This is a genomic window from Halomonas saccharevitans (genome assembly GCF_900116405.1).
Classification (GTDB): domain Bacteria; phylum Pseudomonadota; class Gammaproteobacteria; order Pseudomonadales; family Halomonadaceae; genus Halomonas; species Halomonas saccharevitans.
Map to the genome: position 1 here is coordinate 1 of NZ_FPAQ01000010.1, position 91999 is coordinate 91999.

The window sequence follows — 91999 nt, forward strand, 5'->3', positions numbered from 1 at the left end:
TGGATCAATGGGTACGTCGCCGATTACGCGACGTGATCTGGCGGCAATGGAAGCGCCCGAAGACCCGGCGCCGTAAGCTTCTGGCATTGGGTCTGAATGGCTTTCGGGCGTGGAAATCAGCGGGGAATGGGCGAGGCCCCTGGTGGAATGCCGGTGCCTCGCACATGAATCAGGCCCTCCCCCGGAAGTGGTTCGACTGGCTGGGTCTGATCTCGGTACTCGATACGGTAAGAGGGCTCAATCGTGCTTCGTGAACCGCCGTGGTACGGAACCGTATGCCCGGTGGTGTGGGAGGGCTCCGGGGGCGACCCCGGACCCTACCCGATGCCGGTGGAAACGGCCCGGGGGAGGGTGAACCACGACCGCGATCAGCGCTCCAGGTCGTCGCGATCCGGCAGGGCGGCGAAGGCCCCGGGGCGGGTCACGGCGTGGGCACCGCAGCGGCTGGCGAAGGCAACCGCGCGGCGCAGCAGGTCTGCGTCCCGATGCCAGGCGCCGTCGGTGGGCGTCGCGACGGCCAGCTCGGCGAGCAGCCCGCCGGTGAAGGCGTCGCCGCCGACCGTGGTGTCCACGGCCGGCACCGCGGGGGGCGTGAACCGCTCGTCCAGCGCGATCGTCTTGAGCAAGATCTCGCCCGGCCCATCGGTGATCACCGCGCACTTCACCCCGGCGGCGAAGCGCTCGGCCAGCCAGCCGTCCCGCGGATGCTCGGCGCGCAGGTCGTCGAGCTCCTCGGTCGAGAGCCGGATCAGGTCGGCGGCATCGAGCAGGCGGGTGACCAGGCTGATGTCGGCGACGCCGCCGGCCCAGAGGCCGTGGCGCAGGTTGGCGTCCACGCTGATCAGGCAGCCGGCGCGGCGCGCCATCTCGGCCATGGCCAGGGTGGTGTCGGCGATCTCGGGCTCGGTCAGGCTGTTGCTGCCAAAATGCACGATGGCCGGCTCGGCGAAGACGCCGGCCGGCAGGTGTTCCAGCCGATAGAGCAGGTCGGCCGCCGGCGGGCGATAGAACGCGAAGGTGCGCTCGCCCGCGGCGTCGCGATGGACGAAGGCCAGCGCCGTGCGCGCCGCCTCGGTGCGCACCACGCCGGCGGTGTCGACGCCGTGGGCGGCCAGCTCCCCGGCGACGAGGTCGCCGAAATGATCCTCGCCGAGCATGCCGAGAAAGCGGCTGGGCACGCCCAGCCTTGCGCAGGCCACGGCCACGTTGGCCGGGGCGCCGCCGGCATAGGGGGTGAAGACTTCGGGGGTGAAGGCCTCCGGCGTATCGTCGGCGGCGTCCACACGGCTCGAGAGCAGGTCGACGAGCGCCTCGCCGAAGGCGATCACGGGCGTCATGACGCGGTGTCCTCGCGGCTCAGGGTGGTGCCCAGCAGGTGCTGGGCGCCGGGCACCAGCCACACCGGGTCGAGGCGCGTATTGGCCGATTCGACGCACAGGAAGTGGCGCGCAGCCTCGGTCGAGGTATCGGCGGGCGGGGTGTCACCGGGGTGCCAGATCACCGCCGAGTCGCTGCTCTGGCGGGCGATGCGCAGTCGGCGGGTGCCATCGTCGAGGACGAGTTCGGCATTGCTGCGGTAGATGCGATCCAGGCCGCCGCGCACGCCGAGCTCGCCCTGCTGGTCGCGCTCGGCGAAGTCGGCCAGCTTGTCCAGGTAGCTGGCACCGGCCAGGCCTTCCACGCGGCAGGCGAAGGCGTCCTCGACCGCCAGGTAGCTGTGCAGGGCGCCGGTGATCTTCACCGGGGTCTCGCCGACGTGCTCGGTGATCAGCTCCACATGCAGGCGCCGGGCGTTGGCCTGGATCACCGCGCGGGGCACCAGCTGACCGTGCAGCCGCTCGAGCGGGGAGAGGTGCAGCTCGACGCCCTCCTCGTGCTCGTCCACGGCATCGAGGCGCCAGTCGGCCTTGCGGGCCGGGCCGTGCATGGGGCCGGAGCGGTCCGGCGACTCGTCGGCTGTGTTCTCGTCGGCGAACCAGGGCCAGCAGAGCGGGATGCCGCCGCGGATCGCGCCGGACCGCTCCTGGGGCGTCGGGGTGACCCACAGCCAGCCGGCGCTCTCATCGCCTGCGGGGCGGTAATGCAGGACCTGGGCGCCCTGCAGCGACACCACGAGCTCACCCCAGGCTTCGTTGGCCAGCCAGACCTCACGGCCGGCCCAGTGGGCACGGCGTTGGCCGCGGGTCTCCTCGACCAGCGCGGCTAGCGATTCGGGAATCATGCGACCTCCTTGATGGTCATTCGATCTCTGGATGGTGCAGGGCCTCGGCGGCGCCCAGCAGGCCCGTCCAGGGGTCGGTGACCACCTGGACGGGGATCCGGCCGGCGTAGACGGCCATGCGCCCCTTGGCGGCGAAGGCCTCGAGGAAGCGGCTCTGTGGGAGCCACTCGAGCAGGCGGGGCAGGATACCGCCGCACAGAGTGACGCCGCCGCGGGCTCCTAGGGTAAGCGCGGCATCGCCACTGACGTCGCCGAGGATCTTCAGAAAACGCAGCAGGGTATCACGGGCCCCGCCGTCGCCGCTGCCGGCCGCCGCGGTGACCTCGGCGGGCGACTGGCAGTGCGGGGCGATGCCCTCCAGGGCGCAGTGGGCGAGGTAGAGCTCCACAAGCCCCGGCCCGGAGAGCAGGCGCTCCACCGAGACGCGGCCGTAGCGCTGGCGGAAGTGCTCCAGCAGCGCCCGCTCGCGGGCATCGGTGGCGGCGAAGGCGGCGTGGCCGCCTTCGCTTGGCAGTGGGAGCCAGCGCCTGCGACCGTCGCCCCGGCCTGCCGGCAGCAGGCCGGCCATGCCGAGGCCGGTGCCGGGGCCGATCACCAGGCGCAACCCCCGGGGGGCGGCCTCGCCGGCCTGGAGGACGACGCGGTGCGCCTCACCCACGTGGGGCAGGCCGAGGGCCTGGGCGATGAAGTCGTTGATCAGCCTGAGGTGGGTAAGCCCCAGCGCCTGGCGAAGCTCGCCCCGGGTAACGTCCCAGTCGAGGTTGGTCAGGGTGAGCCGTTCGCCGTCGAGCGGGCCGGCGACGGCCAGGCAGGCCTCGCGGGGGGCGGCGTCGCCCGTCGCCCCGGCCCGCGCCAGGTAGTCGTGGATCGCCGCGATCGGGTCGGGGTAGTCGGCACAGGGCAGGCGCTGGATCGCGCGGGGGGCGACGGCGCCCGGCGTCACCAGCGCGAAGCGGGCGTGGGTGCCGCCGATATCGCCGATCAGGGCCGGTCTTGTCATCGTCACTACGTCCCGACTAGTTAGTGGGCTGAATTTCTCGAAGCCTTTTCCGGCGACAAGCCTGCGAGGGGGCGCTGTAAACCCCTCCCTGGGCGCTACCGACGCCATCCCTGGCGTAGGACCCCCTCTATGGCTTTGTCTCCGGCGCTTCTCACCGCGGCCGGTCTCAGGCGTCCTCGTCGTGGATCTGGCCGGCCTGGCGGGCCAGGTCATCGGCCTCGAAGCCGCCGAACACCGAGGCGCCCTGCTCGCCGTGCATCGCCAGGTGGCGAAAGCCGGCGAACAGCTCGCGACCCAGCCCCACATGATGGGAAGCCAGCTCGCCGACGCGCCGCTCGCGCTCGGCCCACGCCTGGTCATCGAGCTTGACCTCGAGGCGGCCGCTGTCGGCGTCCAGACGCACGACGTCGCCGTCTCTGAGCTTCGCCAGCGGGCCGCCGTCCAGCGCCTCTGGGCTCATGTGGATGGCCGCCGGCACCTTGCCGGAGGCGCCCGACATGCGCCCGTCGGTGACGAGAGCCACCCGATAGCCCCGATCCTGCAGCACGCCGAGGTAGGGGGTCAGCTTGTGCAGCTCGGGCATGCCGTTGGCCTTGGGTCCCTGGAAGCGCACCACGGCGATCACGTCCCGGTCCAGGTCGCCGGCCTCGAAGGCCGCCTTGAGGTCGTTCTGGTCCTCGAAGATCCGCACCGGGGCCTCGACCAGGCGATGCTCGGGCGCCACCGCCGAGACCTTGATCACGCCGCGCCCCAGGTTGCCGTCGAGTACGGTGAGGCCGCCGGTGGGGGCGAAGGGTTTCGCCACCCCGCGCAGGACCTCGGTGTCGAGACCCTCGGTGGGGCCTTCGCGCCAGACCAGCTTACCTTCTTCGAGGAAGGGCTCCCGGGTGTAGGCGGTCAGGTCGGTGCCGAACACCGTGGGGATGTCGCCGTGGATCAGGCCGGCGCCGAGCAGCTCGCGGAACAGATAGCTCATCCCCCCGGCGGCCTGGAAATGGTTGATGTCGGCCTGGCCGTTGGGATAGACCTGCATCAGACTCGGCGTCACCGCGGACAGCTCGGTGAAGTCGTCCCAGGTGAGGGTGATGCCCGCCGCGGCCGCCATGGCGACCAGATGCAGGGTGTGGTTGGTAGAGCCGCCGGAGGCCAGCAGGCCGACGATGGCGTTGACGAAGGCGCGCTCGTCGATCTGTTGATAGAAGGGGCGGTAGTCGCCGCCCTGATCAGTATTGCGGATCGCCTGCTCGGTGGCGAAGCGGGTCAGGGCCTCGCGCATCTCGGTGCCGGGATTGACGAAGGAGGTGCCCGGCAGGTGCAGGCCCATCATCTCCATCATCAGCTGGTTGGAGTTGGCGGTGCCATAGAAGGTGCAGGTGCCGGGGCTGTGGTAGGAGGCGGACTCGGCCTCGAGCAGGTCCTGGCGGCTCGCCTTGCCCTCGGCGAAGAGCTGGCGTATGCGCGCCTTCTCCTTGTTGGGCAGCCCGCTCGGCATGGGGCCCGCCGGCACGAACATGGCCGGCAGGTGACCGAAGCGCGCCGCGGCAATGAACAGCCCCGGGACGATCTTGTCGCACACGCCCAGATACAGCGCGGCATCGAACATGTTATGGGAGAGCCCCACGGCGGTGGCCATGGCGATCACGTCGCGGGAGAACAGCGACAGCTCCATGCCCGGCTGGCCCTGGGTGACGCCGTCGCACATGGCCGGCACGCCGCCGGCGAACTGGGCGGTCCCGCCCATGGCGCGCGCCGCGGCCTTGATGGTATCGGGGAAGGTCTCCAGCGGCTGGTGGGCCGAGAGCATGTCGTTGTAGGCCGAGATGATGCCCAGGTTGGCCGCGTTCATCAGCTTCAGGGCGTCCTTGTCCTCGGCGCCACAGGCGGCGAAGCCGTGAGCGAGGTTGCCGCAGGAGAGCTCGCCGCGATGCACGCCGCGGCGATGCTGGTCGGCCATGCGCGCCTCGTAGAGCGCCCGGCGCTCGGCGGAGCGCGCACGGATACGGCGGGTCACGTCGGCGACGCTGGCATTGAGGGCGGGGATTGCGCTGGCCATGGTGCACCTCGGCTGTGTTGACTTTTGGTAATTTTACCAATAATGGCGGCGGGATTTCGCCTATTCAGGCCGCCATTCCGCCTATTTTGTGGTTTTTCTACCTCACAACCCCAGCAGCTTGAGCAGCCAGCGCCGATGGGGCGGATTCAGCAGCCCGATGGCGCTTCGCCGCGACTGGACGAAAACGCTGCGCTGGTGACTGAAGCGCAGGAAGCCGGCCTCGCCGTGGTAGGCGCCCATGCCGCTCTCGCCCACGCCGCCGAAGGGCAGGCCGGGTACGGCGCTGTGCCACAGGGTGTCGTTGAAGACCACGCCGCCGGACTGGGTCTCCTCCATCAGCCGTCGGCGCCGCGCCGGGTCGTCGGTGAAGGCGTAGAGCGCCAGTGGCCGCGGGCCCTGGGCGACCCGGGCCAGGGCAGCATCGAAGTCGCGCAGGCCGATCACCGGCAGCCAGGGACCGAAGATCTCTTCGCGCATGATCGAAAGGCTCGCGGTGGGATCGATCACCAGGGTCGGCGGCAGCTTCATCCCCCGGCTGAACTCCAGGCGCTCGCCGAACTCGATCACCCGGCAGCCGTGGTTGCGGGCCTCGGTGAGCATCGCCTCGAGCCGGGCCCGCGCCGCCTCGCCGGGCACCGCCGAATAGTCGTCGCTAGCCGTGCCCTGGGGATAGAACGCCGTGATCGCCTCGCGCAGCGCCTCGACGAAGGCCGGCAGGCGCGCGGCATCGATCAGCACGTGATCGGGGGCGATGCAGGTCTGGCCGGCGTTGAGCCACTTGCCGAAGGCGATGCGACGGGCGGCGTGGCTCAGGTCGGCGTCATCGGCGACGATGGCCGGCGTCTTGCCGCCGAGCTCCAGAGTGACCGGCGTCAGCCGCTCGGCAGCGACGCTCGCCACCTGGCGCCCGATCGACGCCGGTCCGGTGAAGAGGAGGTGGTCGAAGGGCAGGGCGGCGAAGGCGCGACCGACCTCGGCGTCGCCTTCGATCACGGTCAGCTCCGCGGGGTCGAAGTAGCGCGCCACCAGTCGTGCCATCAGCGCGGCGGTGGTGGAGGCGTGCTCGCTGGGCTTGATCATCACCCGGTTGCCGGCGGCCAGCGCGTCCATCGCCGGCAGCAGCGCCAGCTGCCAGGGATAGTTGGCCGGGGCGATGATGCCCACCACGCCCAGCGGCTGGCGATGCACGCGCGCTCGGGCGGGCGCCAGGCGCCAGGGCACGGCCGTCCGGCGGGGCTTCATCCAGCGCCTGAGGCGGCGGCGGGCATGGCGCACGGCCTGCAGCAGGGTGGCGATCTCCGCCAGGCGCGTCTCGGCCTCGGCGCGATGACCGAAGTCCTGGCGGATCGCGCGAACGATCTCGTCACGATGGTGGCGGGTCATGGTCGAAAGCCGCTTGAGGCGGTCACGTCGAACCGCCGCCGAGGGGTAGGGCTCGGCGGTGAAGGCGTGGCGCTGCTGTTCCAGGCGCGCCTGCAGTGCGCGGGCGTCGGCCATGCGCGTCTCCCTGTCAGTGATGGCGGTGAGTGGTGGCATCGGGGGGTGGGTCTGCGCACAATGTAGGCGCAATGCCGGTGGCTTGTCAGCCGCCGGCCCCTCTTCCCCGGGAGGCCTCATGCCGGAACTGGTCCTTAGCGAAGCGTCTGCCATCGAGGCGGTGCCGGCGGCGCGCTGGAACGCCCTGGTCGACGACGATCACCCCTTCCTGCGCCACGAGTTCCTGCATGCCCTGGAGGCCAGCGGCGCGGCGAGCCCGGCCACGGGCTGGGTGCCGCGTCACCTGACCCTCTGGCAGGGCGAGGCGCTGGTCGGGATCCTGCCCCATTATCACAAGCTTCACTCCTACGGGGAGTACGTCTTCGACTGGAGCTGGGCCGAGGCCTGGGAGCGCGCCGGCGGCGACTACTATCCCAAGGGGCTGGCGGCGATTCCCTTCACTCCGGCGCCGGGGCCGCGCCTCGCCCTGGCGTCCCATGTCGATCCCCTGGCCGCGCGTCGGCTGCTGGCCCGGGCCTGGGAGGGGGGAGATCTCTCGAGTTGGCACCTGCTGTTCGCCGAGGAGGCCGAGGTGACGGCCTGGCGGGAGGCACGCCCCGAGCTGCTCGCGCGTCGGGGGGTGCAGTTCCAGTGGCAGGATCGCGGCTATGGCGACTTCGAGGGATTTCTCGCCGCGCTGACCGCCAAGCGGCGCAAGGCGATCCGCCGCGAGCGGCGCCTGGTAGCCGAGCAGGGCCTCACCCTGCATCGCCTGGAGGGGGAGGCTATCGACGCGGCGGCCATGGCACACTTCTTTCGCTGCTACGAGATCACCTATCTGGAGCGCGGCCGCCACGGCTATCTCGGCCTCGACTTTTTCGAGCGGCTGCGCCGCACCTTGCCGGAGTCGCTGCTGCTGATCCAGGCGCGTCTCGAGGGCCAGCCGGTGGCCGCCGCGCTCTGCCTGCAGGGCACGCGCACCCTCTACGGACGCTACTGGGGCAGCGAGGTGGTCGCCGACTGCCTGCACTTCGAGGCCTGCTACTACCAGGGCATCGAGCACTGCCTGGCGCGGGGGCTGACCCTCTTCGATCCCGGCACCCAGGGCGAGCACAAGCTTGCCCGGGGCTTCGCGCCGCGTCGGCTCACCTCGCTGCACCACATCGCCGACCCGCGGCTGCGCGACGGCGTCGCGCGCTTCTGTGCCGAGGAGCGGCGCCACGTCGAGGCCTACGTCGCCGCAGCCGAGGCGGCGCTGCCGTTTCGTAGCTAATTCTGGAAGACTGCTATACTCAACCCTGTTTGTAATCAAGATGTATCAAAGTGTTACATCGTGATTCATTGATATGGGTGACATGCCAGGGGTTGGCGTCGTTTTGCGTGCACCAGAGAACCGGGCACCAGAGAACGACGCAGAGCCCGGCAAGAACCTCCATCAGGCGCACAGGCTCTGCCACCAACAACGTCCTTTACGACGGCTCGCCGCCGATTAAGGAGGGATGAAGCGTAATGGAAGTCAAGCAATGCTGTTGGGTGATCGCCGAGGATCCAGACAAGGCGGAGCGGCTGGAAGCGAAGCTACAATCTCTCGGCTGGGACGTGAAACGACTTTCGCCGCCGTTGTCTGGCTGCTGTCTTGAGGATGACTGCGAGTGCCGGGTTGGGGTAGTGCAGATGGATGGCATGTCGCCGGCGCAGCTATGCCAGCTCGAATCACTCATCCTGCGCAGCCAGTGCCTTTGGCTGGCCGTGGCATCCGATGACTCCCTAAAAGCGACGGATAGCCGCAAGCTGATAGCCATGCTGTGTCATGTGGTGATTGCGCCGACCGTCGAGAATGACGAGCTTGGTTGCCTGATGGGGCATGCCTTCAGGATGTCGGAGCTTCAGCAGCACGATACGGAACAGCGCAATATCGCAGACACGGTGGCAGCCGATGCCTCTGAATACGAGATGGTTGGCACTACCCCGGCCATGTGGAAACTATTTCAGACGATTCGCAAGGTGGCCGCCGTGGAGGCGCCGGTGTTTATCAGCGGTGAGTCGGGGACGGGTAAGGAGCTGACCGCCCAGGCGATTCACGAGCGCTCCTCCCGCTCTACGGCCTGCTTTCACGCCATCAACTGTGGTGCCCTGCCGGACCATTTGATCCAGTCGGAACTCTTCGGCCACGAGAAGGGCGCCTTCACGGGGGCGGTGCAGAGGAAAATCGGCCGGATCGAGGCCACCGATGGCGGTACTCTTTTCCTGGACGAGATCGGGGATCTGCCGTTTGAACTTCAGGTCAATCTGTTGCGATTTCTCGAAACCCGCTGCATTCAGCGAGTGGGCGGACTGGAAGACATTGCGGTCGACGTGCGTATCATCGCCGCGACCCACGTCGATCTCGAGTTGGCCGTCGAGGAAGGAAGATTCCGTGAAGATCTCTATCATCGTTTGAATGTCCTGCAGATCAATGTTCCGCCACTGCGCGAACATCAGGAGGACATCGAGATACTCGCCCGTTACTTCTTCGAACGCTTCGCCAGCGAAAAGCCCAGTCACCTGAGAGGAATCTCTCGTGAGGCATTGCTGGTCATGCGCCAGTATTCATGGCCGGGCAACGTTCGGGAGCTCATCAACCGCATGCGTCGTGCCATGATCATGTGTGAAAACAGGCTTATCCAGCCAGAAGATCTGGGTATCGAGCGGCGTAAGATTTCCCGCCAGATACTTACCCTGGAGCAGGCCAAGGAGAGGGCCGAGCGAGAGGCGCTGGTTGCCGCTTTGGGACGTAACAAGCACAAGATCCATCCGGTAGCCAAGGAATTGGGCGTATCTCGCGTCACCATCTACCGGCTGATGGAAAAGCATGCGCTAGTCCGCGAGGCGAATGAGGCTCCTGCGGCGGACTAGCCGCTCCCGACGTAATTATCCTGCCCACACCCCCCCCTGATAGCTCTCAGCGCTGCCTGACTGGCCTCCAGTCAGGCATTTTTCTGTCTTCAACGATCGGATTCGGTACCAGCAGTTCAACACTGTGACACTTTTCCAACAGCAGATAACTCACTGAATAGTCATTCCTTTTAGCGAACGCGAGCACCGGGAAATCTGTTTTAGATTCGCCTTGTTAACTTCAAGTTACACTTTTCCGCAGGGGTAAAAATAAATATCCAACAAAAACAGGTATTTAAATACTTGGCATGGCGATTGCTCTAATTTTAGTAACCAAGAGTCACGAGATGTTACGGAGACGCCGCCATGCAACCGACCGCCATCGCACCGCGCCATCAGGCAGGCCATCGCGCCGGCGGTCACCGTCTCCTTGGCGACGCTTCACTGAAGCGGGTGGCGATGGTGGGCCTGCTGGCAGCGGGCTTGGCCGTCACCCAGATCGCCCAGGCAAGCGATGCGGCAACTCAAGCCGATGGATCAGCAGCAGGGATATTTGGCGTCACCGGCATGCACCTGGGCGAGAGCCTGGATGACAGCTCTCTCGCCTCGATCCGCGGTCGCTACGTCGATGCTCGGGCGCTGGAGGAAGGGGGCGCAGGTTTCGTCATTCTCTGGGATGAGCGTCCTGGCAAGGGAACCGGCAGCGATGGCCAGGGGGCTAGAAGGTCCATATCGACCGGGCTTGGCAATCATCAGAGCACCACGGTGACAACCGGGCGGGGAGAATAGCCATGACGATTCAGCGACTCAAGGTCACCAGGTTTGCTCGGCTCACGCTCCTGACAAGCCTTCTCGTCGGCGCCTCGGCCAGTATCGGTGCAGCCGATACAGGGGCTAGCCACCAGCTGAACCCCGGTGTTCGTCCAGGTGACGTCGTGATTCTGCGCCGCGTTGAGCCAGTGCCCGTTGGGAGAAGTGATCGCCACGACGGCCCCATCGAGGCAAGGGTCAACGCTCGTGACAGCGCGATGGCCCTGCAGCAGCGCCTTACCGGCATCCAGGCCATATCACTCTCGGATGAGCGCGCGGCCGGTATTCGGGGCAGCGTCGGGGGAGCGATGAGACCGCTGCATCGGGCCCTGGGAACGGGCACCCAGGCATCCAGGGGAACTGCTGGAAGCGCGGGTGGAAGCCATCGGGCCCCGGCAAGCCTCGGAGGAGGCTCGGCAACAGGCAGCATCGGATCGGTTACCTCCGGGCTCTCCGGGACCGTCGGCAAGGCACTCTCACCCCTCACAGGACGGAATTGATCATGGTGATCCATCACATGGCGAAACACCGCACAAATCGGGAAGGACGCGACATGAGCATGGGTCGCCACGATCGTAAGCAAGTTGTCATTGCCATGATGGGAGCCTGGCTGCTGACGGGGGGACTGCAGCTGAGCGCAACGGCTCAGGAGTTTCCGAGCATGCGTAACAGCACCGTCCTGAGCGGCAGCGCCCTGAGCGACGTCAGCGGGGTCAGCACCACCAATATGGCGGCCGGCGACGGCAACCTGCAGAGCAATAGCGGAAACATGGCCGTTGGCAAGGTGGCCAATGCGACCAACACCCTCCTGCAGCGGTCGCGGATAGAGGAGCAACTCGCCAACACCCAGGAGAGCGTAAGAATTCAGGACCGCGCCTTTCGACAGTCCGAAGGATGGCTGTCGATCAACCAGGCGGCGGGCCAAGGGAATGTGCAGAGCAACGACTTCGGCGTGGCTCTGGGCATATCGGCCAGCAACCTCAGCGACACTACGTTGCAGCAGGTGATGGCCGACAAGCAGGGGCTGAATGGAACCGGCGATGGCTCGGGCCAACCCTCCCGAAAGGTCGAAATCGACAAGACGACCTTCGAAGGGGCCCGGGGTGTCATCCAGGTCAACCAGTCAGCTGGCACGGGGAACGCTACGCGCAACAGCTTTCGCATGAACATGGCGCTGGGGCAGTAGCGAAATCGTAAAGAAGCAATCAGAACGATTCGGCTCATTCAGGAGAAAGACAATGAAAACTTTCCAGAAAGCACCGCTGGCACTGGCAATCACCGCGCTGATGGCCGCACCCTATGCGCTGGCTGATGGCTATAGCCATAACAAGTTTGATACCGACAGCTACATCGACTCGGATTTCGACAACAAGATCGATGTCGAGCTCCGTCATGATTCCGATACCTACAAGAACTTCTATGTGAATGTATATGTCAGGGATCCGGCTCGGCACTATTCCGGCGCCACGGTCGACAGCAAGCAGCTGAATAACAATAACGGTGTCGACAACATTGCCTCGGACAATAACGCCACCCTCGGCGGTAACGCCCTGCGCGGCTCCTCCGGCAATATGGGGGTGAACGTCGCCGCCGGTGACAACAACAGCCAGGCCAACGATGCCGCGCTCTCCGCCTCGGATGCGGCGCAAGTGTTCGGTCAGGCGGCGGCCTTCTCTGCGCAGTCGTCCTCCAACAACAGCGTGCTAAACTCCGGCAGCCCCAACAACGCGCGCCTGGGCGGCAATGCGCTTCAGGGAGCCACCGGCAACATCGGCGTCAACGTCGCCGCGGGCGTCGCCAACGCCCAGCAGAACTCGCTGGCGGCCTCTGCCAACACCAACAGCGGCTCTGCCGACGCCACGGCCGGCGGCGTGCAGACTGCTTACAACAACTCCACCACTAACCAAGGGCTGACAGAAACCTTTACCGATACGGTCGACGTCAGCGTCTCCGGCATCATGGTGGGCGGCTACGCGGGTCATGGTAGTGGCACTTATGGCGGAACCTGGCAGCAGACCAATCAGGTCTATCCCGAAGTCTGGGTTGGTGGTGAGCAAGGAGAAGGGCATCCCTCATCCACTGCTAGCTACTGGGGACACATGGACTTCGATGGCGAAAGTGAAAATACCGACCAATTCGCCGGTAGCGAAAGCGGTACTCTGGAGTTCCAGGAAGCTGGCTTGATGGCCATGGGGGGCACCCTGTCCGGTGGCGTCACCACAACCAACACCGTCTATGTGGCCAACGAGAACAACGCCTCCCTCGGCGGTAATGCCCTGCGCGGTGCCAGCGGCAACATCGGGGTGAACGTGGCCGCCGGTACCAACAACCTGCAGCGTAACTCGATGGCTATTGCCTCGGCTTCCGGTGGCGCAAACGGCGGTGGCGGCGAGATGTAACTCGGGCTTGTCGAGATGCCACTGCTGCATCTAGCGAAACTCCCGGCCTGCTTCGGCAGGCCGGGTATTGGCGGAAATTAAAGTACCTGACTAGAGATGGCCAAGGAGTCAGCCATGAAGCCGAGCTATAAGCGCTGGATGCCATTACTGGCCCTGGGGCTATCTCTTCCCTTTTTTGATGCCCAGGCGGCCAGCGTGCGCCTGGGTAACGTCATGTCCGGCACCGTGATCCAGAAGGACGTACAGTCCATCCGTGAGCGGCGCTTCGAGAACCTGGTTGAGCAGCGCACGGACTTCTCCTGCGGCGCGGCGTCGCTAGCCACCATCCTGAAGTATGCCTATGGGCAGCCCTCGGTCACCGAGGAGAGCGTGCTGGCCGGAATGCTGGAGGTCTCGGACCCCGAGGTGGTGCGTGAGCGGGGCTTCTCGCTGCTGGACCTGAAGAGCTACGTGGAAACCCTCGGCTATCGTGGCCGGGGCTACGAGGTCGCACCGCAGACGTTGGACGAGGTGTCGATCCCGGTCATCGTGTTGCTGGACCTCGAGGGTTACAAGCACTTCGTTGTCATGAAAAAGGCCAGTGGGGATCGGGTCTATGTGGGGGATCCGGCGCTGGGCAATCGCGTCATGTCTCGCGATGAGTTCATGGCCTCCTGGAACAGCATCATCTTCGCCATCGTAGGCGAAGGGTTCGATCGCAATACCGCGCTGCTTGATCCGAGGCAGCCGTTAACGGCGCACCGCATGCAGGATGTCTTTGCCCCGGTGCCCAGGCAGAATCTGCTCGATTTCGGCTTTCGACATGCGGACCTCTTCTGACATCAGGGGGATGAGATCACTGTCGATCTGAGGGTGACGAATATGTTCAAGCACGGTTGGAAACAGAGCGTAAGGAGGGGTGGCATCACCGCCCTGTTGGTGGTCTCCACGGTTGGCTTGTTGGCTCCGCCGGCAGGGGCCGCGGTGTCGGATTTCACCGATTTCGCCTCGGGCAGGCAGTTGAGCGATTCGGAGCTTAGGCAGATGCGAGGCCGTTTCGTCGACAAGGGCAGCCTGATGTTCTTCGGCGTACAGATGACCAGCGAGTGGCGAACCTCCCAAGGCGAGCACCTCATGGTGCAGGGTAATCTGCTCGGTGATCTCCGCGGTCGGGTCCCCAAGGTAACCTTCGAACCTCGTCTCACTATGATCTCGATGAAGGACCAGGGAGTCACCGGTCCCGGTGGCAACGGTTCGGTCGTTCGGGATGCCGGAACCGGCAACGCCCGAGGAGTGGTGCAGACCATCCAGGCGGGGGGCGACTTCAACGCCGCCGCCAACGACCTGCAGATCGATGTACTCGATGCCTCGTCCCGCAGTGGCGTGCAGCAGGGCGGCGCTGTCGGCGCACTCGATCAGCGGCTTCCCTCGGGTACGCGTGTGGTGGTGCGACAGGATGGGCGAGGAATGGGCGTCGAGATGCAGGTGCCCGGCATGGGGCGGGTCAGCCAGGCCATCGTGCCCGCTCAAGGCCTTCGTCAGTCGATCCAGCTGACCAGTGACCTGCAGCAGGTGCGCAACCTGACGAAGCTGCAGCTCTACATGGACCGCCGCAGTGCCAATGCCGGCGCCCCCGGTGTCCGTCGTGCCGTTGAGTCGGCGCGTCAGCTCAGTAGATGAGGCGTTCCAGCGTCAACGTTTTGATGGTCTAGACTCGAATTGTCCAAGAGCGGTTGCCATCGTGCCTGTGGGGTATCGTTTAGGGCTCTCAGGGGTAACCGACGGGCTGGTTGCTCAAGCACAAGGAGATTTGTGTAGCTATGTCGAGATCATTCATGCGGAACAAGATGTCATTCCTTTCACTGGCCACGCTGGCGGCATTGCCCGGCGCCGCTACGGTGGCCCAGGCGCAGATGAGCGCTGATGACGGGGAGGTGGTGCGACAGGCGAGGCCCAGCCAGAGCGTCGAGAACGTCCTACGTGAGGAGCATGCGCTCTTCTCGGATCGGCTGACCATCGAGCCGGGCATCAACTACTCCTATTCCGACCGCTCTCAGCTGGCTCTCCGAGGCTTTCTCGCGCTCGACGCCATCTTCCTGGGAGAGATCAATGTCGATGCAGTTGAGAGCCATATCACGACCTTCGATCTCAGCACGCGCTATGGGCTGACCAACCGGCTGGAAGTCGGGCTGAACCTCCCCTTCGTTTATCGCAGCACTACCTACCAGTCTATCGGCGACGATTTTTCCACCGAAAAGAACAGTGAAACATCGGTGGATGAAGCTGACCTTGGCGATATCAGCCTGTCACTGTCCTATCGTCTGCTGCCCGAAACCTCGACCCGGCCCGATGTCGTCTTGAACCTTGGCGTTCGAGCTCCTACAGGCACCGACCCTTACGGGGTTGATGTGCGTGAAGACCCCAATTCCAACCTTAATGTGCCTACGGAGTTGCCAACCGGTAATGGTGTGTGGGGCGTCAATACGGGTGTCTCAGTCCTGAAGACCCTGGACCCCGCCATTGTCTTCGCCAACTTGGGATATACCTATAATCTTGAAGAGAGTTTTGACGACATATCGGCTTCCGATGGTGATCAGCCGGGAGATGTGAAGCTGGGGGATACCATCCGTGCCGGCTTCGGGACGGCCTTTGCGCTCAATGAGAGTTTCAGCCTCTCGCTCTCCTATTCCCACGAGTATATCCAGAAGTCCGAGACCACCCAGGATGGAGTGACTAGCGAGGTTGTCGGCAGCGACGCCAATGTCGGGGTGCTGAATCTCGGGGGGACCTATGCCCTGAACGACAGCACCTCCATCGTCACCAGTCTCGGTGTGGGTCTGACCGACGATGCGTCGGACATCAGCTTGACGTTCCGTATGCCCTTTCAGATGTAGCCTTTCTTCGAGGCGCTACGCCAGCCCATGCCGCCGTCCTCGGCGGCATGTTCATCTGTGCACCCATGTCTCGCCACGCGATCGGCCAGCCCTCTTGACGCTAGTATCGCTCCTGCCGTGCCTCAGCGGAGCGCCTCGCCGCTGCGCGTCACAAGATGGCATAATGCTGCTTTCAAACGCCTCGTGACGGAATCCCCTGCATGTTGAAGTGGCTGGCCATCGTGCTCACCCTGCTCATCGCCCTGCTGCAGTTCCGTCTGTGGCTGGGGGAGGGCGGTATCCTCGAGCTTCGCGAGGTGCGAGCGCGCGTCGACGTCCTGGAGGCCGAGAACAAGCCGCTGCGCGATCGCAATGCTCGGCTCGCCGCCGAGGTCGTCGACCTCAAGACCGGGCTGGACGCCATCGAGGAGCGGGCGCGCAGCGATATCGGCATGGTGCGCACCGACGAACAGTTCTTCTGGGTGCCCGGCGTCGCGGTGGACGCCAGCGGCCTTCAGATCAACGCCGGGCTGGTCGGCCTGCCGGCCCCGGGCGGGGAGGCGCGCCCATGAGCGCTCGGCTTTGGCTGGTGGTGCCCGCGGCGGGGCAGGGACGCCGGATGGGCGCCGACCGCCCCAAGCAGTATCTGCCGTTGGGCGGCCGCCCGGTGCTGGCCCGCACCCTGGAGAGGCTCTTTGCTGCGCTGCCCACGTCTCGGCTCTGCCTCTGCCTGGACCCGGAAGACTCGTATTTCGACTCCTCCTGGGTGCCCTTCGCCGACTGGCGGCGAGCCCCCGGCGGCGGCGAGCGGGTCGACTCGGTCATCGCTGCTCTGGCGGCCATCGCCCCCGACGCCGCGGACGACGATCTGGTGCTGGTTCACGACGTGGCCCGGCCCTGCGTCACCGTCGACGACCTGGTACGGCTTGTGGCCGCCCTGGCCGAAGACCCCGTGGGCGGGCTGCTGGCCGCGCCGGTCGCCGATACCATGAAGCGCGACGACGGCGCGGGGCGGGTGGGCGCCACTGAGTCCCGCGAGGGACTCTGGCACGCCCTCACTCCCCAGGGCTTCCGCTTCGGCCTGCTGCGTCGCGCCCTTCATGAGGCCCTTTCGCGGGGCGTGCGCGTGACGGACGAGGCCTCGGCGGTGGAGGCCGTCGGGCAGTCGCCGCGGCTGGTGGCCGGGCGTCGCGACAATCTCAAGATCACTCATCCCGAGGACCTGGCCCTGGCCGAGCTGGTGCTGTCCGCCCAGCAGCAGGCCTTCCAGGCCGGCTCATCGACACCCGAGGCGTCCCCGACGGGGGCGAACAGCACATGATGCGAATCGGCCATGGCTTCGACGTCCACCGCTTCGGCGAGGGCGATCACCTGATGATCGGTGGCGTCGCCATCCCCTTCGACCACGGCTTCGTGGCGCATTCCGACGGCGACGTGCTGCTGCACGCGATCTGCGACGCCCTGCTGGGCGCCTGCGGCCTCGGCGACATCGGCCGTCACTTCCCCGATACCGACCCGGCCTGGGCCGGGGCCGACAGTCGCGCGCTGCTGCGCCATGTCGCCGGGCTGATCGCCGAGGCCGGCTACCGGGTCGGCAACCTGGACGCCACGGTGCTCGCCCAGGCGCCGAAGCTCGCCCCGCATGTCGCCAGCATGGCCGAGCGCATCGCCGAGGATCTGGGCATCACGGCCGCCGCGATCAACGTCAAGGCCACCACCACCGAGCGGCTTGGCTTCACCGGCCGCGGCGAGGGCATCGCTGCCGAGGCGGTGGTGCTGCTGATGCGTCGTGCTGGGGAGGCGGTCGATGAGTGAGCCCGCGCCGGCACGCTCAGAGGATGCCATCGACTGGCCGCCGGACTGGCCGCGGGTGCTGGACGACGCCTTCGGCCCGCCGCCGGCCGGCGACTATCGCGCCGCGCCCGAGGACTTCCGGGTCGAGGAGCTCCTCGACTTCGCCCCAGAGGGCGAGGGCGAGCACCTGTGGCTGTTCATCGAGAAGCGCGACCTGACCACCGCCATGGTGGCGCGCGAGCTGGCGCGGCTCTGCGAGGTCTCCCCCAGGGTGGTCGGGTATGCCGGGATGAAGGATCGCGTGGCCGTGACCCGCCAGTGGCTCTCGGTGCAGCTGCCGGGCCGCGACGCTCCTGAGGAACTGACCGAGCGGCTCTCCGAGCGCGGCATCCGGGTGCTCGAGCAGGCCCGCCATCCCCGCAAGCTCAAGCGCGGTGTGCACCGCGCCAACCGCTTCGCGCTGCGCCTCACCGGCGCGGCGGTCAGCGATCCCGGCCTCGCCTCACGCTGGCAGCACCTGTGCCGCGAGGGGGTGGCCAACTACTTCGGGCCCCAGCGCTTTGGCCCCCACGGGCGCAACCTGCAGCGCGCCCGCGCCGTGCTGGCGCGGGGCTGGCGCAAGCGCGACGACCGCGACGGCATGCTGCTCTCGGCGGCGCGCAGCTTCCTGTACAACGAGCTGCTCGCCGCGCGCATCCGCGACGGTAGCTGGGCGACGCCGTTGCCCGGCGAGGTGGTGATGCTCGACGGCAGCGCCAGCCAGTTCGGCGTCGCGCCGGATGATTCCCTGGCGCTCGCCGAGCTATGTGAGCGCGCCGTGCGCCTCGACCTGCATCCCGCCGGCGCGCTGTGGGGCTCGGGAGACTCCCGCGCCGCTGGCGAGGCGGGCGCGTACGAGGCCGCAGTGGTCGCGCGCTATCCGGGCCTCTCCAGCGGGCTCGAGCAGGCCGGCGTGCGCCTGGCCCGTCGGGCCCTGCGGCTGCGCCTGGGCGAGCCGTCGCTCACCCGCGACGACGACACCCTGTGGCTCTCGTTCAGCCTGCCCCGGGGTGCCTTCGCCACCGCCGTGCTGCGCGAGCTGATCGCCCACCCCACCCTCGACCCCGTGTCCCCCGACAGGAGTTCCTGATGCGCCGACTGCTGCTTTCCAACGACGACGGCGTTCACGCCCCGGGGCTGCGTGCCCTCTACGACGCCCTGCTGGCCCACGCCAAGCTGCGCGTGGTGGCGCCGGATCGCGACAAGAGCGGGGCGAGCAACTCGCTTACCCTGAGTCGGCCGCTGTCGCTGTCGTCGCTCGACAACGGCTTCTACAGCGTCGATGGCACCCCGGCGGACTGCGTCTATCTGGGCGTCAACGGCGTCTGGGACGAGCGTCCTGACCTCGTGATCTCTGGGATCAACCACGGTGGCAACCTGGGTGACGACGTGCTCTACTCCGGCACCGTGGCGGCCGCCATGGAGGGGCGCAACCTGGGCACGGCGGCCATCGCCATGTCGCTGGTCGGCAGGCACCATTTCGAGACCGCCGGGCGGGTGGCGGCGAGCCTGGTGGGAGCGGCGGATCGGCTCTCGCTGCCGCCGCGCAGCCTGCTCAACGTCAACGTGCCGGACCTGCCCTGGGACGAGCTGCGTGGCTTTCGGGTCACCCGCATGGGCTATCGCGGCCCGGCGGCGCGCCCCCTGGAGGTGCGCGATCCGCGCGGGCGTCTGCGCTACTGGATCGCCGCCGCGGGCGACAACGCCGATGACGGCCCGGACACCGACTTCGCCGCCGTCGAGGCGGGCTATGTTTCCATCACGCCGCTGCAGACCGATCTGACCCGGCATGCAGCGCGCGACGACGTGCAGGACTGGCTGGATGCCCTCATCTGAACTGCTGCGCGGTGTCGGCATGACATCGCAGCGCACCCGGGACCGCATGGTGCGCCGCCTGGCCGATCAGGGTGTAAGCGATCGCCGGGTGCTGGAGGTCATGGCCCGCGAGCCGCGCCATCTGTTCCTTGACGAGGCCCTGTCGCATCGCGCCTACGAGGACACCTCGCTGCCCATCGGCCACGGCCAGACCCTCTCCCAGCCCTGGATGGTGGCGCGGATGACGGAGCTGGTGATTCAGGAGGCGCCGTGCCGGGTGCTGGAGGTAGGCACCGGCTCCGGCTACCAGACCCTGGTGTTGTCGCGGCTGGTCGAGGAACTCTGGTCGGTGGAACGGATCAATGCCCTGCACCGGCGCGCCGCCGAGCGGCTGCGCGGGCTCGAGGCGTATAATGCCCGGCTGCGCCTGGCCGATGGCGGACACGGCTGGTCTGAGGAGGCGCCCTTCGACGTCATCCTGCTGACTGCCTGCGCCAGCGAGCTGCCCGAGCCGCTGCTCGCCCAGCTCGGCGAGGAGGGGGTGTTGATCACGCCGCTGGCCCAGCCGGACGGCCAGCAGTGGCTGACTCGCGTGCGTCGGCGCGGCGACGGCTTCGCCAGCGAACGGCTGGAGCCGGTGCGCTTCGTGCCCCTGCTGGAAGGCGTCATCCGGTGAACAGGGCGTCATTCGTTGAAAGGAGTCGGCTGTGAAGCGTCATCTCGGTATCTTTTTCAGGGGCGCCGGCATGGGGGCCGCCGATGCCGTCCCCGGCGTCTCCGGCGGCACCATCGCCTTCGTCACCGGCATCTACGAAGAGCTGATCCATACCATCAAGCAGTTCGGGCCCGGCGCCTTCGTGGCGTGGCGACAGGGGGGGCTCGCGCGCCTGGCGGTGCACCTCAACCTGGCCTTCATGCTGCCGCTGCTGGCCGGCATCTTCCTGAGCCTGTTCAGCGTGGCGCACCTGGTCGTCTGGCTGATCGACGACTACCCTCTGCTGCTCAACGGCTTCTTCTTCGGCCTGGTGGCCGCCTCCGCTCTGGTGGTCAGTCGCCATCCGGAGGACTGGCGCTGGTGGCACCTGCTGCCGCTGGCCGTCGGCCTGCTGCTGGCCCACGGCCTGCCGTCGCTGATGCCGCTGGTCGCCGGGCTTGGCCACCCCGACCTGGTGCTGGTGGTGGGCGGTGCCATCGCCATCAGCGCGCTGCTGCTGCCCGGCGTGTCGGGCAGCTTCCTGCTGCTGACCATGGGGCTCTACGGCACGGTGATGGAGGGCATCCGCGGCTTCGACCTTGGGCTGATGGCGATGTTCGGCGTGGGCTGCCTGATCGGCCTGTTCGGCTTCTCGCGGCTGCTCTCCTGGCTGTTGCGCCACCACCATACCGCGACCCTGCAGCTGCTGGTCGGCTTCATCATCGGCTCGTTGCCGGTGCTCTGGCCGTGGCGCGAGCTGGTACGCTACCAGCTGGGCGCCGAGGGCCAGATGATTCCCCTCGACTATCGCTATTTGACCCCGGCCGACTTCGCCGAGCTGACCGGCGACCCCGCCCGACTGCTGGCGGTGGTCGCGCTGATGCTGGCCGGTGCCGCCCTGGTGCTGCTGCTCGGCTGGGCCAACCGCTCCACTGGCGCCGAGGCCGCGCGCCCGGCGGATCGCCGCCCGACAGACCGCCGCGCGGCGGCCGCCGGACCCCGACAAGGTGCTGACAAGGAGGAAGGCTCCGATGCATAAGATATTTCTGATTTCCGGGCTGACGCTGGCGCTGGCCGGCTGTGCGGCCCAGCAGGGCGAGAACGGGCCGGTCCAGGTCCGTGACCTCTCGGCCGCCCGGGCCGACTCGCGCCCCGCGCAGTACACCGTCGAGGCGGGGGACACGCTCTACGGCATCGCCTGGCGCCACGACATGGACTACCGAGACCTGGCGCGCCTCAACCGTATCAGCCCGCCCTACCGCATCGAGCCCGGCCAGACCCTGGCGCTCGGCGGCGACCGGGCGGGCGCCGCGGCGTCCGGCCAGGCCGCTGAGGCGGGCGCCGCCGCCGGCGGTGGCGTGGTGGCCACCGGCCTCGGCGGCGAGTCCTCGGGCAGCGGCGAGGACCTCGACTGGCTGATGCCCGACGAGAGCGCCATCGAGCGCAATCGCCGCCTCTCGGCCGAGCGCTCCCAGGCGGACGACAACACCACCGACGGGCCGGCCAATGCGCGCGGTGATGACGCCTCGGGCGCCGATCAGGGGCCGGGGCCGGTCTACAGCTACGACAGCCCCGGCGCGGATGGCGAGCTGAGCGAGCGCGACCTGGCCGAACGACGCGAGCGAGATGCCGCGTCCCAGGATGAGGTCGCCGAGGACGATGCCTCCGAGACAGCGGCCGCCGAGAGTGCTCAGCCGGTCGCCGAGCAGCCCGCTCAGGCGTCGTCCAAGGACGGCGGCGAAGCCACGGCGGCTGCCGATGAGGGAGCCTCGGTCGCCGGCGAGCCCGCCTCCCAGGCGAGCACCGAGCGTCGCTACACTCCGGTCGAAGAAGTCCCCTGGCAGTGGCCCGCGCCCGGCGAGGTGGTCGGTCGTTTCGGAGAGGGAAGCAGCATCACCGCCGGCATTGATATCGCCGGTCAAAAGGGGCAGTCTGTCAAGGCAGCCGGGCCGGGGATCGTGGTCTACGCGGGCAGCGGCGTCAGGGGCTATGGCAACCTGATCCTGCTCAAGCACAACGACCAGTACCTCAGCGCCTACGCCCACAATCAATCCCTCAACGTCGAGGAGAACGATGTGGTCGAGGCCGGCGACGTCATCGCCACCATGGGTGACAGCGATGCCGAGGATGTCAGGCTGCACTTCGAGGTGCGCAAGGACGGCCAGCCTCAGGATCCTCTGGAGTATCTGCCGACGCGCTGACCCCGATGGTTGGCGGCGGCCAACCCGCAGCAAAAGCTCCGGGGCACTCAACAATAATAATCTCGTGCGTCGATCGTCCGGCCATGGACTCACGACGCCCGGACGCAACCATGGGGTAAGAATCGATGAGCATGCTTGAACGGGACCTTCAGGATGTGAATCTGGCGTCCGCCGAAGAGGCGGACGACGATACCGTCGAGGCGGAGCGCGAACGTGAGGAGGTCGACGAGGAAGAGGCGCTGAGTGGTGACGAGGACGCCTTCGAGAAGGCCTTGAACCGTGAGGATCGCCATCCTCGTCACAGCCTGGATGCCACTCAGATTTATCTCAACGAGATCGGCTTCTCGCCGCTGCTGACGCCCGAGGAGGAGGTCTTCTTCGGGCGGCTGGCCCGCAAGGGTGATCCGCTGGGCCGCTCGCGGATGATCGAGTCCAACCTGCGACTGGTGGTAAAGATCGCCCGTCGCTATCTCAATCGCGGCCTCACCCTGCTCGACCTCATCGAGGAGGGTAACCTCGGCCTGATTCGCGCCGTCGAGAAGTTTGACCCCGAGCGCGGCTTTCGCTTCTCGACCTACGCGACCTGGTGGATACGTCAGACCATCGAGCGGGCGCTGATGAATCAGACCCGTACGATCCGGTTGCCGATCCACGTGGTCAAGGAGCTCAACATCTACCTGCGGGCGGCCCGCGAGCTGACCCAGAAGCTCGATCACGAGGCCACCGCCGAGGAGGTCGCCGAGCATCTCGACAAGCCGGTGGAGACCGTCAAGAAGATGATGGGCCTCAATGAGCGCGTCTCCTCCGTCGACTACCCGATGGGCAGCGAGAGCGACAAGCCGCTGATCGAGACCCTGGCCGACGACAACGATCAGGGGCCCGAGTCGACCCTGGTCGACGGCGACGTTCGCCAGCACGTCGATGAATGGTTGGCCGAGCTCACCGAGAAGCAGATGGAGGTGGTGGTACGCCGCTTCGGCCTGCGCGGCCACGAGGCCGCGACCCTCGAGCAGGTCGGCGAGGAGATCGGCCTGACCCGCGAGCGGGTGCGCCAGATTCAGGTAGAGGCCTTGAAGAAGCTGCGTCGCATGCTCGACAAGCAGGGCCTCTCGCTGGATGCCATTTTCGAGTGATCCCCCGGGCGGCCCGCGCAACGCGGGGCGCCTCTCGCCTTCGGGTATCCTGCATGCCTGGCCTCGATCCGAGGATAGTTGATTCATCTGGCCATGAGTTTATTGGCCAGATGAACGCCTGGTTCATTGCCTGGATGCAGCGTCTTTTGCCATGAACTCCCGGGGCGGTTGAGGGATAATTACCATTTCCCCTCGACGCGACAGGATTCCGATCATGGCCCGGCCGCTGATTGCCGATATCGACCTCGACGCCCTGCGTCATAACTACCGCCTCGCCCGCGATCGCGCTCCCCACAGCCGCGCCTTGGCCGTGATCAAGGCCGATGCCTACGGTCATGGCGCGCTCCGCTGTGCCCGGGCCCTAGAGGACCTGGCGCCGGCCTTCGCCGTGGCCTGCCTCGAGGAGGCCGAGACGCTGCGCGAGGGCGGCATCACCGCGCCCATCGTGCTGCTCGAGGGCATCTTCGAGGCCGCCGAGCTCGAGCGGGTCGAGGCGCTCGAGCTGTGGATGGCGGTGCACAGCGACTGGCAGCTCGAGGCGCTGCTCGCCTACCGGCCCGCCCGCCCCATTCCCGTGTGGGTCAAGGTGGACTCGGGCATGCACCGCCTGGGCTTTCCGCCGGAGCGGGCCGAGGCGGTCTGGGCGCGGCTCGCCGCGGCTCCAGGGCACGCCTGCGACCTGCACCTGATGAGCCACTTCGCCACCGCCGATGCCCGGGAGAGCGGCTACTTCGAGCAGCAGCTCGGGCTGCTGGAGGCCCTGGCGACGCGGCTCGGCGCCCCCACCTGCCTGGCGAATTCGCCCGCGACCCTGGCCTGGCCCGCCTCCCACGGCGCCTGGAATCGCCCCGGCGTGATGCTTTACGGCAGCGACCCGCTGGAGGCCGCCAACGCGGCGAGCCGGCGACTCGCCCCGGTGATGACCCTGCGCTCCGAGCTCATCGCCGTGCGCGAGATCAAAGCGGGTGAGCCGGTGGGCTACGGCGGACGCTGGCGGGCGCCGCGCCCCTCGCGGATCGGCGTGGTGGCCTGTGGCTATGGCGACGGCTATGACCGCCACGCGGTCGACGGCACCCCGGTGCTGGTAGCAGGGCAGCGCACCGCGATCGCCGGCAAGGTCTCCATGGACATGCTGACGGTGGATCTTACCGATATTCCCGAGGCCGATATCGGCAGCGAGGTGGTGCTCTGGGGACGGGCGGCGAGCGGCGAGGTGCTGTCGGTGGACGAGGTGGCCCGCCACTGCGACACCATCAGCTATACCCTGCTCACCGGGGTGCTGCCGAGGGTGCCCAGGCGCTATCATGGGGCGGACTGATCGCCGCACCACGGGAAGCCGCATGTCCACGGAAGACACCACCAAGACCTCCTTCGCCCATCCGCGCTACTGGCCCGCCTGGCTCGGCATCGGGGCCATGTACGCGGTGGCCTGGCTGCCCTGGCGGCTGAAGCTCTGGGTGGGCAAGGCCATTGGCCTCGCCGCCTGGCGCCTGGCCAGGCGCCGCCGGCACATCACCGAGACCAATATCCGGCTCTGCTTCCCGGAGCGCGATGCCGACCAGCAGGCCGCGCTCGTTCGGGAGAGCTTCATCGCCAACGGCATCGGCCTGGTCGAGACGGCGACCGGCTGGTGCCGGGATCACGAGCACCTGCGCCACCGGGTGGTCTTCCGCGGGCAGGAGCACAGGGCGCGGCTGCAGGCGCAGGGCCGGGGCGCCTTGATCCTGGGGGTGCACTTCTCGACCCTCGACCTGGGGGCCGCCCTGCATGCGCTCTACTTTCGCGCCGACGCCGTGCAGCGCCCCCACGACAATCCGCTCTTCGATCGCTTCATGGCGCGCGCCCGGGCCCCGTATTTCGATACGATCCTCGATCGCTACGACCTGCGCGGCGTGGTGCGACGGATCAAGGCCGGCCATGCGGTCTGGTACTCGCCGGACCAGGACTTCGGCCGCGATGCCAGCGTCTTCGCGCCCTTCTTTGGCGTCGAGGCGGCCACGGTGCGCATGACCGCGCGCATCGCGCGCATGACCGGAGCGCCGGTGATACCGCTGATCTTCCACCGCAATCCCGATGATCGCACCTACACCCTGGAGTACCTGCCGCCACTCGAGGACTTCCCCAGTGGCGATGAGGCGGTCGATGCCGCCCGCGTCAACGCGGTGATCGAGTCGGCCATCCGCCGCCACCCGGAGCAGTACCTGTGGCTGCACCGGCGCTTCAAGACCCGCCCGCGTGGGGAGGCGAAGCTTTACTGAGGCAGGGCTTTATCGGGGTATGACGTTATTGAGGCAGGGTTCTACCGGGAAGGCAGTGCCCTGCCGAGGCGACGCGCCATGGAAACGTCCGGGGCTCAGCCGCCCTGTCGGCCGGGCAGGTCGGCCGGTAGCCTGAGCCGATGCTGGCCGTCGTCCAGGCGCGCCGCGACGAAGCGGCGATCCAGCGGATGGCGCGCCGCCTGTGAGAGCGTCTCCACCACTCGGTCGGCATGGGCCTGGAGGATCGCCAGATCCTCGGGCTCGGCGAACAGCGACAGGGTCTTCAAGGCCTTGAGCACGCCCAGGCCGATGCTCAGCTCCTGCCTGCCGTGCTGCAGGATGGGCTGGAAGAGTCGATAGAGCAGGCTCTCGAAGTCCTCCACTCGCCAGGTCACCCGGCAGATGCCGTCGCGGTCGAAGAGCGCATCGCAGGGTTGCCACGCCAGGCGCCGGCGCAGCAGATCGGTCAGGCGATGCAGGCACAGCCGGGCGGTCCCGGGATCGTTGATGCCCGGCGATAGCGCCTTGAGGGCGACCTCCATCAGCTGCGTCATGCCGAACACGTGGTGCTCGGTGATCGCCTCGCCTTCCATGTAGACCAGGGTGGCGCGCACCTCGTCGCACCAGGCGGCTGGCGGGGCCGTCGCGGCCTCCAGCGAGAGGATCGGCAGCCCTTCGACCACGTAGTCCCCGAAGCGGAAGTGCAGGTGCACTACGCCGTTGGCGCGCCGCGCCAGCTCGGCCAGCGCGGGGAGATCGGCATTCTGCAGGTAGCCGGCGCGGCGGGCGGCCACGGGATGGTGATCATGGCCCGATGCCGGGGCGACGGCGAGGATGCGCCACTCCTGGCCCTGCTGGCGTCGCTGCAGGGCATGCATGGAGGCCAGCGTGGTGAGGTGCAGGTCGGTGGCCACGGCGTCGATCTGGATCGACTGCGAGGCGTTGTGGATGAAGTAGACGAACAGCCCCAGGCAGTGGATGACCATGGCGCAGGCCAGATAGATCGCCAGCGAGCGCCAGGTCGCCTCGCCCTCGGCGACGTCCGGCACCATCAGCAGCATCAGGATGAAGAGGATGGTGCCCAGGTAATGGCCCAGCACCCATTGATGCGGGCGCTCCGAGATCAGCCCGAACACCAGCTTGTGGGAGAACTGCCCGCCGGCCTGGGAGAGCACCGACATCACCATGGAGAAGCTGAAGACCATCAGCGAGATCATGCCGCCGAGAAGCGCGGCGAGCAGCGCCTGGGTGTTCTCCGGCGCCTCGAGGCCGAGCAGCGTGAGCAGGGTCGGAAGGCGGTCGTCGGAGATCGGCAGCAGCAGGGCGACCAGGCTCGCAAGGGCGTAGGCCCCGGCCAGCAGGGTGGGCAGGTAGGCAATGCTCTGCCGGAAGGCCTTGAGCAGGCGGATGGGCCAGGACAGCAAGCGCTTCATGGGCGACTCCTCGCGGGACGAGTCCCCTTATGGCCCGCCAGGTCGGCTTCGGCAACCCCTCCATCGCTCCCCACAATGCAAACCGCCCCCTGCCGGTGGGCGAGGGGGCGGTGAGTTCGCTTCGCGCGTCGATCAGGCGTCGATGCGCTTGTACTTCATGCGGTGCGGCGTGTCGTTGCCGACGCGCTTCTTGTGGTCCGCCTCGTACTCGGTGTAATTGCCCTCGAAGAACTCCACGTGAGACTCGCCCTCGAAGGCGAGGATGTGCGTGGCGATGCGGTCGAGGAACCAGCGGTCGTGGGAGATCACCAGGGCGCAGCCGGGGAAGGCCAGCAGCGCTTCCTCGAGGGCGCGCAGGGTCTCGATGTCCAGGTCGTTGGAGGGCTCATCGAGCAGCAGCACGTTGGCGCCCTGCTTGAGGGTCTGGGCCAGCTGCAGGCGCCCGCGCTCGCCGCCGGAGAGCTCGTTCAGACGCTTCTGCTGGTCGTTGCCCTTGAAGTTGAAGCGACCCACGTAGGCCCGCGAGGAGACCTCATAGCCGTTGATGTTGAGGATGTCCTGGCCGTCGGAGACTGATTCCCACACTGTCTGCTTGTCGTCCAGCGCATCGCGCAGCTGCTCGACGTAGGCGATGTCGACGGTCTCGCCGATCACCACCTCGCCGCTATCGGGCCGTTCCTGGCCGGTGATCAGCTTGAACAGCGTCGACTTGCCGGCGCCGTTGCCGCCGACGATGCCGACGATGCCCCCCTTGGGGATGCTGAACGACAGGTTCTCGTAGAGCAGCTGGCCGTCGAAGGCCTTGGCCACGTCGTGGAACTCGATGACCTTGTCACCCAGGCGCGGTCCGGGCGGAATGTAGATCTCATTGGTCTCGTTGCGCTTCTGGAAGTCGCCGGACTGCATCTCCTCGAAGCGGTTGAGGCGCGCCTTGCTCTTGGCCTGGCGGCCCTTGGCGTTGCTGCGCACCCACTCCAGCTCATGCTTGATGGCCTTGTTCTTGGAGGCCTCCTGCTTGGCCTCCTGCTCGAGGCGCTTCTCCTTGGCCTCCAGCCAGCCCGAGTAGTTGCCCTCGAAGGGGATGCCCTGGCCGCGGTCGAGCTCGAGGATCCAGCCCGCCACGTTGTCGAGGAAGTAGCGGTCGTGGGTGATGGCCACCACGGTGCCGCTGTAGTCGTGCAGGAAGCGCTCCAGCCAGGCCACCGATTCGGCGTCCAGGTGGTTGGTCGGCTCGTCGAGCAGCAGCATGTCGGGACCGGAGAGCAGCAGGCGGCACAGCGCCACGCGGCGACGCTCGCCCCCGGAGAGGTGACCCACGCGAGCCTCCCAGGCGGGCAGGCGCAGGGCCTCGGCCGCGACCTCGAGCTTGCGGTCGAGGTTGTGGGCGTCGGAGGCCTCGATGATGTTCTCCAGGCGCGCCTGCTCGGCGGCCAGGGCGTCGAAGTCGGCATCCGGCTCGGCATAGGCGGCGTAGACGGCGTCGAGCTGCTCCTGGGCGGCCTTGATCTCGCCCAAGGCCTCTTCCACGGTCTCGCGGACGTTCTTGTCGTCGTCGAGCTGGGGTTCCTGGGGCAGGTAGCCGACGTTGATGCCCGGCATGGGGCGCGCCTCACCCTCGAACTCGGTGTCGACGCCGGCCATGATGCGCAGCAGCGTCGACTTGCCTGCGCCGTTGAGGCCCAGCACGCCGATCTTGGCGCCCGGGAAGAACGACAGCGAGATATCCTTGAGGATCTGCTTCTTGGGGGGCACGACCTTGCCCACCCGGTTCATGGTGTAGACGTATTGCGCCATGTAGAGCCACTTGGTTGGAGGATTTCGGTGGCCACGATGATAGAGCCCGAGGGCGGCAAAGGCCAGTCTCCCCGGGCCGCGGCGACGGGGTTATTCTTCCTCTTCCTCGAGCCGCCAGTCATCCTCTATGGCGCGTCGCAGGCGACGCTCCTCGATCAGCGCCTCCACGCGGCGGCGGGCCTGGAGGGTCTCGGCGCGACTCGCGGGGCGCGCGTCGGCGGGTTCGTCGTTGACCGCGCTCAGGTAGTCCTGGTCGTCGTCGAAGGGGGTATCGAGAAGGGGTTCATGGCTCATGCGATGTCCTCCCATGGCCCGGGCCGAGGGTCAGCGCCGTCGGCACAGCGATCATTCGCTTCGCGTCCCCGAGGTGGAACCTGAAGCGCCAGCGGCAATGCGTGTTGCCTGCTGGCTATATATCGTCACGGCGGGAGGAGGGCAAGCCCCGGGCGGTTTTTTTTCGCCGGCGCCTTGTGGCTCGTGGGGCGTCCCGAGGGAGCGGACCGCGGGGCGGCTCAGGAGAGGCCGTGTTCGGCCTTGATCCGCTCGAGCTCCAGCTGCGCCTCGACGCGCTCGGTCACGTCCTTCTGCACGCCGATGTAGTAGTTGAGATTGTCGTCCTCGTCGTGCACCGGCGTGATGGAGAGCTCGTTGTAGAACAGGGTGCCGTCCTTCCTGTAGTTGCGCAGCACCTCTCGGCAGGGGCGTCCCTCCTTGATGGCGCGGCGGATGGCGTCGAGCCCGGGCTGGTCGCGATCCTCGTTCTGCAGGAAGCGGCAATCCTGATAGAGAATCTCATCGGCGCTGTAGCCGGTGAGGCGCTCGAAGCCCTGGTTGACGTAGATCAGGATATTCTCGTCGCCCTCCTGCTCGGCGACCACGATGCCATCCTCAGAGGCATCGACGATGCGTTCCAGCAGTTCCGGGCTGATCAGCGGGGATCGTTTCATGCAGGGGCTTCCTGTCGCGGTGCCCCGGCGCGCATCCAGGCGTCGGCGGGGGCGGGGATATTAGCAGTATCATGGCTAGCCGGCGGCCGGATTTCAACGCGCCTCTCGGCGCGATGATCACTCCACCTCGGGCAGGCGCTGCGCGCTGGCGGCGGCGGCCAGGCCCATCAGGGCCAGCACGGCCAGCAGACCGGCGCTGCCGAGCCACTGGGCCAGCAGGCCCACGATGCCACCCACGGCCAGCATCAGCACGCCGGTGAGCGTATTGGAGAGTGCCACATAGAGGGCCCGGTTGTCGGCCCCGGCCATGTCGACGACATAGGTCTTGCGCCCCAGCCGCACGCCAGAGTGGACGATCACCAGCAGCGCATAGACCAGCGCATAGGGCCAAACGGCCTCGCTCCAGGCGCCGGGCAGCCAGGCGAAGGCCGCTCCGAGCAGGCAGCCGACGGCGGTCCCCAGGCCCCCGTCACGCATCACCCGCCGGCTCGAGGCGTCGGCGCGCTTGCCCCACAGCGGGCTTGCCAGCATGCCGGCCAGCCCCGAGACCACGATCAGGATGCCCAGCCCGCCGAGCTCGGCGCCGCTCTGCTGCTGGCCCAGCAGCGCCACGTAGGGCAGCGCCAGGGCGCTGGCCAGCAGCAGGGCGCGGGCGATATTGAAGTGCAGGAAGTCATGGTCGTCGCGCAGCAGGTGCAGGCCCGTCTTGATGCTGTCCCAGGCGTTCTCGCCGCCCTCCACGGCACCCGGAACCTCCTCGATGCGCGACGCGCAGAACGCATTGACGGCCCAGCCCAGCGCCGCGACGCCGAGCAGCGCGGCGAGCGTCAGCTCGCCGGGGCGGTCGCCGAGCAGCACCAGCACGCCGCCGGCGGCCAGGGTGACGCCCCCCGCCACGCTGCCGCTCCAGCCCATCAGGGTGCCGCGGCGCTGCTTGGCGATGGTCTTGCCCAGCACGTCCTTGGTGGCGATCGACGAGATCCCCCGGGCCAGCGAGAGTACCACCAGCGCCGCCAGCACCAGCGCCCCGCCGACGCCGCCCTGGCCGAACAGGGCCAGCAGGGCGAGCAGCCCGGCGGCGATGGCCTGGAGCACCCCGCCGAGCACCCAGGCCCACTTGCGTTCGGGCTTGAGGCGTATGAAGCCGGCGATGAAGACCTGCGGCAGCAACGCCCCGGCCTCGCGGATCGGCACCAGCAGGCCGACCATCCACAACGGCGCGCCAATCATTCCCAAGAGCCAGGGCAGCACCAGCCTGGCGCTGGCGAGCTCATCGGCCAGCTTGTTGCCCAGCGAAGCGGCGAGGTGCAGGAAGAAGTTGCGCGGCTGCTCCTGGCAGGCCTCGTCGGGGATGTCCCGGCACATCCGGCTGTCATCGTCGCCGGTGAGCCACTCATAGAGGCGGGTCTGGCTGATCTCGGGGCCGGCCATCACAACTCCCAGGCTGTTATCATCGATGCCACCATTGTCGCGACACACGAGGTCCCATGTCACGCATCAGAATTCACTACTGCACTCAGTGCCAGTGGCTGCTGCGCAGCGCCTGGTATGCCCAGGAGCTGCTGTCGACCTTCGGTGAGGAGCTGGCTGGGGTCGAGCTGGTGCCCGCCCACGGGGGCTATTTCGAGATCTTCCTCGACGAGGCCTCCCTCTGGGAGCGCAAGCGCGACGGGGGCTTCCCCGACGTCAAGGCGCTCAAGCAGGCGGTCCGCGATCGCCTCGACCCCGAACGTGATCTCGGGCACATCGACCGATGAGTCCGTCGATCATGGCTCAAGACCGTCAGGCGATGCTCTTCGGCCTGGGTGCGGTGGCGCTCTGGTCCACCGTGGCCACCGCCTTCAAGGTCGCGCTCGCCTACATGTCGCCGCTGGAGCTGATGTGGCTCGCCTCGCTGGTCTCCTGGGCGCTGATGGGCGTGCTGGTGGCGCGCCAGGGTCTGATGCGCCAGGCACTCAGGCGCGGCTGGCGCACCGCGGCCTGGGCGGGGCTGATGAACCCGGTGGCCTACTACCTGGTGCTCTTCGCCGCCTACGACCGCCTGCCGGGCCAGGAGGCGATGGCGCTCAACTACACCTGGGCGCTGGCCATGGCCTTTTTGGCCGTGCCGATTCTCGGTCAGCGGCTGACCCGTATGGACGTGTTCGCCGGGCTGATCGCCTACGCGGGGGTGTGGGTGATCGCTACCCGCGGGGCGGTGCTCGACGTGGCCTTCGCCGATCCGCTGGGGGTCGGCTTGGCCCTCGCCTCGACGCTGTTCTGGGCGCTCTACTGGCTGCTCAACGCCCGGGATCGTCGCCCGGCGCTGGTCGGCCAGTGGCAGAACTTCAGCGTCGGGGTGCCGGTGCTGACGCTTCTGCTGGTGCTCGGGCCGGGCTTCGAATGGCACGGCTGGGCGGGGCTCGGCGCCGGGGTCTACGTGGGGCTGTTCGAGATGGGCATCGCCTTCGTGCTCTGGCAGCTGGCGGTGCACAAGGTGTCGCGGACGGCGAAGGTCTCGAACCTGATCTTCCTCTCGCCGCCGGTCTCGCTGCTGCTGCTCTTCCTGGTGGTCGGCGAGCCGATCCTGCCCTCCACCCTGGTGGGCCTGGTGCTGATACTGGGCGGCCTGGGGCTGCAGCAGTGGCAGAAGAGCCCCGCGCCCGCGGCTCAGTCCTGAGCGAGCGCGGCCTGCGCCACGCCGCTCTGTTCGAGCAGCGGCGCGAGCGCGGGCCAGACGTTCTCGAGAATTCGCGGCTGGGCGGCGGCGGTGGGGTGGATGCCGTCGTCCTGCATCAGCTCGTCCTCCAGCGCGATGCCCTCGAGCAGGAAGGGCACCAGCGGCAGGTCATGTTCGTCGGCGAGCCGCGTGAAGACCCCGGTAAAGGCGTCGCGGTAGGCTCGGCCGTAGTTGGGCGGGATGTCGATGCCGAGCAGCAGCACCTCGGCGTTCGCCGCCTGGCTTTGCTCGATCATCTGCGCCAGGTTGGCGCGCATCTGGCCCGGCGGCAGACCGCGTAGGCCGTCGTTGCCGCCGAGCTCGAGGACAACGATCTCGGGGCGATGCTGTCCGAGAAGGTCGGGAAGCCGGGCGGCGGCGCCGCTTGTGGTCTCGCCGCTGATGCTGGCGTTGACGACCCGCGCCTTTCCGTCCAGGCGGGTCTGCAGCAGACTGACCCAGCCGGCCCGCTGCTCGATGCCGTAGGCCGCGCTCAGGCTGTCGCCCATCACCAGCACCACCGGTTGCGACGCCGCCAGCGCCGACCCGCCGGCCAGCATCAGCGCAAGCGCCAGCCATAGCGCGGAGATCGTCAGTGCCGCCTGCCGGCCCAACGCATTCACAGGGAAGCCCTTCGCCATGTCCATCTCCTCTCGCCCGGATATCGACCCGATTCTACACGCCGACGCGCTCTCCAAGCAGGTCGAGAGCGGCGAGCGGCGGCTGACCATTCTGAGTGGTCTCTGCCTCTCGGTGTTCCCCGGCGAAAGCGTGGCGATCCTCGGCCAGAGCGGGGCCGGCAAGTCGACCCTGCTGGGACTGCTGGCGGGGCTGGATACGCCGAGCGGCGGGGAGCTGGCGCTGTTCGGCCAGTCGCTGCGTGCCCTCGACGAGGATGGCCGAGCCGCGCTGCGCGCCGGGCGGGTGGGCTTCGTGTTCCAGAACTTCCAGCTGCTGCCCACCCTGACGGCGCTGGAGAACGTGCTGCTGCCGCTGGAGCTCTCGCCGAGCCCCGGTGCCGAGGCGCGGGCCCGGGAGTGGCTCGAGCGCGTCGGCCTCGGCGAGCGCCTGGATCACCTCCCCAAGCAGCTCTCCGGCGGCGAGCAGCAGCGCGTGGCCCTGGCCCGGGCCTTCGTTACCGGGGCCGACCTGGTATTCGCCGATGAGCCCACCGGCAACCTGGACCCGGTCACCGGCGAGCGCATCATCGAGGCGCTCTTCTCCCTCAACCGCGAAGCCGGCACTACCCTGGTGCTGGTGACCCATGACCACGCCCTGGCGCGGCGCTGCGATCGCTGCCTGCGCCTGGAGGGCGGCCGGCTGGTCGAGATGGCCCCCGAGGAGGTGATGGCATGAGTCGCACCGCCTGGCCGACCCTGCTGCGCCTCTCGGCGCGCGGCCTGATCCGCGACCTGCGCGCCTCCGACGTACGCGCCCTGGCGCTGGCGCTGGCGCTGGCCGTGGCGGCCTCCACCATGATCGGCTTCTTCCTCGATCGCCTCGACCGCGGCCTGACCCGTCAGGCCGGCCAGCTCTCCGGCGGCGACGTGGTGCTGGAGCAGGGGCGCCCCTTCGGTAGCGAGATCCGCGAGGCCCTCGAGGCGGCGGGCCTGACGCTCTCCGACCAGGTCGACATGGTCTCCATGGTCAGCCGCGGCGACGCCTTCCAGCCGGCGAGCCTCAAGGTCGTCGATAGCGTCTATCCCCACTACGGCACGGCCCGGGTGGATCGCGGCGACGGCATCGAGGCGCTGCCCCGCGGCCCGGCGCCGGGCGAGGCCTGGGTGGCGCCGCGCCTGGCGCTGCTGATGGAGCTCGAGGTGGGCGATCGCATCCGCCTGGGCCAGACCGAGCTTGCGGTTGGCGGGATCATCGAACGCGAGCCCGACCAGTCGGCCGGCTTCGGCAGCTTCAATCCACGGCTGATGATGCACGTCGACGACCTGGACGCTACCGGCCTTGTGCAGGAGGGCTCGCGGGTGGAGTTCGAACTGCTGGCCGCCGGCAGCGCCGAGGCGGTGGCGCGGGTAGAGCCGCTGCTCGAGCGGCTGCGCCGCGAAGGCGTGGAGGTGCGCGACGTGCGCCGCGACCGTCCCTCGCTGGGCAATGCCCTGGCGAGGGCCGAGAAGTACCTGGGCCTGGCGGGGCTCGCGGCGGTGCTGCTGGCCGGGGTCGCCGTGGCCATGTCGACCCGCCGCTACGTCGACCGTCACCTGGATACCGCGGCGCTGCTGCGCTGCTTCGGCGCCACCCAGCGGGAGCTGCTGCGGCTGTTCGTGCTGCAGCTGGCCTGGCTGGCGCTGGCGGCCTCGGCGCTGGGCGCGCTGCTGGGGCTGGCCGGTCAGGCGCTGCTGGTGCGGCTGCTCGCGGCCTTCCTGCCGTTCAGCCTACCCGCCCCGGGGCTGCTGCCGCTGTGGCTCGGGGTGTTCACCGCTCTGGCGGTGCTGGTCGGTTTCGCCGGACCCACCCTGCTGCGCCTGAAGCGCGTCAGCGCCCTCAAGGTACTGCGCCGCGAGCTCGACCCGCTGCCGCCCTCGGCCTGGCTGGTGGTGGGCTTCGCCGCGCTGGTCTTCGGCGGCCTGCTGTGGCTCTACTCCGGCGATCCGGGGCTCGCGGCCGGCCTGCTGCTGGGCGGCCTGTTGATGCTGGCGGTGCTCTGGGGGCTCGGCGGAATGCTGCTGGCCCTGGTGCTGCGCGCCACCGCGCGCCTGCCACGGGAGGGTGGCAAGGCGGAGGGGCTGATCACGGCCGTGCGCCTCGGGGGCCAGCAGCTGGCGCGGCGACGCCGGGCGAGCCTCGGCCAGCTGCTGGCCTTCTCGGTAACCTTCTTCGCCGTGGCGATGATCGCCCTGGTGCGCGGCGACTTGCTCAGCACCTGGCAGGCCCAGCTGCCGGCGGATACGCCCAACCACTTCGCCATCAACATCCAGCCCCAGGAGCGGGACGCCTTCGAGACCGCCCTGGCCGGCGCGGCGGACGCGCGCAGCGCCCTCTATCCCATGGTCCGGGGGCGCATCAGCGCCATCGACGGCGAGATCCCCCAGGAGGTCGTGCCGGCCGAGTCGCGTGGCGACAACGCCCTGCGCCGCGAGCTCAACCTGACCTGGCGCGAGACCCTGCCCGAGGGCAACCGGGTGGTGGCCGGGCAGTGGTTCGCGGCCGGCGAGCCGGCGGGCTGGCTCGACGAGGTCGCCGCCGAACCGCGGCCGGCGGTCGACGCCTCGAGTGCAGACGACTCGGCGGTGCCGATCTCCGTGGAAGACGGCCTGGCCGCGCGACTCGGCCTAGATCTCGGCGATCATGTGACCTTCACCATCGGCAGCAACGAGGTGATTGGCGAGGTGACGAGCCTGCGCAGCCTCGACTGGGAGAGCTTCCGGCCCAACTTCTACGTGATCTTCCCGCCCGGGGTGCTGGAGCGTTTCGGCCACAGCTTCATCACCGCCTTCCACCTCGGCGACGACGACCGCGACCTGCTGCGTGAGCTGGTGCGCGAGTTCCCCGGGGTCACCCTGCTCGACGTGGAGGCGATCCTCGGCCAGGTACGCGAGGTGTTGACCCAGGTCACCCGGGCGGTGGAGCTGGTGCTCGGCTTCGTGCTGCTGGCCGGCATCAGCGTGCTCTACGCGTCGCTGACGGCGAGCCTGCCGGTGCGGGCCCACGAAAGCGGCCTGCTGCGGGTGTTTGGCGCCGGCAATCGGCTGCTCTCGCGGATGCAGGCGGCCGAGTTCGCCGTGCTCGGCTTCGCCAGCGGCCTGATGGGCGCCCTGCTGGCGGAGCTCGCCGCCGCCGGCATCTATCTCGCCTGGTTCGACCTGGCGCCGCGCTTCCACTGGGGGCTGTGGCTGACCCTGCCGCTGGCGGGGGCCGTGCTGATCGGCGTCATCGGCCACCTGCTCTCCCGGGGCCTGCGTCGCCAGGCCCCGGCGGCGAGCCTCGGCCTGCTCGGCGAGGCCTGAGGTGACGATGACGACCCACACCCTGCGCGCCCGCCTGCTGGAGGCCCAGCTCGACCTCGTGCGTCGCCGGGAGCGCTCGGTGATCGTGCTGCTGACCGGCCACGCCGTCACCCACAAGGGGCGGCTGGTCAACGAGCTCGATCACTGGCTGGAGAACCGCCACACCGAGGTGCACGCCCTGGCGCCCAGCAGCGAGGAGCAGGAGCGCCCCTACTGGTGGCGCTTCTGGCGTCGTCTGCCCGACCGCGGGCGCATCGGCATCTTCATCCACGGCTGGTACGGCGATGCGCTCTTCGCCCGGGCCGAGCGACGCCTCTCGCCGGGCGCCTTTCGGGATCGGCTGACGGAGATCCGCGCCTTCGAGGCGGAGCTGGCCGCCGAGGGCGTGGTCCTGCTCAAGCTGTGGATGGACATCGAGCGGCCCGTCCAGCACCGCGAGATGCAGGCGCTGCAGGCCGACCCGGCGCGCGCCTGGCAGCTCGGTGCCAGCGACTGGCAGCGCCATCAGCAGCATGGTGTCATCGACGCCCTGGGGTGCGAGGTGCGCGAGGCCACGGCCGCCGAGCACGCGCCCTGGCGCCGGCTCGCCTTCCGTGACCCGGCGGCGCAGCTCGAGCAGCTGGCGGGCCTGCTGCACGAGACCCTGACCGCGGCTCCGACCCCGCCCCGAGCCTTGGCACAGGCGCCGGTCGACGAGGCCCTTGAGGCCCCCTCGATCCACCATGCCGAGCCGCGGGTGAGTGCGCCGCTGAAGAAGCCGAGCTACGCCGCGGCGCTTGCCGAGGCGCAGGGCCGGCTGGCCCGCAACGCGCGGGAGCTGGCCCGCCGGCGCATCCCGGTGGTGCTCGCCTTCGAGGGGCTCGACGCGGCGGGGAAGGGTGGCGGCATTCATCGCCTCACCGCGGCGCTGGACGCCCGCCAGTACCGAGTCCATCGCATCGCCGCCCCCAGCAATGAGGAACGGGCGCTGCCCTGGGCCTGGCGCTTCTGGCGTCGCCTGCCGGCCGATGGGCGCATCGCCCTGTTCGATCGCAGCTGGTACGGCCGGGTGCTGGTGGAGCGGGTCGAGGGGCTGGCCCCGGAGACGGCGTGGCGGCGCGCCTATGCGGAGATCCGCGAGTTCGAGCGTCAGCTGCTGGCCCACGGCGCCGTGCTCGGCAAGCTGTTTCTCTCGATCAGCCAGGAGGAGCAGCTGCGCCGCTTCGAGGCCCGAGCCGCCGCGCCCCACAAGCGCCACAAACTCACCGAGGAGGACTGGCGTAACCGCGCGCGCTGGGAGGACTACCGGGAGGCCATCGACGAGATGTTCGCCCGCACCCAGGCGCCGGGCGCCGAGTGGGCGCTGATCGCCTGCGACGACAAGCGTCGGGCGCGGCTCGCCCTGTTCGAGCAGATCAACCGCCGGCTGGAAGCGCGCCTGGCCGCGCCGTGCTGAGCCTGGCCCGGGCTGGCGCGAGGCGGCTAGACTGCCGGATTACTGCATTTCCCACCCAGCGTTCCCTACTCCCTGTTTCCCTGTTCCATTCCATTTTCCCCGGTTCGAGAGGTGTTCCCATGCATTCGATGACCCGTCAGGCCCTGCTGGCCGCGCTGTCGCTGTCTATCTCCCTGCCGGCGCTGGCCGACGAACAGGGCCCGACCGAACGCGGCCCGACCGAGCGGCTGGAGGCCGATCTTCGGGCCCTGTTCGCCGATGAGGGCACGCTTGCGATCGGCGAGGTCGAGGAGGCGCTGATTCGCGACCGAGTCACCGCCCACGACCTGCATTTCGCCGGCCCCGATGGCCAGCAGCTGTGGCTCGATCGCTACGTGGTCAGCGGCGACTACGACCGCCCCGACGAGGTGCGCATCGAGGGCATTCGCCTGGAGACACCCGGTCGCGAACAGTCGCGGCTCGCCGCCGAGACGCTGCTGCTCGACGCGCCGTCCCGGGCGGTCCTTCCTCTGCATGAGGAGACCTGGCCGGCGGACGTCACGTTCGAGGGGCTCAGCGTCGAGGCGCTCGTCGCCGAGTTCGCCGGGCAGGAGCTGGGCAGTGAGTTCGGCGAGGGTCGCGGTCAGATCGCCATCGAGCGCCTGCAGGCCGCGGGGGTGAGCCGCGATGCCCTCGACGCCCTGGAGGTCAGCGGGGTGAAGGGCAAGGCCGCGGGCGACGACGAGTTCGGCAGCGGCACCTTCTCCCTGGCCTTCGCCCGGGTGGAGGGGCTGCGCGGCCTTGCGGGCGCAGAAGAGGATCGTGAACTGGATCGCCTCGAGGTGCGCGACCTGGCCATCGATTTCGATCGGCTCGTGGCGTCCCTGTCATCCCTCGAGGCCGATGGCGACATGACCGACGGCGAGGGCGGCTTCCGGCTCGAGGCGCTGGATCTCGACCTGGCACGGATGATCGCCCTGGCCCCGGAGGCGGAGCGCACGCGGCTGCGCATGCTCAGCAACGTGCTGACCGACGGCAGCGGGCGGCTGCGCATCGATGCCGATTCTTCCGGGCGCTGGGAGTCGGGCGAGGCGGCCAGCCGCCTGCTGGGCGAGCTGACGCTCACCGCCGGCGAGGCCTTCGGCTGGGCGCTGGACGCCGACCTGCCGGTGCGCCTGCCAGAAGGCGTGACGCCCGCCGACTTCCTGGCCGGCATGGAAAGCCTGGAGGAGCTGACCCTGCTCGGCGGTCGGATCGATGCCACGCTCACCGATCTGGGGCTCTTCGAGCGGCTGCCGACGATCATGGCGGCCAGCCAGGGCGTGAGCGAGGCGGAATTCCTCGCGCAGGCTCGCACCCAGGCCCAGGGGTTCGGCATGATGCTCGGCCCGGAGATCGAGGCGCTCTTCTCCGGCATGGTGGCGATGATGGCGGGCGAGGCCAGCGAGCTTGCCATCGCGCTGACCCTGCCCGCCGAGAGCGAGCTCGAGGCGCTCTCCGCCGATCCCCTGGCGCTGCCGGAGCGCCTGGAGATGCGCGTGGAGAGCCGCTGAGCCGAGGGCCGGGCGCTTGAACGATTCGATGGTGGCCCGTGATCGGCTTTCATGTGAAAGCCGCCGAGGCCTGGGGTATCATGTGGTCCCCAGATTCTCCCGTGATGCGAGGTTTCCCGCCGATGTTCAGCCGTGACATGCAGATTGCCGGTTTCGATGACGCCCTTTTCGATGCGATGCAGAAGGAAGTCGCTCGTCAGGAGGCCCACATCGAACTGATTGCCTCCGAGAACTACGCGAGCCCGCGGGTCATGGAGGCCCAGGGCAGCCAGCTGACCAACAAGTACGCGGAAGGCTATCCGGGCAAGCGCTACTACGGCGGCTGCGAGTACGTCGACATCGTCGAGCAGCTGGCCATCGACTACGCCAAGGAGCTGTTCGGGGCGAGCTACGCCAACGTCCAGCCGCACTCCGGCTCCCAGGCCAACGGCGCCGTCTTCCAGGCGCTGGTCAAGCCGGGCGACACCATCCTCGGCATGAGCCTCGACGCCGGCGGCCACCTGACCCACGGCGCCCGGCCGAACTTCTCCGGCAAGCACTACGAGGCGATCCAGTACGGCCTTAACGACAGCGGCCTGATCGATTACGACGAGGTGGCGCGTCTGGCACGCGAGCACCGGCCGAAGATGATCATCGCCGGCTTCTCCGCCTACTCCCAGATCATCGACTGGGCCAAGTTCCGCGAGATCGCCGACGAGGTGGGCGCCTACCTGCTGGTCGACATGGCGCACGTCGCCGGCCTGGTGGCCGCCGGGGTCTACCCGACGCCGCTGCCCCACGCCCACGTGGTCACCACCACTACCCACAAGACCCTGCGCGGCCCGCGCGGCGGTCTGATCCTCTCTGCCGAGGGTGACGAGGCGATCGAGAAGAAGCTGCAGTCCGCGGTCTTCCCGGGCGGCCAGGGCGGCCCGCTGGAGCACGTCATCGCCGCCAAGGCGATCTGCTTCAAGGAGGCCATGGCGCCCGAGTTCAAGGCCTACCAGCAGCAGGTGGTCAAGAATGCTCAGGTCATGGCCGGGGTGTTCATCGAGCGTGGCTTCGATATCGTCTCCGGCGGCACCGAGGATCACCTCTTCCTGCTCTCTCTGATCAAGCAGGGCCTGACCGGCAAGGACGCGGACGCCGCCCTGGGCCGCGCCCACATCACCGTCAACAAGAACGCCGTGCCCGGCGATCCGCAGAGCCCCTTCGTGACCTCCGGCCTGCGCCTCGGCACCCCGGCGGTGACCACCCGTGGCTTCGGTGAGACCGAGTGTCAGGAGCTCGCCGGCTGGATCTGCGACATCCTCGACGTCATGGCCGAGGGTTCCGACACCGCCGCCATCGAGGCCGAGGTGAAGGGCAAGGTTGAGGCGGTCTGCGCCCGCCTGCCCGTCTATCGTGGCTGACACGCGCCGCCACTGAGTCGACGCCGCCTTCCGCGGACGCCTCTACGCCTCGCCAGGATGCACCCTGGCGAGGCGTTTTCGTGTGCGCTCTTGGTGCATCGGCGCGGCCGCTTTTCGCCTCGAGGGTCCACGCATCCGCGGCAGGGCGCGTCGCTCGTTCCCTGGCACGCCCCCTGCATGGGACATGACGTGTCCACCACCCTGGAGCCGGACCCGCCATGACCCTCTCAGCCGCTTCGCCCCCAGCATGCCCGCCCCGTCTGGTCTTCACCGACCTGGACGGCTCGCTGCTCGACCACCACAGCTACGACTGGGGACCGGCCCGGCCCTGGCTCGGCCGGCTGAAGGCCGAGGGCGTGCCGGTGATCCCGGTGACCAGCAAGACCCGCAGCGAGATCCTGCCGCTGCGTCGTGAGCTGGGCCTCGAGGACGCCCCCTTCATCGCCGAGAACGGCGCCCTGGCCGGCCTGCCTCTCGCCTGGAGTCATGCCCGGCTCGATCGGGGGCCCGGCCCCGATGGCCTGGCGATTCGCACCCTGGGGGTCGACATCGGCCTCATCCGTCAGCGTCTCGCGGTCTGGCGGGAGCGGCTGGGACTTGGCTTCACCACCATGAGCGAAATGACCCTGGAGGCGCTGGTCGCCTTCACCGGGCTGGCGGAACCACAGGCCCGCCTGGCGCGTCTTCGCGAGGGCAGCGAGCCGCTGATCTGGGAAGATTCGGACGAGCGCCTCGCGGCCTTCCGCGAGGGGCTCGAGGGCGATGGCCTGCGCCTGGTGCGAGGCGGGCGCTTCTGGCACGTCACCGGCGACTGCCATAAAGGCAGCGCCGTCGCCTGGCTGATAGAGCGCTTCGCGGCGCTGCGCGGCAGCCGGCCCCGGACCCTGGCGCTGGGCGATGGCCCCAACGACATCGCCATGCTCGAGGCGGTCGACCAGGCGGTGGTGATTCGTGGCTGTCATGACCTGGCGATCACGCCGGATCAGGCATCGCTCTATCGCAGCGATGCCACCGGCCCTGCCGGCTGGGCCGAGGGGATGGATTACTGGCGGGGCGAGCCGGCCGCCGACGGAGCTCGGTCGGGGAGGGCGAGCCGCCGGTCGAGCCTTCACCGTCACGCCGGCTAGGTATACCGCGTCGACGCCGATGACTCGCGTGTCCGTTATGCTGGAAGTAGGGGAGGGTGCCGCCGAGGCGGCGACGCTTCCGTCACGCCAGCCACCGGGAGCGAGACCATGTCGACACTGACCTTCCAGGGTGCGGTCAAGGAAGTCACCGGTTCCCGCTACCTCCTCGAGGTAGACGGCGATCGTCGTATCCACCGGCTGCTGCTGGAGTGCGGCCTGCACCAGGGCGGCACTGACGCCGACGCGGCCAACGCCCGCTCCTTCGGCCGCCTGCCCGGCGAGCTCGAGGCGGTGGTGCTCTCCCACGGCCACCTCGACCACTCGGGGCTGCTGCCGAAGCTCGTCCGCGAGGGCTATGACGGGCCGATCCACTGCACCCGCGGCACCCGCGACCTGCTGGAGATCATGCTGCAGGACGCCGCCTTCATCATGGCCAAGGACGTCGAGTGGGAGAACAAGTGGCGCAAGCGCAACGGCAAGCCGCTGATCGAGCCGCTCTACGAGCTGAAGGACGTCGAGCGCACCCTGTCGCTCTGCACCTCCCATGGCTATGGCCAGCCCGTTTCGCTTCCTGGCGGCGTTACCCTGGTGTTCCACGATGCCGGGCACATCCTGGGCTCGGCCATCGTCGAACTGGCCGTGCCCTCGGGCGGCCAGACGCGGCGCCTGGTCTTCTCGGGGGATCTGGGCAACCCAAGCTCGGTGCTGATGAAGGATCCCGAGAAGCTCTACGAGGCGGATCTGGTGCTGATGGAGAGCACCTACGGCGATCGCGACCACCGTCCCCTCGACGAGACACTCGAGGAGTTCGCCCAGGTGCTGGAGGAGGCCCATGCGGCGGGCGGCAACGTGCTGATTCCCGCCTTCGCCGTGGGGCGTACCCAGGAGATCCTCTACCACCTGAGCGTGCTCTATCACGAGGGCCGGCTGCGCCAGCAGCTGGTGTTTCTCGACAGCCCCATGGCGATCAAGGTCACCGAGCTCTACCACCGCGCCCGCAAGTCCCTGGATCCCGATGACCTCAAGGTGCTCAACGTGGCCGCCAGCGGCGATACCCACCGTTACCTGCCGATACTGCGCATGACGCGCACGGTGGAGGAGTCGATGGCCATCAACCGCATCCACGGCGGGGCGATCATCATCGCCGGCGCCGGGATGTGCAACGGCGGACGCATCCTCCAACACTTCCGCTACAACCTCGAGAAGCCCAGCACCCGGCTGGTGATCGTCGGCTTCCAGGCGGGGGGCACGCTGGGCCGCCAGATCGTCGACGGCGCCGAGCGGGTCCGCGTGATGGGCCGGGACCTGGCGGTCAAGGCGCGGGTGCACACCATCGGCGGCTTCTCGGCCCATGCCGGCCAGACCCAGCTGCTGGGCTGGGTCGGCGCCTTCCGCCATCGGCCGCGCGCCTACCTGGTGCACGGCGAACCCGGCGCCCAGCGGGCGCTGCAGATGCTCCTAGAACAGAGCGGTATCGAGGCCGAGATTCCCGCCTATGGTGATCGCATCGAACTCTAGGGGTTGATCCTCCCTCGACGCGCACTGTCTCCGTGCCGCACTGCGGGCACGCCGGGCGGTGAGCGGCATGGGCATGAGGGGTGAATACTTGATCTGGCTCAAGGTGCGGCGACATGCCTCATGCGCACGCGCCGGGCATGGTCTAGGCTCGACTGTGCATAAAGTTATTTGCTTAGAGGTATTTGTTATGAAAAAGACGCATGGTCTAGCGGGTTGCCTGCTTGCGGTGATGCTGGCCGCCGGTCCGGCCCTGGCCGAAGAGGTCGCAGCCTATCGGGAAACGCAGCTGGGGCTCTATGTTACCGCCAGCGAGGCCTATGAGCTGATGCAGGATAACGATCGGGCCATCCTGATCGACGTGCGTGACCCCGTGGAGATCAAGTTCACCGGCTTCGCCGAGCCGACCGACATCCACGTGCCCTGGGTACTGGCCGATCGCGACCATTTCAACGCAGACGCCAAGACCTGGCCGATGGTCAAGAATGCCGACTTCGAGGCTCAGGTGCGTGCCGAGCTGGAGGCTCTGGACGTGGCCGAGGACGATCCGATCATCGTCATGTGCCGCTCCGGCTCCACCCGCAGCGCGCCCGGCGCTGATGCGATCGCCGAGATGGGCTTCAATCGGGTCTACTCGGTCACAGACGGCTTCGAGGGCGGAAAGCTCGAGGCGGGCGATTCCAAGGGAGTGCGCGCAGTGAACGGCTGGCGCAACTCCGGGTTGCCCTGGAGCTATGAGATCGATCCCGACGTCGCCTGGCGCCCGGTCGAGTGACGCTTCCCCGACGGTCTTTCGCCATAGGGGCGCCGACCGTCATGACGAACGACGCAAAGAGGTGAGCGCATGACCATCAAGAAGACTCTGACCCTGGCCGCCGCGGCCGCCACGATCGGGTTCGCCGGGGCGGCCACCGCCGATAGCCACGGCGGCAACATGTCCAAGGACCAGGCCCTGGTGATTCTCACCAGCGACTCGCTGCAGACGCAGGGCATGGCGATGATCCTTTCCAACGCCATGCAGCAGCAGGGCACCGACCTGCACATCCTGCTCTGCGATGCCGCCGGCGATCTGGCCGTCCAGGGCTTCGCGAGCGCCGAGGCGATCAATACGCCCCCGAGCAATCCGGCTGGGCAGGTCAAGCCGGAAGGTATCCTGGGCATGCTGATGGAGAAAGGGGCCGGCGTGGATGTCTGCGCCATCTATCTGCCCAACAGCGAATACGGCGAGACCGATCTGCGCGAGGGCGTCGGTGTGGCGGCTCCGGGACCGATGGCGCAGATGATGCGCGACCCCGCCATTCCCGTATATACCTTCTGAGTGGTTCAAGCGAACCTAAGGAGTCCGTCATGAAGCGCAACGTGGGCGGTATCGACAAGGCGGCCCGTGTCGTGATCGGCGCCGTGCTGATTCTGCTGGCCCTGACCGGCACGATCGGCGTCTGGGGATGGATCGGGGTGCTGCCACTGGCTACAGGGCTGCTCAATGTCTGCCCGGCCTATTCTCTGCTTGGCATCAGCACCTGCAAGGTGAAATAGTCCCCTCGCCAGCCCTGATGTCGACACCCTCGATGTCCCCGAAGCGCCCGACTCCTTTCGAGTCGGGCGCTTTTTTGTTGAGGCAATCGCTCCGGCCCCCTATCGACTCCATGGAGGGACTCAATTGTTCTTATATGTTGCTTAGGTCTAAAGTTATAACTGTAATCAAGGTGAGTCTTCTCACCACGGCCCGCAAAGGAGAACGACCATGGAAACGCCAGCACAGCAGCCGGTTATGCCTCAGCTCAACCGTCCGGCCCCGGACTTTACCGCCAAGACCACCCAAGGAGTGAAGTCCCTGGGCGACTACAAGGGCAAGTGGCTGGTGCTCTTCGCGCACCCGGCCGACTTCACTCCGGTCTGCACCACCGAGTTCTCGGCCTTCGCGACCCGCGCCGACCAGTTCAAGGCCCTCAACACCGAGCTGCTCGGCCTCTCTATCGACAGCGTGCACGCCCACATCGCCTGGACGCGCAGCATCAAGGAAAATTTCGGCATCGAGATTCCCTTCCCGATCATCGCCGATCTGAGCATGCGGGTCGCCAACGCCTACGGCATGATCCAGCCGGGCGCCAGCGATACCGCCGCCGTGCGTGCCACCTTCGTGATCGATCCGGAAGGGGTGCTGCGCGCCATGGTCTACTACCCGATGTCCAACGGCCGCTCCGTCGACGAGATCCTGCGTCTGGTCGAGGCGCTGCAGACCAGCGATGCCAACGGCGTGGCCACGCCCGAAAACTGGCACCAGGGCGAGCCGGTGATCGTGCCGCCGCCCGCCACCGATGCCGAAGCCGAGGCACGCCAGGGTCAGGGGTACGACTACGTCGACTGGTACTTCTGCAGGAAGAGTCTCTAACGCCGAGCTCCAGGCCCCGGCATTCGCCGGGGCTTACTGGCCATGCGCCACGTTTCCCAACGTCAGGAGGCCAACATGAAGACCTTTGAACTCTCTCGCAGCCGCGCCGCCGGTCAGCCGGATGTCGCCGGTTTCTTCGATCTTCGCACCTTCAGCGTGCAGTACGTGGTCAGCGATCCGGCCACGCGGAAGTGCGCCATCATCGACCCGGTCCATGATTTCGACGAGAAGTCCGGTGCCACGGCGACCCACCATGCCGACGAGCTGCTCGCCTATATCCAGGAGCAGGGGCTCGAGGTGGAGTGGATCCTCGACACTCATCCCCATGCCGATCACTTCTCTGCGGCGCAGTACCTGAAGGAGCAGCTGGGGGCGCCCACCGCCATCGGCGAGAAGGTGGTCGAGGTGCAGGCGCTCTGGAAGGAGCTCTACCATTGGCCCGACTTCCCGGATGACGGCTCCCAGTGGGACCGCCTGTTCGCCGAAGGCGACACCTTTCGCATCGGCGAGCTGGAGGCGCGGGTGATGTTCTCGCCGGGGCATACCCTGGCCTCGATCACCTACGTGATCGGCGACGCCGCCTTCGTTCACGACACCCTCTTCCAGCCGGACTTCGGCACGGCCCGAGCGGATTTCCCCGGTGGCGACGCCCATCAGCTGTGGCGCTCCATCCAGGCGATCCTGGCCCTGCCCGACGCTACGCGTCTGTTCACCGGTCATGACTATATGCCGGATGGCCGCGAGCCCCAGTGGGAGAGCACGGTTCGCGAGCAGCGCGAGCGCAACAAGCACCTGGCCGGCAATGTCACCGAGGACGACTATGCGGCCATGCGCGACGAGCGCGATGCCGAGCTGCCGATGCCCAAGCTGATCCTGCACGCCCTGCAGGTGAATACCCGGGGCGGCCAGCTGCCGGCGCCCGAGGCCAACGGCAAACGCTACCTCAAGATCCCGCTGGACGCCCTGGATGGCGCCGACTGGGATTGAGGCCGTGTTTGTCGGGCGAGCGCCCGAACGACTCGCTCGACCACGAGGCCCGTCGCCGCGGCGACGGGCCTCGCTGATGGCGGGCGGGGTGTCGTCGAAAGGCCATTCACGACGAATGTGTATAGCAAAACGGTCTATCCTTAGAACTTGTATTGCGCTACGCTGATCCTACATTCGGCAGCGACATTCGATGGAGGGCGTCCCTCATGTCCCAGCAATCACGCGCATCCCGGCCAGGCGTGGCCCGGCCCAACGGGACCCGGCCTATCGTCACCCCCTTTTTCGATGAGCCCACCAACACCTTCAGCTATGTGGTACAGGACCCTGACAGCCCTGCCTGCGCGATCCTCGATTCGGTGCTCGACTTCGACTACGCCGCCGGTCGCACCGACGTGCGCTCCGCCGATGCCATCATCGCCTTCGTACGCGACCACGGCCTAGAGGTGGAGTGGATCCTGGAGACCCATGTCCACGCCGATCACCTCTCCGCCGCGCCCTACCTGCACGAGACGCTGGGTGGAAAGACCGGCATCGGCGCCAACATCACCGTGGTGCAGGACGTGTTCGGCAAGGCCTTCAATGCCGGCACCGAGTTCGCCCGCGACGGCAGCCAGTTCGATCGCCTCTTCGAGGAGGGCGATACCTTCGCCATCGGCCATCTGGAAGGGCGGGTGCTGCACACCCCGGGCCACACCCCGGCCTGCTTGACCTATGTGATCGGCGATGCCGCCTTCGTTGGCGATACCCTCTTCATGCCGGACTATGGCACCGCACGCTGCGACTTCCCGGGCGGCGATGCCCGCGCCCTCTACCGCTCCATCCAGAAGGTGCTGGCCCTGCCGGGCGAGACCCGGCTGTTCCTGTGCCATGACTACAAGGCCCCGGAGCGCGAGGAGTATCAGCACGAGACCAGCGTGGCAGAGCAGCGTGCCCACAACGTGCACGTCCACGAGGGGGTCAGCGAGGACGCTTTCGTCACGATGCGTACCGAGCGGGACGCGACCCTCGGCATGCCCCGGCTGATCCTGCCCTCGGTGCAGGTCAACATGCGTGCCGGTCATATGCCGCCGGCCGAGGAGAACGGTCAGGTCTACCTCAAGGTGCCGATCGACAAGTTCTGAGGCCGGGTCGTCCCGTCGCCAGAGGTCCCATGCACATGCCATCCCCCACAGGAGTGCCCATGCAGATTCAACACCTCGAAAGCGGTTTCGCCATCGCCGATGCCGTGACCCCCGCCGATCTCGACGAGATCGCCCGTCGCGGCTTCCGCGCGGTGATCTGTAACCGCCGTCCCGGCGAGGCCGAGGACCACCCCGACGACCGCCCCCTGAAGGCCCGGGCCGCCGAGCTGGGCCTCGCGTGGCGCTGTATTCCCGTCACGCCGGGCGACTATGGCGAGACCGATATTGCCGCCTTCAGTCAGTCGCTGGACGAGTTGCCCGCGCCGATCCTGGCCTTCTGCCGGACCGGCAAGCGCGCCGTGCACCTCTGGGCCCATGCGCGCAGCCGCGAGGCCGGGTGTGACATTCCGGCGCTGCTGGCCGCGGCTCACGCGGCCGGCCACGATCCGCAGCCGATCCGCGAGATGCTCAAGGTCTGACAGGCGGACGCCCCGCGCCGCGACGGAACCGGGTTCACGACCGATGACGAGACGCCCATGACTCCTTCTCGCTGGATTCCCCTGTTCGGCTGGCTGCATGGCTATCGGCGTGATGCGCTCGCCAGCGACCTGCTGGCGGCGCTGATCGTGACGCTGATGCTGGTGCCCCAGGCGCTGGCCTACGCCCTGCTGGCCGGGCTGCCCCCGGAGGTGGGGCTCTACGCCAGCATGCTGCCGCTGGTGCTCTACGCCCTCTTCGGCACCAGCGCCACCCTGGCGGTGGGGCCGGTGGCCGTGGCCTCATTGATGACCGCCTCGGCGCTCTCCGGCATCGCGCCGCCGGGCAGCGCCGAGTACGTTGGGGCGGCCCTGGTGCTGGCCGCGCTCTCCGGGCTGGTGCTGGTGGGCATGGGCCTCTTGCGCCTGGGGTTTCTGGCCAACTTCCTGAGCCACCCGGTGATCTCGGGCTTCGTCACCGCCTCGGGCATCCTGATCGCCGCCAGTCAGCTGCGCCACGTGCTCGGCGTGGAGGCGTCCGGCCACAACCTGGTCGAGATGGGCGCGGCGTTGATCGCGGGGATCAAAGAGACCAACGCCATCACCCTGGCGATCGGCCTGGGCGTCTGGGCGTACCTGCTGATCTGCCGGCGCCACCTCAAGAGCGGACTGGTGCGCCTGGGAGTGTCGGCCACGGCCGCGGAGCTCCTCGCCAAGGCGGCGCCGGTCTCGGCGGTGATCGTCACTACCCTGCTGGCCTGGGGGCTGGGGCTCGGCGAACGGGGCGTGGCCCTGGTTGGCGAGGTGCCGAGCGGCCTGCCGACGCTGGCGCTGCCGAGCCTTCAGCCCGAACTCTGGTCGACGCTACTTCCTGCGGCGGTGCTGATCAGCCTGGTGGGCTTCGTGGAGTCGGTCTCGGTGGCCCAGACGCTGGCCGCCAAGCGCCGCCAGCGCATCGATCCCAACCGGGAGCTGATCGCGCTGGGGCTGGCTAATCTCGGCGCGGGCACAAGCGGCGGCTCGCCGGTCTCCGGCGGCTTCTCGCGCTCGGTGGTCAACTTCGAGGCCGGCGCCGCCACGCCGCTCGCCGGCGCCTTCACCGCGGTGGGCATCGCCGTGGCGACCCTGACTCTCACCACGCCGCTGTCGTTCCTGCCCAAGGCGACCCTGGCCGCCACCATCATCGTCGCGGTGGGCACCCTGATCGATCTGCCCGCGATCAAGCGCACCTGGGACTACTCCCGGGCTGACGGCGCGGCCATGCTCGCCACCCTGGTGCTGACCCTGGTCCACGGGGTGGAGAGCGGCATCCTGGTGGGGGTGGGGCTGTCGCTGGGCCTGCATCTCTATCGCACCAGCCGCCCCCACAGCGCCGTGGTGGGTCGGGTGCCGGGCAGCGAGCACTTTCGCAACGTGCAGCGTCACGCGGTCGAGACCGACGAGCGGCTGGCGATCCTGCGGGTCGACGAGAGCCTCTACTTCGCTAACGCGCGCTACCTCGAGGATACGGTCATGGAACTGGCGGCCCGCCAGCCGGGGCTGGCGCATATCGTGCTGGCCTGCCAGGCGGTCAACGTGATCGACGCCTCGGCGCTGGAGAGCTTGGAGGCGATCAATGCCCGCTTGAAGGACGCCGACGTCGCCCTGCACCTTGCCGAGGTCAAGGGACCGGTAATGGACCGCCTGGAGCACACTGTCTTCTGCCGGGCACTGACCGGCCGTGTCTTCCTCAGTACCTTCGACGCCTGGCGCGCGCTGCATGAGCAGGCCACGGCCGAGACGTCTCAGGCAGCCTGCGGCGGGGCAGGGCTCCACGACGCTGCCTCGCCACGCCCATCCGACCCGGGGCTTGGCCCCATCATGGAAAATGCCCCCGTTGACGGGCGTTTTCACGCACATCGAGGAGACTCACCATGACCCAGAATGTCGGCGGTATCGACAAGCTCGCCCGTATCATCATCGGCGCCGTGCTGATCGGCCTGGCCATCACCGGACAGGTCGGCGCCTGGGGCTTTATCGGCCTGCTGCCGCTGGTCACCGGCCTGCTCAATACCTGCCCCGCCTATCGCCTGCTGGGCATCAGCACCTGCAAGCGGCAGAAGTGAACGATCAACCGACGCGTACTGGAGGAGCTGACACGTGGATGGGATGGCAAGCCTGCAGGGGCTGATCGGGGGGATCCTGATCGGCCTGTCGGCCACCTGGCTGATGGCGACCCTGGGCCGCATCGCCGGCATCAGCGGTATCCTCGGCACCCTGATCACCCAGCGCCCGCGGGGCGACAGCGCCTGGCGGCTGGCCTTCCTGCTGGGGCTGATCAGCGGCCCGGTCGTGCTGATGATGCTGGGCGGCGGCCTGGGCAATGTCGCCGGGGGCGGGGTCGACGTGACCGGCGAGGTGATCGGCGCGCCCGCCGGCGGCGTGCCGCTGATGCTCGCCGCGGGGCTTCTGGTGGGGCTCGGCACCGGCCTCGGCAGCGGCTGCACCAGCGGTCACGGCGTCTGTGGCCTGGCGCGGCTATCGCCTCGCTCCCTGGCGGCCACCGTCATCTTCCTGGTGGCGGCGATCGTCACCGTCTTCGTGGTGCGCCACGTGATCGGAGGTGGAGCATGAAGACCGAGACCCAGAAAACGCTCATGGGCTACGTCGCCGGGCTGCTCTTCGGCCTCGGCCTCGCCGTCTCCGGCATGACCGACCCGGCCCGGGTCCTCGGCTTCCTGGATCTCGCCGGCGCCTGGGACCCGACCCTGATGTTCGTGCTGGGCGGCGCCGTGATCACCAACTTCATCGGCTACCGTCTGGTGCTGCGCCGCCCCCACCCGCTGCTGGGCGAGCGCTTCCAGCTGCCCACGCGCACCGATCTGGACGGCCGACTGATCGGCGGCGCCGCCCTGTTCGGCATCGGCTGGGGGCTCTCAGGCTACTGCCCGGGGCCGGCCTTCGCCTCCTTCGCCGGGCTCTCCGCGCCGCTTGCCGCCATGCTGCTGGCGATGGTGCTCGGCTGGTTCCTGGCGCGGGCGATCCCCGCCCGGAGCTGATCGCCTCGCCCTCTCTCCCGAGCCTCTCTCACCCCGGGGGAGGCGCGATATCGACCAATGGACGGCATGCCCGGCCGGCGTGGCTTAACGCCCGCTTAATGGTCCGGTGACAAGATGTCGCAGTTCACGAGGATTCCTGTCATGCACGTACTGCTCATCGAGGATGACGCCCTGGTAGCGTCGGGCATCCAGGCCGGGCTCGGCGTCTACGACTTCGTCGTCGACACCGTGGGCTCCATCGGTGAGGCCCGCTCGGTCATGGAGACGGTCTCAAGCGACGTGGTGATCCTTGATCGCGGCCTGCCCGATGGCGACGGCATGACGCTGCTCGAGGAGTGGCGGGCGGCCGGCATCGATGTCCCGGTGCTGATCCTCACCGCGCGCGACGCGGTGAGCGATCGCATCGAGGGGCTGCACGTCGGCGCCGACGACTATCTGGTCAAGCCCTTCGACCTCGACGAGCTGGTGGCGCGCCTGCAGGCGCTGCTGCGCCGCGCCGCCGGACGCTCCCGGGCGCTGGTCGAACACGGCGCGCTGTGTCTCGATCCCGTCTCCCGGGAGGTGACGGTGGCCGGATGGCCGGTGGCGCTATCGCGCCGCGAGCTGGTGCTGCTGGAGGCCTTCCTCCAGGCGCCACGCAGCGTGCTCAGCGCCGAGCAGCTCAAGGACAGCCTCTACGGCATGAACGAGGAGGTGGAGAGCAACGCGCTCAACGTCCACATCCACCATCTGCGCCGCAAGCTCGGCAGCCGGGTGATCGAGACGGTGCGCGGGCTGGGGTACCGACTCGGCGAGCCCGCGGCGGTCGAGGCGCCGCGGCGCCCCGGGACGGATCGCCCATGAGCCTGCGCACGCGCCTGGTGTTGACCTTGGGGGCCACGCTGCTGCTGCTGTGGGGGCTCGCCGCCGCCTGGCTGATGCGCGATCTCTACCAGCAGGTGGAGGCGACCCTGGACCAGCGTCTGGCCCAGTCGGCGCGAATGGTCTCGGGGCTGATGGCGCAGCTGCCGGTCGAGGTCTGGGAACAGGCCGATCGGCGGGCGCTCTCGATTCCCCCCATCGAGGGGCTGGCCTGCCAGGTGCATTCGCCCCGGGGCGAGATCCTGGCGCGCACCCATACCGACATGCAGGAGATCCTGAAGGCCAGCGCGCCTGGGCACGCCTATCGCGAGGAGGGGGGCGTGACCTGGCGGGTGTTCACCTATGAGCGCAACGGGCTGACCATCACCACCGCCGATCGCATGGACGAGCGCGACCTGCTGATGGCCAACGTGCTGCAGGTGGCGGTGGTGCCCTTCGTGGTGGCGCTGGCGGGTAGCCTGCTGGCGCTGTGGATCGGCGTTGTGAGAGGGCTCAAGCCGCTGGAGCGGCTGCGCGACGCCCTGGCGCGACGCCATCCGGATGCCCTGGCGCCGGTGGCGACCCACGGCGTGCCGGACGAGATTCGGCCGCTGGTGGACGCGCTCAATGCCCTGCTGGCGCGCATCCAGCAGGCCATCGTCCGCGAACAGCGCTTCACTAACGACGCGGCGCATGAGCTGCGCACGCCGCTCACGGCCATCAAGACCCACCTCCAGGTGGCGCAGCGCGTTGAGGGCGAGGCGGCGCGCCGGGCGCTGGATCATGCCGAGGAGGGCGTGGCGCGGCTCTCCCGCACCCTGGACCAGCTGTTGATGCTGGCGCGGGTCGAGGGGCGGGTGCATTTCGAGGACGGCGAGGTCAGCCGCGCCGCCGACGTGGTGGAGCTGGCCCTGCGGGACGCCCGGACAAGCGAGCAGGCGCGTTTGACGCAGCCCGGCTCCCTGCCCGAGGGCGAGCTCGCGGTGCCGCGGGAACTGGCCATCACGGCGCTGCGCAACCTGGTGGACAATGCGCTGCGCCACGGGCCCGAGGGTAGCCCGGTGGCGGTCACGAGCCGGCTCGACGAGACGGGCGGGGCGCTGACCTTCGGCGTCAGGGATCACGGCCCCGGGGTCGAGGAGGGCCAGCTCGAGCAGCTGCCCCGACGCTTCTGGCGGGCGAGTCCCCAGCAGGGCAGCGGCCTGGGGCTTGCCATCGTGGCCGCCATCGCCGAGCGCTTCGGCGGCCGGCTGGCCTTCGCTAGCCCCGAGGGGGGCGGGCTCGAGGCCCGGCTGACCCTGCCGCTGACGACGGGACCGGTGCCGCCGGCCCGATCAGAGTCCCTGCAGGGGATCAACGACAATGACGAGGGGAACCCGAGATGACGACCAAAAGAATCACGAGCGGCCTCGGCCTGCTGCTGGGCCTTGGCCTGGCGGCAGGGCAGGCCCAGGCCCTGGAGGGCGACGCCGAGCGCGGCCAGCAGGCGGCCGGGGTCTGTGTGGCCTGCCACCAGGCCGACGGCATGGGCATGGACAATCCGAACGGCGAGTCATGGCCGCGCCTGGCGGGGCTGCCGGCGGCCTACATCGAGAAGCAGCTGCACGACATCAAGGCGGGGCGCCGCGAGAGCGCCACCATGATGCCGTTCGCCAACATGCTCGATGATCAGCAGATCGCCGACGTCTCGGCCTACTACGCCGAGATGACGGCCTGGCCGACGCTGCCCACGGCGTATCAACCCGCCGATCCCGAGGACGCCGCCGAGTGGCTGGCCCATCGCGGCGACTGGGCCGAGGACGCCATGATCCCGGCCTGCAACCAGTGCCACGGCCCCAGCGGCCAGGGCGTGGGCGATGTCTTCCCGCCCCTGGCCGGCCAGCATGCCGGTTACCTCGCGGCCCAGCTCGAGGCCTGGCGCGACGGCTCGCGGCACAACGACCCCAACCAGTTGATGGTGGGCATCGCCGAGCGCCTCGACGAGGCGCAGATCGCGATGATCGCCGACTACTACGCCACGCTGCCGGCAACGCTCGCCGAGCGAGACGCCCCGTCATCCGAGGAGGACGCCCCATGAGCCTGCGCATATCCCGAGCGGCGACCCTGGTCGCGACCCTGGCCCTCTCGCCGGCCGCCCTGGCCCAGGATGAGGGCGTCGAGCGCGACTATCAGATTCCGCTACCCGAGGCCCCCGAGGGCGAGGTGACCTTTACGCCGCCCCACGAGCGCGACCTGCCCGATAACCAGTACGGCGACATGGTGCGCCAGGGGCGCGATCTCTTCCTCAACACCCAGTCGCTGCGCGGCGAGTACGTCTTCAACGAGCAGAACTGCGCCAACTGCCACCTCGACGCCGGCCGCTTGGCCAACTCCGCGCCGATGTGGGCCTCCTTCGGCGTCTACCCGGCCTATCGTGGCAAGAACGACAAGGTGAACACCCTGGCCGAGCGGATCCAGGGCTGCTTTACCTACTCCATGAACGGCACGCCGCCGCCGACCGGTAGCGAGCCGCTGGTGGCCATGCAGACCTACCTGCACTGGATGTCGACCGGCGCGCCGATCAATGAGTCGCTGCCCGGCCGCGGCTATCCCAAGCTCGAGGAGGCCGAGCAGGCGCCCGACCGCGCGCGGGGCGCCGAGGTCTATGCCGCGCAGTGCGCGGTCTGCCACGGCGACGAGGGCCAGGGCCAGAAGGTCGGTGAGCGGCAGGTCTTCCCGCCGCTGTGGGGCGACGGCGCCTATAACTGGGGCGCCGGCATGCACCGGGTGAATACCGCGGCCAACTTCATTAAGGCCAACATGCCGCTGGGCAAGCCCTACTCGCTCAGCGACCAGCAGGCCTGGGACGTGGCGGCATTCATCAACAGCCACGAGCGCCCCCAGGATCCGCGTCGCCGCACCCTGGAGACCCTGGAGGAGACCGACGCGACCTTCCATAACCACCACGGCTACTACGGGGACGAGATCGACGGCCATCGCCTGGGCGACCACGCCGACTTCGGCGAGAACCCGCGGCCCCTCGACGGCTGAACCCAGCCACCGCGCGAACGTAGCGGGCCCCGCTGCCATGGTAGCGGGGCCCGTTGTGTCTGAGGGAGCAGGGGCCCGTTGTGTCTAAGAGAGCAGGGGCCCGTTGCGTCCAGTGCAGTAGGGGCTAGAGACGCCGATCAGGGGCGCGGCGAGCCCATCATCTCGATCAGACGGTCTTCCTGGGGGGCGCCCTGCACCTGCTCCAGGCGGCCGTCGTCGCGGCGATAGTAGGTGGTCGGGGTGGCCATCAGCCCCAGGCCCTCGAAGCGCTGGTTGTTGGCCCGCACCTGCTCCTCGATCTCGCGCGGCTGCGCGGCGGCCTCGATGCCGCTGTCGCTCTGCTGATGCGCCTGTAGCGCCCGGGCGGGGTCGTCGGCGCCCAGCAGGGCGGCGGCCTTGGCGGGGCTGTCGCTTTTCAGGATGCCGACCATGATATGGCGCAGCTGCACCCGGCCGGCCTCCACCCAGGGACGGCTCTGGGCGTGGAAGCGCTCGCAGTAGGGGCAGTTGGGGTCGGTGAAGGTGTAGAGGATGCGCTCGGCGTCCGGGTCGCCATCGGCGATCCAATGGCTCTGCTCGAGCGCCTGCCACACCTCGGCCTCCTGGGCGCTGCGCACGTGCTTGTCCAGCGGAGCGGCGGAGAGATCCTCGCCCTGGGCGTCGATCAGGGTGCCGACCACCGCGTGCTCGCCGTCCGGGGTGAGGTAGACGGCCATCTCGCGGCCGCGGTGGCTGGCGGCGAAGCCGTCGAGGCCCCCCGGCGCCTCGAAGCGGGCATGGACCTCCAGGCCCTCGTCCACCAGGGCCTGGATCGGGGCCGGCCAGGAGGTGTCGGCGGAAAGCGTCGTGGCGGCGGTCAGGGAAAGCAGGCCGATCGTCAGGGAGAGGGTTCGCATCGCGATGTCCTTGTGAAGCGCTGTCTTCGAATGATGTCGTGAGGGCATGTCGTTGGGGCTGACGAGGGGACTCGCGCCGGGCCCCCGAAGTTCCCATCCTGACACGCCGGCATTAGCCGTGAATTAATCGTGTGGTCGTCAGGCGGGGCGAGATGCCGCATCCCGCTCGCCGGCGGCGCCATGGCAGGATAGGGTCGTTGCCTGACCCGACTGCCGTTTTCTGACTGCTGGAGTCCATCGCCATGCGCCTTTCCGCCCGTCCGTTGTTGCTGCGCTCTCTTCTCTCCTTGCCGCTCTCCCTGTCGCTGCTTGCCGCCGCCGCCCAGGCCGACTCCCTCAGCGTCGAGGACGCGCACGTGCGCGCCGTGCCGCCCGGCTCGCCCACCACCGCCGCCTTCATGACGCTGACCAACCCGGGCGAGACGGACCTGGCGCTGGTCGGGGGCGCCTCGCCGCTGGCCGGCCACCTGGAGCTGCACAACCACGTAATGGTCGACGGCGTGATGCAGATGCGTCGGGTCGAGGCGATTCCGCTGCCTGCCGGCGAGACCGTGCGGCTGGCGCCGGGAGGCTGGCACCTGATGATGTTCGAGCTGGCGGCGACCCCGGCCGAGGGCGAGCGCGTCGAGCTGACCCTGACCCTTGATAGCGGCGAGTCCCTGACCTTGGAGGCGCCGGTCCAGCGGGTGCAGCCGATGGAGATGAAGGGGGGCGAGAAGGGCGCCCACTCGGGCCACTGACGGGGTCACTATCGCCCCGTCGAGCGGCGCCTGATCGCCGTGTGGAGCGGATCCGGGCCATCCGCCTGAGGCGTCGTGAGGGCGCTTCGCCGTCGTCGCGTTCCGGGGTGCATGACCCCGGGCCCCGCCCGTGGTGGAGCGCTGGGCGCTCTGCCCGTGAACCGTTACAATGCGGCGACAGCCTCTTATCGACGTCGGGTTTCCCCCTATGCATTGCCCCTTCTGTGGCGCCAACGACACGCGCGTGACCGATTCCCGCCTGGTGGCCGAGGGCGACCAGGTTCGGCGGCGTCGGCAGTGCGCCGCCTGCAGCGAGCGCTTCACCACCTACGAGACCGCCGAGCTCGTGATGCCGCGGGTGATCAAGTCCGACGGCACCCGCGAGGTGTTCGATCAGGGCAAGCTACGCGCCGGCATGCTGCGTGCCCTGGAGAAGCGTCCGGTCAGCGCCGAGTCGATCGAGGCGGCCGTGGAGCGTATCCGCCAGCACCTGCGGGCCCGCGGCGAGCGCGAGATCCATGCCCGGGACATCGGCGAGGAGGTCATGCAGGCCCTCAAGCGCCTCGATCAGATCGCCTATATCCGCTTCGCCTCGGTCTACCGCCGCTTCCAGGACATCGATGAGTTCCGCGCCGAGATCGATCGCCTGGCCCAGGAGCCCGGCTTTCCCGACGACCCTGCCGGAGGGCGCTGATGACCGAACCGACCCTGGCCGAGACCTGGATGGCGCGCGCCCTGAAACTGGCCGAGCGTGGCCGCTACACCACCGACCCCAACCCCCGGGTGGGCTGCGTGCTGGTCAAGGGCGAGCGGGTGGTCGGTGAGGGCTGGCACGAGCGGGCCGGCGACCCCCACGCCGAGGTCCATGCCCTGCGGGCGGCGGGGGAGGCCGCCCGTGGTGCGACCGCCTATGTGACCCTGGAGCCCTGCTCCCATCAGGGGCGCACCGGCCCCTGCGCCCTGGCGCTGGTCGAGGCCGGGGTGGCGCGCGTCATGGTGGCCATGCAGGACCCCAATCCCCAGGTGGCCGGCCGGGGCATCGCCCTGCTGCGCGACGCCGGCATCGAGGTCGAGGTGGGTGTGCTGGAGGACGAGGCGCTGGCACTCAATCCCGGCTTCGTGATGCGCATGTCCCACGGCCGGCCCTTCGTGCGCCTGAAGATGGCCATGAGCCTGGATGGCCGCACCGCCATGCGCTCCGGCGAGTCTCAGTGGATCACCGGCCCCCAGGCGCGTCGCGAGGTCCAGCGCCTGCGCGCGCGATCCAGCGTCGTGCTGACCGGGGTCGAATCAATCATCTTCGACAACGCCCGGCTAACCGTGCGTGCCGAACAGCTGGCGCTGCCCGATGGCGAGGTGATCGCCGCCCGCCAGCCGCTGCGCGTGGTGGTGGATTCGCGCCTGCGCCTGCCCCTGGCGGCGGCCTGCCTGCGCGAGCCCGGCCGCACCCTGGTGGCGACCCTCGCCGAGCACGACGCCGAACGGCGCGAGCGGCTCGAAGAGGCCGGCGCCGAGGTGGTGGCGATGCCGGCGGGCCATGACGGCCGGGTCGACCTCGACGCCCTGCTGCATCACCTGGCCGAGGCGGAGCAGGCCAACGAGGTGCTGCTCGAGACCGGGGCGACGCTCGCCGGCGCCGTGCTCGAGGCGAACCTGATCGACGAGATGCAGCTGTTCGTCGCGCCGACCCTGCTCGGCGGCGAGGCGCGCCCGCTCTTCGCGCTGCCGGGTCTGTCGCTGATGGCTCAGCAGAAGGGCCTCGAGATCCTCGACATCCGTGCCGTGGGTCAGGACTGGCGCATCACCGCAAGGCCTAGGCGTCGCACCTAACGCCGCAGAATTACCAAGCGAGAGGCGCCGAGAGCAGGGCGTAGAGGGGGTCCGAGGACCAGGGACGGCCGAGGTAGCGTACAGGGAGGTATTCACAGCGCCCCCTCGAAGCCTGTTGTCGGCATAGCCTCGAGCGGCTCGGTCGTCGCTGCCGCCTAGGCCATACTGGCGCTCGTCGACTCGCCACGGCTGCTATCTACTGGCGCCCACCGACGCGCCACGGTACCCTGACGCGGTTTCGAGGTGGCGACGCCGGAGGGCGACCCGATCGTCGCGGGACCGCGACGGCCACCACGCTGAATCAATGGAGACTCCATGGTGCACTCCTCATCCGGGGGCCTGGCCCCTATCGAAGAACTGGTCGAGGACATTCGTCAGGGCAAGATGGTCATCCTGATGGATGACGAGGATCGCGAGAACGAAGGCGACATCATCATGGCCGCCGAGAAGGTCGAGGCCGAGCACATCAACTTCATGGCGCGCCACGCCAGGGGGCTGATCTGCCTGCCGATGACCCGCGAGCGCTGCGAGCGTCTCCAGCTGCCGCTGATGGTGCGCGACAACGGCTCCGGCTTCGGGACCAAGTTCACCCTCTCCATCGAGGCCGCCGAGGGGGTGACCACCGGCATCTCCGCCGCCGACCGCGCGCGCACCGTGCGTGCGGCGGTCGCCCGCGACGCCAAGGCCGGCGACATCGTCCAGCCCGGCCACATCTTCCCGCTGATGGCCGAGCCCGGCGGCGTGCTGCGCCGCGCCGGCCACACCGAGGCGGCCTGCGACCTCTCGGCGCTGGCCGGGCTCGATCCCAGCGGCGTGATCTGCGAGGTGATGAACGAGGACGGCAGCATGGCGCGTCGCGCCGAGCTCGAGCGCTTCGCCGTCGAGCACGGCCTGAAGATGGGCACCATCGCCGACCTGATCCACTATCGCATCCACAACGAGCAGACCGTGCAGCCGGTGGAGTCGAGCCCGGTCGAGACCGCCTTCGGCGAGCTCAACCTGCACGTCTTCCGCGACAGCATCCAGGGCGCCCATCACCTGGCGCTGGTCAAGGGGCACCCGCATCCCGAGGCCCTGACCACGGTGCGCGTGCACCTGGCCAACGTGATGCGCGACCTGCTGGCCCTGCAGAAGGGCGACCGGCCGAGCTGGACCGCCCAGCAGGCGCTGGCCGAAGTAGCCGACGCCGAGCACGGCGTCTTCGTGCTGCTCGACGATGGCCGCCCGCACCAGGACCTTCACGACCTGCTCGAGGTGTTCCTCGAGCGCCGTCGAGCGCCGCGCACCAGCGATTCCGACGGCGCCGGTAACTACCTGACCATCGGCACTGGCTCGCAGATTCTGCGGCACCTGGGCGTCGGCAAGATGCGCCTGCTGAGCTCGCCCTGGAAGTTCTCCGCCCTCTCCGGCTTCGACCTCGAGGTGGTGGAGCGCCTGGAACCCGGCGAGCCCGTGCCCAGCGAACAGCGCGACGATTGACGCCGCGCCCGCCTTCATCATGACGGCATGGCTGCGGCCATGCCTCCGGACCCTTTAGCACCGGATCTTTCAGGACACAGAACCATGCAACCGATTTCCCAAGTCGAAGGCAGCTTCGTCGACGTCGACGGCCGCTACGTGATCGTCGTCGGCCGCTTCAACCATCACGTGGTGGATAGCCTGGTCGAGGGCGCCGTGGACAGCCTGGTGCGCCACGGCGTGGATAGCGAGAACATCGACATCGTCCACGTGCCCGGTGCCTGGGAACTGCCGCTGGCGATCAAGCGCGTGCTGCAGGTAGCCCGCCCCGACGCGGTGCTCGCCCTGGGCGCGGTGATTCGCGGCGGCACCCCTCACTTCGAGTACGTGGCCGGCGGCTGCAACACCGCCATGGGCAACCTGCAGCTCGAGTTCGACACCCCCGTGGCCAACGGCGTACTGACCGTGGAGTCCATCGAACAGGCCATCGAGCGCGCCGGCACCAAGGCCGGCAACAAGGGCGCCGAGGCGGCCATGGCGGCCATGGAGATGGTCTCGCTGCTGCGCTGCTTCGGCGACGATGCCGACGCCGGGGGTGAGGCATGAGCGGCGAGCGGACGCGGGCGCCCTCGAAGGCGCAGCAGTCGCGCCATGCGGCCCGTGAGCTGGCCGTCCAGGGTCTCTACCAGTGGCAGATGACCGGCAAGTCGATCACCGCCGTGGAGGCGGAGTTCCGCAGCCAGGTGGCCGATGACGACCTCGAGGATCACGAGAACTGGCACAAGGTCATGGAGATCGCCGACCTGGCGCTCTTCCATGAGCTGCTGCACAACGTGGCCCGCGACCGCCAGGCCCTCGATGCCTCCATCGCGCCGCTGCTCGATCGCCGCCTCGAGGATCTCGATCCCATTGAGCTTGCGATCCTGCGCCTGGGCGCCTACGAGCTCTCCAAGCGCCCCGAGGTGCCGTACCGCGCGGTGATCACCGAGGGTGTCGAACTCGCCAAGTCCTTCGGGGCCACGGACGGACACAAGTACGTCAACGGCATCCTCGACAAGCTTGCCGGGCGGCTGCGGTCCGCCGAGGTCACCGCTCGCCGCCGCTGAAGGCCTGCCCGATGCACAGCGAATTCGAACTCATCACCCGCTACTTCACGCCCGACCCGCCCGGCCCGGAAGCCGGCGTGAGCCTGGGCGTGGGTGACGACTGCACGCTGCTGGCGCCGACCCCGGGCGAGCGGCTGGCGGTCAGCGTCGATACGTCGGTCGCCGGGATCCACTTCCCCGAGGCGGCCCCGGCCGCGGCGATCGGTCACCGGGCGCTGGCGGTCAGCCTGAGTGATCTCGCCGCCATGGGCGCCCGCGCCCGCTGGTGCCTGATGTCGCTGACCCTGCCGGCAGCGGACGACGGCCCCTGGCTGGCGGATTTCGCCCGCGGCTTCCATGCGCTCTGCGACGCCACCGACACCGCCCTGGTGGGCGGCGACGTCACCCGCGGCGAGCTTTCCATCGGCGTGACGGTGATGGGGGAGGTGCCGCCCGAGCAGGCGCTGACCCGCAGCGGCGCGCGGTCGGGCGACGTGCTGGCGGTCACCGGAGCGCTGGGCGGCGGTGCCGGTGGGTTGGCCCTGTGGCAGCGCGGCGAGCGGGATCTCGCCCATCCGCTGCTCGTCCGCTACCTGCATCCGCTGCCGCGTCTCGCGGCGGGTCACGCCCTGCGTGGCCTGGCGAGCGCCGCCATCGACGTCTCCGACGGCCTGCTGGCCGACCTGGGTCACGTGCTCGAGTGCTCCGGCGTCGGCGCCGAACTGACGCCAGAGGCGCTGCCGCTGGCCGAGGGGCTGGTGGCCGCGCTCGGCGAGCGGGACGCCCTGGCGGCAGGGCTTCACGGCGGCGACGACTACGAGCTGCTGGTGGCCCTGCCGCCGGAGCATTTCGCCACGGCGCATGGCCGACTGGCCGAGCGGGGCCTGGCGCTGACCGAGATCGGCCGGCTGGTCGAGACGCCGGGCATTCGCGGCGTGGCCCTCAATGGCGAGCGCGGCTGGCAGCACTTTTCGACGGGCGGTACCTCATGAACCAGGCTCCTGCCAGCGTCTGGCGACGCCCGGTGCACTTCCTGGCCTTTGGCCTGGGCAGTGGCACCGTACCCTTCGCCCCCGGCACCTTCGGCACCCTGGCCGCCATCCCCTTCTACTGGCTGATGTCCGAGCTGCCGCTGGGCTGGTACCTGGGCCTGGTGGCGGTGACCTTCCTGTGGGGCATCTGGCTCTGCGACAAGACGTCCCACGACCTGGGCGTCCACGATCACTCCGGCATCGTCTGGGACGAGTTCGTCGGCTACTGGCTGACCATGGCCGCCGTGCCCTTCTCCTGGGAGGCGGCGCTGTGGGGGTTCGCGGTGTTTCGCGTCTTCGACGTCTTCAAGCCCTGGCCGATCCGCTGGGCGGATCGCCGGGTCGCCGGCGGCTTCGGCATCATGATCGACGATGTCCTCGCCGCGGCCTACGCATGGAGTACCATGCACCTGTGGTTCTGGCTCCACTGAGTCGACGCGCTCGAGGGCTCCTTACTCGCGGCGCGCCGCAGTGGCCCGGATACGGCGCGGACAAGGAAGGCCATGATGCGCAAGGAACGACTGATCGTCCCGGTGGTGGTGGGGCTGGCGCTTGCCTGGGCGCTGGCGCAGGCCATCGCCAGCCTGCTCTTCGAGCGTGAACTGGCCCGGGCCCTCGAGGATCTCGCCGCCCGGGGCGACCTGCTGGTCGAGCGCAGCGACGTCGAGCGGGGCTGGCTCGAATCCAGCGGTACCCTCCATCTGACGCCCCGTTTCGGCCGGGCCTGGCACCTGGCGCTGCCCTACGAGGCGCGTCACGGAGTGATCAATACCCGCATCGACGGCACCCTCAAGCCTTACGTCGGCGCCGACGGTCGTCGGCTGTTCGGCGATTTGCTGCCCTCCTCAGCGCCGCGCTGGCAGGCGCGCTACCATACCCTGGGGGCCACCCTGAGAGGGCGCCTGAAACTGGCGCCCTTCATCGTCAGCCAGCAGGAGCGCGCGCTCGAGTTTCGCGGCGGCGAGGTCACCTTCAGCGGGGTCTACGGGGACTGGCGGCTGCAGGCCGACCTCGCGCCCTGGCGGCTCAGCGATGGTTCGACCACGCTTGAGACCGGCCCGATCACCCTTGAGAGCCGCTACGCCTACACCGAGGACGCCTACCACTTCACCCAGCAGGACCTGCTCAAGGTGGCAGGGCTCGCCTGGCGCCAGCCGGACCTCGCGCTGGATGCCAGCGGGCTGGTGCTGCACAGCCGCACCACCCTCGACGAGGCGGAGCTGCGCATCCGGAGCGAACTGACCCTCGATCGCCTGATGGCGGCCGACGAGGTGTTGCTCAACGGCCGCCTCGCCGTGGAGCTGTCGCGGATCAACGCCGATGCGCTGCGCCGGGTGCTCGCCACGCTGCGCGACGAGGCGGCCCGTGGCGAGACCGACCGTGGGGGCAGGGCGCTGCTGGCGCGCCTGGAGCCCGACCTGCTCGGCCTGCTCGCGGATTCGCCGCGGCTGGACCTCCATGCCGTCGACCTCGACAGCCCGATGCTGGGGCTGGATGCACGCGGCGACGGCGCCCTGTTCTTCGACGCCGAGGCGCTTGAAGCGCTGGACCCGACCGCGCTGGACGAGCCCGAGGAGCAGGCCCGCTGGCGCGAGCGGCTCTACGGCGACGCGACCTGGGACCAGGTGCCCCCGGTGGTGGCGCTGTGGCTCGGCCTGCCGCTCGCCACCGACGACCTGGCGATCGACGTGGTGCGCGGGCGGGTCAGGATCAACGGCCGGCCGCTGTCGCCGATCCTCGAACGGCGTCAATGACTTGAAGTCGGGCTTCGCTGCCCGCATCCCTCAAGTCAGCCCCGGGAAGCTTCCCGACGATTCAGGACGAGGACCGCATGAGCGACGACCACGAGATGCAGGATGGCCTGGACTGGATCCATGCCAACGACGACGACGCTTTCGACGACGAGTTGCCCGGCGCCGAGGACCACCGCTCGGTGGTGCCCGCCAGCGATTCCCTGCCCGAGCGCATCTATCTGCTGCCGATCCACAACCGGCCCTTTTTCCCCGCCCAGGTTCAGCCGCTGGTGATCAATCGCGAGCGCTGGGAGGAGACCATCCGCCGTGTCGGCGACACGCCGCATCGTGCCGTCGGGCTGGCCTTCGTCGGCGAGACCGGCGTCGAGGATCTCGGCGGCGAGGACTTCCCCGAGATCGGCACCGCGGTGCGGGTCCACAAGCTGCAGAGCGAGGATCAGCAGATCCAGTTCATCGCCCAGGGCATGCGGCGCTTTCGCATCACTCGCTGGCTCTCCAAGGAGCCGCCCTACCTCGTGGAGGTGAGCTACCCCCGCGAGCCGGTGGATGCCGAGGACGACGAGACCCGCGCCTACGCCATGGCGCTGATCAACGGCATCAAGGAGCTGCTGCCGATCAACCCGCTCTACGGCGAGGAGCTCAAGCACTATCTGAACCGCTTCAGCCCCCACGAGCCGGGGCCGCTGACCGACTTCGCCGCGGCCATCACCTCGGCCAAGGGGCCGGAGCTGCAGGACGTGCTGGCGACCCTGCCGGTGATGGAGCGCATGCAGAAGGTGCTGCCGCTGCTGCGCAAGGAGATCGACGTCGCCCAGCTGCAGAGCGAGATCAGCGAGCAGGTCAACGCTCAGATGCAGGAGCGCCAGCGCGAGTTCTTCCTGCGCGAGCAGCTCAAGGTGATTCAGCGCGAACTGGGTATCTCCAAGGACGATCGCGAGAACGACGTCGACACCTTCCGGGCGCGCCTCGAGGGATGCGTGGTACCCGAGCGGGTCATGGAGCGCATCGACGACGAGCTCGACAAGCTCTCGGTGCTGGAGACCGGTTCGCCGGAGTACGGCACCACCCGCAACTACCTCGATTGGCTCACCGCCATGCCCTGGGGCGTCAACAGCCAGGACCAGCTCGACCTGGCCCACGCCCGCACGGTGCTCGACCGCGACCACGACGGCCTGAACGACGTCAAGGAGCGTATCGTCGAGTTCCTCGCCGAGGGCACCTTCAAGGGCGACGTGGGCGGCTCGATACTGCTGCTGGTCGGCCCGCCGGGCGTCGGCAAGACCTCGGTGGGGCGCTCCATCGCCGAGGCCCTGGGTCGCGAGTTCTACCGCTTCTCGGTGGGCGGCATGCGCGACGAGGCCGAGATCAAGGGCCACCGCCGCACCTACATCGGCGCCATGCCCGGCAAGCTGGTCCAGGCCCTCAAGGAGGTCGAGGTCGAGAACCCCGTGATCATGCTCGACGAGATCGACAAGATGGGGCAGTCCTTCCAGGGCGACCCGGCCTCGGCGCTGCTCGAGGTGCTCGACCCGGAGCAGAACGTCGACTTCCTCGACCACTACCTCGACGTGCGCCTGGATCTTTCCAAGGTGCTCTTCGTCTGCACCGCCAACACCCTGGACTCGCTTCCCCCGGCGCTGCTCGACCGCATGGAGCAGATTCGCCTCTCGGGCTATATCGCCGAGGAGAAGGTGGCCATCGCCAAGCACTTCCTCTGGCCTAAGCTGCTCAAGCGTGACCGGATCCCCAAGAAGCGCATCAACCTGACCGACGCCGCGCTGCGCCAGGTCATCGAGGGCTACGCCCGGGAGGCCGGGGTGCGCCAGCTCGAGAAGCAGCTGCACCGCATCGTGCGCAAGGCGGCGGTCAAACTCCTGGAGAGCGACCAGCAGTCGGTGCGAGTCTCGGTCAACAATCTCGAGACCTACCTCGGCCCGCCGATCTTCCGCAAGGAGCAGGTGATGAAGGGCGAGGGCGTGGTTACCGGGCTTGCCTGGACGTCCATGGGCGGCGCCACCCTCTCCGTGGAGGCCGGCAAGGTGCACGCCCTGGATCGCGGCTTCAAGCTCACCGGCCAGCTCGGCGACGTCATGAAGGAGTCGGCCAACATCGCCTACAGCTATGTGCTGGGCCACCTCGGCGACTACGGCGCCGATACGGACTTCTTCGACTCGGCCTTCGTGCACCTGCACGTGCCGGAGGGCGCCACGCCCAAGGACGGCCCCTCGGCCGGCGTGACCATCGCCACGGCGCTGCTCTCGCTGGCCCGGCATCACGCCATCGACCGGCCCCTGGCGATGACCGGCGAGCTCACCCTGACCGGCCAGGTGCTGCCGGTGGGCGGCATCCGCGAGAAGGTGATCGCCGCTAGGCGCAGCGACATCTTCGAGCTGATCCTGCCCGAGGCCAATCGCCGCGACTACGACGAGCTGCCCGACTACCTCAAGGAGGGGCTGACGGTGCACTTCGCCGGCCGCTATCGCGACGTGGCCAAGGTCGTCTTCGGCTAAGGCCGACCCCGTCTCGAGCCTCCCGCACGCACCCGCCGATGGCATAATGGCGGGTGCGTCGTTTGGTTTTGCAAAAAAGTGTGCGAACAACAAGGAACGCCCATGCCCTCCAAGGTTCATGCCGCCGGCGCCTCGCTCGCGGCGCTGCTGGCCGCCGGCTCGCTCCAGGCCGACGAGACCCTGACCGTCTACACCTACGACTCCTTCGTCTCCGAGTGGGGCCCCGGCCCCGGCATCGAGGAGGCCTTCGAGGCGCGCTGCGGCGACTGTGACCTGGAGTTCGTGGCCCTGCCCGGCGGCGTCGACATCCTCCAGCGCCTGCGCCTGGAGGGGGAGGGCAGCCGGGCGGATCTGGTGCTGGGCCTGGACATGAACCTGATGGCCGAGGCGCGGGCGCTGGACCTGCTGGCGCCCCACGGGGCCGACCTGGCGCCGCTCGACTTGCCCATCGACTGGACCGACGAGACCTTCCTGCCCTACGACTGGGGGCACTTTGCCTTCGTCTACGACACCGAACAGCTCGAGACGCCGCCGGGCAGCTTCGCCGAGCTGCTCGAGGCACCCGACGACGTCAAGGTGATCCTCCAGGACCCGCGCACCAGCGTTACCGGCCAGGGGCTGATGCTGTGGATCAAGAAGCTCTACGGCGATCGGGCGCCCGAGGTCTGGGCCCGGCTCAACGAGCGGGTGCTGGCCGTCACCAACGGCTGGAGCCAGGCCTACTTCTCGCTGTTCATGAACGGCGAGGCGCCCATGGTGCTGTCGTATGCCACCTCGCCGGCCTACCACATGGCGGTGGAGGAGACCGACCGCTACCAGGCCGCCGAATTCGAGGAGGGCCACTACCTGCAGGTCGAGACCGCGGCGATGCTGCGCACCACCGAGCAGCCCGAGCTGGCCCGGGACTTTCTGGCCTTCATCCTGAAACCGGACTTCCAGCGCCACATTCCGCTGGGCAACGTCATGAACCCGGCCATCGACCTGGGTGACGAGCGGCCCGAGGTCTTCGACCGGCTGATCGAGCCCGAGAGCCTCACCTTCACGCCCGAGGAGGTCCGCGCGCATCGTCGCGAGTGGATCCGCGAGTGGCTCAACGCCAGCGTCCGGTGAGCGGCGCGACTACCTCTCTGCGCTGGGCCAGCCGTTCGCGCTGGCCGCCGGGCCTCGGCCTCGCCGCCCTGACGGCGGTGGCGGGGCTGGGGCTCGGCAGCCTCGGCGCGCTCTTGTGGCAGGCCCGTGGCATGCAACCGGCGGCCCTGTGGCAGGAGCCCTGGCTCGCCGCGGTGCTGCGCTTCACCCTCTGGCAGGCGACCCTCTCGACGCTGCTCGCCGTTGGACTCGCCGTGCCGGTGGCGCTGGCCCTGGCGCGGCGCCCGCGCTTCCCGGGGCGCGGCCTGCTGCTGCGGGCCATGGAGCTCTCGTTGGTGCTGCCCACGCTGATCGGCCTGTTCGGCCTGGTGGCGGTGCACGGCCGGCGCGGCTGGGCGGCGCCGCTCTGGGAGGGGCTCGTCGGGTCGGAGTCGGGTTACCTCTACGGCCTCTCGGGCATCGTGCTGGCCCATGTCTTCTATAACCTGCCGCTCGCGGCCCGGCTTATGCTGCAGGCGCTGGAGACGGCGCCCGCGGCGCACTGGCGGCTCGCCTCACAGCTGGGCCTGACCCGCACGGCGCTCTGGCGAACCCTGGAGTGGCCGCGCCTCGCGCCCTTGCTGCCGCGGCTCGCGGCGCTGGTGTTCACGCTCTGCTTCACCAGTTTCGCCATCGTCATGACGCTCGGCGGCGGCCCGCGCTCCTCGACCCTGGAAGTGGCGCTCTATCAGGCGCTGAAGTTCGATCACGACCTGGCGCTGGCGGCCCTGCTGGCCCTGACCCAGCTGACCATCTGCCTCTCGCTGTGGCTGCTGGCGCTCTCCCGGGGCGGGACGCCCTCGCTGGTGGTGGGCAGTGTCTCGCTGCCGACCGGTGGGCGCTGGCGGCGCCGCGATGCCCTGGGGGTGTCGCGCGTCACCGATGCCTTCTGGCTCACCGCGCTGGCGGCACTGCTGCTGCCGCCCCTCGTCGCCGTGGTGCTGGCGGGCCTGGCCGGGCTGCCGGAACTGCCTCGCCAGGCGAGCCTGTGGGCCGCGGCGGCGCGCAGCCTGATCATGGCTCTCGGTGCGGCGGCCGGGGCGCTGACTCTCGCGCTGTCTTTGCTCACGGGCAGTCGCTGGCTCAAGGCCCGGCGGCACGGCGTGGCGGCGCTCGCGATGGAGGGCGGCGGCCAGCTGATTCTGGTGATCCCCGCCCTGGTGCTTGGCACCGGGCTCTTCCTGCTGCTGCGCCCGACGCTCGGCAGCGGCTGGCAGGGCTATGGCCTGGTGGTGCTGGTCAACGCCTTCATGGCGCTGCCCTTCGCCATGCAGGTGGTACGCGGGGCGCTGCCCGGACTATCCGCCCCCGAGGAGCGCCTGGCCGACCAGTTCGGCATCCGCGGGCGGGTCCGGCTGCGCTGGCTGGTCTGGCCGCGACTGCGTCGTCCCCTGGCGCTGGCGCTGGCCTACGCCATGACCCTGTCGCTCGGCGACTTCAGCGTGATCGCCCTGTTCGGCAGCCCCTCGGCGCCGACCCTGCCGATGCTGCTCTACCAGCAGCTCGGCGGCTACCGCTGGCAGGGCGCCGCCGCCACGGCGCTGCTGCTGCTGTCGCTGGTGGTGCTGGTATTCGTGCTGCTGGGGCTTTTGACCCGCCGCCCGCCCCGCTATCCCTGGAACCGTTTCGTCCGCGAGGAGCGTCATGCTCGAGTGCCGTGACCTGATCTTCCACTACGATCGCGCTGAGCCCGGCGAGACCCCGGACTTCTGCTTCGGCTTTAAGCTCGCCCCCGGCGAGTGCCTGTCGGTGGCGGGGCCGTCGGGCGCTGGCAAGAGCACCCTGCTGGGGCTGCTGGCGGGCTTTCTCGAGCCGGCCGGCGGCAGCCTCACCTGGCAGGGCCAGGACCTGCTGGCGCGCCCGCCCTGGGAGCGCGGCATCACCACCGTCTTCCAGGAGCACAACCTCTTCGATCAGCTGCCGGTGTGGCTCAACGTGGGTCTGGGGCTGGCGCCGGACATGCGCCTCACCAGCGAGCATCAGGCCCGTGTCCGCGAGGGACTCGCCGAGGTGGGGCTCGCGGGGCTGCACGATCGCCTGCCGGCGGAGCTCTCCGGCGGCCAGCGCCAGCGCGTGGCGCTGCTGAGGGCGCTGCTGCGCGGATCAAGGATCCTGCTGCTCGACGAGCCCTTCTCGGGGCTCGACGAGGCGACCCGCGCGAGTCTCTGGGACCTGGTGCGCCGCCAGAAGGCGGCGGGCGCCGCGGTGCTGCTGGTCAGCCACGATCGCGACGACATCGAGGCGCTGGCCGACCGTCGCGCCCGGCTCGAGGGCGGCCGGCTCTTAGGCGGCGCCTAACGGGCCCGGAGCGCTGGCCTGAGCGCCGGGCGCGTGACAGAATCTTTTTTTCCTGGACACGAGAACCGCCCCGGACTCCTCGCGCGAGCGAGGAGGCGAGGGTGGCATGCATGAAGATAAGAGAAGAGGACACCATGCCCGAATATCGCTCCCGCACCACCACTGCCGGTCGTAACATGGCCGGTGCTCGCGCCCTGTGGCGTGCCACCGGCATGAAGGACGAGGACTTCCATAAGCCGATCATCGCCGTGGCCAACTCCTTCACCCAGTTCGTGCCCGGCCACGTGCACCTGAAGGACATGGGCCAGCTGGTGGCCCGGGAGATCGAGAAGGCCGGCGGGGTGGCCAAGGAGTTCAACACCATCGCCGTGGACGACGGCATCGCCATGGGCCATGACGGCATGCTCTATTCGCTGCCGAGCCGCGACCTGATCGCCGATAGCGTCGAGTACATGGTCAATGCCCACTGCGCCGATGCGCTGGTGTGCATCTCCAACTGCGACAAGATCACTCCCGGGATGCTGATGGCCGCGATGCGCCTCAACGTGCCGGTGATCTTCGTCTCCGGCGGGCCCATGGAGGCGGGCAAGACCAAGCTGCTGGATCACGGCCTGGATCTGGTCGATGCCATGGTCATGGCCGCCGACGACAGCGTCGACGAGGCGACCCTCAACGAGGTCGAGCGCAGCGCCTGCCCGACCTGCGGCAGCTGCTCGGGCATGTTCACCGCCAACTCCATGAACTGCCTGATGGAGGCGCTGGGCCTGGCGCTGCCCGGCAACGGCACGGTGCTGGCCACCCATGCCGATCGCCGCCGGCTGTTCGAGAACGCCGGCCACCGTATCGTCGAGCTGGCCAAGCGCGTCTACGAGGGTGACGAGGCGCACCTGCTGCCTCGCGCCATCGGCTCCAAGGCGGCGTTTCGCAATGCCATGACCCTGGATATCGCCATGGGCGGCTCCACCAACACCATCCTGCACCTGCTGGCCGCGGCCCAGGAGGCCGAAGTCGACTTCACCATGACCGACATCGATCGGTTGTCCCGCGAAGTCCCGCAGCTGTGCAAGGTCGCGCCCAACACCCAGAAGTACCATATCGAGGACGTGCACCGAGCCGGCGGCATCATGGCGATCCTCGGCGAGCTCGACCACGCCGGGGTGCTCGATACCCGGGTGCCCACCGTCTACGGCGACAGCCTGGCCGCGGCGCTCGAGGAGTGGGACATCATGCGCTCGCCGAGCCCCGAGGTGGTGGAGTTCTTCCGCGCCGGCCCCGGCGGCATTCCCACCCAGACCGCCTTTTCCCAGAGCGCGCGCTGGCCGAGCCTAGATGGCGATCGCGCCACCGGCTGCATCCGCGATCTCGAGCACGCCTTCTCCCTGCAGGGCGGCCTCGCCGTGCTCAAGGGCAACATCGCCGTCGACGGCTGCGTGGTGAAGACCGCCGGCGTCGATGATTCGATCCTGGTCTTCGAGGGGCGCGCCCACGTGGTGGAGTCCCAGGACCAGGCGGTCGAGCATATCCTCGCCGACAAGGTCAGCGAGGGCGACGTGGTGGTGATCCGCTACGAGGGTCCCAAGGGCGGCCCGGGCATGCAGGAGATGCTCTATCCGACCAGCTACCTGAAGTCCAAGGGGCTCGGGAAGGCGTGCGCGCTGCTCACCGACGGGCGCTTCTCCGGCGGCACCTCGGGGCTCTCCATCGGCCACGTCTCGCCGGAGGCGGCCGCGGGCGGCGCCATCGGGCTGGTCGAGAGTGGCGATCGCATCCGCATCGATATCCCCAACCGCACCATCGACGTGCTCCTGGACGACGCCACCCTGGCGTCACGCCGGGCGGCCGAGGAGGCGCGAGGCATCGAGGCCTGGAAGCCGAGCCTCGAGCGACCCCGTCGCGTGTCGGCCGCCCTCAAGGCCTATGCGCTGCTGGCGACCTCCGCCGACAAGGGGGCGGTGCGCGATCTGACGAAGCTGGACTAAGCTGGAAGTACTAAGCTGGAAGGACTGGGCTGGAATCAGCCTAGCCCGCATGCGCACCCCGGCCGGCGCTGGGGCCCGTGTCATCAGCAGGGAAGCCAGCACCATGAAGACACAGACGGTAAGCGTTGGTCTGGTGGGTTACGGCACGGCCGGACGCACCTTCCATGCGCCGCTCATCCAGGCGGCGCCGGGGCTGGAGCTCGCAAGCGTGGTCAGCACGCATCCCGAGCGGGTCCAGGCCGATCATCCGGCGGTCGAGGTGCTACCCAAGCTCGCCCAGCTGCTGGCGCGCCGCGACATCGACCTGGTGGTGATCGCCACCCCCAACGAGACCCACTTCCCGCTGGCCAAGGCCGCCCTCAACGCCGGCAAGCACGTGGTGATCGACCAGCCCTTCTGCGTCACCGCCTCCGAGGCGCGCCTGCTCAAGGCGCAGGCCGACGGGGCGAATCGCCTGCTCAGCGTCTTCCACAATCGCCGCTGGGACAGCGACTTCCTGACCCTCAAGGCGCTGATCGACGAGGGCACCCTGGGGCGGGTGGTGGCCCTGGAGTCGCGCTTCGATCGCTTCCGTCCCCGGGTCACCGACCGCTGGCGTGATCGCCACAAGCCCGGCAGCGGCATCTGGTACGATCTGGGGCCGCACCTGCTCGATCAGGTCCATGAGCTCTTCGGCATGCCCAGGGCGATCCTGCTGGAGCTCGCCACCGCCCGCGAGGGAGCCGAGGTCGACGACGACTTCCTGGCACTGCTGGAGTACGACCACCTGCGGGTGACCCTGCAGGCCAGCTCCCTGGTGGCCGATCCGACGCCGCGCTTCCGGGTGCATGGCACCCGCGGCAGCTTCGTGAAGTACGGCCTGGACCCTCAGGAGGGGTGGCTCAAGGCGGGGCAGTCGCCGACACCGGGTTGGGGCGTGGATCCCTCGCCCGGCACCCTCACCCTGGACGAGGCGCCAGGGGAGGGCGGTGGCAATCGCGAGACGGTCACCCTGGCGAGCCGCGAGGCGCCGGCCGTGCCGGGCGACTACGGCACCTACTACGCCGGTATCGTCCGCGCGCTGCTCGAGGGAGCGCCGCCGCCGGTGACCGGAGAATCGGCCCTGGAGGTGATGACCCTGCTGGAGACCGGGCTAGACAGCTATCGACAGGGCCGCTGGGTGAAGCTCAAGGAGAGCGGCAGCAAGCTGCGCCGGCTGCACAGCCGCTAGCGGGGAAGGTCCGGAACCACCCGGTCGTTCCGGCCGGGCGGTCTTGCTCGAGGACCTTCCGGGCTCACCAGAGCCCGGTGTCGTCCGGGGCGTCGCTGCGCAGCTTGTCCCTGGCGATGTAGAGCGCCGCGATGGCGCGCGCCTCGTGGAAGTCCTCCCGCGCCAGCAGCCCCGAGAGCTCGTCGATGGCGTGGGTCTCGACGATCAGCGGCTCCGGCTCGTCGCCGGGCAGGCGCTTCGGATAGAGGTCGGTGGCCAGCAGCACCTGCATGCGATGGCGCATGTAGTTGGGCGCCAGCGACAGCTCGATCAGCGGCTCGATGCGATGGGCGCCGAAGCCGCACTCCTCCATCAGCTCGCGGTTGGCCGCGGTGACGAGATCCTCGCCGGGGTCGACCAGCCCCTTTGGCAGGGTCAGCACATAGTCCTCGAAGCCGGCGGCGTATTCGCGAATCAGCAGCACGTGCTCCGGGTCCGGCATGGCCACGATCATCACGGCGCCGACGCCCTGGCCGGTCCCGATCAGCCGCTCGAAGGTGCGCTCGGCGCCGTTGGCGAAGCGCAGGTCCAGCTCCTCCACGTGGAACAGGCGACTGCGCGCCACGCTGCGCCGGTCGAGGATCTGCGGCCGGGTGGGCCAGGGCCGGGAGGTATCGTGCGGGTCTGACATGGCAAGACTCCGTGTGGCGGGAGCGTGTGGCAGCGGCGATGACGCGCGATATCCAAGGCCCGAGGGCTGGGAGGTCGATATGCGTCATGCCTGGCGATTCGATACAATACTACGTCTCAACCGCCCCCGACTCACTCCCGGAGTAGCGATGATCGACTGGCGCGCCATCGATACCGTCCTGTTGGACATGGACGGCACCCTGCTGGACCTGCACTTCGACAGCCACTTCTGGCTCGAGCACCTGCCGCGGCGCTACGTCGAGCTGCACCGCCTGGACGAATCGACCCAGGAGGAGATTCGCGCGCGGATCATCCGTGAGCAGGGCACCCTCAACTGGTACAGCCTGGCCTACTGGAGCCGCGAGCTGGGGGTCGACGTGGTCGCCCTCAAGCGCGAGGTGCAGCACCTGATCGGCCTGCGCAGCGACGCCCTGGATTTCCTGCAGTGGTTGAAGGCGGCTCACCCCCGGGTCGTGCTGGCCACCAACGCCGACCGCGAGAGCCTGGCGCTCAAACTGCCGCTGACCGGGCTGGAAGAGTACCTCGACGCCATCGTCTCCTCGGCGGACCTGGGCGTTCCCAAGGAAGAGCAGGCCTTCTGGTTCGCCCTCCAGGAGCAGGAACCCTTCGATCCCGAGCGGACGCTGTTCATCGACGACAACGCCTCGGTGCTCGAGAGCGCCCGCGAGTTCGGCATCCGCCACCTGCTGGGCATCAAGCAGCCCGACAGCCGCCGGCCCGAGAAGGAGCTCGAGGAGTTCATCGCCCTGGATCGCTTCGCCAACCTGCTGCCCGAGGAGCGACCGCCCGTCTCGGGAGAGCGCCCTGACGCAGATCCTGAAGCAGGTCCTGGAGAGCGCCATGGATAGCGTGCGGCTCGACAAGTGGCTCTGGGCGGCGCGCTTCTTCAAGACCCGGGCGCTTGCCAAGAAGGCCATCGAGGGCGGCAAGGTCCAGTACAACGGCGCCCGGGCCAAGACCAGCAAGGGCGTCGAGGTCGGCGCGCTGATCCGCGTCCCCCAGGGCTGGGACACCCTGGAGGTCGAGGTGGTGGATCTCTCCGGCCAGCGGCGCGGCGCCCCCGAGGCGCGCGCGCTCTACCGCGAGACCGCCGAGAGCGCCGCCCGTCGCGAGCGTGAAGCCGAGGCCCGACGCCTGACCAATCAGGCCATGCAGCACCCGCTCAAGCGACCCGACAAGAAGCAGCGCCGCGAGATCAAGCGCTTCCAGGAACGCTCCGGCGAGTGAGCCGCCGCGCCGGGGCCGGCGCTCGCCATGACCGGAAGGCCCCGGTCTCGGCATTCCAGGCTCCGGCCACCCCGATTTGCACACGCCCGTCCTTGCTATTCATCTTTCAGGTGTCAGACGACATGAACGACCAGATTCAGCGTTTTCTCTTCGAGCGCACCAACGTGCGCGGCGAGATCGTCACCCTCGAGCGCGCCTATGCCGAGGTGCTCGAGCGTCACGACTACCCGGGTTCGGTGAACCACCTGCTGGGCGAGTTGCTCTGTGCGGTGGCGCTGCTCACCGACACCGTCAAGCTCGACGGCACCCTTAGCATCGAGGTGCGCGGCCAGGGAGCGCTCTCTCTGCTGATGGCCGAATCCAATCCCGGCGGCGAGCTGCGCGCCATCGCCCGCCTGGACGAGGAGGCCGCGATTCCCGGCGACGCCGCTGATTTCCGCCAGCTGGTGGGCGAGGGGCAGATCGTGATCACCCTGGACCCCACCGATGGCCAGCGCTATCAGGGGATCGTGGCCCTGGAGCACGACAGCCTGGCGGGCTGCCTGGGCGCCTACTTCGCCCAGTCCGAGCAGCTGCCCACCCGGCTGTGGCTCTGCGCCGACGGAAAGCGGGCCGGCGGGCTCCTGCTGCAGCGCCTGCCCGACGAATCGCTCAACCAGGACGACGATGCCTGGGAGCGCACCGTGCACCTGGCCGAGACGCTCAAGAACGAGGAACTGCTGGGCCTCGAGCCGCTCGAGGTGCTGCGTCGGCTGTATCACGAGGAGGAAGTGCGGGTCTTCGATCCCAAGGCGCTCTACTTCGGCTGTACCTGCTCTCGAGAGCGTATCGCCGGCGCCCTGCTGGGGCTGGGGGCGCAGGAGCTCCGCGAGGTGCTGGCCGAGCAGGGCGGCATCGAGACCCAGTGCCACTTCTGCCACACCCGCTATCCGTTCACCGCCGCCGAGATCGAGGCGATGCTGGACGATCCCGAGGGAGCATCGCCCACGCTGCACTGAACAGGCGTCCGTCGGCGCATTCCGTGCTGCGCTGCAGTACGGAATATTGGAGTGAGATGTAGTGAACGGCGCCGATGTAGTAGTAAAACTACAAGAACTCCGCCCAAGAACGGCGTTTCCTGGCGGCCGGCTTTTTGCCATAATGACGCCGATTTTCCGGTTCGATCGTCCAGCGAACAGACGGGCACACCCCGCACGCGGCGATCTGGCACGACCCACGTTGCGTCACCGACGCCCGGCACACGAGAGAGAAGCGGCCGCAAGGCCCAGGAAATGACATGACCACGACTCAAGCCGCCCCCCAGCAAGCCGCCACTTCCCACGTCAACCTCAGCAGCGCCGAGCTGATCGAGCGGGCGGTGGCCAGCGGGGAAGGTCGCCTGGCCGCCAACGGTGCCCTGGTGGTGAATACCGGCGCGCGCACCGGTCGCTCCCCCAAGGATCGCTACATCGTCGACGAGCCGAGCACCAGCGGTCAGATCGACTGGGGCAGCGTCAACCGCCCCTTCCCGGCGGAGCGTTTCGATGCGCTCTGGACTCGCGTCGAAGAGTACCTGGGCAGCGGCGAGTCCTATGTCTCCGAGCTGCACGTGGGCAGCGATCCGGTCCACCATCTGCCGGTGCGCGTCACCACCGAGACCGCCTGGCACAACCTGTTCGGCCGCACCATGTTCGTGCGCCCCGAGGCCTTCAATCCCTCGGCCAAGGACGAGTGGACCATCCTCAACGCCCCCTTCTTCGTATGCGACCCGGCACGGGACGGCACCAACTCCGAGGGCTGCGTGATCCTCAACTTCGCCCAGAAGAAGGTGCTGATCGCCGGCATGCGCTACGCCGGTGAGATGAAGAAGGCGATGTTCTCGGTGCTTAACTTCCTGCTGCCGGCCGCCGACGTGCTGCCGATGCACTGCTCCGCCAACGTGGGCGAGGACGGCAACACCACGCTGTTCTTTGGCCTCTCCGGCACCGGCAAGACCACCCTGTCCGCCGATCCGGCGCGTTTCCTGATCGGCGATGACGAGCACGGCTGGGGCCCGGGCACCGTCTTCAACTTCGAGGGCGGCTGCTATGCCAAGTGCATCGACCTCTCCGAGAAGAACGAGCCGATCATCTGGAACGCCATCAAGTTCGGCACCGTGCTGGAGAACGTGGTCCTCGACGACCGTCGCCAGCCGGACTTCGCCGACGACAGCCTGACCCAGAACTCCCGCGCCGCCTACCCGCTGGAGCACGTCGAGAAGCGCGTGGCCGAGAACCGCGCCGACGAGCCCAACGCCATCGTCTTCCTGACCTGCGACATGAGCGGCGTGCTGCCACCGGTCTCCGTGCTCTCCAAGGAAGCCGCGGCCTACCACTTCCTCTCCGGCTACACCGCCAAGGTCGGCTCCACCGAGGTCGGCTCCTCGGCCGGCCTCGAGGCGACCTTCTCCACCTGCTTTGGCGCGCCGTTCTTCCCGCGCCCGGCACGCGAGTACGCCGATCTGCTGATCCGCCGCGTGGCCGAGCAGGATGCCCAGGTCTACCTGGTCAACACCGGCTGGACCGGCGGCGCCTACGGCGAGGGCGGCGCGCGCTTCTCCATTCCGACCACCCGCGCCATCATCAGCGCCATCCAGTCCGGCGTGCTACGCGACGTCGAGACGCGCATGGTCGAGGGCCTGAACCTGGCCGTGCCTACCGCCGTGCCGGGCGTCGACTCCAGCCTGCTCGACCCGCGTGAGACCTGGGAAGATCAGGCCGCCTACGATCGCCACCTGGGCGAACTGGTCGCCAAGTTCGTCGACAACTTCAAGAAGTTCGACGGCGTCAACGAGGCCATCGTCAAGGCCGGCCCCAGCCTGATCTGACGGCCGACCATCGCGAACCGTTGGCCTGGCCGGCGGTCTGAAGGGGGAAGGGCACAAGTCCTTCCCCCTTTTCGTAGCCAGACGGAGACCCACATGAAGCGACGTCAATTCCTCGGACTGGTCGGTGCAGGCGGCATCGCGAGCCTGGTGCCCGGCTTTGCACTGGCGCGTCCCAAGCCCGACCTCACCCGCGCCGACGACATCGAGGTGCTGGAGCTCTCCGAGGCCGAGTGGCGTGAGCGGCTGAGCGACGCCCGCTTCGAGATTCTGCGCGAGGCGGGCACCGAGCCGGCCTACTCGAGCCCGCTCGACAAGGAGACCCGCCAGGGCGAGTACCGCTGCGCCGGCTGCGAGCTGCTGCTATTTACCAGCGACATGAAGTATGACTCCGGCACCGGCTGGCCGAGCTTCTTCGAGCATGTCGAGGGCCACCTGCTGACCAGCGTCGACTATTTCCTGGTCTTCCCGCGCACCGAATACCACTGCGCTCGCTGCGGCGGCCACCAGGGCCACATCTTCGAGGACGGCCCCGAGCCGACGGGCCTGCGCTGGTGCAACAACGGCCTGGCGCTGCGATTCGTCCCCGCCTGAATCTCGAGTGTGATACCTTGTCGTGATCGTCTGGACGTTTGATTGCCAAGGATTTCATGGACGCACACGACAAGATCATTGCCCGCCTCGCCGAGGAACTCGCCGTCCGTCCGCCGCAGGTCTCGGCCACGGTGGAGCTGCTGGATGGCGGGGCCACCGTGCCCTTCATCGCCCGCTACCGCAAGGAAGTCACCGGCGGGCTGGATGACATCCAGCTGCGCCAGCTCCACGAGCGGCTCGCCTACCTGCGCGAGCTCGAGGAGCGCCGCGGGGCGGTGCTCGCCGCGATCGACGAGCAGGGAAAGCTGACCGACGCCCTGGCCGACAGCATCCGCGCCGCCGACACCAAGCAGCGCCTGGAAGACCTCTACCTTCCCTACAAGAAGAAGCGTCGCACCAAGGCCCAGATCGCCCGCGAGGCCGGCCTCGAGCCGCTGGCCGAGGCGCTGCTCGGTGACCCGACCCTCACCCCCGAGATCGAGGCGGCCAAGTACCTTCGTGCCGCGGAGGATGACATCCCCGCCGTAGAGGACGCCAAGGCGGCCCTGGATGGCGCCAAGCAGATCCTCATGGAACGCTTCGCCGAGGACCCCGAACTGGTGGGGCGCCTGCGCGAGCGGCTATGGAGCGAGGGCGAGCTCTGTGCCCGGCTGATCGCCGGCAAGGAGCAGGAGGGTGCCAAGTTCTCCGACTACTACGAGCACGACGAGACGCTCGCCAAGGTGCCGTCGCACCGCGCGCTGGCAATGTTCCGCGGCCGCAACGAGGGCGTGCTGGCGCTGACCCTGCGCCTGCCCGGTGAGGACGAGGCGCCGATCCATCCGGCCCAGGTGGCCATTGCCAAGCACTTCTCGATCAGCGACCAGGGGCGTCCCGCCGACCGCTGGCTCGCCGAGGTGGTGCGCTGGACCTGGCGCGTCAAGCTCTACACCCACCTCGAGACCGAGCTGATGGGGCGGCTGCGCGAGCGCGCCGAGCTGGAGGCCATCGAGGTCTTCGCCGCCAATCTCAAGGATCTGCTGCTGGCCGCCCCGGCGGGACAGAAGGCGACGCTGGCCATCGATCCGGGCCTGCGTACCGGCTGCAAGGTGGCGGTGGTCGATGCCACCGGCCAGTTCCTCGAGCATGCCACCATCTATCCCCATGCGCCCCGCAACGCCTGGGCGGCCTCCCTGGCCGAGCTCTCGCGGCTCGTCAAGAAGCACGACGTGGCGCTGATCGCCGTGGGCAACGGCACCGCCAGCCGCGAGACCGACCGCCTGGCCGGCGAGCTGGTCAAGGGCATGTCCGAGACGCACCGACTGGCCAAGGTGATGGTCAGCGAGGCGGGCGCCTCGGTCTACTCCGCCTCGGAATACGCCTCCCGGGAGTTCCCGGACCTCGACGTCAGCATCCGCGGCGCGGTCTCCATCGCCCGGCGCCTGCAGGACCCGCTGGCCGAGCTGGTCAAGATCGAACCCAAGTCCATTGGCGTGGGCCAGTACCAGCACGACGTCTCCCAGCTGCAGCTCTCCAAGAGCCTCGAGGCGGTGATCGAGGACTGCGTCAACGCCGTGGGGGTGGACCTCAACACCGCCTCGAGCGCCTTGCTCTCCCGGGTCGCCGGCCTCAACACGGCGCTGGCCGACAACATCGTTGCCCGGCGTAACGCCGAGGGCGCCTTCACCAGCCGTCGGGCGCTGCTCGACGTCAGCCGCCTGGGCCCCAAGACCTTCGAGCAGTGTGCGGGCTTTCTGCGCATCATGAACGGCGACAACCCGCTGGACTCAAGCGCCGTTCACCCCGAGGCCTATCCGCTGGTGGAGCGCATCGCCCAGCGCAGCGGCCGCGAGCTGGCCGGGCTGATCGGCGACAGCGCCACCCTCAAGTCGCTCAAGCCGGCCGAGTTCGCCGATGAGCGCTTCGGCGTGCCCACCGTCAGCGATATCCTCGCCGAGCTCGACAAACCGGGCCGCGACCCGCGCCCCGAGTTCAAGGCGGCCGAGTTCCGCGAGGGCGTCGAGACGCTCAAGGATCTCGAGCCGGGCATGATCCTCGAGGGCAGCGTGACCAACGTCACCCACTTCGGCGCCTTCGTCGACATCGGCGTGCACCAGGACGGCCTGGTGCACATCTCGGCGCTCTCCGAGCGCTTCGTCGAGGACCCGCGCAGCGTGGTCAAGGCCGGCGATATCGTCCGGGTCAAGGTGATGAGCGTGGATATTCCTCGCTCGCGCATCGGCCTGACCATGCGGCTGAGCGATCAGCCGGAAGAGGCCCAGGGCGACGACCGGCCCGCCACCAAGGCCCGCCGCAGCGGCGGCGAGGCGCGCGGCAAGGGGGGGCGCGGCAACAAGGCCCCGGAGCAGGGCGGCCAGATGGGCGCCCTGGGCGCGGCGCTCCTGAAGGCCAAGAAGGGTCGCTGAGCGTGACGCGCCGCTGCCCTTGAAGCGACATGCGGCGGCGCCCTAATCTGATGCTTGTCGGGCGCCCAGGCGCCCGCTTTTTTCCATATGGTGACCAACTTGTCCGAATCGCTTATCGCCCGCGTCGATCGACTCAAGGGGCTGGCCGACCAGGGGCGCGTCGGCCGACTGCGTCGCGGCATCGAAAAGGAGGGGCTGCGCGTCGACGGCGAGGGGCGCATCGCCGCCACGCCGCATCCGGCCGCCCTGGGGTCCAAGCTGACCCATCCGCACATCACCACCGACTACTCCGAGGCGCTGCTGGAGTACATCACGCCGGTCTACTGTCGGCCGGGCGATGCCATGGCCTTCCTCGCCGACCTGCACCGCTTCAGCTACCGCCACCTGGGCGCTGAGCTGATTTGGCCGGCCAGCATGCCGGCGCGACTCGACGGCAACGACAGCGTGCCCATCGCCGACTACGGCGACTCCAACATCGGCGTGATGAAGACCGTCTATCGCAAGGGGCTGGACCTGCGCTACGGGCGGATCATGCAGTCCATCGCCGGGGTGCACTACAACGTCTCGCTGCCCGATGATCTCTGGCAGCTGCTGCGCGAGCTCGAGGGCAACACCGACACGTCTCTCGAGGACTACCGCTCGGCGCGCTACTTCGGCCTGATCCGCAACTTCCGTCGCCACAGCTGGCTGCTGCTCTACCTGTTCGGCGCCTCGCCGGCGCTCGATCGCAGCTTCCTCCCGGACGGCCGGGTGCCCGAGAAGCTCGCGCCCCATGGCGAGAGCACCCTGGTGTCGCGCCATGCCACCAGCCTGCGCATGTCGGATCTGGGCTACCAGAACAAGGTCCAGGAGCAGCTCAAGATCTGCTTCAACTCGCTCTCCAACTACGTCAACACCCTGCGTCACGCCATCGCCACCCCGTGGCAGGATTACCGGCGGCTGGGCGTGGACGAGGGTGGCGAGTGGCGCCAGCTCAACGCCAACATCCTGCAGATCGAGAACGAGTACTACAGCGATATCCGCCCCAAGCGGGTGGCGCGCCACGACGAGACCCCCAGCCAGGCGCTGGAGGCCCGCGGGGTCGAGTACATCGAGGTGCGCTGCCTGGACCTCAATCCCTTCCTGCCGCTGGGCGTCGACGAGACCCAGATCCGCTTCCTCGACACCTTCCTGATGTGGTGCCTGCTCAGCGAGAGCCCGTGGATCCCCGACGACGAGTGCGATCGGCTGGACGACAACCGTCGCCTGGTGGTCGAGCGCGGCCGGGACCCGGCCCTGCGCCTGCTTCAGGACGGCCGGCATCGCTCCATCGCCGACTGGGGCGGAGAAATACTCGCCGAGATGGTCCCGGTGGCCGAGCTGCTCGACCGGCTGGAGGAGGGCGAGCCCCACGGCGAGGCCCTGGCCGCCCTGACGCCGCTGCTGGAGGATCCGGCCCTGACGCCCTCCGGGCGGCTGCTGGCTCGTCTCGAGTCGACCGGCGAGTCCTTCCTCGAGGCCATGCTCGGCCTCGCTCGTGAACAGGCCGAGGGCTTTCGCGATACTCCCATGGACCCGGCCCGGGAGGCCCTGTTCGACGAACTGGTGGCGAGTTCCCGCGACCAGCAGGCGGACCTCGAGGCCGCTGACGAGGAGGACTTCGATACCTTCCTGGCCCGCTACTTCGAGCGCGCCCGCGAGGTCCGAAGCGTCACCCCCCTGCAGGCGGGGGAGCGCTCATGATCGACGATCTGCGGCGCCTGGACGTGCGCGCCTGGAGTCTCGCCGGGCTCGCCTTCTGCGTGCTGATGATGGGCGTGGCCCTCGCGCTCGAACATGTCGTCGGCCTGGAGCCCTGCCCGCTCTGCATCCTCCAGCGCCTCGCGGTGCTGGCCGCCGCCGCGGTGTTCCTGGTGGCTGCGATCCACAACCCCGTCGGGCGGCTGGGGGCGGTGCTCTACGGCCTGCTGTCGCTTGCCGCCGTGGGCGGCGGCATCGCCGTGGCGGGGCGTCATCTGTGGCTGCAGTCGCTGCCGGCGGACCAGGTGCCGAGCTGCGGCCCGGGGCTCGACTACATGATGGAGATCCTGCCCTGGCAGCAGGTGCTGTCCCAGGTGCTTTCCGGTTCCGGGGAGTGCGCCGAGATCGGCATCCGGGTGCTGGGCCTCTCGCTGCCCGGCTGGACCCTGGTCGGCTTTCTGATCCTCGCGCTGGTCCCGCTGGGCCTGCTGCTCGCGGCCAACCGGACGCGTGGCGGCTACCACTGGGCCGGCTAGGCGATCCGCGTGAGCGTCCGCCATCCGGCGACCCGGGAGGAGATCGACCGGGCCTACGACCCCATGCGGGGCCGCGATGGCGAGGCCCTGATCGCCGACTGGCGCTCGCGCAGCGCCCGGTCGCGCGAGCGCCTGCGCCTGATCCCCGACGTGGCCTACGGGCCGACGCTGGCCGAGCGCATGGACGTCTTCCCCGGCAGTGAGCCGGGCGGCCCGGTGCACCTGTTCTTGCATGGCGGCTATTGGCGCGCGCTGAGCCACGACGAGTTCGGCTTCGTCGCCGACGGCCTGGTGGCCGCGGGCATCAGCGTGGCGGTGGTCAACTACGCGCTCTGTCCCGAGGTGCGCTTCGGTGAAATCGTCCGCCAGAGCCGCGCGGCGGTGGCGTGGATGCATCGCCACGGCGCCTCGCTCGGCGTGGACCCGGGCCGGCTCAGCGTCTCCGGCCACTCCGCGGGCGGGCACCTCTGCGCCATGCTGCTCGCCACCCGCTGGGAGGAGGAGTACGGCCTGCCCCGCGACCTGATCCGCGGGGCGCTGTCGATCAGCGGCCTCTACGACCTCGCCCCCTTTCCCCGCTCCTGGCTGCAGCCCAAGCTCCGGCTCACCGACCGCGACGTGATCGACTATAGCCCCGTGCGCCAGCCGTGCCGATCACCGGCCAGAGTGAAGCTGGTCGCCGGGGGCGAGGAGCCCGAGGCGTTCGCCGGCCAGATGGCAGCCCAGGCCGCGCACCTGCGCGGGCAGGGATGCGCGGTCGACAGCGCGCTGCTGCCCGGCGACGATCACTTCTCGATCCTCGATCACTATCGCCCCGGCGGGCGCTTAGTCGACGAGATCGTCGCCTTCCATCGCTGATGGCGCGCGGTCTACACCCCCAGGTAGCGCGCGCGCAGCGACTCGTCCAAGGCCTCCGGCCGGCCCGTCCAGGCCGTGCGGCCCTTCTCCAGGATGGTGCAGCGGTCGGCCACCGGCAGCAGCTCGCCGAGCGACTTGTCGACGATCAGGATCGACTGACCCTCGGCCTTGAGCCGGCGTAGCGCCGACCAGATCTCCTGGCGGATCACCGGGGCCAGGCCCTCGGTGGCCTCGTCGAGCACCAGCAGGCGGGGGTTGGTCATCAGCGCCCGGCCGATGGCGAGCATCTGCTGCTCGCCGCCGGACAGGGTGTCGGCCATCTGCGCTCGCCGCTCGGCCAGCCGCGGGAAGAGCGCCTCGACGCCTGCCTGGTCCCAGGGCCCGGGTCGGGCGGTGGCGACGAGGTTCTCGCGCACCGAGAGGTTGGGAAAGCAGCGGCGCCCCTCCGGCACCAGCCCCAGGCCGCGTCGGGCGATGCGAAAGGCCGGCAGGCGTCGCATGTCCCGCCCCTCGAACTCGATGCGGCCTCGTCGCGCTGGGGTCAGGCCGAAGAGCGAGCGGATGGTGGTGGTCTTGCCCATGCCGTTGCGGCCCATCAGCGCCACCATCTCGCCGGCCTCGACGTGGAGGCTGACGCCGAACAGCGCCTGGGACGGCCCGTAGCAGGTCTCGAGGTCGGTGATCGTGAGCATCTCAGTCTCCCAGGTAGGCCGCCTGCACGCGCGGGTCGCGGCGGATGGCCTCGACGTCGCCGTGGGCGATGACGCGGCCGTCGACCAGCACGGAGAGCCGGTCCGCCAGCCGGAAGACCGCGTCCATGTCGTGCTCGATCAGCAGGATGGGCACCTCGCGCTTGAGGGTCTCGAGTAGCTCGGTGAGCCGCGCCGAGCCCTCGGGCCCGAGGCCGGCCATCGGCTCGTCGAGCAGCAGCGCGCGGGGCTCGAGCACCAGCGCACAGGCCACCTCCACCTGGCGGCGCTCGCCATGGGAGAGCGCCGCGACCGGGGTGTCGGCGCGGTGGCCCAGGTGCACCCGTTCGAGCGCCTCGCGGGCGGGGGCCAGCAGGAGAGCATCGCGGGCGACCGGCCGCCAGAAGCGGAAGCTGTGGCCCGCCCGCGCCTGGGCGCCGATCATCACGTTGCGCAGGGCGCTGAGCGGCTCGGCCAGCGACGAGACCTGGAAGCTCCGACCCAGGCCGAGGCGGGCCCGCGCGGCGACGCCCAGGCCGGTGATGTCGCGCCCCGCGAGGCGAATGCGCCCCGCGTCGGGCCTGAGGCTGCCGGCGATCTGGGCGATCAGGGTCGACTTGCCGGCCCCGTTGGGGCCGATCAAGGCATGGATCTCGCCGGCGCGCAGCGTCAGCGAGACATCATGGGTGGCCTGAAGGGCGCCGAAGCGCTTGTGCAGGCCCTCGATCGACAGCACCGTCTCAGCCATGCGGCGTCCCCCCGGCGAGCCAGCCGATCACGCCCTGCCGGGCGAAGAGCACCACGCCGAGCAGCACCAGGCCGAGGAAGAAGAGCCAGTATTCGGTCAGCCCGCCCAGCAGGGTTTCCATCAGCACGTAGACGATGGCGCCGGCCAGCGGCCCGAAGAGGCGACCGACCCCGCCGAGGATGACGATCACCATCAGCTCGCCGGAGAAATGCCAGCTGAGCATGGCGGGGCTGACGAAGCCGTTGAGGTCGGCGTAGAGGGCGCCGGCGAGCCCGGTGATCATGGCCGAGATGACGAAGGCCGTGAGGCGGATGGGGTAGGGCGAGATGCCGGCGGTCGCCAGGCGCGTCTCGTTGAGCCGCGCCATGGTCAGGGCGGCGCCGAAGCGCGACCCCATCAGCCGCGCGGTGATCGCCATGGCGGCAAGCAGCAGGGCGAAGCAGACCAGGAAGAAGCTCAGCGGATCCTGGCTGTCGATCAGCGGCAGGCCGTTGCGCAGGTAGATCGGCAGGCCGTCCTGGCCGCCGTAGCTCGGCCAGGAGTTGGCGAAGTAGTAGACCATCTGGGCGAAGGCCAGGGTGATCATGATGAAGTAGACCCCGGAGGTACGCAGCGAGACGGCGCCGATGGCGAGCGCCAGCAGGCCGCAGGCGAGTAGCGCCACCGCCCATATCACCAGCATGTCGTCGCTGCCGGGCAGGCCCATCAGCAGGCTGCCGTCGAAGGCGTGATAGGCACTGATGCCCGCCACGTAGCCGCCCACGCCGAAGTAGGCGGCATGCCCGAAGCTGATCATGCCGCCATGGCCGAGCGCCAGGTTGAGCCCCACCCCCGCCATCGCCACCAGCACGATGCGGGTGGCCAGGTTGACGTAGTAGGCTTCGCCCAGCAGATGGGCCACTAGCGGAGCCAGCAGGGTCAGCGTCAGCAGAGCGACGTGGACCAGCCCCTGGCGGCCGAGGCGGGGGGCGCCCATGGGAGCGGCGGCGGTGTCGTGGGGACGCTCGGTCGAGTGCTCAGTCATGGGCGGCGAAGAGTCCCTGCGGCTTGAAGGCGAGGATGACGGCCATGAGGATGTAGATCAGCATGGCGGCGAGGGCGGTGCCCACCCCGGCGGCCTCGGAGGGGCTCATGAAGAGGCCGAACAGCGCCGGCAGGAAGATGCGTCCCAGGGTATCCACCACGCCGACCAGGATCGCCCCCAGCAGCGCGCCCTTGATGGAGCCGATGCCGCCGATCACGATCACCACGAAGGCCAGGATCAGCACCGGCTCGCCCATGCCCACCTGCACCGATTGCAGCGCCCCCACCAGGGAGCCGGCGAGCCCCGCTAGGGCGGCTCCCAGGGCGAACACCAGGGTGTAGAGCCGGCGGATGTCGATGCCCAGGGCGCCGATCATCTCGCGATCGCTCTCGCCGGCGCGGATGCGCATGCCCAGGCGCGTGCGCGAGATCAGCAGGTAGAGGCCGGCGGCGATGAGCACCCCCACGGCGATGATCATCAGCCGATAGACCGGATAGCGGGCGCCGCCGGGCAGGGCCACCGAGCCCGCAAGCCATTCCGGCGGGCTGAGCCAGAGCGGCGAGGAGCCGAACAGCCAGCGCGTGCCCTCGGAGAAGATCAGGATCAGCGCGAAGGTGGCGAGCACCTGATCCAGGTGCGAACGGTGATAGAGGCGACGTATCACCAGCAGCTCCACCACGGCGCCCGCGGCGGCGGCCGCGAGGCTGCCGGCGGCTAGGCCCAGCAGGAAGGAGCCGGTCGAGGCGGTAGTGAGGGCGGTCACGTAGGCGCCGACCATGTAGAAGGAGCCGTGGGCCAGGTTGATCAGCCCCATGACGCCGAACACCAGCGTCAGGCCGCTGGCCATCAGGAACAGCATGGTGCCGAGCTGCAGGCCGTTGATGAGTTGCTCGATCAGCAGGGTCGCGCTCACGTCAAAAGGTCCAGGGTCGGGAAGCGGGGGAGCCGGGCCGCGAGCGGCCCGGGGGCGGGATCACATCCGGCACTGCTCGGCGTAGACGTCCTGGATGTCCTCGATGGCGAGGCCGACCAGGCGGTTGGTGGGCTTGCCGTCCGTGCCCTCGACCACCTCGCGGACGTAGATGTCCTGGATCGGGTGCTGGTTGGGGCCGAAGCGGAAGTCGCCGCGCACCGAGGCGAAATCGGCCGCGCGCAGGGCCTCGCGGAAGGCGTCCTGGTCGTCGGGGTGCGCCTCGTCCAGGGCGCTCAGGATCAGGCGCGCGGTGTCGTAGCCCTGGGCCGCGTAGAGGGTCGGGGTGCGCTCGTGGGCCGCCCGGAAGGCCTCGACGAAGGCCCGGTTGGCCGCGTTGTCCAGATCGTAGGCCCACTCTGAGGTGTTCATGGCGCCGATCGCCGCCTGGCCGACCGCCTGGATGATGATCTCGTCGAAGGAGAAGGCCGCGCCGAACACCGGCATCTCGACGCCCGAGTTCTGCCACTGCTTCATGAAGGAGATGCCCATGCCGCCGGGCAGGAAGAAGAACAGGCTGTCGGCCTCGCTGGCGCGGATCTGGGCGATCTCGGCGGCGTAGTCGGTCTGGCCGAGCTGGGTGTAGAGCTCGTCGACCACCTCGCCGCCATCCACCTCGCCCTCATAGAGGTGCTTGAAGCCGGCCAGGGCGTCGGTGCCGGCGGGGTAGTTGGGGGCCATCAGCAGCGGGCGCTCGAAGCCCTGCTCGCGCATGTAGGCGCCCATGGCGCCGTGCAGGTTGTCGTTCTGGTAGGCCACGTTGAAGTAGTTCTCGTGGCACAGGCGACCGGCCAGCGCCGAGGGGCCGGCATTGGGCGAGAGGTAGAAGGTGCCCTGTCGCACCACCGAGGGCACCACGGCCATGGCCAGGTTGGACCAGATGATGCCGGTCATGATGTCGACCTCATCGCGCTGCATGAACTCGTTGGAGAGCGTCTTGGCGAGGTCCGGGCGACGGGCGTCGTCCTGGATCAGCACCTCGATGTCGTCGCGCGCCGCCTGGTCGATGGCGAGCATGAAGCCGTCGCGCACGTCGACGCCGAGATGCGAGCCGCCGCCCGAGAGCGTGGTGATCATGCCGATCCGGACTTCCTCGGCCTGGACCGTGGCCACGGCGGTCGTCATCAGCAGGCCGAGGCCGGCGCGGGTCAGCTTGTTCATGGAAATGCCCTCTGGTGTCCTGATGGGTTCATGCCGGAAGAGGCCGCACCGCGAGCTCGCTGCGCCGGTGCCGGCAATATCTCGCCGCTTTGTCGTTTAGGTCGATACCCTGTCGCTCGTCTCGGTACCGTACTATGAAAGCGCCGGCGGCCTCTCCACGCTGTGCTATCGCTTTGCCACCGCGCTTCTGCGCCGGCGGGCTGCCGGGGGCGCCACAAGGATCGCCTCGACCGACGCCCCAGGATTGACACCGTCATCGGCAGGCGCGAGTCTGGTGTCTCGCGGGCCGCGCATGCCGTCGCTACCGGCCGTCGAGCAAGGGAGGTGTCCATGCTGGAAGATTGCACGAATGCCCAGGAACGCTGGGGTGGTGTCCACCAGCTGATCGATCGTTGGCTCGAGGCGCGTCGTGCGCTGCTGGTCCACTTCGTCGATCTCAAGGCATCCTGCGATGCCGAGTTGGAGGCGGTGTCAAAGGCCCATATCGATGCCTTCAGCGAGCTGCTGATGGACTACATCAGCGCCGGCCACTTCGAGATCTATCCGCAGCTGCGCGAGGAGGCCCGTGCCTTCGACGACGAGCCCGCCCTGGCGCTGGCCGACCGGCTGATGGAGCGGCTCGAGATGTCCACCGAGCTGGTGCTCGCCTTCGACGAGGACTACGCCTCCTCGGCGCGCTGCGAACAGCACCTCGCGCGGTTGCCGGCCTGGATCGATCGCCTCACCAAGGGGCTCGGCGAACGCTTCGAGCTCGAGGATCAGTTGATCGCCCGGCTGCACGCGGCCCACTCGCCCGATGCCATTCGCACCGAGGCCGACTCCCGGGCCTGAGCGGCTCGATGGCGTTGCCGGTGCGTGGCACCAAAAGACCCCATGGGATGTCGTGTCCCATGGGGTCTTGTCGTTTCTCGGCGGTAAGGCTCACTCGGCGGGCCTAGCCGCAGGTCGAATTGAGTTTTGTGCAGTGCAGGCATAACATCTTGGCGGTTCGCATTCCGGCCAGGGTGGGCAGCCGGTCCACCGGGCTTATCCTCACGGCGACAACCCGCGCGTTGACAACCCAAGGAGCCACCATGAAAGACCCCGTCCGTATTGCCATCACCGGTGCTGCCGGCCAGATCAGCTACTCCCTCGCCTTCCGCATCGCCTCCGGCGACATGCTCGGCAAGGACCAGCCGGTCATCCTGCAGCTGCTGGAGATCACCCCGGCCATGGACGCCCTCAACGGCGTGGTGATGGAGCTCAACGACTGTGCCTTCCCGCTGGTGCAGGACATCGTGGCCACCGACGACGCCAACGTTGCCTTCAAGGATGCCGATTTCGCCCTGCTGGTCGGCGCGCGTCCGCGCGGTCCGGGCATGGAGCGCAAGGACCTGCTCGAGGCCAACGCCGCGATCTTCTCCGTTCAGGGCAAGGCGCTGAACGACCACGCCAGCCGCGACGTGCGGGTGCTGGTGGTCGGCAACCCGGCCAACACCAACGCCCTGATCGCCTCCTGCAATGCGCCGGACCTGGATGCGGGTCAGTTCACCGCGATGATGCGCCTGGATCACAACCGCGCCAAGACGCAGCTGGCCCAGAAGGCCGACAAGCACGTCACCGACGTCGAGTCCATGGTGGTGTGGGGCAACCACAGCGCGACCCAGTACCCGGATCTGGCGCACTGCAAGGTCGCCGGTACCCCGGCCCTCGAGCTGGTCGACCGCGAGTGGTACGAGAACGACTTCATCCCCACCGTGCAGCAGCGCGGCGCCGCCATCATCAAGGCGCGCGGGGCCTCCTCCGCGGCGTCTGCCGCCTCCGCCGCCATCGATCACATGCGTGACTGGGCGCTGGGCACCGACGAAGTGGTCAGCATGGGCATTCCCGCCGACGGCAGCTACGGCGTCGAACCGGGCATCATGTACTCCTACCCGGTGGTCTGCAAGAACGGTCAGTACGAGATCGTTCAGGGCCTTTCGATCGACGAGTTCAGCCGCGGCCGCATGCAGGCGACCGAGAACGAGCTGCGCGAAGAGCGCGCCGCCGTCGAGCACCTGCTGGGCTAAGCATCGCCTCTGTCGCGACACGAAAAACCCCGCCGGCCGGCGGGGTTTTTTGCGTCTGGGCATTGCCTGGATGGTCGAGGCGAGCGGCTCAGTCGCGCAGGCTGATGATGCGCCAGCCGCGGGCCTCGGCCACCTCGCGAAGGCTCGGGTCGGGGTCCACCGCCACCGGGTGCTCGACCTCCTCGAGCAGTGCCAGGTCGTTATGGGAATCGCTGTAGAACCAGCTGCCGTCCAGGGTCAAGTCGCGGTCGGCGAGCCATGCCTCGAGCCGCTGGACCTTGCCCTCGCGGTAGCTGGGGATGCCCAGCGCGCGACCGGTATAGCGGCCGTCGACCTTCTCGGGCTCCACGGCGATCAGCTCGTCGATGCCCAGGCGCTCGGCGATGGGGCCGGTGATGAAGCGATTGGTGGCGGTGATGATCATCAGGGTGTCGCCGCGCGAGCGGTGGCGTGCCACCAGCTCCTCGCCCCGGGAGAGGATGTGCGGCTCGATCTTGCTCGCCATGAACTGCTGGTGCCAGGAGGCGAGCTGCTCGGGACTGTTTGCCGCCAGCGGCTGCAGCGCTACCTCGAGGAAGGCCTGCATGTCCAGGGTGCCCGCCTCGTAGTCGGCCATGAAGCGGTCGTTGGCCTCCCGGTAGGCGACCGGGTCGACGGCTCCCTGTTCCAGCAGGAACTCGCCCCAGGCATGGTCGCTGTCGATCGACAGCAGCGTGTTGTCCAGGTCGAAGATGGCCAGGCTCACTGCGTTCCCCTCGGGTGTTGTTGATTTGGATGGACGCGCGCGGTGCGGTCACGGCAAGGACATCGATTATGGCAGAAGCGATGACGCGCTTCGAGCGCCTGAGCCGGGCGGGTTGGCCGCTTGGCTAAGGCTTGTATCCTGAATTCAAGCAATAAGTGCAGCACCTGCGGTATCCAGGGCTCCTGAGTATTCCCCCAGGAATACCTGTGCCGGTGTCCGATAGCCGAGCCGTTTTCGAGGGCGGTCATTCAGCTTCCTGAGCACCCTGCGAAGCTCGGCATCGGTGACCTGGCGGAAGTCCGTTCCCTTGGGAAAGTACTGCCGTATCAGGCCATTGGTGTTCTCGTTGGTCCCACGCTGCCCGGAGCAGTAGGGATCACAGAAGTATGTCGCTGCTGTCACTGCCTTGGACACGGCTTGGTGCTCGGCGAATTCGGAGCCATTGTCCAGCGTGATGGTCTGGACCGCGCCCCGACGAGGTTTCAGTAGG

At 68.8% G+C, this 91999-nt stretch carries 89 protein-coding genes and 1 pseudogene; 70 read left to right on the top strand and 20 right to left on the bottom strand.

The window, feature by feature from the left end:
* Nucleotides 1–254: pseudogene (locus tag BM388_RS17985) on the top strand (maturase); the annotation flags it as partial.
* A gap of 114 nt (nt 255–368) precedes the next feature.
* On the opposite strand, the gene BM388_RS06290 reads toward BM388_RS17985, so the two are convergent.
* The 5 genes from BM388_RS06290 to BM388_RS06310 all read right to left on the bottom strand — a co-directional run bounded on the left by BM388_RS06290 (nt 369) and on the right by BM388_RS06310 (nt 6771).
* Entirely contained in the window at nt 369–1337 is a 969-nt protein-coding gene (locus tag BM388_RS06290; protein ID WP_089848303.1) for a carbohydrate kinase family protein, read from the bottom strand.
* The gene (locus BM388_RS06295) at nt 1334–2221 is read right to left on the bottom strand and encodes a D-hexose-6-phosphate mutarotase (protein WP_089848305.1); all 888 of its coding nucleotides are present in this window, start codon (nt 2219–2221) and stop codon (nt 1334–1336) included. Before BM388_RS06295 ends, BM388_RS06290 begins: the two co-directional genes overlap by 4 nt.
* A 16-nt stretch (nt 2222–2237) precedes the next feature.
* On the bottom strand, nt 2238–3221 hold the full coding sequence (gene glk / locus BM388_RS06300; protein WP_089848307.1) for a glucokinase: 984 nt from the start codon (nt 3219–3221) through the stop codon (nt 2238–2240).
* 166 nt (nt 3222–3387) lie between these two features.
* Nucleotides 3388–5274 (bottom strand): phosphogluconate dehydratase, encoded by a 1887-nt coding sequence (gene edd, locus BM388_RS06305; RefSeq protein ID WP_089848310.1) that lies wholly within the window; start codon nt 5272–5274, stop codon nt 3388–3390.
* A 102-nt stretch (nt 5275–5376) separates the two neighbouring features.
* Entirely contained in the window at nt 5377–6771 is a 1395-nt protein-coding gene (locus BM388_RS06310) for a coniferyl aldehyde dehydrogenase (RefSeq protein WP_089848312.1), read from the bottom strand.
* A gap of 118 nt (nt 6772–6889) precedes the next feature.
* Here BM388_RS06310 and BM388_RS06315 point away from each other — a divergent pair, with 118 nt between their 5' ends.
* The 19 genes from BM388_RS06315 to lpxL all read left to right on the top strand — a co-directional run bounded on the left by BM388_RS06315 (nt 6890) and on the right by lpxL (nt 25619).
* Nucleotides 6890–8023, top strand: coding sequence for a GNAT family N-acetyltransferase (locus BM388_RS06315; protein WP_089848314.1), 1134 nt, complete (start codon nt 6890–6892; stop codon nt 8021–8023).
* 236 nt (nt 8024–8259) lie between these two features.
* Nucleotides 8260–9645 (top strand): sigma-54 interaction domain-containing protein, encoded by a 1386-nt coding sequence (locus BM388_RS06320; RefSeq protein ID WP_089848316.1) that lies wholly within the window; start codon nt 8260–8262, stop codon nt 9643–9645.
* A 345-nt stretch (nt 9646–9990) separates the two neighbouring features.
* On the top strand, nt 9991–10413 hold the full coding sequence (locus tag BM388_RS06325) for a hypothetical protein (RefSeq protein ID WP_089848318.1): 423 nt from the start codon (nt 9991–9993) through the stop codon (nt 10411–10413).
* A gap of 523 nt (nt 10414–10936) precedes the next feature.
* Nucleotides 10937–11620, top strand: coding sequence for a hypothetical protein (locus tag BM388_RS06330; protein ID WP_139233901.1), 684 nt, complete (start codon nt 10937–10939; stop codon nt 11618–11620).
* Nucleotides 11621–11672: 52 nt separating this feature from the next.
* Complete coding sequence (locus tag BM388_RS06335; RefSeq protein WP_089848321.1) at nt 11673–12833, top strand: hypothetical protein; 1161 nt, start codon at nt 11673–11675, stop codon at nt 12831–12833.
* Nucleotides 12834–12947: 114 nt separating this feature from the next.
* Entirely contained in the window at nt 12948–13652 is a 705-nt protein-coding gene (locus tag BM388_RS06340; protein WP_089848322.1) for a C39 family peptidase, read from the top strand.
* 42 nt (nt 13653–13694) lie between these two features.
* Entirely contained in the window at nt 13695–14492 is a 798-nt protein-coding gene (locus tag BM388_RS06345) for a hypothetical protein (protein WP_089848324.1), read from the top strand.
* A 155-nt stretch (nt 14493–14647) separates the two neighbouring features.
* The gene (locus BM388_RS06350; RefSeq protein ID WP_245781476.1) at nt 14648–15706 is read left to right on the top strand and encodes a transporter; all 1059 of its coding nucleotides are present in this window, start codon (nt 14648–14650) and stop codon (nt 15704–15706) included.
* A gap of 200 nt (nt 15707–15906) precedes the next feature.
* Nucleotides 15907–16257 carry a cell division protein FtsB gene (gene ftsB / locus BM388_RS06355; RefSeq protein WP_089848328.1) on the top strand — a complete coding sequence of 117 codons (351 nt, stop codon included), beginning with the start codon at nt 15907–15909 and terminating at the stop codon, nt 16255–16257.
* Complete coding sequence (ispD, locus tag BM388_RS06360) at nt 16254–17006, top strand: 2-C-methyl-D-erythritol 4-phosphate cytidylyltransferase (protein WP_089848330.1); 753 nt, start codon at nt 16254–16256, stop codon at nt 17004–17006. Before ftsB ends, ispD begins: the two co-directional genes overlap by 4 nt.
* Complete coding sequence (gene ispF / locus BM388_RS06365; RefSeq protein WP_089848471.1) at nt 17006–17500, top strand: 2-C-methyl-D-erythritol 2,4-cyclodiphosphate synthase; 495 nt, start codon at nt 17006–17008, stop codon at nt 17498–17500. The genes ispD and ispF overlap by 1 nt, the downstream gene beginning before the upstream one ends.
* Nucleotides 17493–18608, top strand: a complete 1116-nt coding sequence (gene truD / locus BM388_RS06370; protein ID WP_089848332.1) for a tRNA pseudouridine(13) synthase TruD — start codon at nt 17493–17495, stop codon at nt 18606–18608. Before ispF ends, truD begins: the two co-directional genes overlap by 8 nt.
* Complete coding sequence (gene surE, locus BM388_RS06375) at nt 18608–19354, top strand: 5'/3'-nucleotidase SurE (protein ID WP_089848334.1); 747 nt, start codon at nt 18608–18610, stop codon at nt 19352–19354. Before truD ends, surE begins: the two co-directional genes overlap by 1 nt.
* Nucleotides 19341–20009, top strand: coding sequence for a protein-L-isoaspartate(D-aspartate) O-methyltransferase (locus tag BM388_RS06380; protein WP_089848336.1), 669 nt, complete (start codon nt 19341–19343; stop codon nt 20007–20009). Before surE ends, BM388_RS06380 begins: the two co-directional genes overlap by 14 nt.
* Nucleotides 20010–20040: 31 nt before the next feature.
* The gene (locus tag BM388_RS06385; protein ID WP_089848338.1) at nt 20041–21066 is read left to right on the top strand and encodes a DUF368 domain-containing protein; all 1026 of its coding nucleotides are present in this window, start codon (nt 20041–20043) and stop codon (nt 21064–21066) included.
* A complete protein-coding gene (locus BM388_RS06390) occupies nt 21059–22228 on the top strand; it encodes a peptidoglycan DD-metalloendopeptidase family protein (protein WP_089848339.1) in 1170 nt (389 codons plus the stop codon). The genes BM388_RS06385 and BM388_RS06390 overlap by 8 nt, the downstream gene beginning before the upstream one ends.
* 131 nt (nt 22229–22359) lie before the next feature.
* Nucleotides 22360–23361 carry an RNA polymerase sigma factor RpoS gene (gene rpoS, locus BM388_RS06395; protein ID WP_089848341.1) on the top strand — a complete coding sequence of 334 codons (1002 nt, stop codon included), beginning with the start codon at nt 22360–22362 and terminating at the stop codon, nt 23359–23361.
* A 214-nt stretch (nt 23362–23575) separates the two neighbouring features.
* On the top strand, nt 23576–24679 hold the full coding sequence (gene alr / locus BM388_RS06400) for an alanine racemase (protein WP_089848343.1): 1104 nt from the start codon (nt 23576–23578) through the stop codon (nt 24677–24679).
* A 22-nt stretch (nt 24680–24701) separates the two neighbouring features.
* Nucleotides 24702–25619 (top strand): LpxL/LpxP family Kdo(2)-lipid IV(A) lauroyl/palmitoleoyl acyltransferase, encoded by a 918-nt coding sequence (gene lpxL / locus BM388_RS06405; RefSeq protein WP_089848345.1) that lies wholly within the window; start codon nt 24702–24704, stop codon nt 25617–25619.
* A gap of 95 nt (nt 25620–25714) precedes the next feature.
* Here the strand turns inward: lpxL and BM388_RS06410 are convergent, their stop codons facing one another.
* The 5 genes from BM388_RS06410 to BM388_RS06430 all read right to left on the bottom strand — a co-directional run bounded on the left by BM388_RS06410 (nt 25715) and on the right by BM388_RS06430 (nt 31224).
* Nucleotides 25715–27052 carry a DUF2254 domain-containing protein gene (locus BM388_RS06410; protein ID WP_089848347.1) on the bottom strand — a complete coding sequence of 446 codons (1338 nt, stop codon included), beginning with the start codon at nt 27050–27052 and terminating at the stop codon, nt 25715–25717.
* A 132-nt stretch (nt 27053–27184) separates the two neighbouring features.
* On the bottom strand, nt 27185–28846 hold the full coding sequence (gene ettA / locus BM388_RS06415) for an energy-dependent translational throttle protein EttA (RefSeq protein ID WP_089848349.1): 1662 nt from the start codon (nt 28844–28846) through the stop codon (nt 27185–27187).
* Nucleotides 28847–28936: 90 nt separating this feature from the next.
* On the bottom strand, nt 28937–29140 hold the full coding sequence (locus tag BM388_RS06420) for a PA3496 family putative envelope integrity protein (RefSeq protein WP_089848351.1): 204 nt from the start codon (nt 29138–29140) through the stop codon (nt 28937–28939).
* Between the two features lie 218 nt (nt 29141–29358).
* On the bottom strand, nt 29359–29793 hold the full coding sequence (locus BM388_RS06425; protein ID WP_089848353.1) for a PAS domain-containing protein: 435 nt from the start codon (nt 29791–29793) through the stop codon (nt 29359–29361).
* 117 nt (nt 29794–29910) lie between these two features.
* Nucleotides 29911–31224 carry an MFS transporter gene (locus tag BM388_RS06430; RefSeq protein ID WP_089848355.1) on the bottom strand — a complete coding sequence of 438 codons (1314 nt, stop codon included), beginning with the start codon at nt 31222–31224 and terminating at the stop codon, nt 29911–29913.
* Nucleotides 31225–31280: 56 nt separating this feature from the next.
* Here BM388_RS06430 and BM388_RS06435 point away from each other — a divergent pair, with 56 nt between their 5' ends.
* Nucleotides 31281–31550 carry an Rdx family protein gene (locus tag BM388_RS06435; protein ID WP_089848357.1) on the top strand — a complete coding sequence of 90 codons (270 nt, stop codon included), beginning with the start codon at nt 31281–31283 and terminating at the stop codon, nt 31548–31550.
* Between the two features lie 11 nt (nt 31551–31561).
* Nucleotides 31562–32452 carry a DMT family transporter gene (locus tag BM388_RS06440; RefSeq protein WP_089848359.1) on the top strand — a complete coding sequence of 297 codons (891 nt, stop codon included), beginning with the start codon at nt 31562–31564 and terminating at the stop codon, nt 32450–32452.
* Here the strand turns inward: BM388_RS06440 and BM388_RS06445 are convergent.
* The gene (locus BM388_RS06445) at nt 32443–33132 is read right to left on the bottom strand and encodes an arylesterase (protein ID WP_089848361.1); all 690 of its coding nucleotides are present in this window, start codon (nt 33130–33132) and stop codon (nt 32443–32445) included. The genes BM388_RS06440 and BM388_RS06445 overlap by 10 nt on opposite strands.
* On the opposite strand from BM388_RS06445, the gene BM388_RS06450 reads away from it, so the two are divergent.
* From BM388_RS06450 to BM388_RS06555, 22 genes are all read left to right on the top strand, one after another.
* On the top strand, nt 33131–33847 hold the full coding sequence (locus BM388_RS06450) for an ABC transporter ATP-binding protein (protein ID WP_089848363.1): 717 nt from the start codon (nt 33131–33133) through the stop codon (nt 33845–33847). The two genes, BM388_RS06445 and BM388_RS06450, sit on opposite strands and share 2 nt — an antisense overlap.
* Complete coding sequence (locus BM388_RS06455) at nt 33844–36450, top strand: ABC transporter permease (protein WP_089848366.1); 2607 nt, start codon at nt 33844–33846, stop codon at nt 36448–36450. Before BM388_RS06450 ends, BM388_RS06455 begins: the two co-directional genes overlap by 4 nt.
* A gap of 7 nt (nt 36451–36457) precedes the next feature.
* Nucleotides 36458–37885: a hypothetical protein gene (locus tag BM388_RS06460; protein WP_089848367.1), complete on the top strand. Its 1428-nt coding sequence runs from the start codon at nt 36458–36460 to the stop codon at nt 37883–37885.
* Nucleotides 37886–38004: 119 nt separating this feature from the next.
* A complete protein-coding gene (locus BM388_RS06465) occupies nt 38005–39417 on the top strand; it encodes a hypothetical protein (protein ID WP_089848369.1) in 1413 nt (470 codons plus the stop codon).
* A 122-nt stretch (nt 39418–39539) separates the two neighbouring features.
* Nucleotides 39540–40808, top strand: a complete 1269-nt coding sequence (gene glyA, locus BM388_RS06470; protein ID WP_089848371.1) for a serine hydroxymethyltransferase — start codon at nt 39540–39542, stop codon at nt 40806–40808.
* A gap of 218 nt (nt 40809–41026) precedes the next feature.
* Nucleotides 41027–41935, top strand: coding sequence for an HAD-IIB family hydrolase (locus BM388_RS06475; RefSeq protein ID WP_089848373.1), 909 nt, complete (start codon nt 41027–41029; stop codon nt 41933–41935).
* Nucleotides 41936–42043: 108 nt separating this feature from the next.
* Nucleotides 42044–43453: an MBL fold metallo-hydrolase RNA specificity domain-containing protein gene (locus BM388_RS06480; protein ID WP_089848375.1), complete on the top strand. Its 1410-nt coding sequence runs from the start codon at nt 42044–42046 to the stop codon at nt 43451–43453.
* Between the two features lie 187 nt (nt 43454–43640).
* The gene (locus BM388_RS06485; protein ID WP_089848377.1) at nt 43641–44225 is read left to right on the top strand and encodes a rhodanese-like domain-containing protein; all 585 of its coding nucleotides are present in this window, start codon (nt 43641–43643) and stop codon (nt 44223–44225) included.
* 69 nt (nt 44226–44294) lie between these two features.
* Entirely contained in the window at nt 44295–44768 is a 474-nt protein-coding gene (locus BM388_RS06490) for a DsrE family protein (protein ID WP_089848379.1), read from the top strand.
* 29 nt (nt 44769–44797) lie between these two features.
* Nucleotides 44798–44986 (top strand): YgaP family membrane protein, encoded by a 189-nt coding sequence (locus BM388_RS06495; protein WP_089848381.1) that lies wholly within the window; start codon nt 44798–44800, stop codon nt 44984–44986.
* A 208-nt stretch (nt 44987–45194) separates the two neighbouring features.
* Nucleotides 45195–45842 carry a peroxiredoxin gene (locus BM388_RS06500; RefSeq protein ID WP_089848384.1) on the top strand — a complete coding sequence of 216 codons (648 nt, stop codon included), beginning with the start codon at nt 45195–45197 and terminating at the stop codon, nt 45840–45842.
* A 75-nt stretch (nt 45843–45917) separates the two neighbouring features.
* Nucleotides 45918–46829, top strand: a complete 912-nt coding sequence (locus BM388_RS06505; protein ID WP_089848386.1) for an MBL fold metallo-hydrolase — start codon at nt 45918–45920, stop codon at nt 46827–46829.
* A gap of 206 nt (nt 46830–47035) precedes the next feature.
* Complete coding sequence (locus BM388_RS06510; RefSeq protein WP_089848388.1) at nt 47036–47950, top strand: MBL fold metallo-hydrolase; 915 nt, start codon at nt 47036–47038, stop codon at nt 47948–47950.
* A 59-nt stretch (nt 47951–48009) separates the two neighbouring features.
* On the top strand, nt 48010–48429 hold the full coding sequence (locus BM388_RS06515) for a protein tyrosine phosphatase family protein (protein WP_089848390.1): 420 nt from the start codon (nt 48010–48012) through the stop codon (nt 48427–48429).
* A 57-nt stretch (nt 48430–48486) separates the two neighbouring features.
* Nucleotides 48487–50343: a SulP family inorganic anion transporter gene (locus BM388_RS06520; protein ID WP_089848392.1), complete on the top strand. Its 1857-nt coding sequence runs from the start codon at nt 48487–48489 to the stop codon at nt 50341–50343.
* Complete coding sequence (locus tag BM388_RS06525; protein ID WP_089848394.1) at nt 50340–50531, top strand: YgaP family membrane protein; 192 nt, start codon at nt 50340–50342, stop codon at nt 50529–50531. Before BM388_RS06520 ends, BM388_RS06525 begins: the two co-directional genes overlap by 4 nt.
* Nucleotides 50532–50565: 34 nt before the next feature.
* A complete protein-coding gene (locus tag BM388_RS06530) occupies nt 50566–51039 on the top strand; it encodes a YeeE/YedE family protein (protein WP_089848396.1) in 474 nt (157 codons plus the stop codon).
* The gene (locus BM388_RS06535; protein ID WP_175535049.1) at nt 51036–51464 is read left to right on the top strand and encodes a DUF6691 family protein; all 429 of its coding nucleotides are present in this window, start codon (nt 51036–51038) and stop codon (nt 51462–51464) included. Before BM388_RS06530 ends, BM388_RS06535 begins: the two co-directional genes overlap by 4 nt.
* Before the next feature lie 141 nt (nt 51465–51605).
* Nucleotides 51606–52307, top strand: a complete 702-nt coding sequence (locus BM388_RS06540) for a response regulator (protein ID WP_089848398.1) — start codon at nt 51606–51608, stop codon at nt 52305–52307.
* Nucleotides 52304–53689 (top strand): ATP-binding protein, encoded by a 1386-nt coding sequence (locus tag BM388_RS06545; protein WP_089848400.1) that lies wholly within the window; start codon nt 52304–52306, stop codon nt 53687–53689. Before BM388_RS06540 ends, BM388_RS06545 begins: the two co-directional genes overlap by 4 nt.
* On the top strand, nt 53686–54381 hold the full coding sequence (locus BM388_RS06550) for a c-type cytochrome (protein WP_089848402.1): 696 nt from the start codon (nt 53686–53688) through the stop codon (nt 54379–54381). The genes BM388_RS06545 and BM388_RS06550 overlap by 4 nt, the downstream gene beginning before the upstream one ends.
* The gene (locus tag BM388_RS06555) at nt 54378–55334 is read left to right on the top strand and encodes a c-type cytochrome (protein ID WP_089848404.1); all 957 of its coding nucleotides are present in this window, start codon (nt 54378–54380) and stop codon (nt 55332–55334) included. Before BM388_RS06550 ends, BM388_RS06555 begins: the two co-directional genes overlap by 4 nt.
* A gap of 137 nt (nt 55335–55471) precedes the next feature.
* Here the strand turns inward: BM388_RS06555 and dsbG are convergent, their stop codons facing one another.
* On the bottom strand, nt 55472–56230 hold the full coding sequence (gene dsbG / locus BM388_RS06560; protein ID WP_089848406.1) for a thiol:disulfide interchange protein DsbG: 759 nt from the start codon (nt 56228–56230) through the stop codon (nt 55472–55474).
* A 242-nt stretch (nt 56231–56472) separates the two neighbouring features.
* Between dsbG and BM388_RS06565 the strand changes: the two genes are divergently transcribed.
* The 15 genes from BM388_RS06565 to BM388_RS06635 all read left to right on the top strand — a co-directional run bounded on the left by BM388_RS06565 (nt 56473) and on the right by BM388_RS06635 (nt 73253).
* Complete coding sequence (locus tag BM388_RS06565) at nt 56473–56970, top strand: copper chaperone PCu(A)C (protein WP_089848408.1); 498 nt, start codon at nt 56473–56475, stop codon at nt 56968–56970.
* A gap of 208 nt (nt 56971–57178) precedes the next feature.
* Nucleotides 57179–57664, top strand: a complete 486-nt coding sequence (gene nrdR / locus BM388_RS06570; protein ID WP_089848410.1) for a transcriptional regulator NrdR — start codon at nt 57179–57181, stop codon at nt 57662–57664.
* Nucleotides 57664–58800 carry a bifunctional diaminohydroxyphosphoribosylaminopyrimidine deaminase/5-amino-6-(5-phosphoribosylamino)uracil reductase RibD gene (ribD, locus tag BM388_RS06575; RefSeq protein ID WP_089848412.1) on the top strand — a complete coding sequence of 379 codons (1137 nt, stop codon included), beginning with the start codon at nt 57664–57666 and terminating at the stop codon, nt 58798–58800. The genes nrdR and ribD overlap by 1 nt, the downstream gene beginning before the upstream one ends.
* A 315-nt stretch (nt 58801–59115) precedes the next feature.
* Nucleotides 59116–60279, top strand: coding sequence for a bifunctional 3,4-dihydroxy-2-butanone-4-phosphate synthase/GTP cyclohydrolase II (gene ribBA, locus BM388_RS06580; RefSeq protein WP_089848414.1), 1164 nt, complete (start codon nt 59116–59118; stop codon nt 60277–60279).
* A gap of 84 nt (nt 60280–60363) precedes the next feature.
* A complete protein-coding gene (ribH, locus tag BM388_RS06585; RefSeq protein ID WP_089848416.1) occupies nt 60364–60864 on the top strand; it encodes a 6,7-dimethyl-8-ribityllumazine synthase in 501 nt (166 codons plus the stop codon).
* The gene (gene nusB, locus BM388_RS06590; RefSeq protein ID WP_089848418.1) at nt 60861–61364 is read left to right on the top strand and encodes a transcription antitermination factor NusB; all 504 of its coding nucleotides are present in this window, start codon (nt 60861–60863) and stop codon (nt 61362–61364) included. The genes ribH and nusB overlap by 4 nt, the downstream gene beginning before the upstream one ends.
* Before the next feature lie 11 nt (nt 61365–61375).
* Nucleotides 61376–62335: a thiamine-phosphate kinase gene (thiL, locus tag BM388_RS06595; protein WP_089848420.1), complete on the top strand. Its 960-nt coding sequence runs from the start codon at nt 61376–61378 to the stop codon at nt 62333–62335.
* Nucleotides 62332–62805: a phosphatidylglycerophosphatase A family protein gene (locus BM388_RS06600; RefSeq protein ID WP_089848422.1), complete on the top strand. Its 474-nt coding sequence runs from the start codon at nt 62332–62334 to the stop codon at nt 62803–62805. The genes thiL and BM388_RS06600 overlap by 4 nt, the downstream gene beginning before the upstream one ends.
* 75 nt (nt 62806–62880) lie before the next feature.
* Nucleotides 62881–64128 carry a DUF945 family protein gene (locus BM388_RS06605; protein ID WP_089848475.1) on the top strand — a complete coding sequence of 416 codons (1248 nt, stop codon included), beginning with the start codon at nt 62881–62883 and terminating at the stop codon, nt 64126–64128.
* Between the two features lie 77 nt (nt 64129–64205).
* Complete coding sequence (gene lon, locus BM388_RS06610) at nt 64206–66638, top strand: endopeptidase La (protein ID WP_089848424.1); 2433 nt, start codon at nt 64206–64208, stop codon at nt 66636–66638.
* Between the two features lie 102 nt (nt 66639–66740).
* Nucleotides 66741–67748 (top strand): thiamine ABC transporter substrate binding subunit, encoded by a 1008-nt coding sequence (gene thiB, locus BM388_RS06615; RefSeq protein ID WP_089848426.1) that lies wholly within the window; start codon nt 66741–66743, stop codon nt 67746–67748.
* On the top strand, nt 67724–69427 hold the full coding sequence (gene thiP / locus BM388_RS06620) for a thiamine/thiamine pyrophosphate ABC transporter permease (RefSeq protein WP_175535050.1): 1704 nt from the start codon (nt 67724–67726) through the stop codon (nt 69425–69427). Before thiB ends, thiP begins: the two co-directional genes overlap by 25 nt.
* Entirely contained in the window at nt 69411–70064 is a 654-nt protein-coding gene (locus tag BM388_RS06625) for a thiamine ABC transporter ATP-binding protein (protein WP_089848430.1), read from the top strand. The genes thiP and BM388_RS06625 overlap by 17 nt, the downstream gene beginning before the upstream one ends.
* A 134-nt stretch (nt 70065–70198) precedes the next feature.
* The gene (gene ilvD / locus BM388_RS06630) at nt 70199–72043 is read left to right on the top strand and encodes a dihydroxy-acid dehydratase (protein ID WP_089848432.1); all 1845 of its coding nucleotides are present in this window, start codon (nt 70199–70201) and stop codon (nt 72041–72043) included.
* A gap of 103 nt (nt 72044–72146) precedes the next feature.
* Nucleotides 72147–73253: an oxidoreductase gene (locus tag BM388_RS06635; protein WP_089848436.1), complete on the top strand. Its 1107-nt coding sequence runs from the start codon at nt 72147–72149 to the stop codon at nt 73251–73253.
* Between the two features lie 64 nt (nt 73254–73317).
* Here BM388_RS06635 and nudE read toward each other — a convergent pair whose 3' ends face one another.
* Nucleotides 73318–73923 (bottom strand): ADP compounds hydrolase NudE, encoded by a 606-nt coding sequence (gene nudE, locus BM388_RS06640; protein ID WP_089848438.1) that lies wholly within the window; start codon nt 73921–73923, stop codon nt 73318–73320.
* 148 nt (nt 73924–74071) lie between these two features.
* On the opposite strand from nudE, the gene yrfG reads away from it, so the two are divergent.
* From yrfG to BM388_RS06685, 9 genes are all read left to right on the top strand, one after another.
* Nucleotides 74072–74791 (top strand): GMP/IMP nucleotidase, encoded by a 720-nt coding sequence (gene yrfG, locus BM388_RS06645; protein ID WP_089848440.1) that lies wholly within the window; start codon nt 74072–74074, stop codon nt 74789–74791.
* Nucleotides 74784–75170, top strand: coding sequence for an RNA-binding S4 domain-containing protein (locus BM388_RS06650; RefSeq protein WP_089848442.1), 387 nt, complete (start codon nt 74784–74786; stop codon nt 75168–75170). Before yrfG ends, BM388_RS06650 begins: the two co-directional genes overlap by 8 nt.
* 122 nt (nt 75171–75292) lie before the next feature.
* Nucleotides 75293–76168, top strand: coding sequence for an Hsp33 family molecular chaperone HslO (gene hslO, locus BM388_RS06655; RefSeq protein ID WP_089848444.1), 876 nt, complete (start codon nt 75293–75295; stop codon nt 76166–76168).
* 278 nt (nt 76169–76446) lie between these two features.
* On the top strand, nt 76447–78015 hold the full coding sequence (locus BM388_RS06660) for a phosphoenolpyruvate carboxykinase (protein ID WP_089848446.1): 1569 nt from the start codon (nt 76447–76449) through the stop codon (nt 78013–78015).
* A gap of 93 nt (nt 78016–78108) precedes the next feature.
* Complete coding sequence (msrB, locus tag BM388_RS06665) at nt 78109–78606, top strand: peptide-methionine (R)-S-oxide reductase MsrB (protein ID WP_089848448.1); 498 nt, start codon at nt 78109–78111, stop codon at nt 78604–78606.
* 56 nt (nt 78607–78662) lie between these two features.
* Nucleotides 78663–81011: a Tex family protein gene (locus BM388_RS06670; RefSeq protein ID WP_089848450.1), complete on the top strand. Its 2349-nt coding sequence runs from the start codon at nt 78663–78665 to the stop codon at nt 81009–81011.
* Between the two features lie 87 nt (nt 81012–81098).
* Nucleotides 81099–82733, top strand: a complete 1635-nt coding sequence (gene gshA / locus BM388_RS06675; protein ID WP_089848452.1) for a glutamate--cysteine ligase — start codon at nt 81099–81101, stop codon at nt 82731–82733.
* Nucleotides 82730–83266, top strand: coding sequence for a disulfide bond formation protein B (locus BM388_RS06680; protein ID WP_089848454.1), 537 nt, complete (start codon nt 82730–82732; stop codon nt 83264–83266). Before gshA ends, BM388_RS06680 begins: the two co-directional genes overlap by 4 nt.
* Nucleotides 83267–83275: 9 nt before the next feature.
* A complete protein-coding gene (locus tag BM388_RS06685; protein WP_089848455.1) occupies nt 83276–84124 on the top strand; it encodes an alpha/beta hydrolase in 849 nt (282 codons plus the stop codon).
* Nucleotides 84125–84135: 11 nt separating this feature from the next.
* Here the strand turns inward: BM388_RS06685 and BM388_RS06690 are convergent, their stop codons facing one another.
* From BM388_RS06690 to BM388_RS06710, 5 genes are read right to left on the bottom strand one after another with little or no spacing between them, the layout of a single operon-like run.
* The gene (locus BM388_RS06690; RefSeq protein ID WP_089848457.1) at nt 84136–84816 is read right to left on the bottom strand and encodes an ABC transporter ATP-binding protein; all 681 of its coding nucleotides are present in this window, start codon (nt 84814–84816) and stop codon (nt 84136–84138) included.
* Nucleotide 84817: 1 nt separating this feature from the next.
* Nucleotides 84818–85561 (bottom strand): ABC transporter ATP-binding protein, encoded by a 744-nt coding sequence (locus BM388_RS06695; RefSeq protein ID WP_089848459.1) that lies wholly within the window; start codon nt 85559–85561, stop codon nt 84818–84820.
* Nucleotides 85554–86537 (bottom strand): branched-chain amino acid ABC transporter permease, encoded by a 984-nt coding sequence (locus tag BM388_RS06700; RefSeq protein WP_089848476.1) that lies wholly within the window; start codon nt 86535–86537, stop codon nt 85554–85556. The genes BM388_RS06695 and BM388_RS06700 overlap by 8 nt, the downstream gene beginning before the upstream one ends.
* Before the next feature lie 40 nt (nt 86538–86577).
* A complete protein-coding gene (locus BM388_RS06705; protein WP_089848461.1) occupies nt 86578–87498 on the bottom strand; it encodes a branched-chain amino acid ABC transporter permease in 921 nt (306 codons plus the stop codon).
* A gap of 60 nt (nt 87499–87558) precedes the next feature.
* Nucleotides 87559–88716, bottom strand: a complete 1158-nt coding sequence (locus BM388_RS06710; protein WP_089848463.1) for an ABC transporter substrate-binding protein — start codon at nt 88714–88716, stop codon at nt 87559–87561.
* A gap of 330 nt (nt 88717–89046) precedes the next feature.
* Here BM388_RS06710 and rsd point away from each other — a divergent pair, with 330 nt between their 5' ends.
* Nucleotides 89047–89547, top strand: coding sequence for a sigma D regulator (gene rsd / locus BM388_RS06715; RefSeq protein WP_089848465.1), 501 nt, complete (start codon nt 89047–89049; stop codon nt 89545–89547).
* 242 nt (nt 89548–89789) lie between these two features.
* Nucleotides 89790–90764, top strand: a complete 975-nt coding sequence (locus BM388_RS06720) for a malate dehydrogenase (RefSeq protein WP_089848467.1) — start codon at nt 89790–89792, stop codon at nt 90762–90764.
* A gap of 88 nt (nt 90765–90852) precedes the next feature.
* On the opposite strand, the gene BM388_RS06725 is transcribed toward BM388_RS06720, so the two are convergent.
* Nucleotides 90853–91509: a histidinol-phosphatase gene (locus tag BM388_RS06725; protein ID WP_089848469.1), complete on the bottom strand. Its 657-nt coding sequence runs from the start codon at nt 91507–91509 to the stop codon at nt 90853–90855.
* Nucleotides 91510–91653: 144 nt separating this feature from the next.
* Nucleotides 91654–91999: IS30 family transposase (locus tag BM388_RS06730; RefSeq protein WP_139233902.1), on the bottom strand; the 346-nt coding region annotated here is incomplete at its 5' end.

Coding starts and splice junctions, on each gene's coding strand:
- edd (WP_089848310.1), bottom strand. CDS start 5,274: ATGGCCAGCGCAATCCCCGCCCTCAATGCCAGCGTCGCCGACGTGACC.
- BM388_RS06435 (WP_089848357.1), top strand. CDS start 31,281: ATGTCACGCATCAGAATTCACTACTGCACTCAGTGCCAGTGGCTGCTG.
- BM388_RS06625 (WP_089848430.1), top strand. CDS start 69,411: ATGCTCGAGTGCCGTGACCTGATCTTCCACTACGATCGCGCTGAGCCC.
- alr (WP_089848343.1), top strand. CDS start 23,576: ATGGCCCGGCCGCTGATTGCCGATATCGACCTCGACGCCCTGCGTCAT.
- ispD (WP_089848330.1), top strand. CDS start 16,254: ATGAGCGCTCGGCTTTGGCTGGTGGTGCCCGCGGCGGGGCAGGGACGC.
- BM388_RS06410 (WP_089848347.1), bottom strand. CDS start 27,052: ATGAAGCGCTTGCTGTCCTGGCCCATCCGCCTGCTCAAGGCCTTCCGG.
- BM388_RS06290 (WP_089848303.1), bottom strand. CDS start 1,337: ATGACGCCCGTGATCGCCTTCGGCGAGGCGCTCGTCGACCTGCTCTCG.
- BM388_RS06535 (WP_175535049.1), top strand. CDS start 51,036: ATGAAGACCGAGACCCAGAAAACGCTCATGGGCTACGTCGCCGGGCTG.
- BM388_RS06320 (WP_089848316.1), top strand. CDS start 8,260: ATGGAAGTCAAGCAATGCTGTTGGGTGATCGCCGAGGATCCAGACAAG.
- ribH (WP_089848416.1), top strand. CDS start 60,364: ATGCAACCGATTTCCCAAGTCGAAGGCAGCTTCGTCGACGTCGACGGC.
- BM388_RS06475 (WP_089848373.1), top strand. CDS start 41,027: ATGACCCTCTCAGCCGCTTCGCCCCCAGCATGCCCGCCCCGTCTGGTC.
- BM388_RS06295 (WP_089848305.1), bottom strand. CDS start 2,221: ATGATTCCCGAATCGCTAGCCGCGCTGGTCGAGGAGACCCGCGGCCAA.
- BM388_RS06505 (WP_089848386.1), top strand. CDS start 45,918: ATGAAGACCTTTGAACTCTCTCGCAGCCGCGCCGCCGGTCAGCCGGAT.
- BM388_RS06440 (WP_089848359.1), top strand. CDS start 31,562: ATGGCTCAAGACCGTCAGGCGATGCTCTTCGGCCTGGGTGCGGTGGCG.
- ettA (WP_089848349.1), bottom strand. CDS start 28,846: ATGGCGCAATACGTCTACACCATGAACCGGGTGGGCAAGGTCGTGCCC.
- dsbG (WP_089848406.1), bottom strand. CDS start 56,230: ATGCGAACCCTCTCCCTGACGATCGGCCTGCTTTCCCTGACCGCCGCC.
- BM388_RS06480 (WP_089848375.1), top strand. CDS start 42,044: ATGTCGACACTGACCTTCCAGGGTGCGGTCAAGGAAGTCACCGGTTCC.
- BM388_RS06710 (WP_089848463.1), bottom strand. CDS start 88,716: ATGAACAAGCTGACCCGCGCCGGCCTCGGCCTGCTGATGACGACCGCC.
- ftsB (WP_089848328.1), top strand. CDS start 15,907: ATGTTGAAGTGGCTGGCCATCGTGCTCACCCTGCTCATCGCCCTGCTG.
- BM388_RS06490 (WP_089848379.1), top strand. CDS start 44,295: ATGACCATCAAGAAGACTCTGACCCTGGCCGCCGCGGCCGCCACGATC.
- ispF (WP_089848471.1), top strand. CDS start 17,006: ATGCGAATCGGCCATGGCTTCGACGTCCACCGCTTCGGCGAGGGCGAT.
- BM388_RS06350 (WP_245781476.1), top strand. CDS start 14,648: ATGCGGAACAAGATGTCATTCCTTTCACTGGCCACGCTGGCGGCATTG.
- BM388_RS06695 (WP_089848459.1), bottom strand. CDS start 85,561: ATGGCTGAGACGGTGCTGTCGATCGAGGGCCTGCACAAGCGCTTCGGC.
- BM388_RS06335 (WP_089848321.1), top strand. CDS start 11,673: ATGAAAACTTTCCAGAAAGCACCGCTGGCACTGGCAATCACCGCGCTG.
- BM388_RS06700 (WP_089848476.1), bottom strand. CDS start 86,537: ATGGGCGCCCCCCGCCTCGGCCGCCAGGGGCTGGTCCACGTCGCTCTG.
- rsd (WP_089848465.1), top strand. CDS start 89,047: ATGCTGGAAGATTGCACGAATGCCCAGGAACGCTGGGGTGGTGTCCAC.
- BM388_RS06660 (WP_089848446.1), top strand. CDS start 76,447: ATGACCACGACTCAAGCCGCCCCCCAGCAAGCCGCCACTTCCCACGTC.
- BM388_RS06330 (WP_139233901.1), top strand. CDS start 10,937: ATGGTGATCCATCACATGGCGAAACACCGCACAAATCGGGAAGGACGC.
- glk (WP_089848307.1), bottom strand. CDS start 3,221: ATGACAAGACCGGCCCTGATCGGCGATATCGGCGGCACCCACGCCCGC.
- BM388_RS06555 (WP_089848404.1), top strand. CDS start 54,378: ATGAGCCTGCGCATATCCCGAGCGGCGACCCTGGTCGCGACCCTGGCC.
- BM388_RS06650 (WP_089848442.1), top strand. CDS start 74,784: ATGGATAGCGTGCGGCTCGACAAGTGGCTCTGGGCGGCGCGCTTCTTC.
- BM388_RS06680 (WP_089848454.1), top strand. CDS start 82,730: ATGATCGACGATCTGCGGCGCCTGGACGTGCGCGCCTGGAGTCTCGCC.
- BM388_RS06565 (WP_089848408.1), top strand. CDS start 56,473: ATGCGCCTTTCCGCCCGTCCGTTGTTGCTGCGCTCTCTTCTCTCCTTG.
- BM388_RS06495 (WP_089848381.1), top strand. CDS start 44,798: ATGAAGCGCAACGTGGGCGGTATCGACAAGGCGGCCCGTGTCGTGATC.
- BM388_RS06325 (WP_089848318.1), top strand. CDS start 9,991: ATGCAACCGACCGCCATCGCACCGCGCCATCAGGCAGGCCATCGCGCC.
- BM388_RS06425 (WP_089848353.1), bottom strand. CDS start 29,793: ATGAAACGATCCCCGCTGATCAGCCCGGAACTGCTGGAACGCATCGTC.
- rpoS (WP_089848341.1), top strand. CDS start 22,360: ATGCTTGAACGGGACCTTCAGGATGTGAATCTGGCGTCCGCCGAAGAG.
- BM388_RS06500 (WP_089848384.1), top strand. CDS start 45,195: ATGGAAACGCCAGCACAGCAGCCGGTTATGCCTCAGCTCAACCGTCCG.
- nusB (WP_089848418.1), top strand. CDS start 60,861: ATGAGCGGCGAGCGGACGCGGGCGCCCTCGAAGGCGCAGCAGTCGCGC.
- thiL (WP_089848420.1), top strand. CDS start 61,376: ATGCACAGCGAATTCGAACTCATCACCCGCTACTTCACGCCCGACCCG.
- BM388_RS06605 (WP_089848475.1), top strand. CDS start 62,881: ATGCGCAAGGAACGACTGATCGTCCCGGTGGTGGTGGGGCTGGCGCTT.
- BM388_RS06525 (WP_089848394.1), top strand. CDS start 50,340: ATGACCCAGAATGTCGGCGGTATCGACAAGCTCGCCCGTATCATCATC.
- surE (WP_089848334.1), top strand. CDS start 18,608: ATGCGCCGACTGCTGCTTTCCAACGACGACGGCGTTCACGCCCCGGGG.
- nudE (WP_089848438.1), bottom strand. CDS start 73,923: ATGTCAGACCCGCACGATACCTCCCGGCCCTGGCCCACCCGGCCGCAG.
- ribD (WP_089848412.1), top strand. CDS start 57,664: ATGACCGAACCGACCCTGGCCGAGACCTGGATGGCGCGCGCCCTGAAA.
- BM388_RS06720 (WP_089848467.1), top strand. CDS start 89,790: ATGAAAGACCCCGTCCGTATTGCCATCACCGGTGCTGCCGGCCAGATC.
- msrB (WP_089848448.1), top strand. CDS start 78,109: ATGAAGCGACGTCAATTCCTCGGACTGGTCGGTGCAGGCGGCATCGCG.
- BM388_RS06345 (WP_089848324.1), top strand. CDS start 13,695: ATGTTCAAGCACGGTTGGAAACAGAGCGTAAGGAGGGGTGGCATCACC.
- BM388_RS06520 (WP_089848392.1), top strand. CDS start 48,487: ATGACTCCTTCTCGCTGGATTCCCCTGTTCGGCTGGCTGCATGGCTAT.
- BM388_RS06540 (WP_089848398.1), top strand. CDS start 51,606: ATGCACGTACTGCTCATCGAGGATGACGCCCTGGTAGCGTCGGGCATC.
- truD (WP_089848332.1), top strand. CDS start 17,493: ATGAGTGAGCCCGCGCCGGCACGCTCAGAGGATGCCATCGACTGGCCG.
- ribBA (WP_089848414.1), top strand. CDS start 59,116: ATGGTGCACTCCTCATCCGGGGGCCTGGCCCCTATCGAAGAACTGGTC.
- gshA (WP_089848452.1), top strand. CDS start 81,099: ATGGTGACCAACTTGTCCGAATCGCTTATCGCCCGCGTCGATCGACTC.
- hslO (WP_089848444.1), top strand. CDS start 75,293: ATGAACGACCAGATTCAGCGTTTTCTCTTCGAGCGCACCAACGTGCGC.
- lon (WP_089848424.1), top strand. CDS start 64,206: ATGAGCGACGACCACGAGATGCAGGATGGCCTGGACTGGATCCATGCC.
- BM388_RS06450 (WP_089848363.1), top strand. CDS start 33,131: ATGTCCATCTCCTCTCGCCCGGATATCGACCCGATTCTACACGCCGAC.
- BM388_RS06430 (WP_089848355.1), bottom strand. CDS start 31,224: ATGGCCGGCCCCGAGATCAGCCAGACCCGCCTCTATGAGTGGCTCACC.
- BM388_RS06670 (WP_089848450.1), top strand. CDS start 78,663: ATGGACGCACACGACAAGATCATTGCCCGCCTCGCCGAGGAACTCGCC.
- BM388_RS06635 (WP_089848436.1), top strand. CDS start 72,147: ATGAAGACACAGACGGTAAGCGTTGGTCTGGTGGGTTACGGCACGGCC.
- lpxL (WP_089848345.1), top strand. CDS start 24,702: ATGTCCACGGAAGACACCACCAAGACCTCCTTCGCCCATCCGCGCTAC.
- BM388_RS06485 (WP_089848377.1), top strand. CDS start 43,641: ATGAAAAAGACGCATGGTCTAGCGGGTTGCCTGCTTGCGGTGATGCTG.
- BM388_RS06690 (WP_089848457.1), bottom strand. CDS start 84,816: ATGCTCACGATCACCGACCTCGAGACCTGCTACGGGCCGTCCCAGGCG.
- BM388_RS06465 (WP_089848369.1), top strand. CDS start 38,005: ATGCATTCGATGACCCGTCAGGCCCTGCTGGCCGCGCTGTCGCTGTCT.
- BM388_RS06310 (WP_089848312.1), bottom strand. CDS start 6,771: ATGGCCGACGCCCGCGCACTGCAGGCGCGCCTGGAACAGCAGCGCCAC.
- BM388_RS06420 (WP_089848351.1), bottom strand. CDS start 29,140: ATGAGCCATGAACCCCTTCTCGATACCCCCTTCGACGACGACCAGGAC.
- yrfG (WP_089848440.1), top strand. CDS start 74,072: ATGATCGACTGGCGCGCCATCGATACCGTCCTGTTGGACATGGACGGC.
- BM388_RS06445 (WP_089848361.1), bottom strand. CDS start 33,132: ATGGCGAAGGGCTTCCCTGTGAATGCGTTGGGCCGGCAGGCGGCACTG.
- BM388_RS06600 (WP_089848422.1), top strand. CDS start 62,332: ATGAACCAGGCTCCTGCCAGCGTCTGGCGACGCCCGGTGCACTTCCTG.
- ilvD (WP_089848432.1), top strand. CDS start 70,199: ATGCCCGAATATCGCTCCCGCACCACCACTGCCGGTCGTAACATGGCC.
- BM388_RS06340 (WP_089848322.1), top strand. CDS start 12,948: ATGAAGCCGAGCTATAAGCGCTGGATGCCATTACTGGCCCTGGGGCTA.
- BM388_RS06515 (WP_089848390.1), top strand. CDS start 48,010: ATGCAGATTCAACACCTCGAAAGCGGTTTCGCCATCGCCGATGCCGTG.
- thiB (WP_089848426.1), top strand. CDS start 66,741: ATGCCCTCCAAGGTTCATGCCGCCGGCGCCTCGCTCGCGGCGCTGCTG.
- BM388_RS06455 (WP_089848366.1), top strand. CDS start 33,844: ATGAGTCGCACCGCCTGGCCGACCCTGCTGCGCCTCTCGGCGCGCGGC.
- BM388_RS06545 (WP_089848400.1), top strand. CDS start 52,304: ATGAGCCTGCGCACGCGCCTGGTGTTGACCTTGGGGGCCACGCTGCTG.
- BM388_RS06390 (WP_089848339.1), top strand. CDS start 21,059: ATGCATAAGATATTTCTGATTTCCGGGCTGACGCTGGCGCTGGCCGGC.
- BM388_RS06380 (WP_089848336.1), top strand. CDS start 19,341: ATGCCCTCATCTGAACTGCTGCGCGGTGTCGGCATGACATCGCAGCGC.
- BM388_RS06315 (WP_089848314.1), top strand. CDS start 6,890: ATGCCGGAACTGGTCCTTAGCGAAGCGTCTGCCATCGAGGCGGTGCCG.
- nrdR (WP_089848410.1), top strand. CDS start 57,179: ATGCATTGCCCCTTCTGTGGCGCCAACGACACGCGCGTGACCGATTCC.
- BM388_RS06460 (WP_089848367.1), top strand. CDS start 36,458: ATGACGACCCACACCCTGCGCGCCCGCCTGCTGGAGGCCCAGCTCGAC.
- glyA (WP_089848371.1), top strand. CDS start 39,540: ATGTTCAGCCGTGACATGCAGATTGCCGGTTTCGATGACGCCCTTTTC.
- BM388_RS06550 (WP_089848402.1), top strand. CDS start 53,686: ATGACGACCAAAAGAATCACGAGCGGCCTCGGCCTGCTGCTGGGCCTT.
- BM388_RS06510 (WP_089848388.1), top strand. CDS start 47,036: ATGTCCCAGCAATCACGCGCATCCCGGCCAGGCGTGGCCCGGCCCAAC.